This is a genomic window from Pseudomonas fluorescens group sp. PF-1, from assembly GCF_054481335.1.
On sequence record NZ_JBTMNG010000001.1, the window covers coordinates 934,114 to 1,045,731 of the forward strand.

At 59.3% G+C, this 111,618-nt stretch carries 106 protein-coding genes (2 of these 106 cut by a window edge); 53 read left to right on the forward strand and 53 right to left on the reverse strand.

Translation table 11 applies throughout. The features are described from left to right. The 5 genes from ACX3YD_RS04475 to ACX3YD_RS04495 all read left to right on the forward strand — a co-directional run. Nucleotides 1–956, forward strand: partial view of a PhoH family protein gene (locus ACX3YD_RS04475; protein ID WP_047532864.1) — the 3' portion only. It extends 439 nt beyond the left edge of the window; 956 of the gene's 1,395 nt are visible here — the last part of the coding sequence; its start codon lies beyond the left edge, outside the window; the stop codon is at nt 954–956. A gap of 128 nt (nt 957–1,084) precedes the next feature. Next, nucleotides 1,085–1,558 carry a cyclic pyranopterin monophosphate synthase MoaC gene (gene moaC, locus ACX3YD_RS04480; RefSeq protein ID WP_046820460.1) on the forward strand — a complete coding sequence of 158 codons (474 nt, stop codon included), beginning with the start codon at nt 1,085–1,087 and terminating at the stop codon, nt 1,556–1,558. Continuing rightward, nucleotides 1,555–1,797 (forward strand): molybdopterin converting factor subunit 1, encoded by a 243-nt coding sequence (moaD, locus tag ACX3YD_RS04485; protein WP_103403861.1) that lies wholly within the window; start codon nt 1,555–1,557, stop codon nt 1,795–1,797. Before moaC ends, moaD begins: the two co-directional genes overlap by 4 nt. A gap of 3 nt (nt 1,798–1,800) precedes the next feature. Further along, nucleotides 1,801–2,253 carry a molybdopterin synthase catalytic subunit MoaE gene (gene moaE / locus ACX3YD_RS04490; RefSeq protein WP_047532856.1) on the forward strand — a complete coding sequence of 151 codons (453 nt, stop codon included), beginning with the start codon at nt 1,801–1,803 and terminating at the stop codon, nt 2,251–2,253. Between the two features lie 285 nt (nt 2,254–2,538). Continuing rightward, nucleotides 2,539–3,315, forward strand: a complete 777-nt coding sequence (locus ACX3YD_RS04495) for an ABC transporter substrate-binding protein (RefSeq protein WP_103403862.1) — start codon at nt 2,539–2,541, stop codon at nt 3,313–3,315. A 123-nt stretch (nt 3,316–3,438) separates the two neighbouring features. Here the strand turns inward: ACX3YD_RS04495 and ACX3YD_RS04500 are convergent, their stop codons facing one another. From ACX3YD_RS04500 to ACX3YD_RS04520, 5 genes are all read right to left on the reverse strand, one after another. Further along, on the reverse strand, nt 3,439–4,080 hold the full coding sequence (locus tag ACX3YD_RS04500; RefSeq protein WP_458959339.1) for a helix-turn-helix transcriptional regulator: 642 nt from the start codon (nt 4,078–4,080) through the stop codon (nt 3,439–3,441). A gap of 91 nt (nt 4,081–4,171) precedes the next feature. Further along, nucleotides 4,172–5,299 (reverse strand): NAD(P)/FAD-dependent oxidoreductase, encoded by a 1,128-nt coding sequence (locus tag ACX3YD_RS04505; RefSeq protein WP_458959340.1) that lies wholly within the window; start codon nt 5,297–5,299, stop codon nt 4,172–4,174. A 123-nt stretch (nt 5,300–5,422) separates the two neighbouring features. Further along, on the reverse strand, nt 5,423–6,367 hold the full coding sequence (locus ACX3YD_RS04510) for an ornithine cyclodeaminase family protein (protein WP_090464872.1): 945 nt from the start codon (nt 6,365–6,367) through the stop codon (nt 5,423–5,425). A gap of 137 nt (nt 6,368–6,504) precedes the next feature. Then, nucleotides 6,505–7,992: an ATP-dependent RNA helicase RhlB gene (gene rhlB, locus ACX3YD_RS04515; protein ID WP_103403865.1), complete on the reverse strand. Its 1,488-nt coding sequence runs from the start codon at nt 7,990–7,992 to the stop codon at nt 6,505–6,507. Nucleotides 7,993–8,089: 97 nt separating this feature from the next. Further along, nucleotides 8,090–8,746, reverse strand: a complete 657-nt coding sequence (locus tag ACX3YD_RS04520; RefSeq protein ID WP_103403970.1) for an alpha/beta hydrolase — start codon at nt 8,744–8,746, stop codon at nt 8,090–8,092. 467 nt (nt 8,747–9,213) lie between these two features. Between ACX3YD_RS04520 and ACX3YD_RS04525 the strand changes: the two genes are divergently transcribed. From ACX3YD_RS04525 to ACX3YD_RS04540, 4 genes are all read left to right on the forward strand, one after another. Then, nucleotides 9,214–10,245 carry an amino acid ABC transporter substrate-binding protein gene (locus ACX3YD_RS04525; RefSeq protein ID WP_090464863.1) on the forward strand — a complete coding sequence of 344 codons (1,032 nt, stop codon included), beginning with the start codon at nt 9,214–9,216 and terminating at the stop codon, nt 10,243–10,245. A 65-nt stretch (nt 10,246–10,310) separates the two neighbouring features. Next, nucleotides 10,311–11,492 carry an amino acid ABC transporter permease gene (locus tag ACX3YD_RS04530; protein WP_103403866.1) on the forward strand — a complete coding sequence of 394 codons (1,182 nt, stop codon included), beginning with the start codon at nt 10,311–10,313 and terminating at the stop codon, nt 11,490–11,492. A gap of 10 nt (nt 11,493–11,502) precedes the next feature. Then, a complete protein-coding gene (locus tag ACX3YD_RS04535; protein ID WP_458959341.1) occupies nt 11,503–12,600 on the forward strand; it encodes an amino acid ABC transporter permease in 1,098 nt (365 codons plus the stop codon). Between the two features lie 10 nt (nt 12,601–12,610). After that, nucleotides 12,611–13,375 (forward strand): amino acid ABC transporter ATP-binding protein, encoded by a 765-nt coding sequence (locus ACX3YD_RS04540; protein WP_003171943.1) that lies wholly within the window; start codon nt 12,611–12,613, stop codon nt 13,373–13,375. Between the two features lie 64 nt (nt 13,376–13,439). On the opposite strand, the gene ACX3YD_RS04545 is transcribed toward ACX3YD_RS04540, so the two are convergent. Then, nucleotides 13,440–15,065: a S8 family peptidase gene (locus tag ACX3YD_RS04545; RefSeq protein ID WP_458959342.1), complete on the reverse strand. Its 1,626-nt coding sequence runs from the start codon at nt 15,063–15,065 to the stop codon at nt 13,440–13,442. A gap of 262 nt (nt 15,066–15,327) precedes the next feature. Here ACX3YD_RS04545 and ACX3YD_RS04550 point away from each other — a divergent pair, with 262 nt between their 5' ends. Continuing rightward, entirely contained in the window at nt 15,328–15,987 is a 660-nt protein-coding gene (locus ACX3YD_RS04550; protein ID WP_458959343.1) for a FadR/GntR family transcriptional regulator, read from the forward strand. After that, the gene (locus ACX3YD_RS04555; protein WP_458959344.1) at nt 15,977–17,284 is read left to right on the forward strand and encodes a CynX/NimT family MFS transporter; all 1,308 of its coding nucleotides are present in this window, start codon (nt 15,977–15,979) and stop codon (nt 17,282–17,284) included. The genes ACX3YD_RS04550 and ACX3YD_RS04555 overlap by 11 nt, the downstream gene beginning before the upstream one ends. Nucleotides 17,285–17,337: 53 nt before the next feature. Here the strand turns inward: ACX3YD_RS04555 and ACX3YD_RS04560 are convergent, their stop codons facing one another. The 6 genes from ACX3YD_RS04560 to ACX3YD_RS04585 form a co-directional block, all read right to left on the reverse strand. After that, nucleotides 17,338–17,973 carry a DUF1120 domain-containing protein gene (locus ACX3YD_RS04560; RefSeq protein ID WP_458959345.1) on the reverse strand — a complete coding sequence of 212 codons (636 nt, stop codon included), beginning with the start codon at nt 17,971–17,973 and terminating at the stop codon, nt 17,338–17,340. Between the two features lie 118 nt (nt 17,974–18,091). After that, on the reverse strand, nt 18,092–18,709 hold the full coding sequence (locus ACX3YD_RS04565) for a DUF1120 domain-containing protein (protein WP_458959346.1): 618 nt from the start codon (nt 18,707–18,709) through the stop codon (nt 18,092–18,094). 81 nt (nt 18,710–18,790) lie between these two features. After that, nucleotides 18,791–19,933 carry a DUF1120 domain-containing protein gene (locus ACX3YD_RS04570; protein ID WP_458959347.1) on the reverse strand — a complete coding sequence of 381 codons (1,143 nt, stop codon included), beginning with the start codon at nt 19,931–19,933 and terminating at the stop codon, nt 18,791–18,793. A 10-nt stretch (nt 19,934–19,943) separates the two neighbouring features. Next, entirely contained in the window at nt 19,944–22,415 is a 2,472-nt protein-coding gene (locus ACX3YD_RS04575) for a fimbria/pilus outer membrane usher protein (protein WP_458959348.1), read from the reverse strand. A 103-nt stretch (nt 22,416–22,518) separates the two neighbouring features. Then, entirely contained in the window at nt 22,519–23,235 is a 717-nt protein-coding gene (locus tag ACX3YD_RS04580) for a fimbria/pilus chaperone family protein (protein WP_458959349.1), read from the reverse strand. 344 nt (nt 23,236–23,579) lie between these two features. Next, a complete protein-coding gene (locus ACX3YD_RS04585; protein WP_458959350.1) occupies nt 23,580–24,197 on the reverse strand; it encodes a DUF1120 domain-containing protein in 618 nt (205 codons plus the stop codon). A gap of 337 nt (nt 24,198–24,534) precedes the next feature. Here ACX3YD_RS04585 and ACX3YD_RS04590 point away from each other — a divergent pair, with 337 nt between their 5' ends. The 4 genes from ACX3YD_RS04590 to ACX3YD_RS04605 all read left to right on the forward strand — a co-directional run bounded on the left by ACX3YD_RS04590 (nt 24,535) and on the right by ACX3YD_RS04605 (nt 27,127). Next, nucleotides 24,535–25,161: a response regulator gene (locus ACX3YD_RS04590; protein WP_090464829.1), complete on the forward strand. Its 627-nt coding sequence runs from the start codon at nt 24,535–24,537 to the stop codon at nt 25,159–25,161. A gap of 121 nt (nt 25,162–25,282) precedes the next feature. Next, nucleotides 25,283–25,753, forward strand: a complete 471-nt coding sequence (locus ACX3YD_RS04595; RefSeq protein ID WP_047532787.1) for a nuclear transport factor 2 family protein — start codon at nt 25,283–25,285, stop codon at nt 25,751–25,753. A gap of 39 nt (nt 25,754–25,792) precedes the next feature. Next, complete coding sequence (locus tag ACX3YD_RS04600) at nt 25,793–26,104, forward strand: GIY-YIG nuclease family protein (protein WP_103403876.1); 312 nt, start codon at nt 25,793–25,795, stop codon at nt 26,102–26,104. An 87-nt stretch (nt 26,105–26,191) separates the two neighbouring features. Further along, nucleotides 26,192–27,127, forward strand: a complete 936-nt coding sequence (locus ACX3YD_RS04605; protein WP_458959351.1) for a glutathione S-transferase family protein — start codon at nt 26,192–26,194, stop codon at nt 27,125–27,127. Between the two features lie 38 nt (nt 27,128–27,165). On the opposite strand, the gene ACX3YD_RS04610 is transcribed toward ACX3YD_RS04605, so the two are convergent. Further along, complete coding sequence (locus ACX3YD_RS04610; protein WP_090464824.1) at nt 27,166–27,516, reverse strand: glutaredoxin family protein; 351 nt, start codon at nt 27,514–27,516, stop codon at nt 27,166–27,168. Beyond that, a complete protein-coding gene (yejK, locus tag ACX3YD_RS04615; RefSeq protein WP_047532779.1) occupies nt 27,516–28,520 on the reverse strand; it encodes a nucleoid-associated protein YejK in 1,005 nt (334 codons plus the stop codon). Before yejK ends, ACX3YD_RS04610 begins: the two co-directional genes overlap by 1 nt. Before the next feature lie 396 nt (nt 28,521–28,916). On the opposite strand from yejK, the gene ACX3YD_RS04620 reads away from it, so the two are divergent. Together ACX3YD_RS04620 and ACX3YD_RS04625 are read left to right on the forward strand one after the other, a co-directional pair. After that, nucleotides 28,917–29,198, forward strand: coding sequence for an HU family DNA-binding protein (locus tag ACX3YD_RS04620; RefSeq protein WP_007905514.1), 282 nt, complete (start codon nt 28,917–28,919; stop codon nt 29,196–29,198). Between the two features lie 354 nt (nt 29,199–29,552). Next, the gene (locus tag ACX3YD_RS04625; RefSeq protein ID WP_458959352.1) at nt 29,553–29,990 is read left to right on the forward strand and encodes a DUF3757 domain-containing protein; all 438 of its coding nucleotides are present in this window, start codon (nt 29,553–29,555) and stop codon (nt 29,988–29,990) included. Nucleotides 29,991–30,101: 111 nt separating this feature from the next. Here ACX3YD_RS04625 and rlmF read toward each other — a convergent pair whose 3' ends face one another. From rlmF to ACX3YD_RS04650, 5 genes are all read right to left on the reverse strand, one after another. Further along, nucleotides 30,102–31,133, reverse strand: a complete 1,032-nt coding sequence (gene rlmF / locus ACX3YD_RS04630) for a 23S rRNA (adenine(1618)-N(6))-methyltransferase RlmF (protein WP_458959353.1) — start codon at nt 31,131–31,133, stop codon at nt 30,102–30,104. Nucleotides 31,134–31,393: 260 nt separating this feature from the next. Beyond that, a complete protein-coding gene (locus ACX3YD_RS04635) occupies nt 31,394–34,240 on the reverse strand; it encodes a valine--tRNA ligase (RefSeq protein ID WP_458959354.1) in 2,847 nt (948 codons plus the stop codon). Between the two features lie 230 nt (nt 34,241–34,470). After that, nucleotides 34,471–35,787: an MFS transporter gene (locus tag ACX3YD_RS04640; protein WP_458959355.1), complete on the reverse strand. Its 1,317-nt coding sequence runs from the start codon at nt 35,785–35,787 to the stop codon at nt 34,471–34,473. A 197-nt stretch (nt 35,788–35,984) separates the two neighbouring features. Next, entirely contained in the window at nt 35,985–37,220 is a 1,236-nt protein-coding gene (locus ACX3YD_RS04645) for a transporter associated domain-containing protein (protein WP_458959356.1), read from the reverse strand. Between the two features lie 12 nt (nt 37,221–37,232). Continuing rightward, nucleotides 37,233–38,045: a cytochrome C assembly family protein gene (locus tag ACX3YD_RS04650; RefSeq protein ID WP_047532765.1), complete on the reverse strand. Its 813-nt coding sequence runs from the start codon at nt 38,043–38,045 to the stop codon at nt 37,233–37,235. Nucleotides 38,046–38,241: 196 nt separating this feature from the next. Here ACX3YD_RS04650 and ffh point away from each other — a divergent pair, with 196 nt between their 5' ends. The 11 genes from ffh (at nt 38,242) to ACX3YD_RS04705 (ending at nt 48,894) form a co-directional block, all read left to right on the forward strand. Further along, a complete protein-coding gene (gene ffh / locus ACX3YD_RS04655; protein WP_090324937.1) occupies nt 38,242–39,618 on the forward strand; it encodes a signal recognition particle protein in 1,377 nt (458 codons plus the stop codon). 250 nt (nt 39,619–39,868) lie between these two features. Beyond that, nucleotides 39,869–40,120 carry a 30S ribosomal protein S16 gene (gene rpsP / locus ACX3YD_RS04660; protein WP_003198088.1) on the forward strand — a complete coding sequence of 84 codons (252 nt, stop codon included), beginning with the start codon at nt 39,869–39,871 and terminating at the stop codon, nt 40,118–40,120. A gap of 5 nt (nt 40,121–40,125) precedes the next feature. Further along, nucleotides 40,126–40,662, forward strand: coding sequence for a ribosome maturation factor RimM (gene rimM, locus ACX3YD_RS04665; protein WP_007972729.1), 537 nt, complete (start codon nt 40,126–40,128; stop codon nt 40,660–40,662). Nucleotides 40,663–40,664: 2 nt separating this feature from the next. Continuing rightward, entirely contained in the window at nt 40,665–41,417 is a 753-nt protein-coding gene (trmD, locus tag ACX3YD_RS04670; protein ID WP_047532757.1) for a tRNA (guanosine(37)-N1)-methyltransferase TrmD, read from the forward strand. Between the two features lie 45 nt (nt 41,418–41,462). Then, complete coding sequence (gene rplS, locus ACX3YD_RS04675) at nt 41,463–41,813, forward strand: 50S ribosomal protein L19 (RefSeq protein ID WP_003175895.1); 351 nt, start codon at nt 41,463–41,465, stop codon at nt 41,811–41,813. A 345-nt stretch (nt 41,814–42,158) separates the two neighbouring features. Beyond that, nucleotides 42,159–43,055 (forward strand): site-specific tyrosine recombinase XerD, encoded by an 897-nt coding sequence (xerD, locus tag ACX3YD_RS04680; protein WP_103403883.1) that lies wholly within the window; start codon nt 42,159–42,161, stop codon nt 43,053–43,055. A 243-nt stretch (nt 43,056–43,298) separates the two neighbouring features. Continuing rightward, a complete protein-coding gene (gene dsbC / locus ACX3YD_RS04685) occupies nt 43,299–44,030 on the forward strand; it encodes a bifunctional protein-disulfide isomerase/oxidoreductase DsbC (protein WP_047532736.1) in 732 nt (243 codons plus the stop codon). A 134-nt stretch (nt 44,031–44,164) separates the two neighbouring features. Then, nucleotides 44,165–45,469: a homoserine dehydrogenase gene (locus ACX3YD_RS04690; RefSeq protein ID WP_047539052.1), complete on the forward strand. Its 1,305-nt coding sequence runs from the start codon at nt 44,165–44,167 to the stop codon at nt 45,467–45,469. Nucleotides 45,470–45,574: 105 nt separating this feature from the next. Beyond that, nucleotides 45,575–46,984, forward strand: coding sequence for a threonine synthase (thrC, locus tag ACX3YD_RS04695; RefSeq protein ID WP_047532735.1), 1,410 nt, complete (start codon nt 45,575–45,577; stop codon nt 46,982–46,984). 121 nt (nt 46,985–47,105) lie between these two features. Next, the gene (locus tag ACX3YD_RS04700) at nt 47,106–48,446 is read left to right on the forward strand and encodes a transporter substrate-binding domain-containing protein (protein ID WP_458959357.1); all 1,341 of its coding nucleotides are present in this window, start codon (nt 47,106–47,108) and stop codon (nt 48,444–48,446) included. A gap of 160 nt (nt 48,447–48,606) precedes the next feature. Continuing rightward, a complete protein-coding gene (locus tag ACX3YD_RS04705) occupies nt 48,607–48,894 on the forward strand; it encodes a DUF3509 domain-containing protein (RefSeq protein ID WP_047532730.1) in 288 nt (95 codons plus the stop codon). A gap of 171 nt (nt 48,895–49,065) precedes the next feature. Here the strand turns inward: ACX3YD_RS04705 and ACX3YD_RS04710 are convergent, their stop codons facing one another. Together ACX3YD_RS04710 and ACX3YD_RS04715 are read right to left on the reverse strand one after the other, a co-directional pair. Then, a complete protein-coding gene (locus tag ACX3YD_RS04710; protein WP_103403885.1) occupies nt 49,066–50,037 on the reverse strand; it encodes a TIGR02285 family protein in 972 nt (323 codons plus the stop codon). Then, nucleotides 49,991–51,190 (reverse strand): CaiB/BaiF CoA transferase family protein, encoded by a 1,200-nt coding sequence (locus tag ACX3YD_RS04715; RefSeq protein WP_458959358.1) that lies wholly within the window; start codon nt 51,188–51,190, stop codon nt 49,991–49,993. The genes ACX3YD_RS04710 and ACX3YD_RS04715 overlap by 47 nt, the downstream gene beginning before the upstream one ends. 148 nt (nt 51,191–51,338) lie before the next feature. Here ACX3YD_RS04715 and ACX3YD_RS04720 point away from each other — a divergent pair, with 148 nt between their 5' ends. The 3 genes from ACX3YD_RS04720 to ACX3YD_RS04730 all read left to right on the forward strand — a co-directional run bounded on the left by ACX3YD_RS04720 (nt 51,339) and on the right by ACX3YD_RS04730 (nt 55,010). Beyond that, nucleotides 51,339–51,881 carry a YaeQ family protein gene (locus ACX3YD_RS04720; RefSeq protein ID WP_047532723.1) on the forward strand — a complete coding sequence of 181 codons (543 nt, stop codon included), beginning with the start codon at nt 51,339–51,341 and terminating at the stop codon, nt 51,879–51,881. A gap of 66 nt (nt 51,882–51,947) precedes the next feature. Continuing rightward, complete coding sequence (recJ, locus tag ACX3YD_RS04725; RefSeq protein WP_458959359.1) at nt 51,948–53,657, forward strand: single-stranded-DNA-specific exonuclease RecJ; 1,710 nt, start codon at nt 51,948–51,950, stop codon at nt 53,655–53,657. A gap of 243 nt (nt 53,658–53,900) precedes the next feature. Beyond that, entirely contained in the window at nt 53,901–55,010 is a 1,110-nt protein-coding gene (locus ACX3YD_RS04730) for an NADH:flavin oxidoreductase/NADH oxidase (protein ID WP_103403887.1), read from the forward strand. A gap of 128 nt (nt 55,011–55,138) precedes the next feature. On the opposite strand, the gene glpD is transcribed toward ACX3YD_RS04730, so the two are convergent. The 4 genes from glpD to ACX3YD_RS04750 form a co-directional block, all read right to left on the reverse strand. Further along, complete coding sequence (gene glpD / locus ACX3YD_RS04735) at nt 55,139–56,677, reverse strand: glycerol-3-phosphate dehydrogenase (RefSeq protein WP_458959360.1); 1,539 nt, start codon at nt 56,675–56,677, stop codon at nt 55,139–55,141. 303 nt (nt 56,678–56,980) lie between these two features. Further along, nucleotides 56,981–57,736 carry a DeoR/GlpR family transcriptional regulator gene (locus tag ACX3YD_RS04740; protein WP_458959361.1) on the reverse strand — a complete coding sequence of 252 codons (756 nt, stop codon included), beginning with the start codon at nt 57,734–57,736 and terminating at the stop codon, nt 56,981–56,983. A gap of 94 nt (nt 57,737–57,830) precedes the next feature. Continuing rightward, nucleotides 57,831–59,336: a glycerol kinase GlpK gene (gene glpK, locus ACX3YD_RS04745; RefSeq protein WP_130204459.1), complete on the reverse strand. Its 1,506-nt coding sequence runs from the start codon at nt 59,334–59,336 to the stop codon at nt 57,831–57,833. 75 nt (nt 59,337–59,411) lie between these two features. After that, entirely contained in the window at nt 59,412–60,263 is an 852-nt protein-coding gene (locus tag ACX3YD_RS04750) for an MIP/aquaporin family protein (protein WP_090464793.1), read from the reverse strand. On the opposite strand from ACX3YD_RS04750, the gene ACX3YD_RS04755 reads away from it, so the two are divergent. The 3 genes from ACX3YD_RS04755 (at nt 60,220) to ACX3YD_RS04765 (ending at nt 61,931) form a co-directional block, all read left to right on the forward strand. Further along, nucleotides 60,220–60,483 (forward strand): hypothetical protein, encoded by a 264-nt coding sequence (locus tag ACX3YD_RS04755; RefSeq protein ID WP_458960418.1) that lies wholly within the window; start codon nt 60,220–60,222, stop codon nt 60,481–60,483. The two genes, ACX3YD_RS04750 and ACX3YD_RS04755, sit on opposite strands and share 44 nt — an antisense overlap. A 104-nt stretch (nt 60,484–60,587) precedes the next feature. After that, nucleotides 60,588–61,058, forward strand: a complete 471-nt coding sequence (gene ybaK, locus ACX3YD_RS04760; protein ID WP_196585596.1) for a Cys-tRNA(Pro) deacylase — start codon at nt 60,588–60,590, stop codon at nt 61,056–61,058. 90 nt (nt 61,059–61,148) lie between these two features. Next, complete coding sequence (locus tag ACX3YD_RS04765; protein WP_458959362.1) at nt 61,149–61,931, forward strand: PhzF family phenazine biosynthesis protein; 783 nt, start codon at nt 61,149–61,151, stop codon at nt 61,929–61,931. Nucleotides 61,932–61,983: 52 nt separating this feature from the next. Here the strand turns inward: ACX3YD_RS04765 and ACX3YD_RS04770 are convergent, their stop codons facing one another. Further along, entirely contained in the window at nt 61,984–63,093 is a 1,110-nt protein-coding gene (locus ACX3YD_RS04770; RefSeq protein WP_458959363.1) for an ABC transporter ATP-binding protein, read from the reverse strand. After that, nucleotides 63,090–64,010 carry an ornithine carbamoyltransferase gene (argF, locus tag ACX3YD_RS04775; RefSeq protein ID WP_458959364.1) on the reverse strand — a complete coding sequence of 307 codons (921 nt, stop codon included), beginning with the start codon at nt 64,008–64,010 and terminating at the stop codon, nt 63,090–63,092. Before argF ends, ACX3YD_RS04770 begins: the two co-directional genes overlap by 4 nt. 405 nt (nt 64,011–64,415) lie before the next feature. Between argF and ACX3YD_RS04780 the strand changes: the two genes are divergently transcribed. The 3 genes from ACX3YD_RS04780 (at nt 64,416) to grxD (ending at nt 67,385) form a co-directional block, all read left to right on the forward strand. Further along, nucleotides 64,416–64,706, forward strand: coding sequence for a hypothetical protein (locus tag ACX3YD_RS04780; protein ID WP_458959365.1), 291 nt, complete (start codon nt 64,416–64,418; stop codon nt 64,704–64,706). Between the two features lie 134 nt (nt 64,707–64,840). Further along, nucleotides 64,841–66,946, forward strand: a complete 2,106-nt coding sequence (locus ACX3YD_RS04785) for a molybdopterin oxidoreductase family protein (RefSeq protein WP_458959366.1) — start codon at nt 64,841–64,843, stop codon at nt 66,944–66,946. A 97-nt stretch (nt 66,947–67,043) separates the two neighbouring features. Then, entirely contained in the window at nt 67,044–67,385 is a 342-nt protein-coding gene (grxD, locus tag ACX3YD_RS04790; protein ID WP_047532696.1) for a Grx4 family monothiol glutaredoxin, read from the forward strand. Between the two features lie 192 nt (nt 67,386–67,577). Here the strand turns inward: grxD and bfr are convergent, their stop codons facing one another. Next, nucleotides 67,578–68,054, reverse strand: a complete 477-nt coding sequence (bfr, locus tag ACX3YD_RS04795) for a bacterioferritin (protein ID WP_090324906.1) — start codon at nt 68,052–68,054, stop codon at nt 67,578–67,580. A gap of 198 nt (nt 68,055–68,252) precedes the next feature. Continuing rightward, nucleotides 68,253–68,471, reverse strand: a complete 219-nt coding sequence (locus tag ACX3YD_RS04800) for a bacterioferritin-associated ferredoxin (RefSeq protein ID WP_081997943.1) — start codon at nt 68,469–68,471, stop codon at nt 68,253–68,255. Between the two features lie 301 nt (nt 68,472–68,772). Between ACX3YD_RS04800 and ACX3YD_RS04805 the strand changes: the two genes are divergently transcribed. Then, nucleotides 68,773–69,375: a peroxiredoxin gene (locus ACX3YD_RS04805; RefSeq protein ID WP_047532691.1), complete on the forward strand. Its 603-nt coding sequence runs from the start codon at nt 68,773–68,775 to the stop codon at nt 69,373–69,375. Nucleotides 69,376–69,542: 167 nt separating this feature from the next. Here ACX3YD_RS04805 and rnt read toward each other — a convergent pair whose 3' ends face one another. Both rnt and pyrC read right to left on the reverse strand, forming a co-directional pair. Further along, nucleotides 69,543–70,220, reverse strand: coding sequence for a ribonuclease T (rnt, locus tag ACX3YD_RS04810; protein ID WP_047532689.1), 678 nt, complete (start codon nt 70,218–70,220; stop codon nt 69,543–69,545). After that, nucleotides 70,217–71,263, reverse strand: a complete 1,047-nt coding sequence (gene pyrC / locus ACX3YD_RS04815) for a dihydroorotase (protein ID WP_047532687.1) — start codon at nt 71,261–71,263, stop codon at nt 70,217–70,219. Before pyrC ends, rnt begins: the two co-directional genes overlap by 4 nt. A gap of 159 nt (nt 71,264–71,422) precedes the next feature. Between pyrC and ACX3YD_RS04820 the strand changes: the two genes are divergently transcribed. Beyond that, nucleotides 71,423–72,328 (forward strand): flagellar protein MotY, encoded by a 906-nt coding sequence (locus ACX3YD_RS04820; RefSeq protein WP_103403896.1) that lies wholly within the window; start codon nt 71,423–71,425, stop codon nt 72,326–72,328. Between the two features lie 129 nt (nt 72,329–72,457). After that, nucleotides 72,458–73,675 carry an argininosuccinate synthase gene (locus ACX3YD_RS04825; protein ID WP_020799894.1) on the forward strand — a complete coding sequence of 406 codons (1,218 nt, stop codon included), beginning with the start codon at nt 72,458–72,460 and terminating at the stop codon, nt 73,673–73,675. A gap of 106 nt (nt 73,676–73,781) precedes the next feature. Here ACX3YD_RS04825 and ACX3YD_RS04830 read toward each other — a convergent pair whose 3' ends face one another. Further along, nucleotides 73,782–74,519 carry a hypothetical protein gene (locus ACX3YD_RS04830; RefSeq protein ID WP_458959367.1) on the reverse strand — a complete coding sequence of 246 codons (738 nt, stop codon included), beginning with the start codon at nt 74,517–74,519 and terminating at the stop codon, nt 73,782–73,784. A 557-nt stretch (nt 74,520–75,076) separates the two neighbouring features. Here ACX3YD_RS04830 and ACX3YD_RS04835 point away from each other — a divergent pair. Next, the gene (locus ACX3YD_RS04835) at nt 75,077–75,703 is read left to right on the forward strand and encodes a response regulator transcription factor (RefSeq protein WP_047532683.1); all 627 of its coding nucleotides are present in this window, start codon (nt 75,077–75,079) and stop codon (nt 75,701–75,703) included. 89 nt (nt 75,704–75,792) lie between these two features. Here ACX3YD_RS04835 and ACX3YD_RS04840 read toward each other — a convergent pair whose 3' ends face one another. The 8 genes from ACX3YD_RS04840 to metG all read right to left on the reverse strand — a co-directional run bounded on the left by ACX3YD_RS04840 (nt 75,793) and on the right by metG (nt 82,873). Further along, complete coding sequence (locus tag ACX3YD_RS04840) at nt 75,793–75,972, reverse strand: PA3496 family putative envelope integrity protein (protein ID WP_047532681.1); 180 nt, start codon at nt 75,970–75,972, stop codon at nt 75,793–75,795. Between the two features lie 106 nt (nt 75,973–76,078). Beyond that, nucleotides 76,079–76,717, reverse strand: coding sequence for an endonuclease III (nth, locus tag ACX3YD_RS04845; RefSeq protein ID WP_047532679.1), 639 nt, complete (start codon nt 76,715–76,717; stop codon nt 76,079–76,081). Between the two features lie 30 nt (nt 76,718–76,747). Beyond that, nucleotides 76,748–77,329 (reverse strand): Rnf-Nqr domain containing protein, encoded by a 582-nt coding sequence (locus tag ACX3YD_RS04850; RefSeq protein ID WP_458959368.1) that lies wholly within the window; start codon nt 77,327–77,329, stop codon nt 76,748–76,750. After that, nucleotides 77,322–77,933 carry an RnfABCDGE type electron transport complex subunit G gene (locus tag ACX3YD_RS04855; protein ID WP_090464775.1) on the reverse strand — a complete coding sequence of 204 codons (612 nt, stop codon included), beginning with the start codon at nt 77,931–77,933 and terminating at the stop codon, nt 77,322–77,324. The genes ACX3YD_RS04850 and ACX3YD_RS04855 overlap by 8 nt, the downstream gene beginning before the upstream one ends. Beyond that, the gene (locus ACX3YD_RS04860) at nt 77,930–78,916 is read right to left on the reverse strand and encodes an RnfABCDGE type electron transport complex subunit D (protein ID WP_458959369.1); all 987 of its coding nucleotides are present in this window, start codon (nt 78,914–78,916) and stop codon (nt 77,930–77,932) included. The genes ACX3YD_RS04855 and ACX3YD_RS04860 overlap by 4 nt, the downstream gene beginning before the upstream one ends. Further along, complete coding sequence (gene rsxB, locus ACX3YD_RS04865; RefSeq protein ID WP_458959370.1) at nt 78,903–80,111, reverse strand: electron transport complex subunit RsxB; 1,209 nt, start codon at nt 80,109–80,111, stop codon at nt 78,903–78,905. Before rsxB ends, ACX3YD_RS04860 begins: the two co-directional genes overlap by 14 nt. Next, the gene (locus tag ACX3YD_RS04870) at nt 80,108–80,677 is read right to left on the reverse strand and encodes an electron transport complex protein RnfA (RefSeq protein ID WP_458959371.1); all 570 of its coding nucleotides are present in this window, start codon (nt 80,675–80,677) and stop codon (nt 80,108–80,110) included. The genes rsxB and ACX3YD_RS04870 overlap by 4 nt, the downstream gene beginning before the upstream one ends. Before the next feature lie 144 nt (nt 80,678–80,821). Further along, nucleotides 80,822–82,873, reverse strand: coding sequence for a methionine--tRNA ligase (gene metG / locus ACX3YD_RS04875; RefSeq protein WP_103403903.1), 2,052 nt, complete (start codon nt 82,871–82,873; stop codon nt 80,822–80,824). A gap of 186 nt (nt 82,874–83,059) precedes the next feature. On the opposite strand from metG, the gene apbC reads away from it, so the two are divergent. Continuing rightward, nucleotides 83,060–84,154, forward strand: coding sequence for an iron-sulfur cluster carrier protein ApbC (apbC, locus tag ACX3YD_RS04880; protein ID WP_458959372.1), 1,095 nt, complete (start codon nt 83,060–83,062; stop codon nt 84,152–84,154). A 120-nt stretch (nt 84,155–84,274) separates the two neighbouring features. Here the strand turns inward: apbC and ACX3YD_RS04885 are convergent, their stop codons facing one another. Further along, a complete protein-coding gene (locus tag ACX3YD_RS04885; RefSeq protein WP_458959373.1) occupies nt 84,275–85,033 on the reverse strand; it encodes an SDR family oxidoreductase in 759 nt (252 codons plus the stop codon). A gap of 164 nt (nt 85,034–85,197) precedes the next feature. Here ACX3YD_RS04885 and ACX3YD_RS04890 point away from each other — a divergent pair, with 164 nt between their 5' ends. The 4 genes from ACX3YD_RS04890 (at nt 85,198) to groL (ending at nt 88,708) form a co-directional block, all read left to right on the forward strand. Continuing rightward, nucleotides 85,198–85,929: a HugZ family pyridoxamine 5'-phosphate oxidase gene (locus ACX3YD_RS04890; protein WP_103403906.1), complete on the forward strand. Its 732-nt coding sequence runs from the start codon at nt 85,198–85,200 to the stop codon at nt 85,927–85,929. A gap of 66 nt (nt 85,930–85,995) precedes the next feature. Then, entirely contained in the window at nt 85,996–86,472 is a 477-nt protein-coding gene (locus tag ACX3YD_RS04895) for an FxsA family protein (RefSeq protein WP_103403907.1), read from the forward strand. A 249-nt stretch (nt 86,473–86,721) separates the two neighbouring features. Further along, nucleotides 86,722–87,015 carry a co-chaperone GroES gene (locus tag ACX3YD_RS04900; RefSeq protein WP_047532658.1) on the forward strand — a complete coding sequence of 98 codons (294 nt, stop codon included), beginning with the start codon at nt 86,722–86,724 and terminating at the stop codon, nt 87,013–87,015. A 49-nt stretch (nt 87,016–87,064) separates the two neighbouring features. Next, the gene (groL, locus tag ACX3YD_RS04905; RefSeq protein ID WP_047532656.1) at nt 87,065–88,708 is read left to right on the forward strand and encodes a chaperonin GroEL; all 1,644 of its coding nucleotides are present in this window, start codon (nt 87,065–87,067) and stop codon (nt 88,706–88,708) included. 172 nt (nt 88,709–88,880) lie between these two features. On the opposite strand, the gene ACX3YD_RS04910 is transcribed toward groL, so the two are convergent. Both ACX3YD_RS04910 and ACX3YD_RS04915 read right to left on the reverse strand, forming a co-directional pair. Next, nucleotides 88,881–89,624, reverse strand: a complete 744-nt coding sequence (locus ACX3YD_RS04910; protein WP_458959374.1) for a phosphatase PAP2 family protein — start codon at nt 89,622–89,624, stop codon at nt 88,881–88,883. A gap of 54 nt (nt 89,625–89,678) precedes the next feature. After that, nucleotides 89,679–91,628 carry an LTA synthase family protein gene (locus ACX3YD_RS04915; protein ID WP_458959375.1) on the reverse strand — a complete coding sequence of 650 codons (1,950 nt, stop codon included), beginning with the start codon at nt 91,626–91,628 and terminating at the stop codon, nt 89,679–89,681. A gap of 201 nt (nt 91,629–91,829) precedes the next feature. Here ACX3YD_RS04915 and colR point away from each other — a divergent pair, with 201 nt between their 5' ends. The 5 genes from colR (at nt 91,830) to ACX3YD_RS04940 (ending at nt 95,563) form a co-directional block, all read left to right on the forward strand. Continuing rightward, nucleotides 91,830–92,513: a two-component system response regulator ColR gene (gene colR, locus ACX3YD_RS04920; RefSeq protein ID WP_047532651.1), complete on the forward strand. Its 684-nt coding sequence runs from the start codon at nt 91,830–91,832 to the stop codon at nt 92,511–92,513. Beyond that, entirely contained in the window at nt 92,503–93,786 is a 1,284-nt protein-coding gene (locus ACX3YD_RS04925; RefSeq protein ID WP_103403910.1) for a sensor histidine kinase, read from the forward strand. The genes colR and ACX3YD_RS04925 overlap by 11 nt, the downstream gene beginning before the upstream one ends. A 157-nt stretch (nt 93,787–93,943) precedes the next feature. After that, nucleotides 93,944–94,615, forward strand: coding sequence for a class I SAM-dependent methyltransferase (locus ACX3YD_RS04930; RefSeq protein WP_458959376.1), 672 nt, complete (start codon nt 93,944–93,946; stop codon nt 94,613–94,615). Between the two features lie 4 nt (nt 94,616–94,619). Then, entirely contained in the window at nt 94,620–95,333 is a 714-nt protein-coding gene (locus ACX3YD_RS04935) for a lipopolysaccharide kinase InaA family protein (RefSeq protein WP_090464759.1), read from the forward strand. A gap of 2 nt (nt 95,334–95,335) precedes the next feature. Then, nucleotides 95,336–95,563, forward strand: coding sequence for a hypothetical protein (locus tag ACX3YD_RS04940; protein ID WP_047532645.1), 228 nt, complete (start codon nt 95,336–95,338; stop codon nt 95,561–95,563). Nucleotides 95,564–95,658: 95 nt separating this feature from the next. Here ACX3YD_RS04940 and ACX3YD_RS04945 read toward each other — a convergent pair whose 3' ends face one another. From ACX3YD_RS04945 to ACX3YD_RS04990, 10 genes are all read right to left on the reverse strand, one after another. After that, on the reverse strand, nt 95,659–98,685 hold the full coding sequence (locus tag ACX3YD_RS04945; RefSeq protein ID WP_458959377.1) for a multidrug efflux RND transporter permease subunit: 3,027 nt from the start codon (nt 98,683–98,685) through the stop codon (nt 95,659–95,661). A gap of 13 nt (nt 98,686–98,698) precedes the next feature. Continuing rightward, nucleotides 98,699–99,847: an efflux RND transporter periplasmic adaptor subunit gene (locus ACX3YD_RS04950; RefSeq protein WP_458959378.1), complete on the reverse strand. Its 1,149-nt coding sequence runs from the start codon at nt 99,845–99,847 to the stop codon at nt 98,699–98,701. A 207-nt stretch (nt 99,848–100,054) separates the two neighbouring features. Next, nucleotides 100,055–101,152 carry a DUF1513 domain-containing protein gene (locus ACX3YD_RS04955; RefSeq protein WP_458959379.1) on the reverse strand — a complete coding sequence of 366 codons (1,098 nt, stop codon included), beginning with the start codon at nt 101,150–101,152 and terminating at the stop codon, nt 100,055–100,057. 14 nt (nt 101,153–101,166) lie between these two features. Beyond that, entirely contained in the window at nt 101,167–102,231 is a 1,065-nt protein-coding gene (locus ACX3YD_RS04960) for an imelysin family protein (protein ID WP_103403916.1), read from the reverse strand. 27 nt (nt 102,232–102,258) lie between these two features. After that, a complete protein-coding gene (locus tag ACX3YD_RS04965; protein ID WP_458959380.1) occupies nt 102,259–103,686 on the reverse strand; it encodes a di-heme oxidoreductase family protein in 1,428 nt (475 codons plus the stop codon). Between the two features lie 206 nt (nt 103,687–103,892). Beyond that, nucleotides 103,893–105,227 (reverse strand): imelysin family protein, encoded by a 1,335-nt coding sequence (locus ACX3YD_RS04970; RefSeq protein ID WP_458959381.1) that lies wholly within the window; start codon nt 105,225–105,227, stop codon nt 103,893–103,895. Nucleotides 105,228–105,394: 167 nt separating this feature from the next. Beyond that, nucleotides 105,395–107,446, reverse strand: a complete 2,052-nt coding sequence (locus tag ACX3YD_RS04975; protein ID WP_103403919.1) for a putative bifunctional diguanylate cyclase/phosphodiesterase — start codon at nt 107,444–107,446, stop codon at nt 105,395–105,397. Nucleotides 107,447–107,865: 419 nt separating this feature from the next. After that, nucleotides 107,866–108,462: a superoxide dismutase gene (locus ACX3YD_RS04980; RefSeq protein WP_008156084.1), complete on the reverse strand. Its 597-nt coding sequence runs from the start codon at nt 108,460–108,462 to the stop codon at nt 107,866–107,868. 177 nt (nt 108,463–108,639) lie between these two features. Next, a complete protein-coding gene (locus ACX3YD_RS04985) occupies nt 108,640–109,242 on the reverse strand; it encodes a LysE/ArgO family amino acid transporter (protein ID WP_047532624.1) in 603 nt (200 codons plus the stop codon). 5 nt (nt 109,243–109,247) lie between these two features. After that, on the reverse strand, nt 109,248–109,649 hold the full coding sequence (locus ACX3YD_RS04990; RefSeq protein WP_458959382.1) for an ACT domain-containing protein: 402 nt from the start codon (nt 109,647–109,649) through the stop codon (nt 109,248–109,250). A gap of 96 nt (nt 109,650–109,745) precedes the next feature. On the opposite strand from ACX3YD_RS04990, the gene ACX3YD_RS04995 reads away from it, so the two are divergent. Both ACX3YD_RS04995 and ACX3YD_RS05000 read left to right on the forward strand, forming a co-directional pair. Then, a complete protein-coding gene (locus ACX3YD_RS04995; RefSeq protein WP_090464737.1) occupies nt 109,746–110,645 on the forward strand; it encodes a LysR family transcriptional regulator ArgP in 900 nt (299 codons plus the stop codon). 104 nt (nt 110,646–110,749) lie between these two features. Beyond that, nucleotides 110,750–111,618 carry the 5' portion of an NAD-dependent epimerase/dehydratase family protein gene (locus ACX3YD_RS05000; RefSeq protein ID WP_103403922.1) on the forward strand. 124 nt of this gene lie beyond the right edge of the window, so 869 of the gene's 993 nt are visible here — the first part of the coding sequence; it begins with the start codon at nt 110,750–110,752; its stop codon lies beyond the right edge, outside the window.

Sequence of the window (111,618 nt, forward strand, 5' to 3'; positions counted from 1 at the left end):
GCCTCAAGGCCCGCGCTTGCGGGATCGCGGCCGAGGACTACAGCACCGACCAACTGGTTGACGACGTATCGCTGCTGCCCAATGGTTATCACAACATGACCGGTTCCTTCTGGGACCGTGTGAGCAAGGTTGAAACCCGTCAGGACCATGGCCGCACCTGGCATCAGGTACAACTGATCGACAACTTGCCGGCCGTGCACATCAACGAGTTCATCATCGATGAGCAGGGCTTTGTCGGCTGGATCAAGGAGATCGAAGAAGACAAGCTGCTGATTCTGGACCTGCACCAGGAACCCCTGTTGCACCAGGAAGCCTGGGGCCTGAAGCCACGGGACATCTATCAGAGCCTGGCGCTCTACGCCTTGCTGGATCCGGACATCCACCTGGTCAACCTGTCCGGTGCGGCCGGCTCCGGTAAAACCATCCTGGCACTGGCGGCGGCGATCGAGCAGACCATGGTCAGCAAGCGCTACCGGCGGATCATTGCCACTCGTAGCGTGCAGGGCCTGGACCAGGAGATCGGCTTCCTGCCCGGTACCGAAGCGGAAAAAATGGAGCCATGGCTGGGCGCCATCACCGACAACCTCGAAGCCTTGCACATGGATGACGAAAGCACCCATGGCAGCGTCGATTACATCCTCAGCAAAGTGCCGTTGCAGTTCAAATCCCTCAACTACATCCGGGGCCGCAGCTTCCAGCAGAGTCTGATCCTGATCGACGAGTGCCAGAACCTCACGCCGCACCAGATGAAAACCATCATCACCCGTGCCGGCGCCGGTTCCAAAGTGGTGTGCCTGGGTAACCTGGCGCAGATCGACACCCCCTACCTGTCCGCGACCAGCTCCGGGCTGACCTACCTCACTGAACGCTTCAAGGACTTCCCGAACGGGGTGCACATCACCCTGCAAGGGGTGCCACGTTCGATCCTGGCCGAATACGCCGAATCGCATCTGTAACCATTCAACCAAAACCGGGCGGCCTCGACAGCCGCCTGGTTTTTTTATGCCTGTGTGGGGCGATAATCGTGCGTGCGGAAATCTGACCCGCAGGTTTACAATCGACGCTCCTGATCAGGAGTAACCCCGTGCTGACTCATCTCGATTCCCAAGGTCGCGCCAACATGGTCGACGTCACCGAAAAAGCCGTGACGTTCCGTGAGGCGACGGCCCAAGCGCTGGTGCGCATGCTGCCCGAAACCCTGCAGATGATCGTCAGCGGCGGTCACCCCAAGGGTGATGTCTTCGCTGTGGCGCGCATTGCCGGCATTCAAGCAGCGAAGAAAACCAGCGACCTGATTCCTCTGTGCCACCCGCTGATGCTGACCGGCGTGAAAGTCGAGCTCAGTGCCGAGGGCGAGGACAGTGTGCGTATCGTGGCGCGTTGCAAACTGTCCGGGCAGACCGGTGTCGAGATGGAAGCCCTGACCGCCGCCAGTGTGGCAGCGCTGACCATCTACGACATGTGCAAGGCCGTCGATCGCGGCATGACCATCGAAAGCGTGCGTCTGCTGGAAAAGGTCGGCGGCAAGAGCGGGCATTTCCAGGCAGATCAGCCATGAACATCACGGTGAAATTTTTTGCCCGTTATCGCGAGGCGATTGGCGTGGACTCGTTACGGGTTCAGGGTGATTTCGCCACTGTCGACGACGTTCGGGCATTGCTGGCGCAGCGCGACGGTGCCGAGGTGCTGAGCGAGCAGAACCTGATGTGCGCGCGCAACGAAGACCTCTGCCAACTCGACGAGCCGGTGAGCGAGGGCGACGAAGTGGCGTTTTTTCCGACCGTGACCGGGGGCTGAGCCATGGCGATTCGCGTGCAGTCCACAGCGTTCGATCCGGGAGCCGAAGTCAATGCCATGCACGATGCCAATGTCGGCGTCGGCGCGGTGGTGAGTTTTGTCGGCTACGTGCGCGACTTCAATGACGGGCTCGACGTGGCCGGAATGTTCCTCGAGCACTATCCGGGCATGACCGAAAAAGCCCTCGCCAAGATTGCCAGCGAGGCCGAGCAGCGCTGGCCGCTGCTCAAGCTGGACGTGCTGCATCGCATTGGCGCGCTGGAGCCGGGCGAGCCCATCGTTTTTGTCGGCGCCGCCAGTGCGCACCGTCAGGCCGCGTTCGACGCCTGTGCCTTTGTCATGGACTACCTGAAAACCCGCGCACCGTTCTGGAAGAAAGAAAACACCAGCGACGGCCCGCGTTGGGTCGAAGGGCGCGACAGCGATCATGCGGCAGCGGATCGCTGGAAGCAGTAAGTTCTGCGGCGTTTCCAAGTAAGCCATCGCGAGCAGGCTCGCTCCCACATTGCAACTGCAAACACAGACCCACTGTGTGGGAGCCTGCTCGCGATGGCGTCATCCGCACCACCACCACTTTTACTGACTCCCCTCCCGACCACCGGCCGATACGGGCTGCATTTGTCTGATTGACGAATAATACGTAAAAGTCCAGTATGGAATTATAAGTACAAAAAAGGCATTCCCCGTTTCAGCTCTTTCTTCTGTCTTGCCAAACCAACAACAACCCGCGAGAGAACGAACATGAAGAAGTTTCCCCTCATCACCGGTCTGGCCCTGAGCCTGTTGGCGTGCAGTAGCGTGTTTGCCGCCGAGAAAACCTTGCGCATCGGTATCGAGGCCGCTTACCCGCCGTTCGCTTCCAAAACCGATAAAGGCGAAATCGTCGGTTTCGACTACGACATCGGGAATGCTCTGTGCGCCCAGATGAAGGTCAAGTGTGTGTGGGTTGAAGGTGAGTTCGATGGTCTGATTCCTTCCCTGAAAGTGAAGAAGATCGACATGGCGCTGTCGTCCATGACCATCAACGACGACCGCAAGAAGTCGGTGGACTTCACCCACAAGTACTACTTCACTTCGTCGCGCCTGGTGATGAAGGAAGGCGCCGCGGTGGATGACCAGTACGCCAGCCTCAAAGGCAAGACGGTCGGCGTGCAGCGTGCCACCACCACGGACCGTTATGCCACCGAGGTGTTCGAGCCCAAAGGCATCAACGTCAAGCGTTACAGCAACAACGAAGAGATCTACATGGACCTGGCGGCCGGTCGCCTCGACGCCATTTTTGCCGACACCATTCCGCTCAATGACTTCCTGTCGATGCCGCGCGGTAAGGGCTACGCATTTGTCGGGCCTGAGTTGAAGGACCCGAAATACGTTGGCGAGGGCGCCGGGATTGCCGTACGCAAGGGTAATGCCGAGTTGGTCAGCGAACTGAACACCGCCATCGACGGCATTCGCGCCAATGGCGAATATCAGAAGATTTCCGATAAGTACTTCAAGTCCGACATCTACGGCGACTGATAGTCCGCTATCGCTGGCAAGCCAGCTCCCACATTGTCTGCGTCGTGCACAACTATGTGATCACCGCAGAACCTGTGGGAGCTGGCTTGCCAGCGATGAGGCCGGAACTGCCAATGCAGATCTCTAGCCCTTCAATTCCTTCAAATGCTTGTACACCGTCGCCCGTCCCATGTTCAGCACATTGGCCACATAGTTCGAAGCGCTTTTGCCTTTGAACGCCCCTTCGGCGTGCAGTGCCAGCACCAGTTCGCGTTTGTGGTCGCGGGTCAGCAGGTTCAGGCTCAGTTGCCGCTCGCGCAGCCAGTTGTGCAGGAAGGTGTTGATGCGCTCCTGCCAGTCATCGCGGAACAGTGAGTCCGGTTGCGGAATCAGTTTGGTCGGCGACAGAAACAGGTCCAGCGCCGCCTTGGCGTTTTCAAACAGCGAAATATTCAGATTGATGCACAGCACCGCCACAGGATGACTGTCGCGGTCGCGCAGGACGGTGCTCAGGCTGCGAATTTTCTGACCATCCCAGTTGAGCTTTTCATACGGACCGATATTTCGTTCGGTGACATCGTCGCTGAGCATGTCTTCGAGCGCCGAGTCGTCGCCTATCTCCCTTTTCGACAGGTTGTTGGCGATGTAGTCGACCTTCTGCGTGCGCAAGTCGTGCAGCACCACTTCGGCGTGGGGAAAGAACAACGTGGCGATGGCGTCGGCAATCGCCCGGAAGTTATCCAGGGCGGCGTCGTTCAGGGCCGGGTCTTTTTCGGGGGCGTTCATCACATGGGGCTCCGGGCAGCTTCAGCGCCCCGAAAAACGGGGCTCTGAAAGTGTGCCGCAATCGTGTCGGCGCGTCACCTGAGGGTGAGGATCAGCCCAGGCGGGCAGGGGAGAGCATGGCTTCGTTCAGGCCGAAGCGTGTGAGTGGCTCGGGCAATGCTTCACCGCGCACCAGGGCGGCGCTGGCCTGGCCCATGGCGGGCGAGGTCTGGATGCCATAGCCGCCCTGTGCCGCTACCCAGAACAGGCCTGGCACCTGTGGGTCGAAACCGGACAACAGGTCGCCGTCACTGACGAAGCTGCGCAGGCCGGCCCAGGTGCGGGTCGGACGGCGGATGGTCAGGGTCGTGGCTTCTTCGATCTGGTAAATGCCCATGGCGATGTCCAGCTCTTCAGGCTGCACATCGTGCGGTTCTACCGGATCGGCGTTGGCCGGTGAGCCGAGGAACATCCCGGCATCGGGTTTCATGTAGAAGGATTCGTCGAGGCTGACCAGCATGGGCCAGTGATGAATGTCCACGCCCTCGGGGCCGGCGAAAATGAAGGCCGCACGCCGCTTGGGTTGCAGGCCCAGGGGGTTGGCGCCGGCCAGTTCACCGATCTTGTCGGCCCAGGCGCCAGCGGCGTTGATGATCACCGGCGCGCTGAAGGTGCCGGCGTGGGTCTGTACCTGCCACACGCCTTCGGCATCGCGGCTCAGGCCCAGTACTTCGCAGTCTGTATGGACTTCGCCTTTGTGGCGGCGGATGCCGCGCAGATAGCCCTGGTGCAGCGCGTCGGTGTCGATGTCGCTGGCGGTCGGGTCGTAGATCGCACCGTGGACTTTTTCCTGGCGCAGGATCGGCAGCCGGGCGCAGGCCTCTTGCGCGCTGAGCAATTGCATCTCGGGCACCGTGGCCTTGGCGCTCAGGTATTGCTTGTTCAGCTCGGCCGGGTCACCGGTGAAGTCCACGGTCATTTCGCCGCGCGGGGTGAGCAGCGGGTGCTCGCAGAAGCCGGTCGGTGGCGTGTCGAAAAACGCTCGGCTGGCCTGGGTCAACGCGCGAACCTGCGGTGTGCCATAAGCGGCGCTGTACAGCGCCGCCGAGCGTCCGGTGGAGTGATAGGCCGGATGGGATTCGCGTTCGAGCACGACCACGCGCCCGTGCTGCGACAGCCAGAAACCGGTGGAAGCGCCGGCAATCCCGCCGCCGATGATGATGAAATCTGCGTGGCTCATGAACGTCTCCTGTTATCGGTCATCCCTGTAGGCGCCGGCTTGCTGGCGATCGCATCGCCGCAGTGTAAATGATGGACCGTGGCGTCTGCATCGCTGGCAAGCCAGCTCCCACAGGGTGGGGTGTTAGGGTTGTAGGCGGTAGATGGCATTGGCCAGCGCGATGTCTTCCAGGCCCAGGCCGATGGAGCGGAAGAACACATGGCGATGGTAGTCAGGGCGCTGCACCTTCTCGCTCAGCAGATCGGCCAGGTCGCCGACAATCGCATCGTTATTCCAGCCATGTTGTTCGCCGGCAATCAGCATCTCACCGGCCGAGCCGGGGGTGGTCAGACGATAGTCACAGAACACCTGCATGTCATTGAGGCTTTGCGGCGGCACTTCGTGGGCGCGTGGGGCGTTGGTGCTGATGGAGGTGATCAACGCCGGTTTGCGCAGGCTGGACGGGTCGATCACCGGGCCGGCGGATGAGGTGCAGAGCATGATCACCTCCGCGTCGTCGACAGCGGCTTCGCGGCTGTCGACGACGGTCAGGCGTGGCTCGATGCTTTTCAGCAGGGCCACGGTTTCAACGTCGTCGCTCAGGTTTGGCGAGTACAGGCTGATGCTCTGCCAGTCGCGCAGGTTCTTCACGTAGCGCAAATGCGCCTGGGCGACCTTGCCGCTGCCGATGATTGCCAGGCGAGTCGCTTTGAGCGGTGCGAGTGCATCGACCGCCACGGCGGTCGTCGCGGCGGTGCGCGCCGTGGTCAGTTCGCCCGCGTCGCACAACAGCAGCGGCTGACCGGTCTGCATCGACATCAGTAAGGTCCAGGCGGTCACCAGCGGGCCTTGCTCGCGCACGATGTACGGCGACGTCTTGACCCCGTACACGCCTTCTTTGGCCAGCACACCCAGATAGTTGATGAAGTCGCCGGCACCCTGGGGAAACTCCACCAGTTGCTGCGCCGGTTGCACCGCCTGGCCGGCGGCGAGGTCGCGGAACAGGTTGCGCATGATCTGCGGTACGTCGACCTGGGCCAGCCACTCACGGGCCTGCGGTTGGGTGATCACATGGGGGCTGTTGGTCATGGTGGCTCCGGGCATCGAGATAAACTAATTTGTCCATTATGGACATTTTAATATCGCGAGCAAGCACCTATTAAAAAAGCCGGGCGAAAAAAAGGCGCAGTCCGTTTCCGGCTGCGCCTCTTTCTACGCGTCGTCCGTTACGGACGCTTGCGCTCAACCGCACGCAGCAGGTGCGTCGGTGGCGTTTCACAGCTGATCTTGCGGCCCAGCTTCTCTTCGATGGACGGTAGCTGGTAGGAGTCGTCTTCACCGGCAAAACTGATGGAGACACCGTCGGCACCAGCACGACCGGTGCGCCCGATGCGGTGCACGTAGTCGTCCGGGACTTCCGGCAGGGTGAAGTTGATCACGTGGCTGATGCCGTCAATGTGGATGCCGCGCCCGGCCACGTCCGTGGCCACCAACACACGGATCTTGCCTTCGCGGAAACCTTCCAGGGTCTTGATGCGCTTGTGCTGCGGCACGTCGCCGGACAGCTGCGCCGCATTGATGCCATCACGCACCAGGCGTTCTTCGATGCGCCGCACTTCATCCTTGCGGTTGGCGAACACGATCACCCGCTCCCAGCCGTTATCGTTGACCAGGTTGTAGAGCAGTTTGTACTTGTCGGCAGCGGCCACCGCGTAGATGTGCTGCTCGACGTTTTCGTTGGCAACGTTGGTGATTTCGATTTCGACAATGGCCGGGTCGGTGGTCCACTGCTTGGCGAGGTTCATCACGTCTTCGGTGAAGGTCGCGGAGAACAGCAACGTCTGACGCTCGCTCTTGGGCGGTGTCTGGCGAATGATCTGGCGCACTTGCGGGATGAAACCCATGTCGAGCATGCGGTCGGCTTCGTCCAGTACCATGACTTCGACCATGTCCAGGTGCACGTCGCCGCGCTGGTTGAAGTCCAGCAGACGGCCCGGCGTGGCGACGAGGATGTCGCAGTGACGGGCCTCGAGGTGCTTGAGCTGCTTGTCGAAGTCCATGCCGCCGACGAAGGTCATGACGTTGAGGCCGGTGTATTTGGTCAGGTCGGCGGCGTCCTTGGCGATCTGCACCACCAGCTCGCGGGTCGGCGCGATGATCAGTGCCCGTGGCTCACCCATGTAGCGCTCTTTCGGCGGCGGGGTTTGCAGCAGCTGGGTGATGATCGAAATCAGGAACGCAGCGGTCTTGCCGGTGCCAGTCTGGGCGCGGCCGATGGCGTCTTTGCCCGCGAGGGTGAAGCCCAGCACCTGGGCCTGGATCGGCGTGCAATACGGGAAACCCAGGTCCTGGATGGCGTGCATCAGTTCCGGGGCCAGTTTGAAATCGTGGAAGCGGGTTTTGCCTTCCTGCGGCTCGACGACGAAATCTTCGAGTTTCCACGGGATCACCGGGGCCTTTGGCTTCGGTTCGCGGCGCGGTTTGGCGGGTTTCGGTGTTTCGTTGCGGGGTTGTTCGGACGTGATTGGCGCCGCAGGTTCGACGGCCGGAGCGGGCTTGGGCTCGTGTTTCGGTGCCGCTACGGTAGCGGCCCGACCAGACGGATGACCGTCGGCGCGGTGGCTGGGCGTTTGAGACGGAGCGCTGGGGACTGGCGCGAGTTGCTCAGTCTCGCTTTTACCGAACATTTTCTTGAGTGCTTTGAGCACGGTCATCTCATCAATTGGTTAAGGAATGTACGCCGGCCAGTGTAATGCAAGAATCGGGCGCGGCGTAGTGGGATGGATCAAAGGGTGTTTTTAAACATTCGGTTTAACGCAAGCGCTCGGTGAGCCACGCGCCTATGTCGCGAATTTCCTCGGGTAACACTTCGTGACCCATTGGGTATTCCTGCCATGTCACGGTGACACCACGCTGTTTCAAATGCTCGTAGGCGGTTCGGCCCATCGAGTTTTGCACGACATCGTCGTACTGACCGTGCAGCGACAGCACCGGAATGCGCTGCTGGCTGGCGGACAGTTCCAGGGCGTCGCTGAACGTCGGTGCATAGGTCGAGAGGGCAAGTACGCCGCCCAATGCTCCCTGCCATTTCAGGAACGCGGTGTGCAGTACCACGGCACCGCCCTGGGAAAAACCGGCCAGAAAAATCCGCGAGGCGTCTATTCCGGCTGCTCGTTGCACATCGATCAGCTGGATGACCCGTTGTGCCGACTCCTCCAGTTGTTCACGGTTGATCGCGCGCGCTGGACTCATGGCCAATATGTCGTACCAGCTCGGCATCTTGTAACCACCATTGATAGTGACAGCACAGGTGGGCGCCTGGGGGAGTACGAAGCGGGTGGTCAGCAAGGTTTCTTGCAGTGCTTCGGCCACCGGCAGGAAGTCGTAGCGATCGGCGCCAAGGCCGTGCAGCCAGATGACGCAGGCGTCTGCGGGCTTGACGGGTTCTAGAATCAAGGGCTCGGTCATGGCTGCTCCAATGTTGTGCATGCGCGCTCATTAAGTGCGAGGTCTGAGTGCGCGTCCGGTTGATCAGTTAAGTAGATGTCGCAAGGCTGAAAGTTTTGCTCTTGACCTGCGCCTGAAACGATTTTGCAAGCGGTGTGGTACGGGGTTTGCTATGCACATGCTCGTACGAAAGATCCTACGCCTGTCGGTAACACTATCAGTGTACCGCTGACCGTGGGAGAGCAAAAAAATCCGGTGATGGATGTTCGCCAGTGGCCGCTACGGGCTTCGCGAACGTGAAGGGCTACAGCCCGTTCGGCCGATTGGTGAGAAGTGAGTTGTCCCTGATGTGGATTTTCTCCTACTAGACTCATAGCTACGGTCCTACGTCGCTTGACCCTAAAAAAAGCCAACAAGGGTCAACAATGCCTCAAAAGGGTGCGATTGGACCACGCTCCGACACAACAAGAGCAAAACTGGAGGTTTGAATGAAGATGTTGAAATCCACCCTGGCAGTCGTGACTGCAGCCGCAGTACTCGGCGTCAGTGGGTTCGCTCAGGCGGGCGCGACCCTGGATGCAGTGCAGAAGAAAGGTTTCGTACAGTGCGGCGTCAGCGATGGCCTGCCTGGTTTCTCGGTCCCAGACTCCACCGGCAAGATCGTGGGTATCGATGCGGATTATTGCCGCGCGGTGGCTGCAGCTGTTTTCGGTGACGCGACCAAGGTCAAGTTCAGTCAGTTGAACGCCAAGGAGCGCTTCACCGCGCTGCAGTCCGGCGAAATCGACATCCTGTCGCGCAACACCACCATGACCAGTTCCCGTGACGCAGGCATGGGTCTGAAATTCCCCGGCTTCATCACTTACTACGACGGCATCGGTTTCCTGGTTAACAACAAGCTGGGCGTCAAGAGCGCCAAAGAGCTGGACGGCGCGACCATCTGCATCCAGGCCGGTACCACCACCGAGCTGAACGTTTCCGACTACTTCCGTGGCAACAACCTGAAGTACACCCCGATCACGTTCGACACCTCCGACGAAAGCGCCAAGTCGCTGGAATCCGGTCGTTGCGACGTACTGACGTCCGACAAGTCCCAGTTGTTCGCCCAGCGCAGCAAGCTGGCTTCGCCGAAAGACTACGTGGTTCTGCCGGAAACCATTTCCAAGGAGCCATTGGGCCCGGTCGTGCGTAACGGCGACGACGAGTGGCTGGCCATCGTGCGCTGGACTGGCTACGCCATGCTCAACGCTGAAGAAGCCGGCATCACTTCGAAGAACGTCGAAGCTGAAGCCAAGTCCACCAAGAACCCGGACGTTGCCCGTCTGCTGGGCACCGACGGTGAATACGGCAAAGACCTGAAAGTGAAAAAGGACTGGGTCGTCCAGATCGTCAAGCAAGTCGGCAACTACGGCGAAGTGTTCGAGAAAAACCTCGGCAAGAGCACTCCGCTGGAAATCGACCGCGGGCTGAACGCCTTGTGGAACGCTGGCGGCATTCAATACGCACCACCAGTGCGCTGATGGTTCTATCACCCGGTGGGCCAACCACCGGGTGATGTTCTGTTCCATTATTTGCGGGGCACTTCATGCAAAATTCAATCGGCGCACCAAAGCAGAGGCTCAGCCTCAGCGATCCGAAAGTGCGTGCGTGGCTATTCCAGATCATCACCATTGTCGCGGTGGTCTCGATGGGCTGGTATCTGTTCGATAACACACAGACCAACCTTCAGCACCGGGGCATTACCTCGGGCTTCAGCTTTCTGGAGCGCAGTGCCGGGTTCGGCATCGCTCAACACCTGATCGACTACACCGAATCGGACACATACGCCCGGGTGTTTGTCATCGGCCTGCTCAACACCCTGTTGGTGACCTTCATTGGCGTGATCCTGGCGACGATCCTCGGTTTCATCGTCGGTGTGGCGCGGTTGTCGAAGAACTGGATCATCGCCAAGCTGGCGACGGTGTATGTGGAAGTCTTCCGTAACATTCCGCCGCTGCTGCAGATCCTGTTCTGGTACTTCGCGGTGTTTCTGACCATGCCGGGGCCGCGTAACAGCCATAACTTCGGCGACACCTTCTTCGTCAGCAGCCGTGGCCTGAACATGCCGGCCGCGCTGATGGCCGATGGTTTCTGGGCGTTTGTCGCCAGCGTCGTGGTGGCCATCGTCGCCATCGTGCTGATGTGCCGCTGGGCCAACAAACGCTTCGAAGCCACTGGTGTGCCATTCCACAAGTTCTGGACCGGCCTGGCGCTGTTCCTGGTGATTCCGGCGCTGTGTGCACTGATCTTCGGCGCGCCGCTGCATTGGGAAATGCCGAAGCTGCAAGGCTTCAACTTCGTCGGTGGCTGGGTGCTGATCCCGGAACTGCTGGCCTTGACCCTGGCCCTGACGGTGTACACCGCGGCGTTCATCGCCGAGATCGTGCGCTCGGGCATCAAGTCGGTCAGCCACGGCCAGACCGAAGCGGCGCATTCGCTCGGCCTGCGCAACGGTCCGACCCTGCGCAAGGTGATCATCCCGCAAGCCCTGCGCGTGATCATTCCGCCGTTGACCAGCCAATACCTGAACCTGGCGAAGAACTCCTCGCTGGCGGCCGGTATCGGTTACCCGGAAATGGTCTCGCTGTTTGCCGGTACGGTGCTGAACCAGACCGGGCAGGCGATCGAAGTGATTGCGATCACCATGAGCGTGTACCTGGCGATCAGTATCAGCATTTCCCTGCTGATGAACTGGTACAACAAGCGCATTGCGCTGATCGAGCGGTAAGGAAAAGCGCATGAGTACTCATACTTTCAAACCCGACATGCCACCTCCGAGCAGCAGCATCGGTGTGGTGGCGTGGATGCGCGCGAACATGTTCTCCAGCTGGCTCAACACCCTGCTGACCCTGTTTGCGTTCTACCTGATCTACCTGGTGGTGCCGCCGATCCTGCATTGGGCGATCCTCGACGCCAACTGGGTCGGCACCACTCGCGCCGACTGCACCAAGGAGGGCGCCTGCTGGGTGTTCATCCAGCAGCGCTTCGGCCAGTTCATGTACGGCTACTACCCGCCGGAACTGCGCTGGCGCGTGGACCTGACCGTGTGGCTGGCCGTCATCGGTGTGGCACCGCTGTTCATCTCGCGCTTTCACCGTAAAGCAGTGTATGGCCTGAGCTTCCTGGTGCTGTACCCGATCATTGCCTACTTCCTGTTACATGGCGGCCTCTTCGGCCTGACCAACGTGGCGACCAGCCAATGGGGCGGCTTGATGCTGACCCTGGTGATCGCCACCGTCGGTATTGCCGGTGCGTTGCCGCTGGGGATTGTCCTGGCCCTGGGCCGTCGCTCGAACATGCCGGCGATTCGTGTGGTCTGTGTGACCTTCATCGAATTCTGGCGCGGCGTGCCGCTGATCACGGTGCTGTTCATGTCCTCGGTGATGCTGCCGTTGTTCCTGCCTGAAGGCATGAACTTCGACAAGCTGCTGCGAGCGTTGATCGGCGTGATCCTGTTCCAGTCGGCCTATGTGGCCGAAGTGGTGCGTGGCGGTCTGCAAGCCATTCCCAAAGGTCAGTACGAAGCCGCCGCGGCGATGGGGCTGGGTTACTGGCGCAGCATGGGCCTGGTGATTCTGCCGCAAGCCCTGAAGCTGGTGATTCCCGGCATCGTCAACACGTTCATTGCCCTGTTCAAGGACACCAGCCTGGTGATCATCATCGGCCTGTTCGACTTGCTCAACAGCGTCAAACAAGCCGCCGCCGACCCGAAATGGCTGGGCATGGCCACCGAAGGCTACGTGTTCGCAGCCCTGGTGTTCTGGATTTTCTGTTTTGGTATGTCCCGCTACTCCATGCATTTGGAACGTAAGCTCGACACTGGCCACAAGCGTTAGGAGTTCTTTTATGAGCGAAGCAATCAAACAGCCTGTGAGCCCTGAAGGCATTATTCAGATGCAGGGCGTAAACAAGTGGTACGGCCAGTTTCACGTACTCAAGGACATCAACCTCAACGTCAAGCAGGGCGAGCGTATCGTCCTGTGCGGTCCGTCGGGTTCCGGCAAGTCCACCACCATCCGCTGCCTCAACCGTCTGGAAGAACACCAGCAGGGCCGCATCGTGGTCGATGGCGTGGAGTTGACCAACGACCTCAAGCAGATCGAAGCGATCCGCCGCGAAGTCGGCATGGTGTTCCAGCACTTCAACCTGTTTCCGCACCTGACCATTTTGCAGAACTGCACCCTGGCGCCGATGTGGGTGCGCAAGATGCCCAAACGCAAGGCCGAGGAAATTGCCATGCACTACCTGGAGCGCGTACGCATTCCGGAGCAGGCGCATAAATTCCCGGGGCAACTGTCCGGCGGCCAGCAGCAGCGTGTGGCGATTGCCCGTGCGCTGTGCATGAAACCGAAAATCATGCTGTTCGACGAACCGACTTCGGCACTCGACCCCGAGATGGTGAAAGAGGTGCTGGACACCATGATCGGCCTGGCCGAAGACGGCATGACCATGCTCTGCGTCACCCACGAAATGGGCTTCGCCCGCACCGTGGCCAACCGCGTGATCTTCATGGACAAGGGCGAAATCGTCGAACAGGCTGCGCCGAACGACTTCTTCGACAACCCACAGAACGACCGCACCAAGCTGTTCCTGAGCCAGATCCTGCATTGATTGGTCAGTGACTGTCGCAAAGAGCCCCGCCGATTGATCGGTGGGGCTTTTTTATGGGTGCGGGTCAGTCTGCGGTTTTGCCGCGTTCCAGTGCCAATTGCACTGCTCGGAGGGCATTGAGGCGACCATGACCGTAGTAATGACTGTGGCCGTTTTGATCGTATTGACCTAGGGGGCCGTCGTCGGCGTGGCTGATTTTGTCGCAGCAATCGGCGAGGAGGTGTCTAACCTGCTCGCGGTCCAGTGCCGGGTTGACCCCCAGTACCAGAGCTGCGACGCCCGCGGCTCCAGGACAGGCGCTGGAAGTGCCGCTGAACAATTCGGTATAGGCAGCATTGATCGGGTCGGCAAACCTGCCGCTCAGATCCGTGGTTCGAATGCCTCGGGTCTGGGGGATTGAGGTGGCGGGTTTGAACTTTGGATCCGGGTGTGGCTGGTCCCCGCTGGGAAAACAGCACCACAGTGCTTTACCGTAGTCACTGTAGGCACTGCGACGATTTTGATCATTGCAGGCACCTACAGCAATCACCATGGGATGGCTGGCATAGCCATCGTTGTCCACGCTCTCGTTGCCGTTGCCGGCACCAAAAAAGATGACGCAGCCTTTACCTTGGCGGCCTTTGGTCGCGGCGTACTCTATGGCCAGGCGGGTGCTCGCGGCCAGCGGAAACGCCTGAGAGTGCCGCGCGTCGGTAGGGTCAGCCCAATGTCCTTCCGGCGGCCCCCAACTGCAGGAAATGATATCGGCCCCTTGGTCCGCGGCCCAGAAAAACGCGTCTGCTTCGGCCCTGGCGCCTAGTGGCTTGGTCAGTTTCAACGGCATGAGACTGGCTCGAGGGGCCACGCCGCTGGCGCCGGCTTCACCATTGGCGCATGCAACACCGGCGGCTGCAGTACCGTGGCGCTCAAGAGGGTTTTTCGGCCGAGGGCCTTGACGGGCGTTAAGGCGGTCAAAGTTTTTTGCTCCGATGATTTTTCCGGTACCGGCGAACTCAGGGTGATCGATATCAAAGGCATCGTCGATGATCGCTATCACTATGCCTTCACCCTGGGCCAAGATATGGGCTGCCTCGACATTGGCGCTGGCATCGACCTGCGCTTGATAGGTGACGGTGGTTTTCTTCAGGTGCCATTGGTTGTCATGGATCGCTCGGCGTTGCCCCGGGCGCAGTATTTCCGGGTGGCAGTAGTCGACATCCTGACGTTCGAGCAATTGAAGTGTGAATGAGCAGACTTCAGTGCCGCGACAATGCGCGTGATGGACGAAGAAGGCATTGGTGGCGTAGGGAACCTGCTGTTTGATGGTCAGACCCAACTCATCGAGGATAACCAGGCACTCTGTCGGAGCGAGCCGATCGACGAATTTCAGGAAGATGTTTTCGGTGTAGAAAACAGGTTCTTGGGTATGAGGATCGACCAGGGCGCTGCCAGCGAAGCGCACGTCTGGTAACTCGCGTAGTAACGCCTTGCATTGGGGGATATCTGAATTGTCCGGCAGTTTGAATAGCTGAACGTCGGCGTCCTCGATGTGAAGTACCAACTCACTGTTGGCCAATGCCTGTCGAGCTTTTTCGCAGCGTAACGTCTCATCAAGCTTCCTCCCGGCCTGACTGCGTACAACGAGCAGTTGCCGATTCTTTTCCAGTAAAAAACGGCGGCTGTGCTTTTTGCCAAAAATGACTTCTTCCATAGGCTGCTCCCATTCCCTTTAGACATTCGAGCGAAAGTGCCCGCGTTCAAAGTCCGAAAGTCTGATGGTCTGTCTCATTTTTGGATGTCAGCTCTTTCGTGTGGCATTGGTGGGAAATCACTATCAGTCACTAGGAATAGACTGCCTTAAAGTGGCTTCAGGCCTCAGGGTGGGACGCGATAGGTAGTGGCTTGCCCGATTGGGCGAGGCTGACTAACATGTCGGTAAATTCATCCTATGATTGGATGACAGGGCGAATCCAATGTCTGAAATCTCTCCATTAGTTAAACGATCCCTGGTCGATCAGGCCCTGGATCAGTTGCGCCTGCGTATCAACCAGGGTACCTGGGTGGTGGGCCAGCGCTTGCCCACCGAGCCCGAGCTGTCCGCCGAGCTGGGTATCAGCCGCAACACCGTACGTGAAGCCATGCGTGTGCTGGCGTTTTCCGGGCTGATCGAGATCCGCCAGGGCGACGGCAGTTATTTGCGGGCGGTGGCCGATCCACTGGACACGCTCAAGGCGTTGTCCCGTTGCTCCCTTGAGCAGGCCCGGGAAACCCGGCACATCCTCGAAGTCGAGGCCATCGGCCTGGCGGCCTTGCGTCGCACCGATGAAGACCTGTTGGCGTTACGCGAGGCGCTGGGGGTGAGCGGCCGTCACTATCACGGCGATCTCGATACCTACATCGCCTGCGATCTGGTGTTCCACCGCCGTCTGGTCGACGCCGCGCACAACCCGACCCTCAGCGAGTTGTATCGCTACTTCTCCAGCGTGGTCGGCGCTCAGCTACGGCATTGCCTGAACATCACACCGCGCCGACAGGAAGTGTTCGACCTGCACATCGCGTTGCTCGATGCGGTCGAGCAACGTAACCCGGAGCGGGCCAAAGCCTTGTCGAGGCAGTTGATCAATGAACCTTGAAACCGAGAACACCATGACCAGCGATCCAGGCAACACCGCTCAACCCAAACGCATGGCGGAGCTGGAAGAGCTGCTGATCGATGCCGAAGCCGATGATGAGCAAGTCCAGCAGACTCACCCGGTATTGCGCCGGCCATGGCTGTTGCTGCTGGGCCTGATTCTGGTCGCACTGAACCTGCGCCCGGCGCTGTCGAGCATGGCGCCGATGCTCAGCGACGTGTCGAAAAGTCTCGGGTTGTCGGCGGCCCAGGCCGGTTTGCTGACCACCTTGCCGGTCCTGTGCCTGGGTCTGTTCGCGCCGCTGGCTCCGCTGCTGGCGCGACGTTTTGGCGCCGAGCGGGTGGTGCTGGGCATCCTCCTGACCCTGGCCGGGGGGATCATTCTGCGCAGCTCCTTTGGCGAGATCGGCCTCTTTGCCGGCAGCGTGCTGGCCGGTGCCAGCATCGGTGTGATCGGCGTGCTGCTGCCGGGCATCGTCAAGCGTGACTTCGCCAAACAGGCCGGGACCATGACCGGTGTCTACACCATGGCCCTGTGTCTGGGCGCAGCCATGGCCGCAGGTTCCACGGTGCCGCTGAGCGAGCATTTCGACAAGAGCTGGGCCCTGGGCCTGGGTTTCTGGGTGATCCCGGCACTGGTTGCCGCCGTGTTCTGGTTGCCGCAAGTCGGCCAGAAACACGGTGCGCACAACGTCGCCTATCGCGTTCGCGGACTGCTGCGTGACCCGTTGGCCTGGCAAGTGACCTTGTACATGGGCCTGCAATCGTCCCTGGCCTACATCGTGTTCGGCTGGTTGCCGTCGATCCTGATCGGCCGTGGCCTGACACCGACCCAGGCCGGTCTGGTGCTGTCGGGTTCGGTGATCGTGCAACTGGTCAGCTCGCTGGCCGCACCGTGGCTGGCCACGCGCGGCAAGGATCAGCGCATGGCCATCGTGATCGTCATGGCCTTGACCCTCGGCGGCTTGTTCGGTTGCCTGTACGCGCCGATCGACGGTTTGTGGGGCTGGGCGATCGTGTTGGGGCTGGGGCAGGGCGCCACGTTCAGCCTGGCATTGACCTTGATTGTGCTGCGCTCGCGGGACTCCCATGTGGCGGCGAACCTGTCGAGCATGGCCCAGGGATTCGGCTATACCCTGGCCTCCATGGGGCCGTTCGCAGTGGGCATCGTGCATGACTGGACCGGCGGCTGGTCTGCCGTGGGCTGGATCTTCGGGGTCATCGGCCTGGGCGCGATCGTTGCCGGCCTGGGGGCCGGTCGTGCGCTGTATGTGCAGGTGGAAAGCGAAAAAGTCTGAATCGGGCACTGAATCACGCCCTTTGACGCCGGGAGTGATTCAGTGTGAGGGGCTTACAGGTAGGTCAATTCAAATGTCGCGGAACCGTCTATTTTGACTTCGTCGGTCAAGGTCAGGCTGTTGGCTGGAGCGATGTAAGTATCGACGTCCAGATCCATCGTGAGGTTTTGCACGGGGCTCGGGATGTGTCTGCCGCCCGGTACACCGGTACCTACCGATGTGTACTCACCTTTGCCCATAAGGTGCGCGGGTTCCCACCATGGACGGGGCGCGGAGATATCAGTTGAGCGTATGGGCGTTATGGTTGAGCCGTCTGCCGTGGCGCTTATGATTCTGGCCCCGAAGATTCCAATCTTTTCACCCGTGTCGGTAAATCCCAGGCCGAAGTAGTTGTCGGCCAAAGATGAGCTGGCCTTGTTGTCGATGCCATACAGGGCTACCGCGATGGGAGCGCTGCAGGTCACGCTTAATTGCAACGGATGGGTTCCCACCAGGGTGTTGGTGTCCGGGTTGAGATCTTTCGCGGAGATCTTGCCGTTATCGATGACGCCGCCATTGGACAGGCTCGGTGTGCAAGCCTGTGGTGTGATGAGGCCAGTGACCGTCAGGTCGGCACTCGAAGCCGCGAGGGCGGCGGGCGCTATGCTGATCAGTGCGCTGGCGGAAAGTGCTGCGAGATACTTCTTCATAATGGCTGATGCTGCTCTTCAGTGGTTATTTGCCATTCCCTTTGCCAAAGGCGCCGAGGATGGCGGTGTGAGCTGAACCACTTGCCCGGACGCTGCGAGTGGTTCAGCGTCGGGGGGGTTAGAGGTAAGTCATTTCAAAGGTCACGGCACCGTCCATGACCACTTCGTCAGTCAGGGTCAGGCTGTCGGCGCGGGCGATGTTGGTGTTGACCTCGAAATCCATGGTCAGGTCTTTCACGAACAGCGGGATGCTTACGTCAGTGGTGGAACCGACTGACAGGAGGTATCCGGGGCTTGTTACCCAGGTTGCCTTCCAGGTTTTACCCACGTCGTCGGAATCGATGGCCTGTGCCGCCACGCCGTCTGCCACGGCGTTTTTGACGTTGACTCGAACCCAGCCCAGTTTCTCGCCCGCGCTGGTCAAGCCCAGGCCGAACCAGCTTGTCAAAGCGGCCGTACCGGCCTGGTGATCGACGGGTTTCAATGCAAACTGAGTCGGTCCATCACATGACACCGACAATTGCAGTGGATGGGTGCCGACCAACGTCTCGCGCACTTGATCGAGATCCTTCGCCGAGATCTTGCCGTTATCCACGACACCGCCGTTGGACAGGGTCGGTGTGCAGGCAGCCGGGGTGATGACACCGGTGACCGTCAGGTCGGTTGACGACGCGAGGGCATAAGGTGCAACGCTGACCAGAGCGGCAGTCGACAGGGCGATGAAATACTGTTTCATTTTTTTCCTTTTCGCGGGTTGATTCCTTGATTCGCCCAAGGCGCTCCATTGCGCCCCGGGGTCAACAAGGTGGGTTGGGTGTTACAGGTAAATAATTTCGAGCGTTCCCGAGCCGTCGAGCTGGACGGCGGTGCTCAGGTCCAGGCTTGAGGCGGGCGCAATGACGGCCTCGACGGTGACGCCGGTTGTCAGGTTCTGAATTGCAACCGGGCCTGCGGTGCTGCCAGCGATGTCGGTAAAGCCCAGGTAGCTTTTCTGGCCGATGGGTATCGGGCGTGAACTGGCCGTGCTCCAGGCTGCGCCTGTGGTGGTCGAGTCGGTTCGGTACAGGCGAGCAAAGCTGTCGGCGCTGGCGTCGGCCGGATCGACGTTCAACGAATACAGGCCGATCTTGTTGCCACGGTTATCGAAGGCCAGGCCGTAGTAGATTTCGCTGTTGACCGTCGCCGAGCCTGCGCGGTTGTCGTGCATGATCAGGGCAAAGTGGGTCGGAGCATCACAGCCGACCCGCAGCGTCAGGGTCTTGGGGGGCAGTCGAGTGTCCTGGTCGCTATTCAGATCGCTCTTGGACAACCTGCCAAAGTCGACCAGGCCGGCGTTGGACAGCACCGGTTCGCAAGCCCCCGGCGCGAAGCGGGCGCGCAGAATGGCTTCCCGGGAGCGGCCTGCCGCGACTGCGTCGAATACGCCCGTGGTTTCCCAGTTGACGGCCTCACGCACCCGCATCGCTTGTTCCTGAGCCCAGGCAGTCACCTCGATCTGCGCGGAGAAACTCCGACCCTGGACCGCTGTACCGGCGCGTACTGGCGCGATGCCGTGTTCCGGGCGCCAGGTCAGGGTCGATGCAGTGTCCACCGGTGACTGGCCGACAGTGGAAATCAGTCCCAAATCGACCGATTGCCCATCGAGTACACCATCGCGTACACGCATTTCATAACTACCGTGCTCCGCGAAGTGATAGCGCTCGGCGGACGCCGCCATGGCGCGGTAGAACAGGCTCATGTCGGTGGGCTGCGCACAACTCAGGTTCAGGCTCAGGCGTCGTTCACCCAAGGTGAGTACCGGTGTTGTATCGATGCGTATCGCACGGTTCATCAAACCGTAGTCGAGCACGGGCTGGCTGAGGCTGAGCTGACAGTCATCCGGCAGCGCCCAGGCGTGGGATGAGAAGGCACTCAGCGTCAGGGGGGCGAGGACTGGCAGCAAGTAGCGGGACAGGCTCATCAAATGATCCTCAGAGGGCTCGGCACTGGGCCGCGGCGGTTTCGTAGTACGCCTCGGCGTCGGCTTTGACCGGCAGTTCGAAATCGAGTCGGCAGCGCTCAAGCCCCGGTGCGGTTATCCACAGCGGGCGTAAGTCGAGCACATTGGGTAAAAACACTTGGCCGCCGTCCTGGACCAGCGTCACGAACTCGCCGTCCTCGGTACTCACCGTCGCGCCTCGGGGCACTGGTGCGCCATGGCTCGTGGTGACCTTGAGCAAGGCGCGGCGGGTCATCGTGACCCCGAACTCGACGCGGTCGACCGCACCACGACCGGCCGAAATCACGGCCATGCCGTTGTTGATATCGATGTTGCGCGGTAGCGAACGGGTATCGATTTCCACCGCACTGCGGCCATAGGCAGCGACCTGCGGGACCACCGCCTGACCTTGACTGTCGGTCCAGACCGGACCGCTGGGGGTGCTGACCCTGATGGCGTCCATCTCACCGACCGACAGCAGGGCGAAGGTGTCGCGCACCGGATAAGGCGACAGCGTCAAGCCACCGCCATGCAATACGGCACCGCCACGGGCGCCGGCCTGATAGCTCGAGCGCTCGGCATCGGAACGGGTGTAACTCAGGTCCAGTTGGCTGTATCGCGGCAGCAGCGAGGCGCCGACAATGGACTGCACCTGTTTGTCGCGGGTGTCGTGTTCGATGCCGATCCGATAGCCAAATCGGTCGTTAATCCGATCGTTCAGGCCGACACCACTGCGGTACTCGCCAGCGGCACTGCGCACCCAGGTTCGCGCCCGGCGACTTTCGCCCAGGGGAATGCTGAGAGTCAGGTAGACGCTGTCACCGCTGCCGCCCGCGCCGCTGAGTTGCCATTCAGCATTTGCCGAAACGGATACCCCGCCGATGCTGGTGCCCCATGACGCCAGGGCACGACGGCTGCTTTGACCATCGAATGAAGACGAGCGACTCATGCCGCCGCCGAAGGCGCCAAGGGTCGGGTGTGACCAGGCCAGCGCGACGCTTTGCCGATCGCGGTAACGGGATTTTCCGTTGTCTGACGAGAGGCTGAAGACAGCATCCTCCAGTTCGCGGTAACCGAAGGTGCGGTAGGTGCTGCCGGCATTGATCGACCATTGGTCATCGAATCGATGGGATGCGCTCAGGTCGCCCTGCAATCCGCGGGAGGGCGCGCGTCCACCGACGTCTGTCCGCAAAAGGCTGGCTTGAATCTGTGTCGCGGTCGAGGGCAACAGGCCGAGACTGAAACCTGTCGCCCGATATTCAGCCGTGGTTGTCATGCCCGCGCTGAACTGCAATTGAGGATCCAGCGCACCGCTCCAGCCACCGCTGATCACCCATGGAGTGTCATCCTGCGTATCACTTGTACTGCGTACCTGGCCGGCTGCCAGCGAGAAGCCGGGCGCGGGCAGGCCGATGCCGAGCATGGCGGCCGGCACGGTAAAGCTGCGCTCACTGCCGTCCGCTTCTTTGACCGTGACTTCCACGTCGGAGCGATGGTTGAGCCGACGCACGTCATTCAATGAAAACGGACCGGCGGGCACCACCGTCGAATGAATCAGCGAACCGTTCTGCCTGACTTCGATCTGCGCCTGGCTGTGCGCAATGCCTTCGATCGCCGCGTTCTGGCCTTCGACCCGCAGTGCCTGCTCGGTCATGACTTGCACACCGGTGATCTGCGTACCGGCGAGCACCGGGTTATAGAGACTGATCTGTCCGGCCTGCAGCACTGCTTGCTGACTGGCGAAGGTGCGCTGGGCATAGGCTGCCAAATGGCTGGTGCGCGACACGTCATCCTGCCGGGTCTGTACCTGGCGACTGCGCACGATCCAGTCGCCGGCGTTGAAGCCCAGTTCGGTATTGGCCGACATGTAACGGCTCGACTGATCACCGAAGTGGCTGTGCAGGCTGCTGACGTCGTAATTGAGCAGACCGGCGAAGCCACCGGTCTGGTAGCCGGTAAAGTCCCGGGTTGTCGGGCGGATCGAGTCAGTGGGCACGATCAACGACAGGCCCAGGCTGGCCGGGTCCGGGTCGATCACGGTTTGTGGCCAAGCGCCGAGGAAGTCATGACAAGGCTGATCGTCCTGCGTACGGGCAGGAACCCTGAGGTTTGCCGTGTCGAGCAGGGCCTGGTCAAAGCACACGTCACCCTGGCGGCTGAACGCGACATCCACACGCCCGCGGCGCTGACCGTTGACCGTGAGCGTGACCGGATGTCGGCCCGCGGTGAAGCGAGGCGCTTGTAGCAGCAGCGTCGCGAGTGCCGGGTCGATGCCGCGTTGTTGTAGCGTTCTCTTGTCGAACGAAGTCAGCAGCGACGAGTCGGCCATGACGTCGGTCAGCACCAGTGCATTGGCCAACCCCAGCACGACCTTGGCCCAGGGGCGGGGTCGCTGAACGTGAGCCTTGGCCACCCGAATGGCGGGCATGGCTTCGCCATCACAGTAGGTTGATACAGTGTTCATGGGGGTCACTTGTCTTATGCCAGCGTGCTGGTCGATACGCTGTGGTTCAGGCTCTGTCTCTCGTCAGCGCCCACGTTTCTTCGGGGCGCTGGGGGGATGCGTTTCAGGATTCGACGGGTGCGTCGTAGTGCGGCACCGCAAAACCGTAGACGGTGGCGGGCAGGAAGCGCACCTGCGTCGCGGTCGTGGCCATTGCTGGAACACTGATGCTCTCGCCGGGCAGCACATAGGTTCGCGGTAACAAAGCACCGCTCCTGGATGGCAACAATTGCAGCTCTTGCGCCAGGCGCACCACATAAGGCGTTTCGTTGCGCACGGTCAGTTGGCCGTCCCGTAGCGTCCATTGCAGGTCGGTCCACGGCATGCGATTGGGCGCCAGGCCCTTGGGGTGCAGAATCAATGGCAGGTTCTGGCGCACGGTCACCCCGACGCGGGCATGCCCGGCGTCGGCGGCAGGCCTGCCCTGGGGGATGCCTTCAAAGATCACGCGCTTCAAGCGTTGAGTGACCAAGGGCTTTTCCGATTGCAGGATGAAGCGCACCAATTGGGTTTTCGACGCCTCGACGCGGGACAGCGGTGGGGTCACGAACACCAGGGATTCCTTGTCCTGCTCGATGTCTTCAATGGTGACGTGCAGCAACGCCAGGCTGGCGTCGGTATTGGTCACGGAAACCGAAGCCTCGCCATCGGCCTCGTTGACGATCACCACCGAGGTGTTCGGGACCATGCCATCGGCTTGCGCCTGGGTGGCCAGCAACAGAACGAGCGCGCCGATACCGCAGTGAATCAAGGGGCGCGCGAAGGTCAAAAACATCGTCATGACGTGTCTCGTCGATAGGTTCGAGAAAAGGCCGATGGCACCGCTCGGATGGCAGCTTGCAGATGACGACGGGGCCATGGGTGCAAGGGGCATCAGGGCATTTCGGAAATGGGGGGGCTCACCGATTGAGGTGCCATTTAAGCGGCTGGTATCAGTTTCTTGAATGCAACAAGTACGAAAGCTACTGTCCTGTGTGTAGATAAGTGTTGCGAGCAGCGCCGTACCTTTGGCCGCAACGGGCGTTGGCGTGCAGGCACATAGTCAAAAGAGCAGGGACGTATCAATGGGGTCTTCAGGAGGAACGGGCAACGGTGTAAATCAACCGTTGCCCGGACGATTCGACGTTACAGGTATTTGAGTTGCAAGGTCGCTGAGCCGTCGATCAGCACTTCGTCAGTCAGGGTCAGATCACTGCCCCTCGCAATTACAGTGGTTACCTGAAGATCCAGGGTCAGGTCTTTCACCGGGAGCGGCGTACTGGTGTCACCCATGGCACCGACAGCCCAAAGGTTGGAGACTTCCCAGTAATCCTTGATCCAGGTTTTTCCGCCGTCCTCCGACACAATAGCCTGTGCGTCGACTCCGTCCGCGTTCACATTCAACGCATCAACGTAGAACGAGCCCAGCTTCTCGCCTGCATTGGTCAGGCCCAGTCCGAAGCTACTGCTCGTGTTCCAGGCAGTACCGGCCCGATGATCGATTGGAGAAAAGTAGTACTGAACCGGTGCATCGCAGTTCACGGTCATTTGCAAAGTTTGCTTGGGCAACATAGTGGGGTTGTCCGGCCGGAGGTCCTTCGCGGAAATTTTGCCATGATCAACAATGCCACCCCCGGACAGGTTTGGTGTGCACGCGCTTGGGGTGATGACGCCAGTGACGGTCAAGTCGGTGCTGGCGGCAAAAGCCGGCGAAGCTGCCGTCAGGAGTAATGCAGTACAGAGTGCGCTTAATGTCTTGTTCATGTGATAGCTCTTGGTTTTACCGGCAAATGGGGGGCAGCGATTGAGGTGCAATTTAGGCGGGTGTGGTCAGCGATTTGAATGCAACAAATACGAAAAGCGATGGCTCTGTGTATGAGAAATTTTATTGGGCGATGACGAAGCACCGATCGCTGGTAGCTCACCGCTGTAGGTTTTTGCGTTGTGCGATGTGTGAATAATCTGAATGTTCGTAGGGCAAAAAACACTGGCCCTTGAAACGTTGACTAAGCCAGTTTTCGGCTTTTGGCGAGGCATTGTGGGAGGGAGAAAACGGCGTTAATTTCCGCGCCCTTTAATCACAAGCAGGAGACCTCCCACAATGCGAGTCGTAATTGCTGACGACCACTGCGTCGTCCGCATCGGGTTGCGGATGTTGATCAATGCCACCAGGCGATGCGTAGTCGTTGCAGAGGCTGAGGGTACCGATAGCCTGATGCGCATTCTTTCGAGCACACCGTGCGATCTGTTGATCACCGACTTCTCCATGCCGGGAGGGCGGCAGGCCGATGGTTTGAAAATGTTGAGTACGATTCGGCGCGACCATCCGGCATTGCCGGTCATTGTGCTGACGATGTTTACCAGCGTCGCCACGGCGAGGGCGGCGCTGGCTCAGGGGGTACGGGCCATCGTTGCCAAATCCGCCGCGGAGACCGAACTGCCCCTGGGGATCAACGCAGTGGGTGGGGGGCGACGCTACATCAGCGAGTCGTTGCGAATACTGCTGGCTGACACGGGCAGTCAGATGAGCGAGTTGCCGTTGTCGGCCAAAGAGCACGAGGTGGTGCGGATGCTGGCCAGTGGCATGACCGTCAGCGAAATCGCCAATCACTTCCAGCGCAGTGTGTCGACCATCAGTAAACAAAAAAACATGGCCATGCACCGCTTGGGTATTTCCACGGATGTCGAGCTTTTTTCCTACGCCCGCGACAGCGGAATGTCGACCTAGGCGCTCAGCGTACGAGCTGTCCCGGTATTCTCGTGGCGAATGCCCATAGTGTTCGGCACATTTGCAGATTATTGTGCAGGCCATCTTTCGATCATATTTCGCAACAACAGGGAGCCTGCCCATGAGTGATATCCACAGCGCATTGATCACCCGGTTCTACCAGGCCTTCCAGCGCCTGGATGCCGAGGCCATGGCGGCCTGCTATACCGATGACGTGGTGTTCAGCGATCCGGCGTTTGGTGAGCTTCACGGCCGCGATGCCAGCGATATGTGGCGCATGCTGACGACCCGGGCCAAGGATTTCTCCCTGAGTTTCGATAACGTCCGCGCCGATGAGCGCACGGGCGCTGCCCATTGGGTGGCGACCTATCTGTTCAGTCAGACCGGCAACATCGTGGTCAATGACATCCAGGCGCGTTTCGTTTTCCGTGACGGCAAGATTTGCGAGCATCACGACAGCTTCGATCTGTGGAAGTGGTCGCGTCAGGCGCTGGGTTTCAAAGGCCTGCTGCTCGGTTGGACGCCGTTGGTGAGCAACGCTGTTCGTGCTCAGGCCTTGAAGGGTTTGAAGGCATTCCAGGCCAGCCGCTGATAAGATCGCGGCTTGTCCCCTTCAAGCACTGATCGTTAAGTGAACGCCCCCAGCGAAAGCCCTGTCGACGCCGCCACTGCGGTGAGCAAACCCTGGTTCGTCTATCTCGTGCGCGCGGCCAATGGTTCGCTCTACTGCGGGATCAGCGACGATCCCGTGCGCCGATTTGCCAAGCATCAAAGCGGCAAAGGGGCACGCTTCTTTCTTTCGAGCCCTGCCATGGCACTGGTCTACACCGAAGTCTGTCGTGATAAAAGCGAAGCGCTGCGGCAGGAGCGCCTGATCAAGAAGCTCAAGAAAAGCGCCAAGGAATGCCTGGTGGCCAGCGCGAACGCCGGCTTATCACTCTGACTGATCAGTTCCCATCAGGCAGATCTGTAGGCCGCTAACCGATTGCGCGCTAAGCTGCGAATTCCTATTCGTGCGGCGGAGCCGAGCATGTCCGAGTTGATCCTGCATCATTACCCGACGTCCCCATTTGCCGAAAAGGCGCGTTTGCTGCTGGGCTTCAAGGGATTGTCCTGGCGCTCGGTGAAGATCTCACCGGTGATGCCCAAACCCGACCTGACCGCGTTGACCGGTGGCTATCGCAAGACCCCGGTGCTGCAAATCGGCGCGGATATTTATTGCGACACTTCGTTGATCGCCCGTCGTCTGGAGCAGGAAAAAGCCCTGCCGGCGTTCTTCCCGGAAGGCCAGGAAATGATCACCGCCAGCTTCGCCAGCTGGGCCGATTCGGTGGTGTTCCAGCATGCGGTCAGCCTGGTGTTCCAGCCGGAATCGATCGCGGTGCGCTTCGGCAATTTGTCGCCAGAAGCGATCAAGGCCTTTATCGCCGACCGCGCCGGGCTGTTCAGCGGCGGCAGCGCCACGCGCCTGTCGGCGGAGCAGGCCAGGCATCAATGGCCGACGATCATGTCGCGGCTGGAACAACAGCTGCAGCGCGAGGAGGGGGATTACCTGTTCGGCGAACCGTCGATTGCCGACTTCGCCCTGGCGCATTCGTTATGGTTTCTCAAGGCGACGCCCGTGACGTCTCCGCTTGTGGATAACTATCCGGCGGTGACCGCATGGCATGCCCGTGTGTTGGGGTTCGGCCATGGCGCCTCGAACGAGATGACCGCCGAAGAGGCGTTGCAAGTGGCGCGGGCTTCCACGCCGGCGGCATTGCCGGACGAGCAGTTCGATGAACCGAATGGTTTCAAGGCGGGCCAGCCGGTGGTGATCGCAGCAACCGACTATGGCGTCGATCCGGTGGCGGGTGAATTGTTGTTTGCCGGCCGAGAGGAATTGATTCTTCGTCGCGAAGACGAGCGTGGCGGTCTGGTGCATGTGCACTTTCCGCGGTTCGGTTTCCGGATCGAAGCGGCCTGACAGTCCCTGCAGGAGCGCGCTTGCTTGCTCCTGCAGGGTTACTTCAATGCGGCCAGAATGGCATCCGGGTCATATTTGCGAATCAGCGTTCCGTTCACATTGATGATCGGAATCCCGCCGCCGCCCAGCGCTTCATAGTCCTTGCGCGCCACAGCATCCTTTTCGATATCGAATTCCTTGTACGGAATGTTCCTTTGATCGAGAAAGCGCCGGGTCTGTTTGCAGTAGCCGCACCAGTCAGTGCTGTAGATCACGACATTGGCTTTGAGCTGCATCTGCTCGGACACCAACCGGGTCGGATCCATCAGGCGCTCGATCTTGCCCCAGTTCTGGTAGACCACGACCACCAGCAGGATCAGCAGGCATTTCTTCAACACCCTGCCCAGCATCAGTTGCGTCGCTTGAGCTGGTCGGTGAGCGAGGTGGGCAGACCCTTGATGATCAGCGTACCGGCCTCTTCGTCATACTCGATCTTCGAGCCCAGCAAGTGCGCCTCGAAACTGATCGACAGGCCTTCGGCGCGACCGGTGAAGCGGCGGAACTGGTTCAGGGTGCGTTTATCGGCCGGGATTTCCGGCGACAGGCCGTAATCCTTGTTGCGAATGTGGTCGTAGAAAGCTTTAGGGCGTTCTTCGTCGATCAGCTCCGACAACTCTTCCAGGCCCATGGGCTCGCCCAGTTTGGCCTGGCTGCTGGCGTAATCCACCAGGGTCTTGGTTTTTTCGCGTGCGGAGTCTTCTGGCAGGTCTTCGCTTTCGACGAAGTCACTGAACGCCTTGAGCAGCGTGCGGGTTTCGCCCGGCCCGTCGACGCCTTCCTGGCAGCCGATGAAGTCGCGGAAATACTCCGAAACCTTTTTGCCGTTCTTGCCTTTGATGAACGAAATGTACTGCTTGGACTGCTTGTTGTTCTGCCACTCGGACACGTTGATCCGCGCCGCCAGATGCAATTGGCCCAGGTCCAGGTGACGGGACGGGGTCACGTCCAGTTGATCGGTCACTGCGACGCCTTCGCTGTGGTGCAGCAGGGCAATGGCCAGATAGTCGGTCATGCCTTGCTGGTAGTGCGCGAACAAGACGTGGCCGCCGACCGAGAGGTTGGATTCCTCCATCAGTTTTTGCAGGTGTTCCACCGCCACGCGGCTGAACGCCGTGAAGTCCCTGCCGCCATCGAGGTATTCCTTCAGCCAGCCGCTGAAAGGAAAGGCCCCGGACTCCGGATGAAACAGCCCCCAGGCTTTGCCCTGTTTGGCGTTATAGCTTTCATTGAGGTCGGCGAGCATGTTCTCGATGGCTGCGGACTCGGCCAGTTCCGATTCGCGAGCGTGGAGAACTGCAGGTGTGCCGTCGGGTTTTTTGTCGATCAGGTGGACGATGCAATGACGGATCGGCATGGGTTTCTCGGCTGATTGAAGAGAGGAGGGCGTGCTCCCCCGAAAAAGCGCTCAGTGTACCGCAACCACTGGTTTTGGCGTGGTGCGAAGGTCAATTCCAGGGTGGCTGGCGGCACATATGCGATTTTTTCCCGTTTTAGAGCAATAAAGCTGACCAAATGGGTAGCTGGAGGCGGATATTTCCCCGTCTCTGTGCTAGTTTTGCCCCGTCTTACGCGACGTCACTGCGTTAAGCGTGCATTCAGCATTTGTCAGGTCGAACCAAACCCTGATTTCGGTATCTATAACCCCGATCCCGTGGTTATTTGGCCGAGGGTGCCAGATCCAGAAGATCGGGCTCGATGGCTGACACTGCACTCTGCAATCCATATGAATTTGATAGGGAAGGAACACTAAATGGCTCTTACTAAAGACCAACTGATCGCCGACATCGCCGAAGCTATCGACGCGCCAAAAACCACCGCGCGTAACGCTCTGGACCAACTGGGCCAAATCGTTGCCGATCAGCTGGAAAACGGCGGCGAAATCACTCTGCCAGGTATCGGCAAGCTGAAAGTGACTGAGCGTCCTGCCCGTACTGGCCGTAACCCTTCGACTGGCGCTGCCATCGAAATCGCTGCCAAGAAAGTGATCAAGCTGGTTGTGGCCAAAGGCCTGACCGACGCTGTCAACAAGTAAGACTTGTTAAAAGAACCGTGCGCCGGAGCAATCCGGGCACGGTTTTTTTGTGCCCGCCAGAATGATCTGCGCAAGGTAGATCTATGTAACACTTTGTTTATTTCACTGAAGTACGTTTTATTCCCGGACATTTAATGTTTCTGGTAATGAATTTATGGACTTGTTGGTTAAGCGTCGCTTCAGTTTTTTCAGTGTGAGTTAAATAAGTCAGTTTTCTTGGTCTATGAAGTGAACTTTCCTACGGAACTGATAGTTGAGTGTGTGCCGTAGATCGGTAGTATCGATCGGGTTTCGCGCTTGGCTTTGCGTAAAAGCTAAAAACTAAATTCTGGTTGTTAGTTACAGGGACGTTCTATGAAACTTAAACAGTTGGTGATGTGCATTTCGATTCTGTTGTCTGGTCATGCCTGGGCAGAGGTCACGGAATACTGCCCAAGCCCTTCAGACATCAGGGAATTGGCCCCGGGTATTTACAAAGCGCCCACGGCCAGCGGCGATGGCGAATGGTACGGTGTGTCTCAAGGCGGCCAGGGGCCGGTGGGTGAATTCGAATTGGCGATATTCATGCCTCACAAGGATGTCGAGGAGGGGACCGTCATCGGTGAGGTCCAGCGCTGTGGTTACAGGCTGCAGAATGGCGGCGCGGTGGACATGAAGTTCAAAAGGGAAGGGACCGTCGCGAGTATTGATACCGGCGGATCGTGGGAAGAGTGGAATTCACGGTATTACTGCGATAACAAAGAAGTGCGCGGCTGTACATTCAAAGAGATCGTCAGGCCAGCGAAGCGCTGATGCTGTAAGCAAGTAAGGCTTGATAAAAAGACCGTGCGCCGGAGTCGTTCGGGCACGGTTTTTTTGTCCTCGACAACGACTTGCACCAAGACAAGTCGCAACGATGTCCGGTTACTCCGTTGAAGCCTTGACCCAGCGCGCCTGACGCCAGGCCTGTTGCTGCGCCTTGGTCTGGAACGTCCAGGCGACGAAACGGCTCTGTTTTTGCCCCTGGGACATTTCCACCACCTGGCTTTCCAGTACGCCAGCTTTTTTCAGGGCTGTCTGGATCGCAGGCAGGTTCGAGGCTTTCGACACCAATGTGCTGAACCACAACACCTGTTGCCCCACCTGCGCGCTTTCGCTGATCAATTGCGTGACAAACCTTGCCTCGCCACCCTCACACCACAACTCTGCCGCCTGACCGCCAAAATTCAGCACCGGCAGTTTGCGCTTCGGATCGGCCTTGCCCAGCGCGCGCCATTTACGCGTGCTGCCTCGGGTCGCTTCCTCCAGAGACGCATGGAACGGCGGGTTGCACATAGTCAGGTCAAAACGCTCGGCGCTTTCGAGCAGGCCCAGCAGAATCTGTTTCGGGTTGCTCTGCTGACGGATCTGAATGGCTTTGTTCAAGCCGTTGGACTGAATGATGGCTTTGGCGGCGGCGATGGCGGTGGCGTCGATCTCCGAGCCGAGGAACTGCCAGCGGTAATCGCTGTGACCAATCAGCGGATACACGCAGTTGGCGCCCATGCCGATATCCAGCACCTTCACTGCCGCGCCACGCGGGATCACGCCATCATTGCCACTGGCCAGCAGATCGGCCAGAAAATGCACGTAATCCGCACGTCCCGGCACCGGCGGGCACAGGTAGTCGGCTGGAATGTCCCAATGGGCGATGCCGTAGAACGACTTGAGCAGTGCCCGATTGAACACGCGCACCGCATCCGGGCTGGCGAAGTCGATGCTTTCCTTGCCGTATGGGTTGGTGATCACGAACTGCTTCAATTCCGGCGTGGTTTTGATCAGCGCCGGGAAGTCATAGCGACCCTGGTGGCGATTGCGCGGATGCAGGCTGGCCTTCTCGCGTGGCTCGACGGCTTTGGCTGCCTTGGTTGGTTCAGGCTTTTGGCGCGCAGGTTTGGGAGTGCGGGGGGCGGTCATGGGGGTGGTCGATTCGGGCGTGGCTAAAAGTGGCGGGTATTGTCCCACATCCGGCCGTTGTGAGCTCAACTGTGCGGGTCACCGAAAGCCCGCGGTGTGCGAGCCTGCTCGCGATAGCGGTCTGTCAGCGATACCAAAGTTGAATGTGATGCACTCATCGCGAGCCAGCTTGCCGACAGCGATTTTTGGGTGTTTGGGAGAAAGGGGCGGCATAAAAAAGGGAGGCCACCCGGGCCTCCCTGTTTCATTGCGATGTGCCGTTACAGACTGGCAATCCGCGCGTGTTGCTCCGCCAGCTTGCCCAGAGCCTGTTCGGCTTCGGCCAGTTTGGCGCGTTCTTTCTCGATGACTTCAGCCGGTGCCTTGTCGACGAAGCCGGCGTTGGACAGCTTGCCGCCAACCCGTTGCACTTCGCCTTGCAGGCGCTGGATTTCCTTGTCCAGACGCGCCAGTTCCGCACCTTTGTCGATCAGGCCGGCCATCGGCACCAGCACTTCCATCTCGCCGACCAGCGCGGTCGCCGACAATGGCGCTTCTTCGCCGGCAGCCAGAACGGTGATCGATTCGAGACGTGCCAGTTTCTTCAGCAACGCTTCGTTTTCAGTGAGACGACGCTGATCCTCGGCGCTGACGTTCTTCAGGAACAGCGGCAGCGGTTTGCCTGGGCCGATGTTCATTTCGCCACGGATGTTACGCGTGCCGAGCATCAGGCCCTTGAGCCATTCGATGTCATCTTCGGCGGCCTGATCGATGCGTGTTTCATTGGCCACCGGCCAAGGTTGCAGCATGATCGTCTTGCCTTCGATGCCGGCCAGCGGCGCAATGCGCTGCCAGATTTCTTCGGTGATGAACGGCATGAACGGATGGGCCAGGCGCAGGGCCACTTCCAGTACGCGAACCAGGGTGCGACGGGTGCCGCGCTGACGTTCAACCGGGGCGTTCTCGTCCCACAGCACAGGCTTGGACAGTTCCAGGTACCAGTCGCAGTACTGGTTCCAGATGAACTCATACAGCGCTTGCGCCGCGAGGTCGAAACGGAACTGATCCAGTTGACGGGTCACTTCGGCTTCGGTGCGTTGCAGCTGCGAAATGATCCAGCGATCGGCCAGGGACAGTTCGTAGGCTTCGCCGTTCTGGCCGCAGTCTTCGCCCTTGTCCAGCACGTAGCGCGCGGCGTTCCAGATCTTGTTGCAGAAGTTGCGGTAGCCTTCGACGCGGCCCATGTCGAACTTGATGTCGCGACCGGTGGATGCCAGCGAGCAGAAGGTGAAACGCAGGGCGTCGGTGCCATAGCTGGCGATGCCCTCGGCGAACTCTTCGCGGGTTTGCTTCTCGATCTTCTTCGCCAGTTTTGGCTGCATCATGCCGGAGGTGCGTTTGCTGACCAGCTCTTCCAGCTCGATACCGTCGATGATGTCCAGCGGGTCAAGGACGTTGCCCTTGGACTTGGACATCTTCTGGCCCTGGCCATCACGCACCAGGCCGTGCACGTAGACGGTCTTGAACGGAACCTGCGGCGTGCCGTCCTCGTTCTTGATCAGATGCATCGTCAGCATGATCATCCGGGCAACCCAGAAGAAAATGATGTCGAAGCCGGTCACCAGCACGTCGGTGGAGTGGAATTTCTTCAGGAATTCGGTTTGCTCAGGCCAGCCGAGTGTCGAGAACGTCCACAGGCCCGAACTGAACCAGGTGTCGAGAACGTCGTTGTCCTGTTGCAGCGCAACATCCGGACCGAGGTGGTGCTTGGCGCGCACTTCGGCTTCGTCGCGGCCAACGTAAACCTTGCCCGACTCGTCGTACCAGGCCGGAATCCGGTGGCCCCACCACAGCTGACGGCTGATGCACCAATCCTGAATGTCACGCATCCAGGAGAAGTACATGTTTTCGTACTGCTTGGGCACGAACTGGATGCGGCCGTCTTCGACGGCGGCAATGGCAGGCTCGGCCAAAGGCTTGGTGGATACGTACCACTGGTCGGTCAGCCACGGCTCGATGATGGTGCCGGAGCGGTCGCCTTTCGGGACTTTCAGGGCGTGATCGTCAACGCTGACCAGCAGGCCCGCGGCTTCGAACGCGGCCACGATCTGCTTGCGGGCTTCGAAACGGTCGAGACCGGCGTATTCGGCCGGGATCTTGCCGTCGATGCTTTCGTTCAGCGTGCCGTCGAGGTTGAACACCTGGGCGGCTGGCAGGACGCTGGCATTTTTGTCGAAGATGTTCAGCAGCGGCAGGTTGTGACGCTTGCCGACTTCGTAGTCGTTGAAATCGTGGGCCGGGGTGATTTTCACGCAGCCGGTGCCGAATTCAGGGTCGCAGTAATCGTCGGCGATGATCGGGATGCGGCGGCCAACCAGCGGCAGCTCGACGTATTTGCCGATCAAGGCTTTGTAGCGTTCGTCGTTCGGGTTAACCGCGACGGCGGAGTCGCCGAGCATGGTTTCCGGGCGAGTGGTCGCGACGATCAGGAAGTCGTTGCCTTCAGCGGTCTTGGCGCCGTCGGCCAGCGGGTATTTCAGGTTCCACAGGAAACCTTTTTCGTCGTGGTTTTCCACTTCGAGGTCGGAAATCGCCGTGTGCAGCTTGGTGTCCCAGTTGACCAGGCGCTTGCCGCGATAAATCAGGCCGTCTTCGTGCAGGCGTACGAAGGCTTCTTTCACCGCTTCCGACAGGCCGTCGTCCATGGTGAAGCGTTCGCGGCTCCAGTCGACGGATGAGCCGAGGCGGCGGATCTGGCGGCTGATGTTGCCGCCGGACTGATCCTTCCATTCCCAGACTTTCTCGAGGAATTTGTCACGGCCCAGATCGTGACGATTCTGGCCCTGGGCTTCGAGTTGACGCTCCACCAGCATCTGTGTGGCGATACCGGCGTGGTCGGTGCCCGGCTGCCACAGGGTGTTGCGACCCTGCATGCGGCGGAAACGGATCAGGGCGTCCATGATCGCGTTGTTGAAGCCGTGACCCATGTGCAGGCTGCCGGTGACGTTCGGCGGCGGGATCATGATGGTGTAGGACTCGCCCGCGCCTTGCGGGGCGAAGTAATTCTCTGACTCCCAGGTGTTGTACCAGGAGGTTTCAATGGCGTGCGGCTGGTAGGTCTTATCCATGCGCGGCGGGACCCTATTGGCATTTATTCAGGAAAAGCCGATGAGTATAGCGGGGATATACTGTTACGCGTAGAGCGAGGTGCCAGCGGGAGGGGGAAAATTGGGGGATGCGTGTTGCCAGTGTGCACGCCATCGCTGGCAAGCCAGCTCCCACAAGGGCCGGTGTCGATCACAATAGAGTGGTACGACACTGAACCTGTGGGCGCTGGCTTGCCAGCGAAAGCGGTCTGTCAGTCGATACGATTCAAATCGTTATTGCGCGTTTCTTTCAGGCACAGCACCGCAATCAAGCTCAACACCGCAGCCCCGGACACGTATCCACCCACATAGCTCAAACCGCCCATCGCCACCAGTTTCTGCGCGAAGAACGGCGCGGCCGAAGCCCCGACAATGCCGCCCAGGTTGTAGGCCGCGGAGGCGCCGGTATAGCGCACGTGGGTTGGAAACAGTTCCGGCAGCAGCGCGCCCATCGGCGCAAAGGTCACGCCCATCAGAAACAGTTCGATGCACAGGAACAGCGCTACGCCCCAGGTCGAACCCTGGGTCAGCAGAGGCTCCATCAAGAACCCGGACAGAATGGCCAGCACGCCACCGATGATCAGCACCGGTTTGCGCCCGAAGCGGTCACTGGCCCAGGCCGAGAGCGGTGTGGCGGCGGCCATGAACAGCACGGCGAAGCACAGCAGGCCGAGGAAGGTCTCGCGGCTGTAGCCGAGTGTCGCCACACCATAACTGAGCGAAAACACGGTCGAGATATAAAACAGCGCGTAGCACACTACCATCGAGCCGGCGCCCAACAAAACCGGCAGCCAGTATTGGCTGAACAGCTCGACCAGCGGGATTTTCACCCGTTCCTGGCGCGCCACGGCGTTGGCGAACACTGGGGTCTCGTGGAGCTTGAGGCGCACATACAGTCCGACCATCACCAGTACGGCGCTGAGCAGAAATGGAATCCGCCAGCCCCAGGAGCGGAACTGTTCGTCGTCCAGGCCCATGGCCAGCGTCAGAAACAGGCCGTTCGCCGCCAGAAACCCGATGGAAGGGCCGAGTTGCGGAAACATGCCGAACCACGCGCGTTTGCCTTTGGGCGCGTTTTCCGTGGCCAGCAAGGCCGCGCCGCCCCATTCGCCGCCCAGCCCCAAGCCTTGGCCGAAGCGCAACACGCAGAGCAGGATCGGCGCCCAGGCCCCAATGCTGTCGTAGCCTGGCAGCACGCCGATCAGCGTGGTGCACACCCCCATCAAGAGCAGGGAGGCCACGAGGGTGGACTTTCGGCCGATACGGTCGCCGAAGTGACCGAACAGCGCCGAACCCAGGGGGCGGGCAAGGAATGCGATGCCGAATGTGAGGAAGGCCGAAAGCATCTGCGCCGTGCCGGATGTCTGCGGAAAGAATACCGGGCCGATCACCAGCGCGGCTGCGGTGGCATAGACGTAGAAATCGTAGAACTCGATGGCGGTGCCGATGAAACTCGCCGTGGCCACGCGGGTGGCAGAGTTTGTCGGTTGCGCGGGTGTGGAATCGCTGTAAGTCGTGCTGGTCGTCATGCGGTTATCCCTGACAGTCATGTGCCCCAGTGGAGCGAATTATTATGGTTGATACCCAGGGATGTGGGTTTGGAGCGGGGTGCGGGTAGCACGGGTGTAGCGAGGCTTGGGTAAGCGGCTCGATTATAGGAAGGTGGCTAACGATCTAACAAGTGGCCGGGTTTTCGCGGTTTTTTGTGGGGAAGTTGCGCTGAATCCTAGATAACCACCGGCAGTGGGGTGGTCTGCCAGATCAGTACCCGAGTCACCCGATTGTCCTCGGTCTCGAGAATTTCCAGTCGGTACCGACCGATCTTCAGGCAAACCGCGCTCTCGGGAATCGTTTCCAGCGCTTCGGTCACCAGGCCGTTCAAGGTCTTCGGGCCATCGCTTGGCAGGTGCCAGCCAAGGCTCTTGTTCAGTTCGCGTATCGACGCTGCACCGTCGATCACCAAGCGGCCATCGGCCTGGGGGTGGATGTGCGGGTTGTTCAGGCTTTGCTGGCTTTCGAACTCGCCGACGATTTCTTCGAGAATGTCTTCCAGGGTCACGATGCCGAGCACTTCGCCGTACTCGTCGACCACCATGCCCAGGCGGCGTTGCTGTTTGTGGAAATTCAGCAGTTGCAGTTGCAAGGGAGTGCTTTCAGGCACGAAGTACGGTTCGCGACTGGCAGCCAGCAGCGCTTCCAGGGTCAGGCTCGCGTCGGGTAGCAGGTGGCCGATTTGCCGGGTGTTGAGTACGGCTTCGACCTGATTGATATCACTGTGGAACACCGGCAGGCGGGTGCGCTTGTTGTGGCGCAGTTGCTCGATGATTTCCTCGATCGGATCGTCGAGGTTGATCCCGTCGACTTCACTGCGCGGCACCAGAATGTCGTTGACCGTGATGTTGTCCAGCGCATGGATGCCAGGCAGCGAGTGCGGGCGGCAGATGGCGGGTTCGCGATCGTCGTACTGGGCTTTCGGTGGTTCGTCTTCGCTTTGTTGCACCACTTTGGCTTTGCGCTCGAGCGGTCTCAGCAGCAATTGGCTGGTGGCGTTGAGCAGCCATGCCGCCGGGTAGATGAGCTTCAGCGGGATGCGCAGCAGGTTGTTGCCCAGGGCCAGAATCGCATCCGGATGGCGGGCGGCGAGGGCGCGTGGCAGGTAGTCGGCGAACACCAGCAAGATGGCGCTCGCGCCGAGGCACGCGACCCACGGCCCCTTTTCGGCCCAGGTGAAAAGGGCCAGCAATGTACAGATGACCACCACCAGCGTGCGACACAGGGTGTTGCACAAGATCAGGCTGTTGAGCGGAAAGCTCAGCCTGGTCAGCGGTTTGTCGCTTGAACGTGAGGCGACGCGCTTGGCCAGTACGTGCTGGTGAGCGGCTTCAATGGCGGTGAACAGCCCCGACCATAAAATCAACAGGGCCACTACTGCGAGCATCGGCCCTATGGGCAAGTCGTCCATTTATGCCGCCCGTCAGATGTGCAGGATGTATTCACGAACCAGCTTGCTGCCGAAATACGCCAGCATCAGCAGGCAGAAACCGGCAAGGGTCCAGCGAATGGCCTTGTGTCCGCGCCAGCCGAGGCGGTTACGGCCCCAGAGCAGTACGCTGAAGACGATCCAGGCCAGGCAGGCCAGCAAGGTTTTGTGCACCAGATGCTGGGCGAAAAGGTTTTCGACGAACAGCCAGCCCGAGATCAGCGACAGGGACAGCAGGGTCCAGCCGGCCCAGAGAAAGCCGAACAGCAGGCTTTCCATGGTTTGCAGCGGCGGGAAGTTCTTGATCAGCCCCGACGGGTGTTTGTGCTTGAGTTGATGGTCCTGAATCAGCAACAGCAAGGCCTGGAACACCGCAATGGTAAACATGCCGTAGGCGAGGATCGACAGCAGGATGTGAGCGAGGATGCCCGGTGCTTCGTCAATGATCTGCACGGTACCGGCGGGCGCAAACTGTGCCAGAAGCGCCGTCGCGGCCCCCAGTGGGAACAACAGCACCAGCAGGTTTTCCACCGGTATGCGTGAGCAGGCGAGCAGGGTCAGGGCTATGACGGCCGCGGCAATCAGGCTGGCGGCGCTGAAAAAGTCCAGCCCCAGGCCGATTGGCGTCAGCAGATGAGTGACCAGGCTGGCGCCATGAGCCAGTACCGCCAGCACGCCGAGCGTGACGAGCAGCCGTTTGTTCGCCTTGGCGCCGTTGGCCAGGCGAGTGCCCTGATAGAAAGTCGCAGCGGCATACAAGCAGGCGGCGGCGAGAGTGGTTAGCAAGCTGGGTGACAAAGGGAGCATAAGTCCTGTTAGGCAAGCCCGAAAGCCGATGAGTTTGGCATAGAACCCACACGGCACGAAAGTGCGAGGTGTCCGCCAGACGCAGTCTTCGCTATAATCCGCGACCTGCCCACGCCGCAGGCTCGCCGAGTACACGTTTTAGTCCGGTACGGGCCGCCACTATCCCGGTCTACACAGGGCCTGAAAGGATCGCGCAATGTTTGAAAACTTAACCGACCGTCTCTCGCAGACGCTGCGCCATGTCACCGGCAAGGCCAAGCTGACCGAGGACAACATCAAAGACACCCTGCGTGAAGTGCGCATGGCGTTGCTCGAAGCCGACGTCGCCTTGCCGGTGGTCAAAGACTTCGTCAACTCGGTCAAGGAACGCGCTGTCGGTACCGAGGTGTCGCGCAGTCTGACGCCAGGCCAGGCCTTCGTGAAAATCGTCCAGGCCGAACTCGAAAGCCTGATGGGCGCAGCCAACGAAGACCTGAACCTGAGCGCCGTTCCGCCTGCCGTGATTCTGATGGCCGGTTTGCAGGGCGCTGGTAAAACCACCACCGCCGGCAAGCTCGCGCGCTTCCTTAAAGAGCGCAAGAAGAAGTCGGTCATGGTCGTGTCCGCTGACGTATACCGTCCAGCGGCGATCAAACAGCTGGAAATGCTCGCAGGCGAAGTCGGCGTCACTTTCTTCCCTTCCGACCTGACCCAGAAGCCGGTCGAGATCGCGCAAGCAGCTATTAAAGAAGCGAAACTCAAATTCATCGATGTGGTGATCGTCGATACCGCCGGTCGCCTGCACATCGATGAAGAGATGATGGGCGAGATCAAGGCGCTGCATGCTGCGATCAACCCGGTCGAGACCCTGTTCGTGGTCGACGCCATGACCGGCCAGGATGCCGCCAACACGGCCAAGGCCTTCGGCGATGCGCTGCCATTGACCGGTGTGATCCTGACCAAGGTCGACGGTGACGCCCGTGGCGGTGCGGCCCTTTCGGTGCGCGCCATCACCGGCAAGCCGATCAAGTTCATCGGTATGGGCGAGAAGAGCGAAGCGCTCGATCCGTTCCACCCTGAGCGTATCGCCTCGCGGATCCTCGGCATGGGTGACGTGCTCAGCCTGATCGAACAGGCAGAAGCGACCCTCGACAAGGACAAGGCCGACAAGCTGGCCAAGAAGCTGAAGAAGGGCAAGGGTTTCGACCTCGAAGACTTCCGTGATCAGCTGCAACAGATGAAAAACATGGGCGGCCTCGGCGGCCTCATGGACAAGCTGCCGAACATGGGCGGTGTGAACCTGGCGCAGATGGGCAACGCCCAGAGCGCGGCAGAGAAGCAATTCAAGCAGATGGAAGCCATCATCAACTCCATGACCCCGGCCGAGCGCCGTGACCCTGAGCTGATCAGCGGTTCGCGCAAGCGTCGTATCGCCATGGGTTCCGGCACACAAGTGCAGGACATCGGTCGCTTGATCAAGCAGCACAAGCAGATGCAGAAGATGATGAAGAAATTCTCGGCGAAAGGCGGGATGGCCAAAATGATGCGCGGCATGGGCGGTATGTTGCCCGGCGGCGGCATGCCGAAAATGTAAAGAATTCGCGCCGGCAGTCATGTCGGCGCAGCCCCACAGGGAAGTGGGATCTCCAGCAAACCCGCATTAGGCGGGAGCTGACCGGCCGTTTTTAACGACGGCTCTATGGCAGATCTGAATGGCACTTTGATAGGTGCCGGAAAAAGGCATTTGCAAAAGTCCGGATATTCCTTAGAATATGCGGCCTTTCGGGCACCCATGCCCGCTGTGCATTTAGATTTGCAGCACCGACTACAGGAACGATGTTCACATGCTAACAATCCGTCTTGCCCTTGGCGGCTCCAAAAAGCGCCCGTTTTACCACTTGACCGTAACCGACAGCCGCAACCCGCGCGACGGTTCGCACAAGGAACAGGTTGGTTTCTTCAACCCTGTTGCTCGTGGTCAAGAAGTCCGTCTGTCCGTGAACCAAGAGCGCGTAGCCTACTGGCTGAGCGTTGGTGCACAACCTTCTGAGCGCGTTGCTCAGTTGTTGAAGGAATCTGCTAAGGCTGCGGCCTGAGCAATATGAACGCGACGCCAGCTGTTGCTGATGATTTGATCGTTATCGGCAAGATTTACTCGGTTCACGGCGTTCGCGGCGAAGTGAAGGTGTACTCCTTTACTGATCCGATTAAGAACCTGCTGGATTACAAAACCTGGACGCTCAAGCGTGACGGCAATGTAAAGCAGGTAGAGCTGGTCAGCGGACGCGGGAACGACAAGTTCCTGGTCGCAAAGCTCAAGGGTCTCGATGATCGTGAAGAAGCTCGTCTTCTGGCCGGTTATGAGATCTGCGTGCCGCGCAACCTGTTCCCTGAACTGACCGACGGCGAGTACTACTGGTACCAGCTGGAAGGTCTCAAGGTTATCGACACCCTCGGACAGCTGTTCGGGAAGATCGATCACCTGCTCGAGACCGGCTCGAATGATGTAATGGTGGTCAAGCCTTGCGCTGGCAGCCTGGATGATCGCGAACGCCTGTTGCCCTATACCGAGCAATGCGTGTTGGCCGTCGACCTGGCCGCGGGCGAGATGAAGGTGGATTGGGACGCGGATTTCTAAGCGTGGCTAACTTGCGCGTAGAAGTGATCAGTTTGTTTCCCGAGATGTTCTCCGCCATCAGCGAGTACGGCATCACCAGTCGTGCGGTGAAACAGGGGCTCTTGCAGCTCACCTGTTGGAATCCGCGAGACTACACGACGGATCGACATCACACTGTGGATGATCGCCCATTTGGCGGTGGTCCGGGCATGGTGATGAAGATCAAGCCCCTGGAAGACGCTCTGGTTCAAGCCAAAGCCGCCGCCGGGGAGGGTGCGAAGGTGATTTACCTGTCGCCCCAAGGCCGTCAACTGACTCAGTCGGCGGTACGCGAGTTGGCGAATCTGGATGCATTGATCCTCATTGCCGGCCGCTATGAAGGCATTGACGAGCGGTTTATTGAAGCTCATGTCGATGAAGAGTGGTCGATTGGCGACTATGTACTGTCTGGCGGTGAGCTGCCGGCGATGGTCCTGATCGATGCGGTTACACGACTGCTGCCTGGAGCTTTAGGGCATGCGGACTCCGCCGAGGAAGATTCCTTTACGGATGGTTTGCTGGATTGCCCGCACTACACCCGACCGGAGGTGTATGCGGATCAGCGTGTTCCCGACGTATTGCTAAGTGGCAATCACGCGCACATCCGGCGTTGGCGTTTACAGCAGTCCCTTGGTCGGACCTATGAACGACGCGCCGATCTTCTGGAAAGCCGCTCGCTTTCTGGAGAAGAGAAGAAGCTGCTCGAGGAATATATCCGCGAGCGGGACGATAGTTAACAACGTATCGATGGTAGATCCGACGATTTACCTTAGGAGCACAGCATGACTAACAAAATCATCCTTGCACTCGAAGCAGAGCAGATGACCAAAGAGATCCCTACCTTTGCCCCGGGCGACACCATTGTCGTTCAGGTGAAAGTGAAGGAAGGCGACCGTTCGCGTCTGCAAGCGTTCGAAGGCGTTGTTATCGCCAAGCGTAACCGCGGCGTAAACAGTGCATTCACCGTTCGTAAAATCTCCAACGGTGTTGGCGTAGAGCGTACTTTCCAGACCTACAGCCCGCAAATCGACAGCATGGCCGTTAAGCGTCGCGGTGACGTACGTAAAGCCAAGCTGTACTACCTGCGTGACCTGTCCGGTAAAGCAGCTCGCATCAAGGAAAAACTGGCTTAAGTCCAGCTTCCGATGCAGAAAAAAAGCAGCCTACGGGCTGCTTTTTTGTTGCCTGTGATTTAGCGACGCTTGAGCAGATCCCCGTGCTGTCGAGCCTGCCCTGCCTCGGGCTGAATCAACGTCAGCAGAGTCCACTCGACTGCCCGGTTGCAACAGAACCTTGCGCGATGCGCGCGCAGGCGCATTGGTGCAAAGCGGGACCGGCCAGAATGCCAACACAATTTGCTGTCCACTCATTCAAGCTCCCTGTTTCGTGCAGTGGCTGGCTATGAAAGACTAGCGACCGTTTCTACCGTCCTCCTGAATTTTTACGCGCCGTTTCAAGGCCGTGTGTTTTGAGTGCCCATGCCTGCCATCGAACATCCATTAATAGACCAGTTCCTCGACGCACTATGGTTGGAGAAGGGGCTTTCCGATAACACCCGCGATGCCTATCGCAGTGATCTGGCCCTGTTCAACGGCTGGTTGCAGGAAAAGGGGCTGGAGTTGGCCAACGCCGGACGCGAGTTGATCCTCGACCACCTGGCCTGGCGTGTGGAGCAAAACTACAAACCCCGTTCAACCGCACGATTTCTCTCCGGAGTGCGTGGCTTCTATCGCTATTTGCTGCGGGAAAAGCTGATCGCTGTTGACCCGACACTCCGCATCGATATGCCGCAGCTCGGCAGGCCGCTGCCCAAATCCTTGTCGGAGGCCGATGTAGAAGCACTGTTGAAGGCGCCTGATTTGAGCGAAGCCATCGGACAGCGCGACCGCGCCATGCTGGAAGTGCTTTATGCCTGCGGCCTTCGGGTAACGGAACTGATCAGCCTGACGCTGGAGCAGGTCAATCTGCGCCAAGGCGTCTTGCGAGTGATGGGCAAAGGCAGCAAGGAGCGACTGGTACCGATGGGAGAGGAGGCGATTGTCTGGGTCGAGCGCTACATGCGCGATGGGCGTGGCGAGCTGCTTGGCGGGCGTCCCAGCGATGTCTTGTTCCCCAGTCAGCGCGGCGAGCAGATGACCCGCCAGACGTTCTGGCATCGGATCAAGCATCAGGCGAAAGTCGCGGGAATCGGCAAGTCGCTGTCGCCGCACACATTGCGACATGCTTTCGCCACGCACTTGCTCAACCACGGTGCCGACCTTCGGGTGGTGCAGATGCTGCTGGGGCACAGCGATTTGTCGACCACCCAGATCTATACCCATGTTGCCCGGGCGCGGTTGCAGGACTTGCACGCCAAGCACCACCCTAGAGGCTAATGAAAGTCCTGTGGATCTGGCTCGCGATGAGGCCTGAACTCCAACATTAATGGCGCCTGACTGACCGCTATCGCGAGCCAGCTCGCTCCCACATAAAGCAGTCGTCAAAGCCTTGCATCACCGGGAGTCGGACACCGTTGCCTTATGTGGTAGGCTTTGTCGGTTTGCACGATGGGCGGTTATGACCCGGTGTTTCGGCACGGGCGTTCTGATCGTCCCATTTGTCCGCCTTCAGGAGTTCTCATGCGTCTGACCCAGATTTTCGCTGCCGCCGCCATTGCGTTGGTCAGCACCTTTGCCGTCGCCGATGACGCGGCCGACAAAGCCATCCGTAAAAGCCTGGAAAACCTCCAGCTTGAAGTGCCGGTAGAAAGCATCACCGCCAGCCCGCTGCCGGGCCTGTACGAAGTCAAATTGAAGGGCAGCCGCGTGCTGTATGCCAGTGCCGATGGCCAGTACGTGGTTCAGGGCTACCTGTTCCAGCTCAAGGATGGCAAGCCGGTCAACCTGACCGAGAAGACCGAGCGCCTTGGCATCTCCAAGTTGATCAATGAGATTCCGGTCGCTGAAACCGTGGTTTACCCGGCCATTGGCGAAACCAAGTCGCACATCACCGTGTTCACCGACACGACCTGCCCGTACTGCCACAAACTGCACGCCGAAGTGCCTGAGCTGAACAAGCGCGGCATCGAGGTGCGTTATGTTGCGTTCCCGCGCCAGGGCCTGGGCTCGCCGGGTGACGAACAGTTGCAAGCGGTTTGGTGCTCGAAAGACAAGAAAGCGGCCATGGACAAGATGGTCGACGGCAAGGAAATCAAGGCCGCCAAGTGCGATAACCCGGTTTCCAAACAGTTCGCCCTCGGCCAGTCGATTGGCGTGAACGGTACGCCGGCCATCGTTTTGGCCGACGGTCAGGTCATTCCGGGCTACCAGCCTGCGCCACAAGTCGCCAAACTGGCGTTGGGCGCGAAGTAAATTCGCATCGTCACGGTCAGCCATTGACGATCATGGTCCGGCAGCAGCATTGGCCGGGCCATCAATAGAGAGCCGCGAGCATGCGGTTGTTTTCACGGCCGGCCTTGAGTCGGCCGTTTTATGGGGAGTTCACAGTGAAACCGGTCAAAGTAGGCATCTGTGGGTTAGGAACCGTCGGTGGCGGTACCTTCAACGTACTTCAGCGCAACGCCGAGGAAATTGCTCGTCGTGCCGGGCGTGGAATCGAAGTGGCACAAATTGCCATGCGCACGCCAAAGCCTCAGTTCCAAACGACCGGTATTGCGATTACCAACGATGTCTTCGAAGTGGCCACGAACCCTGAGATCGACATCGTTATAGAGCTGATGGGCGGCTACACCGTTGCCCGTGAGCTGGTACTCAAGGCCATCGAGAATGGCAAGCATGTGGTCACCGCGAACAAGGCGCTTATCGCCGTTCACGGTAACGAAATTTTCGCCAAGGCTCGCGAAAAGGGCGTGATCGTTGCGTTCGAAGCGGCCGTGGCGGGTGGCATCCCGGTGATCAAGGCGATTCGCGAAGGCCTGTCGGCCAACCGTATCAACTGGGTGGCCGGGATCATCAACGGCACCGGTAACTTTATCCTGACCGAGATGCGCGAAAAGGGTCGCACCTTCGAAGACGTGCTGGCCGAGGCGCAAGCTCTGGGTTATGCCGAAGCGGATCCGACCTTCGACGTTGAAGGCATCGACGCGGCGCACAAGCTGACGATCCTGGCGTCCATCGCCTTCGGTATCCCGCTGCAATTCGACAAGGCCTACACCGAAGGCATCACCAAGCTGACCACCGCTGACGTGAACTATGCCGAAGCGCTGGGCTATCGCATCAAGCACCTGGGCGTGGCGCGCAGCACCGCGGCCGGTATTGAGCTGCGCGTACACCCGACGCTGATCCCGGCCGATCGGTTGATCGCCAACGTCAACGGCGTGATGAACGCGGTCATGGTCAACGGTGATGCGGCCGGCTCGACCCTGTTCTACGGTGCCGGTGCCGGCATGGAACCGACGGCTTCGTCGGTCATTGCTGACCTGGTGGATGTCGTTCGCGCCATGACTTCCGATCCGGAAAACCGCGTGCCGCACCTGGCCTTCCAGCCGGATTCGCTGTCGGCGCACCCGATCCTGCCGATCGAAGCCTGCGAAAGCGCCTACTACCTGCGCATTCAGGCCAAGGACCATCCGGGCGTGCTGGCGCAAGTCGCGAGCATCCTGTCGGAACGCGGTATCAACATCGAATCGATCATGCAGAAGGAAGTCGAAGAACACGACGGCCTGGTGCCGATGATCCTGCTGACCCACCGTGTGCTGGAGCAGCACATCAACGACGCGATCACCGCCCTGGAAGCCTTGGCTGGCGTTGTGGGTCCTGTCGTACGGATCCGCGTCGAACATCTGAACTAACAGCAGCTGCAAGCCACAAGCCACAAGCTGCAAGCAAGAGCCAATCCGCTTTTGACTTGCAGCTCGAAGCTTGAAGCTGAAGCTCCAAACCAAAGGTTTGCCCTTATGCGCTACATCAGTACCCGCGGCCAGGCACCGGCCCTGAATTTCGAAGACGTCCTGCTGGCCGGTCTGGCCACCGATGGCGGTCTGTACGTCCCGGAAAACCTGCCACGTTTCACCCAGGAAGAGATCGCTTCCTGGGCCGGCCTGCCCTATCACGAGCTGGCGTTCCGGGTCATGCGCCCGTTCGTCACCGGCAGCATTCCGGACGCCGATTTCAAAAAGATTCTTGAAGAGACCTACGGCGTATTTGCCCACAGCGCCGTTGCACCGCTGCGTCAGTTGAATGGCAATGAGTGGGTGCTGGAGCTGTTCCACGGCCCTACCCTGGCGTTCAAGGACTTCGCCCTGCAACTGCTCGGTCGCCTGCTCGACTACGTGCTGGAAAAGCGCGGCGAGCGCGTGGTGATCGTCGGTGCGACTTCCGGTGATACCGGTTCGGCCGCCATCGAAGGCTGCAAGCACTGCGAAAACGTCGATATCTTCATCCTGCACCCGCACAATCGCGTATCGGAAGTGCAGCGTCGGCAGATGACCACCATCTTCGGCGAGAACATCCACAACATCGCGATCGAAGGCAACTTCGATGACTGCCAGGAAATGGTCAAGGCGAGCTTCGCCGACCAGGGCTTCCTCAAGGGCACTCGCCTGGTGGCCGTGAACTCGATCAACTGGGCGCGGATCATGGCCCAGATCGTTTACTACTTCTACGCGGCGCTTCAATTGGGTGGCCCGGCGCGTTCGGTGTCGTTCTCGGTCCCGACCGGCAACTTCGGCGACATTTTTGCCGGTTACCTGGCGCGCAACATGGGCCTGCCGATCAACCAGTTGATCGTCGCCACCAACCGCAACGACATCCTGCACCGCTTCATGAGCGGCAATCAGTACGTCAAGGAAACCTTGCACGCCACCCTGTCGCCCTCCATGGACATCATGGTGTCCTCGAACTTCGAGCGTCTGCTGTTCGACCTTCACGGTCGCAACGGCGCGGCGATCGCCGGGTTGATGGACAGCTTCAAGCAAGGTGGCGGTTTCAGCGTCGAGCAGGAGCGCTGGACCGAAGCACGCAAACTGTTCGATTCGCTGGCAGTGGATGATGCACAAACCTGCGAAACCATCGCCGAAGTCTATGAACAGACCGGTGAAGTGCTGGATCCGCACACCGCCATCGGCGTGAAGGCCGCGCGGGAATGCCGTCGTAGCCTGGATATTCCGATGGTGATCCTGGGCACCGCCCACCCGGTCAAATTCCCGGACGCCGTGGAAAAAGCCGGTGTAGGAAAAGCACTCGAACTCCCTGCACATCTTTCTGATTTGTTTGAGCGAGATGAGCGGTGCACCGTGTTGCCGAATGACTTGAAAGCCGTACAGGCCTTTGTCAGTCAGCATGGCAACCGTGGCAAGCCTTTGTAACGGCAAAAGCTGTCACAAATTGAAGCCCGTCTCCTGACGGGCTTTCTTGTTTCTGCATGCCACACTTGCCGGGAAGAGTCGCCCATGAAGGACGGGCGAGCTGATCATCAAGGAAGTGGCAATGCTGTTTTTCAGAAGGTCAAGGTCAGTCCCATGCTGGCTGTTGTTGCTTGGCGCCCTGGTGTTCTCCCAATGGGGGCTGGCCTCACATTCGGTGGCTCCTGAGCCCGTGAAGACGATCAGGCTGGACGCTCAAGAGCTGAAATGGATTACCGAGCATCCGCGCGTCATCGTCGCATCACTGGAGTACCCGCTGTACCTGTTCAAGGATGAGCATGGCCATTGGAGTGGCTTGAACAGGGATTTGCTTGATCGCATCAGTGCCATGACCGGTTTGCAGTTTGTTCATGCCGAGTCCTTTTCGATCGATCAGATGCTGGGAAGTCTGGAGAGGGGGGCTGCGGACATGAGCACCACGCTCTCGATGAATGATGAGCGCAAAGCGTTTCTGGACTTCAGCTATGCGTTTGGTGGTGCTGGCTGGGTGTTCGTCGGTCGGGCCGGGGAGCCACCAGTGCAATCGCTGCACCAGTTGGCAAAAAGAGTGTTGGTGTTGCCGACCCGCCACGCCCTGGAGGCATTGATTCGGCGCGAATATCCAGCCATTGAGCTGCGCTCTGTCAAGACCAGCGCCGAGGCCCGCGCCTGGGTCGAAAGCGGGCTGGCCCATGCAACTATCGAAAACGAGATCGGCGCTCAACTTTTTCCCTCGGGATTGCTTCAGGCGGGCCATATCGTCGAGGGCAAGTGGGACCCGGACTACCTGGCAGTGCGTCAAGGTCAGCCGCAGTTGCTGAGCATCCTCAACAAGGCGCTTGAGGCGTTTCCTCCCGCCGAATTACGTGCCATTCGCCAGAAATGGTTCAATGGGATAACACCAACGCCAGTACGCACCGTCGGTCAACGGATTGCCGAGTGGGGCTGCTGGGGAGTCGTTATCGCCGGCCTCTTCGGGTTGCTGTCCTTACTCTGGAATCGCCGGTTGGCAGCGTTGGTCCAGCAACGGGCACAGGCTGAGAAAAGCCTCAGTGATCAGCTCGCGTTCCAGCGCGCGTTGATTGACGCCATGCCTGATCCGATTTTCGTCCGGGATCTGCAAGGGCGTTTGATCATGTGCAATAAAAGCTATGAAGAGAGGTTGTCGACCCGTTTCGATCAAATGCAGGGTCGCCAACTGATTGAACTCGATGTGTTGCCCAAAGCGACCGCTGAACTGTTGCATACCGAGTTCATGGCTCAACTGGCGACTCGCAAGTCGCACTTCAGTGAGCGGCAATTGCTGTTCATGAATGGCCTCAGGGACATCTATCAATGGACGGTGCCGTTTTACAGTTCGGACGGCCAGCTGCGAGGTTTGCTCGGGGGCTGGGCTGATATCGACCAGCGCATCCGACGGGCGTGATGCGCTTGTTTTTTCTCTGTCATCTTTGGCATGCATGCTCTATCGACGGGAGGCGCAGCGTCCCGCCAACCGGTTTTCAGAACTTTCTTCTCGGGCCAGCGGTCATTTACTGTAGAGATGCCCCAGGCACTTTGTTTCGGACTATTGAGTGGTGATCGAGATGGAAAGTATCAGTCTCTTGCTCGGTGAGGCTCTGAGCCCGTACCAGGTAACACTGACCCCGTCGGGTATTCATGGTGAATGCCGGGTGTCATTGACGAATACGATGGGGGCGGTTGTGGTCGAACGCGAGTTCAACCAGGCCCAATTGAGTGATAGGCGTCTGCTCACGGATGTGGTCGACGGTTTGCATCGCGATGTGCTGATTGCGGAAGGACGGCTGGAGCCCTGTGTCATTGCGGCATTGCGCCATGCAGCTCAAGACAAGTTGCTGGCCCGCCGGAATTGAAAGTGTTTTTTGTGGGAACCTTCCTGCGCCCGGATCAGTCAGATCTTTTAACAGCAGGATCAAGCATTGTGCTCCGGTGCTTGTAGCTTGCTGCCACTGGTCTATAGATAGGCCACGTTTAACCCCGAGTCGTCTCCCCACTTCTCGGGGTTTCTTTTTGTCGGGTGGTTATCAGTGCCCGGCCTGCTGCTCAAAAAATTCCTTGGACGCCTGCAGATACTCGCTGCGACTTTCCGGGTCGAGCCAGGCGGCGTAGGCCTCGCTCAGGTCATCGCGAGGCAGGTTATGCAGTAGTTGATTGATCTCGATGATTGCCTGTCGGCCTTGGGGCGTGTCGGTACAGCCGATGTAGCCAGACAGGTACTTGCCGGTGCCGCGAATCGGATAGAACTGCAATTCATCCTCGTCGATCCCTTGTCGCTGAGCCTGGTAGCGGATCTCCGGTCGGTAGCCCAGCAACAGGTGCAGGCGCCCCAGGCGTTGCATCTGAAGCAGGCTACCCAGCGCGTCGTTACCGTAGTGCAGTGTCAGTGCTTGAGGGGGGGCTTGTTTGAGCAGTGCATCGATAAACTCGCCGTAGTTGCGTTCGGCAATAATCCCCAGCGTTACGCTGCCATTGGCCAGCAGGGTCGCCAGATCCACCTCTCCATCCTTGATGAAAGGCGTCAACACCTCCCGATCGCCACGGCGCACGGCCAAGCCATTGCTCATGGCGCGGAAGACCGGAACGGAAAACGCGATCCAGTTATCGCGCTCCTTGCTCCAATTCAGCGCTGCATCGCACGTGAGCGCCGATTCACGGAGCATTTGCAGTCCGCGGGCACGATTGACTTTCTTTACGCTGTGCTGGTACTGGGGCATGCCGGCGATTAGCTGTCGCAACAGCTGATCAATGACTCCCTGATTCTTGTCCGGTCCTTCGAAAATAAACAGTGGCGGCAGGTCCCGCTTCAGCCAGACCAGGGATTCCCCGGCTTGTGCCAGCATCGGCAACAAGGTCAGTCCGCTGATCAGCCACATGCTCACCAACGCAAACAACACCCGCCTGTTGAGTGGCAGGCAGTGCTTGATTGACCGCGCCAGCAGACGCTTCAGCTCAGATGGCTCCGTCTTTGCGCAGTTGTGCGATCTGCGACGCGTCATAGCCAAGTTCCTGGAGTACCTGTGCGTTATGCTCACCCAGTTGCGGCCCGACCCATTCACATTCACCGGGTGTCTCTGAGAGTTTCGGCACAATCCCCGGCATCTTGAAGCCTTTGCCGTCAGGAAGTTTGGCCTGCAGGAACATTTCCCGCGCAAGGTATTGCGGGTCGCTGAACATGTCTTCCGCGCTGAAGATGCGGCTGGCCGGTACATCGGCCTGTTTCAAGCGCTCAATGACGGTGTCCAGCGGCAACGAGTTGACCCAGCGATCAATCACCCCGTAGATCTCGTCGCGGCGGCTGTCGCGTCCGTCGTTGCTGGCCAGGGCCGGGTCATTGGCCAAGTCTTCGCGACCGATGATCATCATGAAGCGTTTGAAAATCGCATCGCCATTGGCGCCGATCTGCACATGTTTGCCGTCGGCGCTGGTGTGGATCGAGGAGGGGGTAATACCGGGCATGATGTTGCCGGTGCGTTCGCGAATAAAGCCGAAAACATCAAATTCCGGGACCATGCTTTCCATCATGGCGAAGATCGCTTCATACAACGCCACATCGACGACTTGGCCCTGGCCACCGTTGACCTCGCGATGACGCAGGGCCATCAGTGCGCCGATCACGCCCCAGAGCGCGGCGATCGAATCACCAATGGAAATCCCGGTGCGCACCGGCGGCCGATCTTCGAACCCGGTGATGTAACGCAGGCCACCCATGGATTCGCCCACCGCTCCAAACCCCGGCTGATCCTTCATCGGTCCGGTCTGGCCAAAGCCCGAGAGTCGCACCATGACCAGTTTCGGGTTCAGCGCGTGCAAGACCTCCCAGCCCAGCCCCAGTTTTTCCAGCACGCCGGGGCGGAAGTTTTCGATCAGGATGTCCGCTTCACTGAGCAGTTTTTTCAGAATGGCCAGGCCATCCGGATGCTTGAGGTTTAGCGTCAGGGATTTTTTGTTGCGCGCCTGAACGAACCACCACAGCGAAGTCCCTTCGTACAACTTGCGCCACTTGCGCAGCGGATCGCCACCGTCCGGGGACTCGATCTTGACCACGTCGGCACCGAATTCAGCGCAGATGCGCGAGGCAAACGGACCGGCAATCAGAGTGCCCAATTCGATGACTTTCAGACCTGAGAGCGGTTTGGCGGTGAGCGGCATACTAAATCCTATAGGACAAAAGACTGAGCGAATACAGACTTTTAACATAGCCGACGGTCAGGCGCTCAAGGTAGATCGCCTTCTATTCGTTGATTGCCTGCCGCATCGGTTAGACTTGCCGACTTTCCTCGTATCAAGAAGCCCGTTCATGGCCCAGCCGTCCACGACTTACAAGTTTGAACTGAACCTCACCGACCTTGACCGCAGCGTTTACGAGAGCGTCAAGCAGACCATCGCCCGTCACCCTTCGGAAACCGAAGAGCGTATGACCGTGCGCCTGCTGGCCTATGCCCTCTGGTACAACGAGCAGCTGTCCTTTGGCCGTGGTCTTTCAGAAGTGGATGAACCGGCCTTGTGGGAAAAAAGCCTGGATGACCGTGTCCTGCACTGGATCGAAGTCGGCCAGCCGGATGCCGAGCGCCTGACCTGGTGTTCGCGTCGCACCGAACGCACCAGCCTGCTGGCCTACGGCAGCCTGCGCGTCTGGGAAGGCAAGGTGATCCCGGCGATCAAAAACCTGAAAAACGTCAACATCGCCGCCGTGCCCCAGGAAGTGCTGGAAACCCTGGCCAAGGACATGCCTCGCGTTATCAAGTGGGACGTGATGATCAGTGAAGGGACGATTTTCGTCACTGACGACCGTGGTCAGCATGAAGTCCAGTTGCAGTGGCTGGCCGGCGAACGCGGCTGATCGTTCGCCGCTGGACCGCGTCATGCGCCTTTATCCCACGTACTGAAGAGAAGCTCCTGTCACCCCATGCGCATTGAATCTCGCCTGTTGCCCGACCCCTTGCCATTGCTGGGTGATATTCCACCTCTGCTGACCCGACTCTACGCCGCGCGGGGCGTGCAATCCGCAGTCGAACTGGACAAGAGTCTGGCGCGGCTGATTCCGTTCCAGCAGCTCAAGGGCATTGATGCTGCCGTGGACCTGCTGGTGACCGCGCTCGAACAGCGGCAACGGATTCTGATCGTCGGCGATTTCGACGCCGATGGCGCGACGGCCAGTACCGTGGGCACGCTGGGCCTGCGTTTGCTGGGCGCGGCCCATGTCGATTACCTGGTGCCCAACCGTTTTGACTACGGTTACGGCCTGACGCCGGAGATCGTTGCCGTGGCGCTGGAGCGTCAGCCACAGCTGTTGATCACCGTGGACAACGGCATCTCCAGCGTCGATGGCGTGGCGGCGGCGAAAAAGGCCGGCCTCAAGGTGCTGGTCACCGACCACCACTTGCCCGGTGATGAATTGCCCCAGGCCGATGCCATCGTCAATCCGAACCAGCCAGGTTGTGAGTTCCCGAGCAAGGCGCTGGCCGGCGTTGGTGTGATTTTCTATGTGCTGATGGCCTTGCGCGCGCGCTTGCGCAGCCTGGGCTGGTACGAGAGCAAGCCACAGCCGAACATCGGCGAATTGCTCGACCTCGTGGCGCTGGGCAGCGTGGCCGACGTGGTGCCGCTGGATGCCAACAACCGGATTCTGGTGCACCAGGGCCTCGAGCGGATTCGCGCCGGACGTGCGCGGCCGGGCATCAAGGCGATTCTCGAAGTGGCCAAGCGTGAGCCGGCGCGCATCACCTCCACCGACCTGGGATTCATTGTCGGCCCGCGCCTGAACGCAGCGGGGCGCCTGGATGACATGAGCCTGGGCATCGAATGCCTGCTGACCGAGGATGTGGCGCTGGCCCGCGAGATGGCCGCTCAGCTCGACGGCATGAACCAGGACCGCAAATCCATCGAGCAGGGCATGCAGCGTGAAGCGCTGGCTCAGCTCAAGGATTTGCCGGTGGATTCCATGCCGTTTGGTCTGTGTCTGTTCGATCCCGAGTGGCATCAGGGGGTCATCGGCATCCTCGCCTCGCGTATGAAAGATCGCTATTTCCGTCCGACCATTGCCTTTGCCGATGCGGGAGACGGGCTGCTCAAGGGGTCGGGGCGTTCGGTCCAGGGCTTCCATATTCGCGATGCCCTGAGCGTGGTAGCGGCGCAGCATCCGAACCTGATCAGCAAATACGGTGGCCATGCCATGGCCGCCGGTCTGACGCTGCCGGAAGCGAATTTTCCGCTGTTCGCCGAAGCCTTTGACGCCGAGGTACGCAGGCAATTGCGCGAAGAAGACCTGACCGGGCGTCTGCTGTCGGACGGCACCCTGGCGGTCGAGGAGTTTCACTTGGAACTGGCCCGCGCGCTGCGTCACGCCGGTCCCTGGGGGCAACACTTTCCGGAGCCGCTGTTTCACGGGGTGTTCCAGTTAGTCGAGCAGCGCGTCGTCGGCGAACGGCACCTCAAGGTGGTACTCAGAAGCGAATGTGGTTCGGTCAAGCTCGATGGCATTGCCTTTGGTATCGACCGCGATATCTGGCCGAATCCGACCATCAAGTGGGTGGAGTTGGCCTACAAGCTCGACGTCAACGAGTTCCGCGGCAACGAGACCGTTCAACTGATGATTGCCCACATCGAACCGCGATAGGTTTTGTGGCGAGGGAGCAAGCTCCCTCGCCACAAGGACTGTGCTGTGTGCGGATTGTCTGTTTCATTCCTGAACCCTTCCCCATCCCCCATTGTCGACTAGGCTCTAAGCACTGCTTGATAATCCTTGTGACGTCTTGTCGAATTTTTTGCCCGCGGGGGCGGGTGCTGCACCTATTTCCTGTCACTCGTCGACTTTTCAAACAGAACCCTGGAGCCTGACCACTGATTCGAGAGGTGCCCCATGAGTCTGCTGCTTGAACCCTATACCCTTCGTCAACTGACCCTGCTCAACCGCATTGCGGTATCACCGATGTGCCAGTATTCCAGTGTGGATGGCCTGGCCAATGACTGGCACCTGGTCCACCTCGGCAGCCGCGCCATCGGCGGGGCCGGACTGGTGTTCACCGAAGCCACGGCGGTCACGGCCGACGGGCGCATCACCGCGCAAGACCTTGGTTTGTGGAACGATGAGCAAATCGAGCCGCTGCAACGCATCACCCGTTTCATTGCTGCCCAAGGCGCCGTTGCGGGTATCCAGTTGGCGCACGCAGGGCGAAAGGCCAGCACCTATCGGCCGTGGCTGGGCAAGCATGGCAGCGTCAAGATTGAAGAGGGCGGCTGGCTTCCGGTCGGTCCGTCACCGATCGCGTTCGACCCCCAGCACACTCAGCCCAGGCAGCTTGATGACGGCGAAATCGCCAACGTCATTCAGGCCTTCGTCGATTCGGCCAAGCGCGCGCTGATCGCCGGTTTCAAAGTGGTCGAGGTGCATGCGGCCCATGGTTATCTGTTGCACCAGTTTCTTTCGCCCTTGAGTAATCAACGGCGCGATCAGTACGGCGGCTCATTCGAAAATCGCATCCGCCTGGTGCTGCAAGTCACCGAAGCGGTGCGCGCGGTGTGGCCCGAAGAGTTGCCGCTGTTTGTCCGGGTTTCGGCCACTGACTGGGTGGAGGACGGCTGGAATCCCGATGAAACCGTCGAGCTGGCGCGGCGGCTCAAGGCGCTGGGTGTGGACCTGATCGATGTTTCGTCCGGCGGCACGGCGGCGAATGCGGAAATTCCCACTGGGCCTGGTTATCAGACCCGCTTCGCCGAGCGGGTTCGCAAGGAATCGGAAATCGCGACTGGCACCGTAGGAATGATCACCGAGCCGGCTCAGGCCGAGCACATTCTGCGCACCTGTCAGGCGGATATCATTTTCCTGGCCCGCGAGTTGTTGCGTGATCCTTACTGGCCGCTGCACGCGGATGACGATCTCGGCGGACGCAAAGCCATCTGGCCGGCGCAATACCAGCGGGCGACGCACCGTGATCAGCCCATCCATGAATCAGATTTGCGGGATATATGAGACAGCGCCTCTTGTAGGAGCGAGCCTGCTCGCGATGGACGTCAACGATAACGCGCTCTGCCGGATACCCCGCGTTGCCCTGGCGTTTTTCGCGAGCATGCTCGCTCCTACAGTATCAAGCGGTGCAATCAGGCTGCTTCGATCTTGCTGCGGTGCTGCTCGACCTTGTTCAGGTAATCCTTGAGCTTGTCCTGTTCCGCGGCCGTGGTGAACAACCCGAGCTTGCTGCGACGCCATAGGATGTCGTGTGCGGTGGTGGCCCACTCTTCACTGCACAGGTAATCGACTTCGCGGGTGTAGAGGCCGCCACCGATGTGTTCGCCCATGTCGCTGAGGTTCTGTACGCCTTCGAGCAGACGCCAGGTACGGCTGCCGTAGGTGGTCGCCCAGCGGCGCGAAATTTCTGTCGGGACCCAGTCGAACTTGTCGCGAATCAACGCGCTCAGCGCTTGCGGGGTGGTCATGTCTTCTCCGCCCGGCAAGGTCGCGTTGGCGGTCCAGCTCGGCTTCATCTGCGCAAAGTACGGCGCCAGTTGCGCCAGCGCCGATTCGGCCAGTTTGCGGTAGGTGGTCAGCTTGCCACCGAATACCGACAACAATGGTGCTTCTTCGCCACTGCCCGACAACGCCAGGGTGTAATCGCGGGTGACGGCCGACGGGTTGTCGGATTCGTCGTTGCACAGCGGACGCACGCCGGAATAGCTGTGCAGGATGTCGTCGCGGCTGATTTGCTTTTTGAAGTGGGCATTGACCACTTTGAGCAGGTAGTCGGTTTCGCCTTCAGTGATTGCCACCTTTGCCGGATCGCCCGTGTATTCGCGGTCGGTGGTGCCGATCAGGGTGAAATGGTTCAGGTAAGGAATGGTGAACACGATGCGCTGATCTTCGTTTTGCAGAATGTGCGCGTGCTCGCCTTCGTACAGCTTCGGCACGATCAAGTGACTGCCCTGGATCAGGCGGATGCCGTAGGGCGATTCCATCTTCAGGTCGTCGCGGATGAACTTGGCGACCCATGGGCCAGCGGCATTCACCAGCGCCTTGGCGCGGATCGAAAACAGACTGCCATCGGCGCGCTCCAGATGCAGGTGCCACAGGCCTTTGGCGCGACGAGCGCTGACGCAACGGGTCTGGGTATGGACATGGGCACCTTGCTCCCGGGCGGCCATGGCATTGAGCACCACCAGCCGGGCATCGTCGACCCAGCAGTCGGAGTATTCGAAGCCCTTGGTGATTTCACTTTTCAGTGCGCTATCGGGACCGAACTTCAGGCTTTTCGAACCGGCGAGTTTTTCCCGTTTGCCCAGATGGTCGTACAGGAACAGGCCGGCACGAATCATCCAGGCGGGTCGCAGGTGCGGGCGATGCGGCAGCACGAAGCGCATTGGCTTGACGATGTGCGGAGCCTTGGCCAGCAGCACCTCGCGCTCGGCCAGGGCTTCGCGCACCAGACGGAATTCGTAGTGTTCGAGATAACGCAGGCCGCCATGGATCAGCTTGCTGCTGGCCGACGAGGTATGGCTGGCCAAGTCATCCTTTTCGCAAAGGAACACCGACAGACCGCGACCGGCGGCATCCGCTGCGATCCCCACGCCATTGATCCCGCCACCAATGACGGCGACATCGTAGACCTCGGCAAGAGGGGGCGTGGGCAAGATAGAAGTGGGCATCGGCTCGGGCCTCGGGATTCTTTGATGTTCTGTATTTGAAATCGAACATAAATGTTCATTTGCGAAAATACTAGCCCATAAAGACGCACGCAGCCAGTCAGATTCGATTGAAAAAACTCATCGAATGGCGATGAAAGGAAAATTTACGAACATTGAGAGTGTAAGCGGACGGCTTTGGTGGCGAGGGAGCTTGCTCCTGTCGCTTTTGCGGCGAGTTCAGTGGGTCTAAATGAACTCAATTGAAGGGGTGAGGGCCGCTTCGCAGCCCAGCGGGAGCAAGCTCCCTCGTCACGGGGGATGTGCTTAAACGACTTCCAGTCTGACTTTGTGCTGGCTCAAAAGCTGCGCCAGAGCAGGGGAAGGCTGCTGATCCGTGACCAGGCAATCAACCAGGCTGATCGGCCCCAGGCGAATCATGGCGTTGCGCCCGAACTTGCTGGAGTCAGCGGCCAGAATCACTTGTCGGGCGTTGGCGATGATCGCCTGGGAAACCCGCACTTCCTGATAATCGAAATCCAGCAGGCTGCCGTCTTCATCGATGCCGCTGATGCCCACCAGGGCGAAATCGACCTTGAACTGGTTGATGAAATCGACACTGGCCTGACCGACCACGCCTCCGTCACGTCGCACAGTGCCCCCGGTCAGCAGGACATCGAAGTCGTCCTTGGCGCTGAGCATCGAAGCCACATGCAGGTTGTTGGTGATGATTTTCAGATGGCTGTGGTTGAGCAGCGCCCGGGCAATCGATTCGGTGGTCGTGCCGATATTGATGAACAGCGAGGCGTGATCGGGGATCTGTGCGGCGATGGCTTCGCCAATACGCTGTTTCTCGTCGCGCATCTGATCGGCGCGCATGGCGTAGGCAGTGTTTTCGACGCTGGAGTCGTAGGCTGCGCCGCCGTGGTAACGACGCAACAAATTGGCTTCCGCCAGCTGATTGATATCGCGGCGAATGGTCTGCGGTGTAACAACGAACAGCGTGGCCATTTCCTCGATACTGACGTACCCGCGTTCGCGGACCAGTTCGAGAATTTGCTGCTGACGGGGAGGCAGATTCATGGGGCGTCCTTTGGGCTGCCGAGCAAAATTTGCCCATGATGCCGCAGGAATCTCCTCCCGACCAGTTACTCGCGGATACAGTCCGCAGCCTGGCTTATTCAGCCCCTTCGTGCGGCTCCCAATCGCGGGTGCGGCTGACGGCTTTTTTCCAGCCGGCGTAGAGTTTTTCCTTCGCCGCTTCGTCCAGCGCCGGTTCGAACTTGCGTTCAATAACCGCCTTGCCGCGCAGTTCTTCCAGGCTGCCCCAGAAGCCGCAGGCCAAGCCTGCCAGGTACGCGGCACCCAGTGCGGTGGTCTCGCGCATTTGCGGGCGCTCGACCTGCGTGCCGAGGATGTCGGCCTGGAACTGCATGAGGAAGTTGTTCGCCACGGCGCCGCCGTCCACGCGCAGGGCCTTGAGGCGTTCGCCGGCGTCTTGCTGCATGGCGTCGAGCACGTCGCGGGTCTGGTAGGCAATCGACTCCAGTGCGGCACGAATGATGTGATCCACACGGACGCCGCGGGTCAGGCCGAACAATGCGCCACGGGCATAGGGGTCCCAGTACGGCGCGCCCAGTCCGGTGAACGCCGGTACCAGGTACACGCCGTTACTGTCCTTGACCTTGTTGGCGAAGTATTCGGTGTCGTGGGCGTCGTTGATGATTTTCAGCTCATCGCGCAACCACTGGACGGTGGAGCCGCCATTGAACACGGCGCCTTCCAGGGCGTAGGCCACTTCACCGCGCGGACCGCACGCGATGGTGGTGAGCATGCCGTGTCTGGACTTCACGGCTTTGTCGCCGGTGTTCATCAGCAGGAAACAGCCGGTGCCATAGGTGTTCTTGGCCTGACCTGCTTCAACGCACATCTGGCCGAACAGCGCCGCTTGCTGGTCGCCGGCGATCCCGCCGATGGCGATGCCGCTTTTGGTATGGCCGTAGATTTCCGACGATGATTTCACCTGGGGCAGCATTTCCCGCGGGATGTCCAGCACCTCCAGCATCTTCGCGTCCCACTCCAGGGTGTGGATGTTGAAGAGCATGGTGCGCGAGGCGTTGGTGTAGTCGGTGACGTGGACCTTGCCGCCGGTAAATTTCCAGATCAGCCAGCTGTCGACGGTGCCGAACAACAACTCGCCGTTGCGCGCGCGTTCACGGCTGCCTTCGACGTGATCAAGGATCCACTTGAGCTTGGTGCCGGAGAAATAGGGGTCGGTCACCAGACCCGTGGTCTCGCTGATGTATTGCTCGTGGCCATCACGCTTGAGCTGCTGGCAGATCTCGGTGCTGCGGCGGCACTGCCAGACGATTGCGTTATAAATCGGTCGACCGGTGTTCTTGTCCCAGACCACGGTGGTTTCACGTTGGTTGGTGATGCCGATGGCGGCGACCTGGTCGTGATGCAGGCCGGCCTGAGCGAGGGCCTCGACCATCACGGCGCTTTGGGTGGCGAAGATTTCCATCGGGTCGTGTTCGACCCAGCCCGCTTGCGGGTAATGCTGGGCGAATTCGCGCTGTGCGGTGCAGACCACGTTGGCGTCACGGTCGAATATGATCGCGCGGGAGCTGGTCGTACCCTGATCGAGGGCAATGATGTAGTTCTTATTCTGTGTGTCGGTCATGTCGATTGCCTTGGACGAAATAAGGGAGTGAGGTCTGGCGCGCGATTGAATGGGCAGAATCACGTGCCAACGGTATCAAGAAATTCTTGGTTTGCCGTCAATGGCCGGTGCTGTGTCCTTTGTAGCAGGTGCGACGCTTGGCAGATGGCGGGCAATAACGCCGCGATAGGCTGCGGCGCCGAGGCAGGCCCCGATAATCGGTGCGAAAACCGGAACCAGGAAGTACGGGATATCGCGCCCGCCGGTGAAAGAAATGTCACCCCAGCCAGCGAAGAACGTCATCAATTTAGGGCCGAAATCACGGGCGGGGTTCATGGCGAAACCGGTCAGCGGTCCCATCGAACTGCCGATCACCGCGATCAGCAAACCAATCAGGATTGGCGCCAGCGGGCCGTTCGGCAGGCCATTGTTGTCGTCCGTCAGGGACATGATCACGCCCATCAAAATGGCGGTGATGATCACCTCGACCAGAAAGGCCTGTGAGGTGGACAGGCTCGGATTGGGAAAGGTGGAGAACACCGACGCCAATTCCAGGCTGGCTTCAGTGCCGCGAACCATATGATGAGTTTGTTCGAAATCGAAGAATAGATTGCTGTATAGCGTGTAAACCAACAAGGCGCCACAAAAGGCACCCGCCACTTGGGCCAGAATGTAAAACGGCAGTTTGCGCTTTTCGAAGTCGGCGAAAATGCTCAGTGCGATGCTGACGGCAGGGTTGAGATGAGCGCCGGAAACTCCGGCGGTCAAGTAAATCGCCATGCTTACACCGATACCCCAGATGATGCTGATTTCCCACAGACCAAAGCTGGCGCCCGCGACTTTGAGGGCGGCGACGCAACCCGTACCAAAAAAGATCAGCAGCGCAGTGCCCAGGAATTCGGCCATGCACTGGCTCGAGAGTGATGGTTGTTGTAAAGCGGTTGTCATCGAAACCTCATTTTTTATTGTCTGGCGCTTTTTTTTCATCATGATCAAAGCGCGTTTTTCACCGGGTCAGGATCCCCATCCAGTGCCCGGTTTGTTGCTGGGTGCTGCGGTAGGACATTTCGTGCAGTTTCAAAAACGAAAAAATATAGACAAGAAACACTGCTGTCAAAGGTCGAAAGTGAACCATCAGTCAGAATGCAACTATTCGTCGCATGAATGACCTATTGATTGAATGGACCGAAGGGCGCGCCATAGAGCCTTTTGTTAACCAATGTCCTAGAATCCCGCCCAATATTTTCTACTGCCGCCAAGTCTGGAGCTGTCATGACCCCCGCATTGGATTTGTTGAAAAAAGTTCGGGCCGAACACCGAGTGCACAGCTATGAGCATGACCCGAAGGCCGCTTCCTATGGGCTGGAGGCGGCGGAGAAACTCGGGCTCGACCCTGCGCAGGTGTTCAAGACCTTGCTGGCAGCCAGTGAGAAAGGAGAGTTGCTGGTCGCGGTAGTGCCGGTTGCGGGCACTTTGGACTTGAAGGCCTTGGCTCACGCGGCCGGGGTGAAAAAGGTCGAAATGGCCGACCCGGCGGCGGCGCAGCGTTCAACCGGTTATCTGTTGGGGGGGATCAGCCCGTTGGGGCAGAAGAAGCGCTTGCGCACGTTTATCGATAATTCGGCTCAGCCTTTTGCGAGCATTTTTGTCAGCGCAGGTCGACGGGGTCTGGAAGTTGAATTGGCCCCTGCCGTGCTGGCCGAACACACCCAGGCGAAGTTCGCTGACATCGGGCGTGCCTGAGCCGCTGTATGGCGAAAATTAGCCTGCACTGTCACTGGTGCAGCGTTTTCGGCCGCTGCATGCTCAAGGGCAAAACACAAGGAGACGGTTATGCAGCTTGAGTTTCACCAGGTCGATGCGTTCAGTGATCGGCCATTTGGCGGCAACCCGGCAATGGTTTACCGGCTCGATGCCTGGCTCGCCGATGAGTTGATGCAGAAAATCGCCGCGGAGCACAATCTCGCTGAAACGGCTTTCGTGGTACGTGAAGGGCAGGGTTGGCACATCCGCTGGTTCACTCCGACCACCGAGGTTCCATTGTGCGGTCATGCAACGCTGGCCAGCGCTTATGTATTGTTTGAAATCTATAAAGAGCCGGTCGAGCGTCTGGACTTCACCTGTCAGTCCGGTCCGCTGAGTGTGAGCCGCGACGGTGGGCGTCTATGGCTGGACTTTCCGGCGATCGTTCCTTCGGAAATAGGTGTGAGCCTGGATGTCGAGCGCGCCCTGGGCGTGGAAGCCATCGATGTGCTGGGTTCGAATGAGTTGTTCGTGGTGCTGGAGTCCGAGCAGGCGGTGCTCGACTGCAAGCCTGACATGGTTGCCCTGGCGAAGCTGCCCTGGCTGGGGGCGATCGTGACCGCCCGGGGCACTCAGCACGATTTCGTGTCGCGCTATTTCGCTCCGGCCATTGGCATCAATGAAGATCCCGTGACCGGGTCGACCCATTGCTGCCTGATTCCGTACTGGTCGGCGCGGTTGGGCAAGTCAAGCCTGACGGCTTATCAATGTTCGGCGCGGGGCGGAGAGTTGTTCTGCCGATTGGAGGGGGAGCGGGTGAAGATCGGTGGGAATGCGACGCTGGTGGCGAGCGGAACGTTGATGCTGGATTAAACCGATTCCTTTGTAGGAGCGAGCTTGCTCGCTCCTACAGGGATTGTGCTTCTCAGTGAGTAGCGCTGTACCGCCGGACACCGGATTCGACGACCGGAATCTGTGCCGCCGTGCTGCCGGAAGCGTGGAACAGCACCAGGTGTTCCGCCGCCACCCGAATGCCCACCACCACACCCGCCTGATGATCGACATGGCTGGGGAAGATCGACTCCAGTTGCGCGCCGGTCGCCAGTTGCAGGCGATACAAGGTCGATGCGCCAAGGAACGTCTTGCCAACGATCCGCGCCTTCAGCGCGCTGTCCGGGGCATAGACGATATCGTCCGGACGCAACAACACATCCACTGCACCACCGACTGGCAAAGTGTAGGCACGGTTGCCGCGCAACTCGCCCAATTCGGTCTGCACCGACTCAGGACTGCTCAGTTGGCCACGAATGAAGTAACCCTGGCCGATGAAGCTGGCCACAAAGGGGGTCAGCGGTTCGTGATAGAGGTTGTAGGGCGTATCCCACTGCTCCAGCCGACCTTCCTTGAACACGCCAACGTGATCACTGACGGCGAATGCTTCTTCCTGATCGTGGGTCACCAGAATCGCACTGGTGCCGCGTGCCTTGAGGATGTCACGAACCTCATGGCTGAGCTTGCGGCGCAATTCACCATCGAGATTGGAAAACGGTTCGTCGAGCAGTAGCAGCTGCGGCTCCGGCGCCAGGGCGCGGGCCAGGGCGACACGTTGCTGTTGGCCGCCGGAAAGCTCATGGGGGAAGCGCTTGCCGAGGTTTTTCAGGTTGACCAGTTCCAGCAGCTCTTCGGTGACGCGATCCTTTTGTGGGTGCTTGCGGATCCCGAAGGCAATGTTGTCGGCCACGCTCAAATGGGGAAACAGCGCGTAGTCCTGAAACACCATGCCGATGCGGCGCTTCTCCGGTGCAAGGGTGAAGCCTGCACTGGAAATCGTTTCGCCCGCCAGCTGGATGTCACCTTCGTGCACCGGTTCGAAACCGGCAATCGCACGCAGGGTGGTGGTCTTGCCGCAGCCCGAAGAGCCGAGCAGGCAACCGATGTCGCCCGCATTCAAATGCAGGTTGAGGTTCTGCACGACCCGCTGGTCTTGATAGCCGCAGGCGAGGTTGCGCAGGTTAAGCAGGAGTGGCTGACTCATGCGTGGTGGTACGAAGGCGGAACGAGAAATTCGAGCAGGGCCTTTTGCGCGTGAAGACGGTTTTCAGCCTGGTCCCACGCGACCGAGCGCGGGTCGTCGAGCAGATCCACACTGATTTCTTCGCCCCGGTGCGCGGGCAGGCAGTGCATGAACAGAACGTCGGGGGCAGCCAGGTCAAGCAGGGCACGATTGACCTGGTATGGCGCGAACAGCTCCAGACGCTTGGCGGTTTCCTCTTCCTGGCCCATGGAGGTCCAGACATCGGTGCTGACCAGATGCGCGCCGTGTACGGCATCTTTCGGATCACGCACGATGGTTACCCGATCGCCGGCCTGGGCCAGAAACTCCGGGTTCGGCTCATAGCCTTCCGGGCAGGCGACGCGCAACTGGAAGTCGAACTGGATCGCCGCTTCTATATAGCTGTTGCACATGTTGTTGCCGTCACCGATCCAGGCCACGGTCTTGCCCTGGATGGCGCCGCGGTGTTCGAGGAAGGTCTGCATGTCGGCCAGCAACTGGCACGGGTGCAAATCGTCGGACAGACCGTTGATCAGTGGCACGCGCGAATTGGCGGCGAATTGGGTCAGGGTGCTGTGGGAAAACGTGCGGATCATCACCGCATCGAGCATGCTCGACATGACGATGGCAGCATCACTGATCGGCTCGCCACGGCCCAGTTGGGTGTCGCGTGGCGACAGGAAGATCGCCTGGCCACCGAGCTGGATCATGCCGGCTTCGAAGGAAATGCGGGTGCGGGTCGAGGATTTTTCGAAAATCATCCCGAGCACGCGATTTTTCAGGGGCTCGAACAGTACGCCGCGGTTACGCAGGTCCTTGAGCTCAACGCCTCGACGGATCACGCTGACCAGCTCTTCGGGCGTGCAATCCATCAGGGAGAGAAAGTGCCTTGCGCTCATCATTGACTACCTTTTTGCTACAAACCGCAGATGCTCAAAGCCTTGTTTAACGGAACAACGGGCGAGACCTGCGGCGTAAGCCGCACGGGGCGACGAAATAAGGGAAGGCGCGATCTTATAATTAAATGTCGCGTCTTACCAATAGGGCTACGGTTTTTAGGGGATTTCAGAGGGGCTACGGGGTCACCGCAGTAGCGCTTTTGAAGCCTGTTTCCTGACAGTAGCCGGGTCTTTGTACACCGGCCCCGCTCAGCTTGGCAATCGAGCGAGGCGTTGGCGGTGTTTTGTGGTCGGTTTATGACCTGTTGTTTGCAGACTTCGTGCACAGCGCTGCCAATCTGAAACATTTGCTAACGCAAGGTGCTGGGGTATAAATAAATCACGAGTGATGCAGGAAGCCTTGGCATGGAATCGAAAGAACAGCAGTTGATGGAATTGCTCGGCCTTACGGCCCGCTCCCTGACTCACCTGACCGCCTCGATGACCTCAATGTCCTTCGAACTCTTGCGAAGTGACGACAAAGTGACCCGGGAAGCCGCGCGACGCATGATCGACCGCATGGTTACCATCAGCGCCGGGCTGGACGAGCATTGGCGCCTGATCGGCGAACTGACCGGAGTGCAGGCCGCCCACGAACCGATCGAAACCCTCCAGCAGCTTCAGTCGCAGGTGCCGCCCAGGCTGCCATCGAGCTGATCGGCAGCGGCCATCGGCTGGCCTGATGGCCAGCAATTCACAAGACGAACATCGCTGGCGCGCTGGCGGGGCAGGCGCCATAGTTTTGTTCCCGCGGCCGACATTGCCCGCCCAGAACAAGACAGAGACTGGCCATGACCAAGACTCTCCATCACCGTGCGTGCCACCTGTGTGAAGCCATCTGCGGCCTGACCATCGAAACCACCGAACTCGAAGGACGCGTGCAGATCACCTCGATCAAGGGCGATCCGCTGGATACGTTCAGCCGTGGGCATATCTGCCCCAAGGCCGTCGCCCTGCAGGACATTCAGAACGACCCGGACCGCCTGCATCAACCCATGTTACGCGTGGGCAGCGAATGGCAGCCCATCGAGTGGCAGGACGCTTTCAACCTTGTGGCCGAACGCCTGGCGGCGATTCAGGAGCGTCATGGGCAAAACGCGGTGGCGGTCTATCAAGGCAACCCCAGCGTGCACAACTATGGGCTGATGACCCACAGCAATTACTTCCTCGGTCTGTTGAAAACCCGCAACCGGTTTTCCGCGACGTCGGTCGATCAATTGCCCCATCACCTGACCAGTCATTTGATGTATGGCCACGGTCTGCTGCTGCCGATCCCGGACATCGATCACACCGACTTCATGCTGATCCTCGGCGGTAATCCGCTGGCCTCCAACGGCAGCATCATGACTGTGCCGGATGTGGAAAAGCGCTTGAAGGCGATCCAGGCCCGGGGCGGCAAAGTGGTGGTGGTCGACCCGCGCCGCAGCGAAACGGCGGCGATCGCCGACCAGCATCTGTTCGTGCGCCCAGGTGGCGATGCAGCCTTGCTGTTCGGCTTGCTCAATACCTTGTTTGGCGAGGGCTTGACCCGCGACAGTCATTTGCCGGTGGATGGCCTGGATGAGGTGCGCGAGGCTGTTGCAGGTTTCACCGCCGAGGCCATGAGCCCGTTGTGCGCGGTGCCGGCCGAGCAGATCCGCCAGTTGGCGCGGGACTTCGCCGCCGCGCCAAGCGCGGTTTGCTATGGCCGCATGGGCGTCTCGACCCAAGCGTTCGGCACGCTGTGCCACTGGGTCGTGCAATTGATCAACCTGGTCACCGGTAACCTCGATCGCGTCGGGGGCGCGATGTGCACCGAGCCGGCGGTGGACCTGGTGGCCTCCACATCGGGTGGGCACTTCAATCTGTGGCAGAGCCGTGTGTCGGGGCGCCCCGAATATGCTGGCGAGTTGCCCGTGTCGGCGTTGGCCGAGGAGATGCTGACCGAGGGAGAAGGGCAGGTCCGTGCGCTGATCACCGTGGCGGGCAATCCGGTATTGTCGACGCCCAATGGCCGACAACTGGAACAGGCGCTGGACGGGCTGGAGTTCATGGTCAGCGTCGATTTGTACATCAATGAAACCACGCGCTATGCCGACCTGATCCTGCCATCCACCTCGGCGCTGGAAAACGACCACTACGACACCACGTTCAATATGTTTGCGGTGCGTAACGTCAGTCGGTTCAATCGCGCAATCCTGGCCAAGCCCGAAGGCGCGTTGCATGACTGGGAGATTTTCGTCGGGCTGGCCAAGGCCTTCGCCGCGAAAACCGGCAAGGAGTTGAAGCCGACCATGGCGCCGGCGCAGATGATCGATCGCGGTTTGCGCATGGGGTCGTATGGCGATGCCTCGGAACAAAAACTGTCTTTGGCAACGCTGTTCGATCATCCCCATGGGGTCGATCTTGGGGCGCTGAAACCCAATCTGGCGCCACGTCTGAAAACTGCCAATCAGCGAATCCAGGCCGCTCCAGCCGCGATCCTTGCCGATCTGGCGCGCTTTGGCGCATTGCGGGCACCGGCTGCTGACGAGTTATTGATGATCGGCCGCCGTCATGTACGCAGCAATAACTCGTGGATGCACAACTATCACCGGTTGGTAAAAGGCAAGCCGCGTCATCAGTTGTTGATGCACCCGGATGATCTGGCCAGTCGCGGTTTGAGTGACGGGCAGCGTGTGCGGGTCAGCTCCCGGGTCGGCACGATCGAAGTTGAAGTGCTCGGCAGCCTGGATATGATGAAAGGTGTGGTCAGCCTTCCGCACGGTTGGGGCCATGCGCGACCCGGTGTGCAAATGACCATTGCCAGCGGCCAGCCAGGCTCCAGCGCCAACGACCTGACGGATGAGTGTCAACTCGATGAGTTGTCGGGCAATGCGGCGTTGAACGGTGTTCCGGTGACCGTGGCGGCGGCCTGATCGTATCTGACGGAGAGACCGAGCAGGGTGCTCGGCTTTCCGTTACAATGCGCCACCGTGCCGACCCATGAGTCGGAAAGTTCAGCCGAGGTGCTCCATGGATATCATCGAAACGATTAAAGAGCAGATTGCCAACAACACCATTCTGCTTTACATGAAAGGCTCGCCGAATGCCCCGCAGTGTGGCTTCTCCGCGAAAGCCGCGCAGGCCGTGATGGCGTGTGGTGAAAAGTTTGCGTACGTGGACATCCTGCAAAACCCGGAAATCCGCGCCAACCTGCCAAAATACGCCAACTGGCCAACCTTCCCGCAACTGTGGGTGGCGGGTGAGCTGGTTGGCGGTAGCGACATCATGACCGAGATGTCCGCTGATGGTTCGCTGCAGGCGCTGATCAAGGACGCTGCTGCCAAGGCTGCAGCCCAGAAGACCGAAGCCTGATTCGCTTCCTGTAGGAGCGAGCCCGCTCGCGATGGACTAAAGAGCGCTGTGGGGAACCAGGTTCCCCACGTGCGTTATCGTTAACGACCATCGCAAGCAAGCTCAGCTCCTGCAAGAGCAAGTACAAAAAAAGCCCCGCCTCCTTGTAAGAGAGCGGGGCTTTTTATTGCATCGAGATCAATGGCGTAGAACTTACTCGTCTTCGCCCATCTGCGATTGCAGGTAGTTCTCGATACCAATCTTGTCGATCAGGCCAAGTTGAGTTTCCAGCCAGTCGATATGTTCTTCTTCGGACTCAAGGATATCTTCAAGCAGTTCACGGCTGCCGAAGTCACCCACTGTTTCGCAATGAGCAATGGCCACCTTGAGGTCGGCATGACCGGTGCGTTCGATGCGCAGATCGCACTCAAGCATTTCCTTGGTGTGTTCGCCGATGTGCAGCTTGCCCAGGTCCTGAACGTTCGGCAGCCCCTCCAGGAACAGGATGCGCTTGATCAGCTTGTCCGCGTGCTTCATCTCGTCAATGGACTCGTGGTACTCGTGCTTGCCGAGTTTGTTCAGGCCCCAATCCTCATACATGCGTGCATGCAGAAAGTACTGATTGATTGCGACCAGCTCATTGCCAAGGATTTTGTTGAGATGCTGGATGACTGTTACGTCGCCTTTCATGATGGGGTCCTGCCCTTTATTAGCTATCAATAAGTCGGAGTTTGAGCTGCACACTTAATAGTGTCAAACCTAAGTTATTGAAACTTATATGAAAATTAATAGGAATAAGAATGTTTGTGTTCCGCGTCTGGAACATAAGCGATTGATTTGCGGGCATAAAAAAACCGGACAGGCGTCCGGTTTTTTGAAATACGGTATTTATGCTGCTGTAAATTCTGCTGGAAAAGGAATCGCTGCCTGGGCCGTTTGCAGTTTCGTCAGGGTCTCGCGTACCACTTCCTTGGCGAGGCAGGCACATTTGCCGCATTGACCGGCAACGCCGGTAGCCTGGCGGACTTCCTTGTAGCTGCAGCATCCTTCATAGATCGCATCGCGGATTTGGCCGTCGGTGACGCCAGTGCAGAGGCAAACATACATAAGTGAAGACCGTCGCTTGTTTATGCTCGAATGCGGTGGATCTTAATGTTAACGAGAATGATTGTCAAAGTGCTTTATGAACGCTTTTCCCGGTACTGACGAACGGTTGCTTCCAGGACAGGTGAAACGAAATCCGGCCTGGCGTTTTCAGGCGTCGAGGGAAAAACCGTTGAGGACAGGTCAAACACGCAGTGTATGATGGCCGGTCTTTCCGAAACGGGTTTGTGTCACAGGGCTGTCGCCTGAGGGTGGCAGGCTGGCACCAACCTTGTTTTTACGTTTCTACACCAGGAGATATCCAATGAGCGTACTCGTAGGCAAACAAGCCCCTGACTTCACCGTACCGGCCGTACTCGGCAATGGCGAAATCGTTGACAGCTTCACCCTGTCTTCGGCCATCAAAGGCAAATACGGCCTGGTGTTCTTCTACCCGCTGGACTTCACCTTCGTTTGCCCGTCCGAGCTGATCGCTCTGGACCACCGCCTGGCTGACTTCAAGGCGCGCAACGTGGAAGTGGTTGCTGTGTCGATCGACTCGCACTTCACCCACAACGCATGGCGCAACACCCCGGTGAACAACGGCGGTATTGGCCAGGTGGGTTACACCATGGCTGCCGACATCAAGCAGGAAATCATGAAGGCCTACGACGTTCAGTCCGCTGACGGCGTTGCTTTCCGTGGCGCGTTCCTGATCGACGACAAAGGCGTTGTTCGCTCGCAGATCGTCAACGACCTGCCACTGGGCCGTAACATGGAAGAGCTGATTCGTCTGGTCGACGCTCTGCAATTCCACGAAGAGCACGGTGAAGTTTGCCCTGCCAACTGGAAAAAAGGCGACAAAGGCATGAACGCTTCGCCAGAAGGCGTTGCGGCTTACCTGACTGAGCACGCTGCTGCGCTGTAAGGCACGTTCCAGGTACAAAAAAACCGGCCTTCGAGGCCGGTTTTTTATGGGTGTTTTTTATGCTTTCTGTTGGAGCGAGCCTGCTAGCGATGAACGCTGATACCGCAGAGAGCCAGATCCCCCGCGTTATCGTTGACCACTATCGCGAGCAGCCTCGCTCCTACAGGTCAATCGTCGAAATCTTCCCAGCCGCCCATCTGTTTCCAGCGGTTGACGATGCCGCAGAACAGCTCGGCCGTCTTCTCGGTGTCGTAGCGAGCCGAGTGAGCCTCGCGACCATCGAAGTCGATATCGGCTGCCTGACAGGCCTTGGCCAGCACGGTTTGGCCGTAAGCCAGACCGGCCAGGGTCGCGGTATCGAAACTGGAGAACGGGTGAAACGGATTGCGCTTCATGTCCAGGCGCGCGACCGCAGCGTTGAGGAAGCCCAAGTCGAAGCTGCTGTTATGCCCGACCAGGATCGCCCGTTTGCATCCATTGGCCTTGAGGGCCTTGCGTACGCCACGGAAGATGTCGTTCAGGGCTGTTTCTTCACTCACGGCCATGCGCAACGGGTGATCGAGCTTGATCCCGGTGAATTCCAGGGCGGCGGCTTCGATGTTCGCGCCTTCGAACGGCTCGACACGGAAGAAGTAGGTGTGATCCGGGTACACAAACCCCTTTTCATCCATGGCGATGGTGGTCGCGGCAATTTCCAGCAGGGCGTCGGTGGCCGAGTTGAAACCACCGGTTTCTACGTCGACGACAACGGGCAGGTAACCACGAAACCTGGCAGCCATTGGATGACGGGGACCGCCTCCGCCGCCATGACCTTCCTGTTCGTCGTCGAAATGCTCTTCACTCACGCGTGTTCCTCCAGCAGGCGCCAGCGCAGTTTTTCACCGGCGCGCAGCGGGATAACGGTCAGCTCGCCAAACGGCAGGCTGGTGGGGGCGGTCCATTCTTCGCGGACCAGGGTGATGCGATCGGTGTTCGCCGGCAGGCCATAGAAACGCGGGCCGTTGAGGCTGGCGAAGGCTTCCAGCTTGTCCAGCGCATTGCGCTGTTCGAAGGCTTCGGCATACAACTCGATCGCGGCATAGGCGGTGTAGCAGCCAGCGCAGCCACAAGCGGCTTCTTTGGCATGCTGGGCGTGGGGCGCCGAGTCTGTGCCGAGGAAGAACTTCTCGCTGCCGCTGGTGGCGGCGTCGAGCAGGGCTTCCTGGTGCGTATTGCGCTTGAGGATCGGCAGGCAATAGAAGTGCGGACGAATCCCGCCCACCAGCATGTGGTTGCGATTGTATAGCAGGTGATGCGCTGTGATGGTCGCGCCCACGTTGGCCGAAGCCGAGTTGACGAACTGCACGGCGTCTGTGGTCGTGATGTGTTCGAACACCACTTTCAGGGTCGGGAAACGCTCGACCACACGGCGCATGTGCTCATCGATGAAGATCTTTTCGCGGTCGAATACATCGACATCGCCACGGGTGACTTCGCCGTGGATCAACAAGGGCATTCCGACTTCGGCCATGGCCTCCAGTGCGGGAAAGATCTTGTCGATGCTGGTGACGCCAGAGTCCGAGTTGGTGGTCGCGCCGGCCGGGTACAGCTTGGCGGCGTGGACGAAACCGCAGGCCTTGGCCTCGCGAATTTCTTCAGGCTGGGTGCGGTCGGTCAGGTACAGGACCATCAGCGGTTCGAAATGGCTGCCGGCCGGGCGAGCAGCGAGAATCCGCTGGCGATAGCCGTCGGCCTCAGCCGCATTACGGACCGGCGGAACCAGGTTGGGCATGATGATGGCGCGACCAAAGGTGCGCGCAACATCCGCAACGGTATTGGTCAACACGGCACCATCGCGAAGATGAATGTGCCAGTCGTCGGGACGCAGCAGGGTCAGGCGGTCGGACATGAGGGGATTCCAGGCGGGTCAAACTGAGGGGAATGCTACCGGAAAAGACTCTTGCAGGCACTCGCTATCAAGTTTTACGGGAAGCTTCCGATATCCAACAGGTATGCCGTAAACATATGTGTGTCGGTCTTTTTGTTGTAGAAGCCAGTGGAGCCTCCCGTGCGCCAGCGTTATTTAGCCTTGCTCAGTGTGTTTGCCAGCCTTCCTGCGATGGCGCTCACTTTCCAGACCCGACTGGAGAGCATCGAGTGGACGGTCGAAGGTGACAAGTTCGAATGCAGACTGACCCAGCCGATCACTGATTTTGGCTCGGGACAATTCGTGCGCCGTGCTGGCGAGCAGGCGACGTTTCGTCTGAATGCCTACAACGCCATGATGGGTGGCGGGTCGGCCACCTTGCTGGCGGCGGCTGCGCCGTGGCAACCGGGGCGGGGCGATATCAACCTGGGTTCGGTGAGAATCGGCAGCGGCAATGTGCTGTTCAACAGTTCGCAGGTGCAGGCGGGGCGATTGATCAGTGGCCTGATGGACGGACGCAGCCCTGTGATCCGGCATTCTTCGGGGGATGGGCGTGTGTCGGAAGTGCGGTTGCTGCCGGTCAAGTTCAGCAAGGCGTTTGCCGACTATCAGGGTTGCGTGGCGAAGTTGTTGCCGCAGAACTTCGAGCAGGTGAAACAATCCGAAGTTGGTTTCCCTGGTGGCGGTATCGACCTGGATGCGGCGGCGAAAGCCAAGCTGCAGGTGATGCTGGAGTACATGAAGGCCGATCCGACGGTCAATCACATCGAACTCGACGGTCATTCCGACAACAGCGGCAACCGCCTGACCAACCGTGACCTGTCACGGCGCCGGGCCCTGGCGGTCATGGAGTTCTTCAAGGCCAATGGCATTCAGGAATCGCAGGTCACCATGCGCTTCCACGGTGAGCGTTACCCACTGGCACCCAACACAAACAATGCCAATCGGGCCAAGAACCGTCGGGTCGCCGTTCGCCTGGAACGCGGAGCTCCGCCAGAGCAGGTGGCCCCGCAGGCCACGAAGCCAGCCACATCGGCGACCTCCTGACTCGCCGGTCATCGTCGCGCTCTCGACATAATCTGTCGCTTCGTCGTCATAAGCTGTCGCGCCTCTGTAAATTATCCTGCATGAGCGGTAGACTTCCCGGCTTTCCGTAGAACCCCGTGGAGTGATGGCATGGCGGACGTAAACAAGGTCGTTCTGGCGTATTCCGGCGGCCTGGACACTTCGGTGATCCTCAAGTGGCTGCAGGATACTTATAACTGTGAAGTGGTGACCTTCACCGCTGACCTGGGTCAGGGCGAAGAGGTCGAACCGGCACGCGCCAAGGCTCAGGCCATGGGCGTGAAAGAGATCTACATCGACGACTTGCGCGAAGAGTTCGTGCGCGATTTCGTTTTCCCGATGTTCCGCGCCAACACCGTTTACGAAGGCGAGTACCTGCTGGGTACTTCCATCGCTCGTCCGTTGATCGCCAAACGCCTGATCGAAATCGCCAACGAAACCGGCGCAGACGCCATTTCCCACGGCGCTACCGGCAAGGGCAACGACCAGGTTCGTTTCGAACTGGGCGCCTATGCCTTGAAACCAGGCGTGAAAGTGATTGCCCCTTGGCGCGAGTGGGACCTGCTGTCCCGCGAGAAGCTGATGGACTACGCCGAGAAGCACGCAATCCCGATCGAGCGTCACGGCAAGAAGAAATCCCCGTACTCGATGGATGCCAACCTGTTGCACATCTCCTATGAAGGCGGCGTGCTGGAAGACACCTGGACCGAGCACGAAGAAGACATGTGGCGTTGGACCGTCTCCCCGGAGAAGGCGCCTGACAAGCCGCAGTATCTGGAATTGACCTACCGCAACGGCGACATCGTCGCACTGGACGGCGTCGAAATGACCCCGGCTACCGTGCTGGCGACGTTGAACCGTATCGGTGGTGAACACGGCATCGGCCGTCTGGACATCGTCGAGAACCGTTACGTGGGCATGAAGTCCCGTGGCTGCTACGAGACACCTGGCGGCACCATCATGCTGCGCGCCCACCGTGCGATCGAATCGATCACCCTGGACCGCGAAGTGGCTCACCTCAAGGACGAGTTGATGCCGAAGTACGCCAGCCTGATCTACACCGGCTACTGGTGGAGCCCGGAGCGTCTGATGCTGCAGCAGATGATCGACGCGTCCCAGGCTCACGTGAATGGCGTTGTGCGCCTGAAGCTGTACAAGGGCAATGTGATCGTGACCGGTCGCAAGTCCGACGAGTCGTTGTTCGACGCCAACATCGCGACCTTCGAGGAAGATGGCGGCGCCTACAATCAGGCCGACGCGGCGGGTTTCATCAAGCTCAACGCATTGCGCATGCGCATTGCTGCGAACAAGGGCCGGAAGCTTTTCTGAGGCCTTTGAGCGGGTAAGGGATTTGTGGCCTCGTCATCGACGAGGCCACAAGCCCGAAATAGTGTTTATCTGGTCCTTCGACATCGCGATTTTCTTGTCACCCTCTTTATCTGCTATCTGTCTCCCTCTGATATTTTCCGCGCGTCTCTGATATCGATTGGCCGCTATGGTCAATGACCGTCACCTCATGTGTGTTCAAATTGTAAGCCGCGCAACATGTGGCGCTATGGCGCTTGCGCGTCAGCTTGGAATGTTTGATTGCACAGTTTTTCAGTATGGCCTCCGATTCTGCGCAGGTGAGAAACAAAATCACGTGTGCCTGCCTGTCCCGTGGCCTCTCGATGTTCTCCAATAAAGCGCTGAATTCGATTTTTTTGCTCAGGCAGCGTGCATCAATGATGCATAACTCCTTGAGCAGCGCGGTCATTCGGATGTGATGTTCAACCGAGGGCAGACCCTGCAAGCCTGGGTCTACGAGCGAGGCCTGAGCGGCGCAGGGGGGCGAAGCGGATCGCCCGGCATCCACTGGCTTATGCCGTTCAGTATGTTCACTTGACGTCGTTGAGTGGCTGTTTTCCGGATGCTTGGGCTTGTCCAGCACCTTTATGAAGTGCTTTCCCTTGTCAAAATCTGAAGGCGCATACAGCGAACGATAATTAAAGTTGAGTGTGACGAAGAATAGAAGCAGTAAATAAAAGGGGAAGCTGATCAGGAACCATATGTAGATTTCTCTCTCCTTATTGTCCAGAAAGGGTAGAGAAATCGCTGCGGATGTTTCAGAAAGTGTTGCGAATATCGCGATAACGGTCATGGGGTTGGTGATTCTTTTTTTGAGTTTTGTCATGTTGTTCACTCATATTTAATTTGTCTTTTCTCGGTGGGTTAATAACGATATTTTGGTTGGGTGTTGTTAATGATTTGGATTTGTATAGGAAGTATATCCATTTTAATGTGTGTGAGCGTTGTGTTGATTTAATTTGGCTTGGCTGGAAGTGGGTTTTAAATTGTGTCTTTGTAATGATTGTTTGTCAGATTTTCTTCGCTGTAAGAGTAAGTGGATACGTGGTGTGTGATATTTCTGGTATGAATATAAGTACGGAAAATATCGGTTACTTTTTGGCCGTGGTTGAGTGGGCTGTATCAGCCAGACTGCGGTTGCTCCGATTTTTTGCTCAACTTTTTTGTCGTAAATTGATACGAAAAACCGTTGAGAATTGAATTGTCTTCCCGTGGGTTTCGTTTTCGATGCCTTGCTGAGACGGTTTTTTTGTAAGACTAATCCGCGATATTTGTAGGGAATGTCTCTCGGTGTAGGTGGCCGGGGGGGGCGGCATGCCATGGGTGAAACGACTAGGCTATTGTGCGGGCTCTAAAAATTCGAACAGCGAAATTGGACTGCCCATGAATAAAGTGCTGATCGTGGATGATCACCCCGTCATTCGTCTTGCGGTACGTATGCTGATGGAACGTCATGGCTACGAAGTCATTGCAGAAACAGATAATGGCGTGGATGCATTGCAACTTGCGCGTGAACATATGCCGGACATTGTCATTCTGGATATTGGAATACCGAAACTGGATGGGTTGGAAGTCATTGCCCGACTATCATCCACTGCGATGCCAATGAAAGTGTTGATATTGACGTCCCAGGCGCCTGGACATTTTTCCATGCGTTGCATGCAGTCGGGGGCTGCCGGGTATGTCTGCAAGCAGCAGGACCTCACTGAGTTGCTCAGTGCAATAAAGGCCGTTTTGTCCGGTTACAGCTACTTTCCCAATCAGGCCTTGCATACCGTACGCGCTAGTTTGGGTAACGCCAGTGAAGCCGATATGGTGGATCGTCTGTCAGGGCGGGAAATGATGGTCTTGCAACAGTTGGCCAAGGGCAAGACTAACAAGGAGATTGCCGATGGGATGTTCCTTAGCAACAAAACCGTTAGTACTTACAAGACTCGCCTGCTGTTGAAACTCAATGCGCGCTCTCTGGTGGACCTGATTGAATTGGCCCAGCGCAACGGGCTGGTGTGATTGCATCAGTATTTGGCGCTCAGCGATGAGCGGCATTTACCATACAGCAGCCAAAGTAAAAAGCCTCCGTTTCGGGAGGCTTTTAGGTGTCATAAGTCAAAGTCGTAATCGGCCAATTGCTTTTGCAGTCGGCGCTCCTCCAGCAGATTGTCGATGGTACGGCGTTTGCTCAGGTTGGTTTTCGCCACTTCAACCACAGGTTCAGCGTCATCGGCCTCAATGGGGGTAAAGTCGTCTTCTACGTCCAATTGCTCTTTGCCAGTGCTCATTTAGTTACTCCAGGCTAAGACTGCCTTTGGGGCTCCTTATATCGACAATCTCCCGGCGGGTAAAAAAGATTTTTTCAATCGATAAATCAATAAATCCAATAGTGCCTCAATCGTCGGAGGTCTTGTGCTTGTATTCGCACAGGTCTTCGATGCGACAACTGCCGCAGCGGGGCTTGCGAGCCAGGCAAACATAGCGCCCGTGAAGGATCAGCCAGTGATGGGAATCGAGCAGGTATTGCTTGGGCACGAATTTCATCAGTTTTTTCTCCACCTCGACCACATTCTTGCCCGGCGCAATGCCGGTGCGGTTGCTGACTCGGAAGATATGGGTGTCCACAGCCATGGTCAGTTGGCGGAATGCTGTGTTGAGCACCACGTTGGCGGTCTTGCGGCCAACACCGGGCAGCGCTTCCAGTTCCTCTCGGGTCTGCGGCACTTCGCCAGCATGGCGCTCCACCAGCAGGCGACAGGTTTCGATCACGTTCTTTGCTTTGCTGTTGTACAGGCCGATGGTCTTGATGTATTCCGACAGTCCGTCGACGCCCAGGGCATATATCGCCGCCGGCGTATTGGCGACCGGGAACAGTTTCGCCGTGGCCTTGTTGACGCCGACATCGGTCGATTGCGCCGAGAGAATCACAGCGATCAGTAATTCAAACGGTGAGGAATAGGCCAGTTCGGTCTTCGGTTCCGGGTTGTCTTCATGCAGCCTGCGGAAAATTTCCAGACGTTTTGCGGCATTCATGGGCAGTGAGTTTCCTCGAAGACGTTCAATTTAAGGTGTGGGGCGGTGCCAGATTTGCCAGAGGGCAATCAGCAATCCCAGCAGAATGAATCCGCCAGGGGCCAGCGTGGTCAGGCGCAAGCCACCGTCGGTGGTTAAGATCCAGCCTTCCCAATGCGCTGGCGAGGCATTCGTCAGCCATGACAGGTGGCTGCCGAAGGTCCCGCGGCCAATGAGTTCCCGGAGCAGCCCCAAGCCCACCATCAATACGCCGAACAAGCCATACAACCGCAGGCGAGCCGGCCAGGTTCTCTGGAAAAATCCAGTGCAGTCCAACACCACGCATTGCAAGGCAACCAGCCCGGCATAAATGCCCAGGTCCTGATGCCATTGCAGCGACCAGAGTTGGGCGCCGAGTTCCGCGCAACTGGTCAATGTGGCGGCGAGCAGCACGTTTGCCAGCAAGTGCGTCGCCGGGAGCAGTCGAGGCCGCAATGCATTCATGCACAGGGCGAAAACGCTGGTCACCATGATGAACGTCAGCGTGAAGCCCGCAGCGGTCATCAGCGAGCCGGTAGCGCCGATCAACGGTGCAAGCATCAGCGAGTTTTGCACAAGGAATGATTTATTCATGGGAAGGACTCCCGAACAGTGCTTGCCGGTGTTCATCGCAATAGCGCAGAGCGTCATGGGTGGCGTTGATCACCGCTCTTGATGTGATGGTCGCGCCCGCGATCTGATCGAATTGCCCCTGATCCTTTTTCAGCGCCCAGCCATTGTCGCCAGGATCTGTCCGAGACTTGCCGGAAAACATCTGAAGCCAGGCATTCGGCCAATCGGCGATCCGTGCGCCAAGCCCCGGGGTTTCGGATTGCTTCAGGGTTTTGACCCCCACCAACCGGCCATTGGCATCGACGGCGATCAGCAAGTCTATGGCACCCGCATAACCCAGGGTCTGACTGCGCAGCAGCACGGCATAGGGCTGGCCGGACTTGCTTGCCAGGTAGCCACCCAGCAGCGTGCTGTTGGTCAAGGCTGTGACGTCGAGAGCGAGCGGCTGTTCCAGTGGCTGATTGTCGTAGCTGTCCGGCGGCAACAGGTCAAGCAAGTTACGACTGTCGATCAGGTGCTGTTGGGCGGCAATGCGGGAGGCGCTGGTGTGTTGCACGAAGTACGTCGAGCCAATGCCAAGACCTGCCATGACCACAAGGATCGCAACGCTCGATGCTCGGCTCATGGCGAAATCCGTTCCTGCCTGGACGCGACAAACCGCTCCAGCGCCGGTACACACAGGTTCATTAACAGGACGGCGAATGCCACGCCGTCGGGATAGCCACCCCAGGTGCGAATCAGATAGGTCAGCAGTCCGACACCCGCGCCGAACAGCAGTCGTGCGCGGGGGCTTTTCGCACCGGACACCGGTTCCGTCACGATGAAAAATGCCCCCAGCATGCTGGCGCCGCTGAGCAGATGAAACAGCGGCGAACCATGGGAGTCGGAGCCCGAACCGTTCCAGCACAACAAGCTGATAAGGAACAGGCTGGCGAGCATGCCGACTGGCGCGTGCCAACTGAACAGGCGCTGTTGCAGCAGAAAAGCGCCGCCCGCCAGAAACGCCAGATTCACCCATTCCACACCTCGACCACCGAATTGGCCAAATGCAGGGTTAGTGGCGAACAATTCATCCATGGTCAGGCTTTTGTTGATCCTCAAGCCATCCAGCGCCGTGGCCTGGACCCAGGCATCCGGCAACTGACCAAAACCGAAAACTTGCTGGAGTCCGCCCATCAGGTCCATACCGTGGGAGGATGGCCAGTGCGTCATTTGTTGCGGAAACGTCACCAGCACCAGGGCAAAGCCAAGCATCGCCGGATTGAACGGATTTTTGCCCACGCCCCCATACAAGTGCTTGCCGAACAGCATGGCAGACGCGGCGGCACTGACCGTCAACCACCAAGGGCAGTAAGGCGGCAGGGCCAGGGCCAGCAATGTCGCGCTGACCAGTGCACTGCCGTCGCTCAGGGTCGGCTGGAGTAACCGCTTGCGCAACTTCAACACCGCCGCTTCAGCGGCCAAAGCGCTCACCGCCGCCAGAACCAGGTTGATCAAGACCCCCCAGCCGTACAGCCAGAATAAAGCGAACATACCCGGCAACGTAGCCAGGAGTACCCGCTGCATGGCCTGCTGAAGGCGCTCGTCGACCGTGTCAAGGGGTGACATGGGCATCCACCTGACGCTCGGCTTCCTGCAGGCGAGCGCGAGCCTTTTCCATCTGTTCGGCGGGGGTGTCGGCGCGACGTTCGAGTTTGCTGACGTCAGCGCGGGCATAGGCCAGTTCGGTCTTCAGTTGCCGAAGCTGGCTGTCGATCGGACGCTTTTCCACGCGCGTCAGGTCTGGCAAGGGTTGTCCGCTGAGCGCTTCGGCGGCATGCAAGGCTTGCTCGGCCTCGCTGAGCGCACGTTCCAGGGTTTCGATCTGTTCAGCGGGCGCTTGAAGGGTCTGAGCCTTTTTGAGTTCGGCGCGGCGCATGGCCAACTGGATCTTGGCCCGTTTCAGATCGGCATCTTTTACTGGCGCAACGGCGGGCGCGGGCGCAGCCGTGCTTTCCAGCAGCGCCAAGGCCTGCTCGGCCGCTTCGAACTGCTGCTGCAGGACCACCAACTGCGATTGCTGCTCGAAGGTCGGCGGATGGCCGAAGGCCTTGAGCGATTTGTTCAATTGCGCCCGACTCATCGCCAGATCAATCTTGGCTTTCTTCAGTGCGGCATCGGCAGTGGCGGCTTTTTGCGCGCGGACGCGTTCAAGGGCGGCCTGCACCGGGTCAAGCGTCGCTGCGCTGGGTTGGGCGGCACGTTGCGCCCGGGCCTGTCGTTCGACCGCCTTCAGTTCTTCTTCGCGTTGCAAGCGGGCGTTGCGTTGCTCGAAACGGCGCCGCGCCCGATTGCGTTTGGCCGTGCGGGCGCGTTGCTCTTCAAGGCTGAATGCCAGGCCGCCGACAATCGGCAGCACTGTGGAGATCGGCAACGGATGCATTTCAATGCAGTCGACCGGGCAGGGGGCCACGCAGAGGTCGCAGCCGGTGCACTCGTCGATGATGACCGTGTGCATCAGTTTGGCCGCGCCGACGATGGCGTCTACCGGGCAGGCCTGGATGCATTTGGTGCAACCAATACATTCGGCCTCGCGGATATAGGCGATCTGCGCCGGAGCCGAGCCACGGCTGGTGTCCAGTTCCAGCACCGGTACGAGCAGCAGTTCGGCCAGGGCATTGATGGTTTCGCTGCCGCCCGGCGGGCACTTGTTGATGGGCTCGCCGCTGGCGATACCTTCGGCGTAGGGCTTGCATCCGGGATGGCCGCACTTGCCGCATTGAGTCTGTGGCAAGAGGGCGTCGATGCGTTGAATCAGACTCATGTTTTGATCAGTCCGCTGAATCCGAGAAAAGCCACTGCGATCAGTCCGGCGCTGATCAGGTCGATCGGCAGGCCGCGGAAGGGCAGCGGAATATCGTTATCGAGTGTGCGTTGGCGCAGGTCTTGAAACAGGCTCAGCACCAGCCAGAAACCCAGCCCGGCACCCAGGCTCAGGGCGATGGCGTGAAAGAGCCCTTGGTCATCCTCGGCGTTGAGCAGCGCTACGCCAAGTACGCCCGCGTTGCCCAGCAGCAACAACCAGAGCCCCTTGAAGGAGAGTGTCGGGAATATCCGCTCCAGCAACGTCAGCAACGGAGCGATCAACAACACGCTCAACGGCAGAAACACAAACAGCCGCAGTGATGCCATGTCCAACGGCACCAGCAACCCGTGGTAAAGCGCATGACCAAGGGTGCCGACAATCAACATCAGGCACGTGGTCGCGAGGCCCAGTGCATGGACCTGCTGGCGCTTGCTGCCCAGCAGCGGATCGACACCCAGCGGCCAGTGCAACACCAGGTTGTTGATCAGGGCTGCACTGATAAGCGTAAGAAGCGTTTCGGTCATGATCGTGCCGGCTAGAACGGGGCTTTTTAACGGGAGCGGTCTAAAAAGCTTAGGCATTATCCGGCAAGGGCGGAGGGTGGGCCAGACATGAAAATCCCACAGTCGCGCCAGGCACGACTGTGGGATCGGTTTGCCGCAGTAACCTTACTTGATCCGCTGACCAGGCTTGGCGCCGCTGTCAGGGCTGAGCAGGTAGATTTCTTCGCCACCAGGGCCGGCCGCCATCACCATGCCTTCGGAGATGCCGAACTTCATTTTGCGGGGCTTGAGGTTGGCGATCATCATGGTCAGCCGTCCATCGAGCTTGGACGGGTCCGGGTAAGCGCTCTTGATGCCGGAGAACACGTTGCGTTGCTCGTCACCGATGTCGAGGGTCAGGCGCAACAGCTTGTCGGCCCCTTCCACGTGTTCGGCCTTGACGATCAGGGCGACGCGCAGATCGACCGCCGCAAAGGTGTCGAACTCGATTTCCGGTGACAGCGGATCCTTGGCCAGCTCGCCGTTGCCGGTCGTGGCGGCGGCGCCGGTGTCGGTCTGACTGGCCGTCAGGTCTTCTTTCGATGCATCGGTCATGGCTTGCACTTTGACCGGGTCGATCCGGGTCATCAGCGGCTTGAACTCGTTCAGCTGATGGTTGGCGAGCCAGGTCGCATGGTCGTTCCAGGTCAACGGGGCGACGTTGAGGAACGCCTCTGCATCGGCGGCCAGCAGTGGCAACACCGGTTTGAGGAAGATCACCAGTTGGCGGAACAGGTTGACGCCGGTGGCGCAGATAGCCTGCACCTCGTCTTGCTTGCCTTCCTGTTTGTTCAGCGACCACGGTGCCTTGTCAGCGATCCAGGCGTTGGCGCGGTCCGCCAGGCCCATGATTTCGCGCATGGCGCGCGCGAAGTCACGGGCTTCATAGGCGTCGGCGATGCCTGGCGCGGCGGCCAGGAACGCTTCGGTCAGTTCCGGCGCGGCGTTGGTGTCGACCATCACGCCGGCGTTGCCTTTGTGGATGAAACCGGCGCAACGGCTGGCGATGTTGACGACTTTGCCCACCAGGTCGGAGTTGACCTTCTGCACGAAGTCTTCGAGGTTCAGGTCGAGGTCATCGACGCCACGGCTCAGTTTGGCCGCGTAGTAGTAACGCAGGTATTCCGGCGACAGGTGATCCAGGTAGGTCCGGGCCTTGATGAAGGTGCCGCGGGACTTGGACATTTTCTGGCCGTTGACGGTCAGGTAACCGTGCACATTGATGCCGGTCGGCTTGCGGTAGCCCGCACCTTCAAGCATTGCGGGCCAGAACAGGGCGTGGAAGTTGACGATGTCCTTGCCGATGAAGTGATACAGCTCGGCGCTGGAGTCCTTGCCCCAGAACGCGTCGAAGTCCAGCTCCGGCGTACGGCTGCACAGGTTCTTGAAGCTCGCCATGTAGCCGATCGGCGCGTCCAGCCAGACGTAGAAGTATTTACCCGGCTCGTCGGGGATCTCGAAACCGAAGTACGGCGCATCGCGGGAGATGTCCCACTGTTGCAGGCCCGCGTCCAGCCATTCGGCGATCTTGTTGGCGACGGCGTCTTGCAGAGTGCCGCTGCGGGTCCAGGTTTGCAGCATTTCCTGGAAGTCCGGCAGCTTGAAGAAGAAGTGCTGGGAATCCTTGAGCACCGGAGTGGCGCCGGAAATTGCCGACTTCGGATCTTTCAGATCGGTCGGTGCGTAGGTCGCGCCGCATTTTTCGCAGTTATCGCCGTACTGGTCTTCGGTGCCGCATTTCGGGCAGGTGCCCTTGATGAAGCGGTCGGCCAGGAACATTTTCTTTTCCGGGTCGAAATACTGGGTGATCGAGCGCGTGGCGATGTGGCCGGCGTCGCGCAGCTTCAGGTAGATCTGGCTCGACAGCTCACGGTTTTCTTCAGCGTGAGTGGAGTGGAAGTTGTCGAAGTCCACCAGGAAGTCGGCAAAGTCGGCGCTGTGTTCAGCCTGGACGTTGGCGATCAGTTGTTCCGGGGTGATGCCTTCCTTTTCCGCGCGCAGCATGATCGCCGAACCGTGGGCGTCGTCGGCGCAGACATAAATGCATTGGTTGCCGCGGTGCTTCTGGAAGCGCACCCACATATCGGTCTGGATGTATTCCAGCATATGGCCGAGGTGGATCGAACCATTGGCATAGGGCAGGGCGCTGGTGACGAGAATCTTGCGTGGCTCGGACATGGGGCTCGGCTACTTGATGAAACGGAGGTCGGCCACTATAAAGCGCCGGCGCATATTTTTCACCCCATGGCTCAGGGGAGTTGTTTTGCAAGCCCCTCGCCGCAGGAAATTTTCCAGCCTCGCCACAAATCTGTGTCCGGCGTAGGATACCCGCCTGATTTTCCAGTCTCGTTATCGGAGTTGCCCATGAGCGCCGTCAATCGCGCAGCGGTGGAAGCCGTCCTTCGCCAGTACACCAACCCTTATCTGAACCAGGACCCGGTCAGCGCCGGATGCGTGCGCAGCGTCGATATTGCGGGCGATCGCGTCAACGTCCAGCTTGAGCTGGGCTACGCCGCCGGTCTGTTCAAAAGTGGCTGGGCGCAACTGTTGCAGATGGCTATCGAAGGCCTGGACGGCGTGACGACGGCGCGTGTCGAGATCACCAGCGTCATTGCCGCGCACAAGGCTCAGGCTCAGATTCCGGGCCTGGCCAACGTCAAGAATGTGGTGGCCGTGGCCTCCGGCAAGGGCGGTGTGGGCAAATCCACCACCGCCGCCAACCTGGCATTGGCCCTGGCTCGCGAAGGGGCCAAGGTAGGCATTCTGGATGCGGACATTTATGGCCCAAGCCAGGGCATCATGTTCGGCATCGCTGAAGGCACCCGGCCGCAGATCAAGGATCAGAAGTGGTTCGTGCCGATCCAGTCCCATGGCGTCGAAGTGATGTCCATGGCGTTCCTGACCGATGACAACACGCCGATGGTCTGGCGCGGGCCGATGGTTTCCGGTGCCTTGTTGCAACTGGTGACACAGACCGCGTGGGGCGATCTGGATTACCTGGTCATCGACATGCCGCCAGGCACCGGTGACATCCAGCTGACCCTGGCGCAGAAAGTCCCTGTGGCCGGCGCGGTGATCGTCACCACGCCACAAGACCTGGCCTTGCTCGACGCGCGCAAGGGCGTGGAAATGTTCCGCAAAGTGAACATTCCGGTGCTCGGCGTGGTGGAAAACATGGCCGTGCACATCTGCTCCAACTGCGGACATGCCGAGCATCTGTTCGGTGAGGGCGGTGGTGTGAAGCTGGCCAACCAGTATGGGGTGGAGCTACTGGCCTCGCTGCCGCTGGCAATGGCCATCCGCGAACAGGCTGACGGTGGAAAGCCAACGGTGATCGCCGAGCCGGACAGCCCGATTGCGCTGGTCTATCAGGAGCTGGCCCGTCATGTCGGCGCGCGTATCGTATTGCAGGAAGCCGCGACCCCGGCGATGCCGAACATCACTGTCAGCGACGATTGATGATTTGAAGCACGATCCTTTGTAGGAGCGAGCCTGCTCGCGATGGTGTGTCATTCGACACAGTGGTGTCTGACCCACCATCGCGAGCAGGCTCGCTCCTACCGTTGTTTTGCGGTGGCCTTAAATGCGCAACCCACCATCCATTTCCAGAATCCGGCCGGTGTAATAGTCATTTTCGAAGATGTACGCCGCCGAATGGGCGATCTCTTCCGGTTTGCCCATGCGCTTGAGCGGAATCCCGGAGGTCATTTTCTCCAGTGCTTCAGGTTTCATGCCCAGGGTCATTTCGGTCTCGATGAAACCCGGTGCAATGCCGGCCACACGAATGCCGTAGCGCGCCAGTTCCTTGGCCCAGGTCACGGTCGCCGCCGCAACGCCGGCCTTGGCGGCGGAGTAGTTGGTCTGACCGACGTTGCCGGCGCGGGAAATCGACGAGATATTGATGATCGCGCCGCCGTTCTTCAGCTCGACCATTTTCGCCGCGACTTCACGGGTGCACAGGAACACGCCGGTCAGGTTGACGTCGATGACCGACTGCCATTGGGCCAGACTCATCTTGGTCATTTCACCGTCCTTGACCTTGAGCAGCAGGCCGTCACGCAGGATTCCGGCGTTATTGATCAGGCCATGGATCGCGCCGAAGTCTTCGGCGACCTGGGCCACCATGTGGGTCACTTGCTCTTCGTTGGCGACGTTGCACAGGTAGGCGCGGGCCTCGACACCCTTGGCCTTGCAGGCCGCAACGGCGTCGTCGAGCTTTTCCTGGTTCAGATCGACCAGCGCCAGTCTCGCACCCTTGCCAGCGAAATACTCGGCCATGGAACGGCCTAAACCCTGGCAACCGCCAGTGATAATGATTACTTTGTCAGTGAGTTGCATTCGCATGCCCCGGTAGCAGGTCTAGAGTGGTTTCGTTGGCGAGAGCCTCTCGATCGGCGCCTGGCGTGGCCCGGCTGCACATGAGAATTGCCCTGTTGGCGATCTGGTACTTTCGCCAGGCGCCCGTCCGTTTTTATGACGGATTCTATATAAGGAGTCATAAATTGAGCGTTGAAGCTGCCAAGCATGCCCGAGAATTGCTGCTCAAGGAATACCGCGGGGTACTCTCCACGCATTCCAAGGCAATGCCCGGTTTTCCGTTCGGCTCCGTGGTTCCGTACTGTCTGGATGCCCAGGGCTGGCCGCTGATCCTGATCAGCCGTATCGCCCAACACACCCATAACCTGCAAAAAGATCCGAAATGTTCGCTCTTTGTCGGAGAACGCGGGGCCGAAGACGTGCAAGCAGTGGGGCGCCTGACTTACCTGGCCGAGGCGCAACAGCTCGAGGACGAGGCAGATATCGAAGCAGCTGCTGAGCGTTACTATCGCTATTTCCCGGAATCGCAGAACTATCACCAGGCCCATGATTTCGATTTCTGGGTGCTCAAGCCTGTGCGCCATCGTTATATCGGCGGTTTTGGCGCCATTCACTGGGTCAACGAACTGACCCTGGCCAATCCTTTTGCCGGCAGGGCCGAAGTGAGCATGGTCGAACACATGAATGCCGATCACGCCAAGGCCATCGCCCATTACGTCGATCTGGCGGGATTACCGAAAACCTCACCGGCGCAGATGGTCGGTATCGATAGCGAGGGCATGCACCTGCGCATTGGCCAGGGGCTTCACTGGTTGCCGTTCCAAGCGCCATGTAATACTCCGACACAAGTTCGCGAAGCCTTGGTTTTCCTGGCTCATGCAGAACAATGGCCGAAAAATGAAGTGGCTGACGCTTGAATTCACGAAACGGCGACGTCATCTAGGGATTACTGGCAAGGCATTCTTGCGTTGAGGAACCATTTGATGCGCCCTTTTTTGTTGCTCTTTGTACTGCTCCCAGTGTTGGAGTTGTTCGTATTCGTCAAGGTGGCCGGGGCAATCGGTTTTTTCCCGGCCCTGCTACTGATCATTCTCGGCTCGATGCTCGGCGTGTTCGTGCTGCGGATCGCCGGTCTGGCAACCGCATTGCGTGCCCGTGAAAGCCTGAATCGTGGGGAGCTGCCCGCCCAGACCATGCTCGAAGGCCTGATGTTGGCCCTGGCGGGCGGTCTGTTGATCCTGCCGGGCTTCGTCACCGACGTACTGGGCCTGATCATGCTGCTGCCCGTCTCCCGTCGTCTGCTCGCCAATCAAATGCGCCAGCGCGCCGAGGAGCAAGCGATCCGCCAACGTGCGTTCGCCGATGACCTTCAGTCCCGCGGCGGTCCTGCACCTCGCGAACCGCTGGGCCGGGAGCCCAATGTGATTGAGGGCGAGTTCGAGCATCGCGATAACAAGTAACGCCCCATTTCGACACGGCACCTTCGGGTGCCGTGTTCGTTTGCGGCGCATCGAGTTGAATTTTTTTCGATCCCCGCTCTTGTAATAATCTTATGCGCCCTTATGTAACGGTCACCGCAAGGTTTCTGGCGAACATGCCAGACAGACTTCCGCGGTTCGCTCGACGAACCGCACCCGGCACCGCCGGACTTTGTTAAACCCGCCGGGACTACACCGGCCGATGAAAACCACAATTAGGAGAGATCGACAATGAAGCTTCGTCCTCTGCATGACCGCGTCGTCATCCGTCGCAGCGAAGAAGAAAAGAAAACCGCTGGCGGTATCGTCCTGCCAGGCTCGGCTGCTGAAAAAGCCAACAGCGGCGAAATCCTCGCTGTAGGCACCGGCCGCGTACTGGACAACGGTGAAGTGCGTGCACTGGCCGTGAAAGTGGGCGACAAGGTTGTGTTCGGTCCGTACTCCGGCAGCAACACTGTGAAAGTCGACGGCGAAGACCTGCTGGTAATGAGCGAGAACGAGATCCTCGCTGTTATCGAAGGCTGATTCCCCGCTCATTTTCCCGCTACTACAAAGTATTTAAGGAATATCGATCATGGCTGCTAAAGAAGTTAAATTCGGCGATTCCGCCCGCAAGAAAATGCTGACCGGTGTCAACGTCCTGGCTGACGCGGTAAAAGCGACCCTGGGCCCGAAAGGCCGTAACGTGATCATCGAGAAGAGCTTCGGCGCTCCGACCATCACCAAGGATGGCGTTTCCGTAGCCAAAGAAATCGAACTGAAAGACCGTTTCGAAAACATGGGCGCGCAGCTGGTCAAAGACGTTGCCTCCCGTGCCAACGATGACGCGGGCGACGGCACCACCACCGCTACCGTTCTGGCTCAATCGATCGTCAACGAAGGCCTGAAAGCCGTCGCTGCCGGCATGAACCCGATGGACCTGAAACGCGGTATCGACAAAGCGACCATCGCGATCGTCAAAGAACTGAAAGGCCTGTCCAAGCCATGCGCTGACACCAAGGCAATCGCTCAGGTCGGCACCATCTCCGCCAACTCCGACAGCTCCATCGGCGACATCATTGCCGAAGCCATGGAAAAAGTCGGTAAAGAAGGCGTGATCACCGTTGAAGAAGGCTCGGGCCTGGAAAACGAACTGTCGGTTGTAGAAGGCATGCAGTTCGACCGTGGCTACCTGTCCCCGTACTTCGTCAACAAGCCGGAAACCATGACTGCCGAACTCGACGGTCCGCTGATCCTGCTGGTCGACAAGAAAATCTCGAACATCCGCGAAATGCTGCCAGTGCTGGAAGCCGTTGCCAAAGCCGGCCGCCCACTGCTGATCGTGGCCGAAGACGTTGAAGGCGAAGCCCTGGCGACTCTGGTTGTGAACAACATGCGTGGCATCGTTAAAGTCGCAGCCGTCAAGGCTCCAGGCTTCGGCGACCGCCGCAAGGCCATGCTGCAGGACATCGCTGTTCTGACCGGCGGTACCGTGATCTCCGAAGAGATCGGTCTGAGCCTGGAAAGCACTACCCTGGAGCACCTGGGCAACGCCAAGCGCGTCACCCTGTCCAAGGAAAACACCATCATTGTTGACGGTGCTGGCGTACAAGGCGACATCGAAGCCCGCATCACCCAGATCCGTGCCCAGGTTGCTGAAACTTCCTCGGACTACGACCGTGAAAAACTGCAAGAGCGTCTGGCCAAACTGTCCGGCGGCGTAGCAGTGATCAAGGTTGGCGCTGGCTCCGAAGTCGAAATGAAAGAGAAGAAAGCCCGCGTTGAAGACGCCCTGCACGCTACCCGTGCAGCCGTTGAAGAAGGCGTGGTACCTGGCGGCGGCGTGGCATTGGTTCGTGCCCTGCAAGCCATCAGCGAGCTGAAAGGCGACAACGATGACCAGAACGTTGGCATCCAGTTGCTGCGTCGCGCTGTAGAAGCGCCACTGCGTCAGATCGTTGCCAACTCCGGTGACGAGCCAAGCGTTGTGGTCGACAAGGTCAAGCAAGGCTCAGGTAACTTCGGTTACAACGCTGCGACCGGCGAGTACGGCGACATGATCGAAATGGGCATCCTGGACCCGGCCAAAGTGACCCGTTCGGCTCTGCAAGCGGCTTCGTCGATTGCCAGCCTGATGATCACTACCGAAGCCATGATCGCCGAGATCAAGGACGACGCACCAGCTGGCGGCGGCATGCCAGACATGGGCGGCATGGGCGGCATGGGCGGCATGATGTAAGCCAGCCTTACCCCGTACGAAAAAACCCCGCCTGCGAAAGCAGGCGGGGTTTTTTATTGGCTTCACGTTGGCGACTCGGTAGACCGCGTCGCTACCACTGCGGGCTGGCCGCGCTTGTACAGGTGCAGAGTAATCCGGTGTGGGCGCGCGGCGTGCCTGCGATGGCGTCGTTTCAGGCGCCGACAGGCTCTGTGTTTGCCTCGCGTTGCGCCTTCATCGCCGGCCGATAAAGAATGCAGTAATACGACCCCAAACAGATCAGCCAGCAGAAAATCGCCGTCCATACGTTGTGCGAGAAAAAGTGCGCCCCCTGCATCATCCGGCCAAGGGAGAATACCGTGCCCAGGGTGAAGGCGAAGACAAACGCGGCGCGCGCCATGCGCGGGCGACGGTCGCGCAGTACGAAGAACAGGGCAAACAGTGTGAACCCGGTCGCGGCATGACCGCCGGGCCAGCATCGACCCGGTTTATTGGTGTGCGGGCGAGGGCTCAACAATTCGCTGTAGGTTTCGTGGCCGCCGAACTGCTCAAGACTCCACGGGCATTGCACCGCCGTCACCGCTTTCATCGGGGTGACAAACGAGGTCGCCAAACCAAGGGACAGCACCAGGCAACCCAGCTCCCGTTTGAACGGCTTGAGTCTGGCCATGAAGAACGAGCCAATGAAACCGAGGATGGCGAAAACCGAAAACGCGATGACCACTTGCTTGGCGCGGTCATGCAGGATGTTTTCCAGGAAGTAACTGTGCTTGCCGATGAATTCACCGGCTGTCGGGTCATAGAACAGCCTGGCGAGATCCATGTCCAGGGACGTCAGTTCCAGCAATACAAGAGTGATCGCCGCAATGGCGGGAACGCCCAGGCACACCCAGAAATTAAGCGGGCGAGAGGCAGGGCGGACAACAGTTGATGACATGATGGATCCTGAGCAATTGAAAAAGCCCCGGGGCATCAGCCCGGGGCTTTTCGGTTAACGTTCGCCGACTTGACCGGTGCCCTCCATGGGCGCTTTCCAGTCAAGCAGCTGGTGCTTGTAGCCATAACTGGCGGTTTGGTAATAGGTGATTGCCCGGGTGATCATCGGGTCGGTGGCAGTAGCCCTGGACTCGCGACTCTCGGTCAATGCTTCATCGTGACGCCGCAGGCCCTGACGGGGACTCAGAATGGCCAGGTCCTTGCCGTCGAACAGGCCCAAATGCTGATAATTGCCAACCACTACGCGCGGCGGCAGAGGATTGTCCTGCAGCAGGTTGCGACCAAAGAACGTCGACACATAATCCAGATTCAGCAGCCCCATCAGCGTGGGGGCCAGGTCGATCTGGCTGGCCAGCTGTGCTGTCTCACGGGCTTCAATCAGCTTGGGCGCATAGATGAACAAGGGAATCTGATAGTTGCTGATCGGCAAGTCCTCCTTGCCTGCGCTGCCGGCGGTATGGTCGGCGACGAAGATAAAGATTGTATTGTCGAACCAGGGCTTTTTGCGAGCCTGATCGAGGAACTCGCCAATGGCGTAGTCGGTGTATTTAACCGCGCCATCGCGCCCGTTACCGGATTTGATGTCGATCCGGTCGTCTGGATAGGTATAAGGGCGATGGTTGGACGTCGTCATCAATTGCAGCAGGAACGGCTGTTGCTTTGCGTGATCCGCGTCCGCCAGCTTGAGCGTTTGTCTGTAGAGATCTTCGTCGGCCATGCCCCAGGCGTTCTTGAAGTGGATCTCAGATTCATCGACGCTGCTCTGGTCCACGATCCGGTAGCCATTGCCACCGAAAAAGGCGTTCATGTTGTCGAAGTAACCGCGTCCGCCGTAGACAAATACGCTGTCATAGCCCACGGCTTTGAGTTGCTGACCGAGGCTGGCAAAACCGCTTTCGCGACCCACACGCTTGACGATCGAACGTCCCGGCGTTGGCGGGATCGCCAGGGTAATGGCCTCCAGGCCGCGATCGGTGCGGGTGCCGGTGGCGTAGAAATTGTTGAAGTACAGGCTCTGTTTACGCAAGGCATCGAGGTTCGGGGTCAGATTTCGCTCGTCGCCGTTGCTGCCCATGTACTTGGCACTGAAGCTTTCGATGGTGACCAATATGATGTTGGGCTTGCGCGGCGTGCCAGGATTGTCGATGACCCGACGAATGTCTTGTGGATCCTCACCGATGAAGCGGGCGCCCGGTTCGCTCAACTCGGCGCGAATCTGTTGCGCGACAACGGCAGGAGGGCGGGTGGCGTAGAACTGTTGGTAATCCAGTTCGTTATTGCGAAAGGCTGCGAAGAACTGATAAGGGCCATTGCTCGCCAGTTCGTTTTGATAGGCGTTGCCACCCTGGGCACGCGGGGCATCCTGGTTAAGCAGTTGTGCGCTCAGACCGGCGACGATCAACAGGCCCAGCGCATTGGCCAGCCGGGTGCGCAGCGGCGGCAACGGTGCGTTCAGCGCAGCATTGAAGGGCTTGCGCAATGCGAAGCTCAAGGCAATGGCCAGTACGGCGAGGATGCTCAGCAATGTGCCAATCGGATAGGACTCGAGCAGGTTGTTAAGCACCTCGTCGGAGTACACCAGGTAGTCGACGGCAATGAAGTTGAAGCGCACGCCGAACTCATCCCAGAACAGCCATTCGGCCACCGAGGTAAACAACATTGCAAACAGACTGACGGTCAACAGTCCCTGAAGAAACCAGCGATGGCCACGGCGGCGCCACAATGCTGGCGGGCAGAGCAGCAAATACAACCCCATCGGCAGCACGGCATAGGCAATGAAGCCAAGGTCGTAAAGCAGTCCGATACCGAAAACCGAAAGGAAACCACTACCGGCCTCATCCAGGTGAGTCAGCAGCAAAACCATTCGAGTCAGGAAAAAAATGGCCAGCCAAGTGCCGGCAATCAGCTGTAGAAAACGCATGGGCGCCGTCTTTAAAACATCCATTGGCATCATTCCTTATAAGCAATCAGCACCATTCTACTTCAAGAGCGGTCGCGGGCTTGTGAACGGGGGGTGAAAAGCTCGTTAATTGGCTGCTTTGGTCGCCTAAGCCGACTCTGTGCCCTGCGGCCCTAGCCCTGAGCAGCACTTGGCCTTAAGCTGCGCGGGCCAAGACGGCCGTTACTGTATACGGAGGAGATGCCGATGCGAATTTTATTGGTTGAAGACAACCGCGATATCCTCGCCAATCTGGCTGATTACCTGGGACTCAAGGGTTACACCGTGGATTGCGCGCAGGACGGTTTGTCGGGCCTGCACCTGGCGGCCACCGAACATTACGACTTGATCGTGCTCGACATCATGCTGCCCGGTATTGACGGCTATACCTTGTGCAAACGCCTTCGCGAAGACGCCCGACGCGATACGCCGGTGATCATGCTCACCGCCCGCGATCAATTGGATGACCGGCTGCAAGGCTTCAAGTCCGGTGCCGATGATTACCTGATCAAGCCCTTTGCCCTGTCAGAACTGGCCGCGCGCATCGAGGCGGTCATGCGCCGAACCCAGGGTGGCGGTCGCCGCACCTTGCAGGTCGGCGACTTGAGCTACGACCTCGATACCCTGGAAGTCACCCGCGCAGGTCGCTTGCTCAAACTCAACCCGGTGGGCCTGAAGTTGCTGGCCGTGCTGATGCAGAAAAGCCCTCATGTGCTGCGTCGGGAAATTCTCGAAGAAGCGCTGTGGGGCGATGACTGCCCAGACAGTGACAGCCTGCGCAGCCACGTTCATCAACTGCGTCAAGTGATCGACAAGCCTTTCGCCAAACCGTTACTGCAGACTGTGCACGGCGTGGGTTATCGCTTGGCCGAGGGCCGTGATGGAGTTTAAACAGAGCCTTTCCCAGCGCATCATCATTGCCTTCGCGTTGATGAGCGCATTGGTGGCGGGCGCCTTTGCCATGGGCATTATCGCCACCGTGCACCTGGTGGAAGAAAAGCTTATTTCGGCAGGTCTGGGTGGCGACCTGCAACGCCTGTTACTGATGGACAACGTCGAGGAGTGGAGCCATCGCCCTGAACCGGACCAGTTGTTCTATTTCAGTGGCGGGCATGGAGACTTCGAGCTGCCCAAGGATTTGCGGCACCTGGACGCGGGATTTCATGAAGTGTTCCGCGAGAATCTGTCATACCACGCGATGGTCGAAATAGTCGACGGACGGCGTTATGTGCTGTTGCAGGACCAGAGCGACTTCGAAGAGCGCGAGCGGGTCCTGTTTGCCGTGGTGCTGGTGGGCTTCGTGCTCAGCCTGGCGCTGGCGGTTTTTCTCGGCTGGGTGCTGGCGCGCAAGGTGATGGCCCCGGTGGTTCGGTTGGCCCGCCAGGTGCGTCATCGTGACCAGTTGCTAGGGCTGGCGCCACCTCTGGCGCCGGATTATGCAGCCGATGAAGTGGGCGAGCTGGCCGTGGCTTTCGACGCCACCCTCGGACGCTTGCGTCAGGCATTGACCCGGGAGCGGCTGTTCACCAGTGACGTCAGCCACGAACTGCGCACGCCTTTGATGGTGCTGGCCAGTTCCTGCGAATTGCTGTTGGAAAACCCGGGGATCGATCAGCGTGGCCGTGCTCAGGTCGAGCGAATCGCTCGTGCCTGTGAGGAGATGCGCGAGCTGGTTCAGACCTTCTTGATGCTGGCCCGCGCTCAACGCGAAGACGCCAGTATGGCGCCGCAGCAATCCGTTCGTCAGGTGGCCGATGGGCTACTGAATCTTTGGCGAGAGCCGATCGAGGCGAAAGGACTGAGGTTGATCTTCGAACCCGGTAGTCCGCAATCCACTGCTTATAACGCGACCCTGCTGCACGCGGTGATGGGCAATCTGCTGCGTAACGCGCTTCATTACACTGAGCATGGATTCATCCGCTTGACCCTCACAAGCAATGGGTTCCTGGTCGAAGACAGTGGAGTGGGCATCCCCGAAGAAAAGCGTGAAGCGATGTTCGAACCGTTCGTCCGTGGTACCGAAAAACGCGGGGAGGGGCTGGGCCTCGGGCTGTCGTTGGTACAACGAATTTGTGAAAACCAGGGCTGGAGCGTCAGCCTGACAACCATGGAACCCAATGGTTGTCGTTTTGAGGTGCAGCTGTATACATCCAATGTGAACTGATTAGCCTGAAGTCGGCCAATTCTTGCCCTATCGCAGCCTTGTAAAATCTAGAAAAAGTTCTGGCTTTTGCATAACTTTTTTTTCACAAAGGCGTAACCTGACACTGACTATTCGCTACCTAAGGTGGTCGGTATCAGAAGCTCAGGAGACTTTGATAATGGCAGATGGCCCGATCAAACTGGATTTTTCCGAAAAGTACGACGACCAACACGCCCAACGGTACCTGCGCAAGCACAAGGAAGGACTTGGCCGTCGGCTGTCCCACTGGCGGGATGAACAATTGGCGCGTAAAGCACTGGCGCTGGTTGGTGAGCCGGGGCTGGTCCTTGATTTACCCTGCGGCGCGGGGCGTTTCTGGCCGTTGCTGGCAGAAAAGCCCAATCGCGTGATCATCGGCGCCGATAACTCCGAGTCCATGTTGAAGATTGCGACGCAGGCGCAACCGGCCGACGTGGTGAAGCGGGTGCAAACCCTGCATACATCTGCATTCGACATCGCTTTGCCTGATAACGCCGTCGACAGCATTTTCTGCATGCGTTTGCTCCATCACATCGGTGAAGCCGAGCATCGACTGACCATCTTGCGTGAATTCGAACGCGTCACCCGTGACAGTGTGATTCTTTCATTGTGGGTGGACGGCAATTTCAAAGCCTGGAAACGCAAGCGCGCGGAGAAAAACCGCAGGCAGGAAGGTTACCAAAACCGATTTGTATTACCGGCAGCTACGGTAGAAAAAGAATTTGAGCAGGCGGGTTTCCGCATTCAGGAACAACTGGACTTTTTACCACTCTATGCGATGTGGCGGGTATATGTGTTACGCAAGAGGTAATTGAATGGCAGTGCAATGTGCAGCAGAAACGGAAGTCGCTCCCCAGGACCGCTTCGACTATTTCTGGAACCAGCGTGGTGAATGGGTAGAAGAACCCAACGTCCGTCGCGGTGGTGAAAGCGGTGTGCAACGGGTCGTGGGCAGCGATGGTCAGTTGCTGTACGTCAAACGGCAGACCGGGCATATCCATCGCACCTGGTTGCACCCCTTCGGTCGGCCGACGGTGTTGCGCGAGCGTGATGCGCTCATCGGTGTTCGTGAACTCGGCGTTCGTGTTCCTGAAATCATTTTCTGCGGCGCACAGCGCGATCCTGTGCACAAATGGCGCGCGCTGCTGGTTACCAAATCACTGGATGGCTTTGAAGAAATCGAACAATGGTACGCAGGCGGTGGCCGTGAGCGTTACGGCGAGGCGGTGCATGATCGCGTGCTCAAGGATCTGGCAGAGAACCTGGCCCGTATGCACAAAGGCCGCTGGCAGCACAGCTGTATCTATATCAAGCATGTGTTCGTACGCGTGACAGGCGAGGGCGATGCAGCCAAGGTCGAGGTCGCCCTCATTGACCTGGAGAAATGCCGCCAACGCCTCAGCGCCCAGCGCGCGGCGATCCATGACATGAAGCAGTTGCGCCGCCATTCGTCGTTCAACGCGACGGACTGGAACAAACTCGTCTACTTTTACAAGACGGCGTTTGGCAGCGCTATCAAAGGTTTATAGCAATGAAACTCGAAGTCGCGCGAGGTTTGTTTCTGGCAGGGGCCTTGGCGGTTGCTTCACTGGCGGTGGCGGCCTGGGAGGAGCCCCGCACGCAAGTTCTCAGTTCAGCGCACGGTGACGCGCACTGCCCATTGCCACGGGTCGCCAAGGCGTCCGTAGCAACCCAGCCCGATCATGATTTGTTGTTGTTTATGTTCGGGCTCACTCAAGGATTGAAACCGCAAAGTTGAACAGAATGAAGCCCAAATAAAAGGCCTCGCTAATGCGAGGCCTTTTTTTGTGCCTGATTGCTCAACGCTCACTGACACTGAGCGATCGGTATCATTCAAGGTTGGTCGGGTTTAGCCAGCAGTGTGTATACGCAGGGCAATACAAACAATGTGAACAGCGTCCCGATCGACATCCCCGTCGCGATGACAGTACCGATATCAAAGCGGCTAACGGCACCGGCCCCCGTGGCGATGATCAAGGGCACCATGCCGAAGACCATGGCAGCGGTCGTCATCAACACCGGGCGCAGACGAATGGCTGCGGCTTCCTCTACGGCCTCGCGTGGCGTCAGGCCTTTTTCCTTGCGCAACTGGTTGGCGAACTCGACGATCAGGATCCCGTGCTTGCTGATCAGACCGATCAATGTCACCAGGCCGACCTGGGTGTAGATGTTCATGCTCGACCAGCCAAGGAACAGCGGAAGCAACGCGCCACAGATCGACAGCGGCACGGTGACCAGAATCACCAGCGGGTCGCGGAAGCTTTCGAACTGAGCGGCCAGCACCAGGAAAATGATGGCCAGTGCCAAGGCAAAGGTGACCCACAGCGCACTGCCTTCCTGCACGTATTGCCGCGATGCGCCGGCATAGTCGACGGCAAATCCCGCCGGGGCTTCTTCCCGGGCTATCTGGCGCACGGCATCGATGGCTTCACCCATGCTGACCAGCGGCACCCCGGAAAGAATGGCCGAATTGAGTTGCTGGAACTGGTTCAATTGCCGAGGCCGCGCCCGGTCAGACACAGAGATCAGGGTCGACAGGGCCAGCAGCTCGCCCTGACTGTTCTTGACGTAGTAATGGTTCAGCCAGTCAGGGTTATCACGGAAGGGGCGTTCGACCTGGGCAATGACTTTGTAACTGCGACCCTCGATGGTGAACCGGTTGATTTCCGCCTCACCCAGCAAGGTGGCCAGTGTGCCGCCGAGGTCCTGCATCGATACGCCCATCTGGGCCGCCTTGGCACGGTCGATATCCACGACGACCTCCGGCTTGTCGAAGGCCAGGTCGACATCGACGAACGCGAACTTGCCGGACTCCATCGCGCGCTTTTTCACCCGGTCCATCACTTGTAGCAGCAACTCGTAATCGCTGGCGGTGTTGATGACGAACTGGAAGGGCAGGCCCTCGCCAGTGCCTGGGAGGGACGGCAGGTTGAATCCGAAAACCTGCAGTCCGGCAATGCCCGCCAGTTTCGCCTGAACCTCGGGCAAAATTTGCATCTGGGTCCGGCTACGCTCGTTCCAAGGTTTGAGCAGGAAGCCACCGACCCCCGATTGCACACCGTTGAAACCGTTGATCTGGAACGAAGAGTAGTACTCGGGAAACGCCTTGAAGATCGTGATGAACTCGTCGGTATAGGCGCTCAGGTAATCAAGGTTGGTCGGTTGCGGGGCGTTGGCCAGCATGAAAATGATGCCCTGGTCTTCATCCGGAGCCAGTTCCGACTTGGTGAACTTGAGCAGCACCGGAATCAGGCACAGCACGATCACAGCGAACACCAGCACTACGGGGCGGGTGTTGAGCGTGCCATGCAGCATTTTCTGATAGCGGCGCTTCAGCCTTTCGAAAATCAGATCCAGACGATGGGCCAGGCCGCTGGGGTTTTCGTCGTGGCGCAGCAGGAGGGCGCACATCATCGGTGACAGCGTCAGGGCGACGATGCCGGAAATGACCACCGCGCCGGCCAGGGTCAGGGCGAATTCCTTGAACAATGCTCCGGTGAGACCGGTCAGGAAGCCGATCGGCGCATACACCGCCGCCAGGGTAATGGTCATCGAGACTACTGGCATGGCGATCTCCCGGGCGCCCTCGATGGCCGCGTCGAGCGGCGTCTTGCCTTCCTCGATATGACGGTGAATGTTTTCCACCACAACGATGGCGTCGTCCACCACCAGGCCGATGGCCAATACCATGGCCAGCAAGGTCAGCAGGTTGATCGAGTACCCCATCATCTGCATGAAGAACATGACGCCGATCATCGACAGCGGGATGGTGACGACCGGGATCACCACGGTGCGCAGCGCGCCGAGGAACAGGAACACGACCACGATCACGATGAGCACGGCTTCGAACAGGGTTTTGATCACCTCATTGATTGAGGCCTGAATGAACAGTGTGGCGTCGTAGGCAATTTCACCCTTGAGGTTGGGGGGCAGTTGGGCTTCCAGGTCCGGCATGATCTTGCGCACTTCCTTGATCACGTCGAGCGGGTTGGCGCCGGGTGTCGCCTTGATGCCGATGTACACCGAGGGCGTACCACCGAAAGAGCTGATGCTGTCGTAGTTTTCCGCGCCCATCTCGACCCGCGCCACATCCCGCAACAGCACACGGCTGTCGCCTTCGACCTTGAGCGGGATCGCGGCGAATGCCTCGGCGGATTTGAGTTCGGTGTTGGCGTTGATGCTGGTGACCACGTACTCGCCTTTCACTTCACCGGCGGCGGAGAGAAAGTTGTACTTGCGCACCGCATCGGTCACGTCGCTGGCGCTCAGACCGTAACCGGCGAGCTTTACCGGGTCCAGCCACAGGCGCATGGCGAATACCTGGTTGCCGAGTATCTCTGCTTCGGCCATGCCCGGCAGGGTCGCCAGTTTCGGCTGGATGACCCGCGACAGATAGTCGGTAATCTGCGGGTTGCTCAGCTCCTTGCTATAGAAACTGATGTACATCAAGGCCGAGGCGTCAGCCGCCTCCTTGCTCAGGACCGGGTCTTCAGCATCCTGGGGCAAGCGGTTCTTGACCTCATTGGCCTTGGCCAGCAGTTCGGTGAACAGGCGATCGCTGTTCGAGCCGATGCGCGCGTAGATCGAGACCACCGAGAAGTTCTGGCGACTGACCGACGTCATGTAGTCGATGCCCTCGGCGCTGGCCAGGCTCTGTTGCATCGGTTGGGTGATGTAGCCCTGGATGGTCTCGGCGTTAGCCCCTGGATAGGCCGTGGTGACGGTAATCAGGGCATTTTCCATTTGCGGGTACTGGCGCAGCGGCAGCTTGCTCCAGGCCTGAAAGCCCAGCAGGACGATCAGCAGGCTGACCACGGTGGCGAGCACCGGGCGACGGATGAACGGGTCGGTAAAAGCCATGGGGGTTCCTTGATCAGTCAGCGCGCGGCTGACTGTTCTTCTCGGCTAGGGTCTTGTCGTCGCTGATAGCGATGTGCGCACCGTTGTCCAGTTTGATCTGGCCGGCCGTTACCACTTTTTCGCCGTTCTGCACGCCTTTGGTAATCATCACCAGCCCGTCACGGCGCTCGCCGGTTTCGATGAAACGCCGTTCGGCGATCAGGATCGGCTGGCCCTTGTCGTCTTTTTCCAGGTTGCCGTCTTCGGACTTTTTCTCTGCCACGACATAAAGCGAATTGCCATAGAGCGTGTAGGTAATCGCACTTTCCGGTACGACGATGCGCGACTGCGGGTCAGGCAGCATCACCTGCAGACTGGCGAACATCCCGGGCAGCAACTTGCCGTCCGGGTTGGCCAGGGTCGCGCGGACTTGCATGTTGCGCGTGCTGTTCTCCAGTTTCGGGTTGATCGCACTGATCGTGCCGGGGAAGGTCTGGGCCGGGTAGGCCGCGACAATGACTTCAACCGGCTGGCCGATGGCGATTTTCGGCACGGACTGCTCGGGCACGAAAAAATCGACATACAGGCTGCTGAGGTCCTGCAAGGTGGCGATCATGGTGCCGCTGGCCACGTAGTCGCCGACGTCGACCTGACGAATGCCGATGGTTCCGCTGAACGGTGCCACGATGCTTTTCTTGCCGAGCGCAGCCTTGAGCTGATTGACCGACGCCTTGCTCTTTTTCAGGACTGCCGAGAGTCGATCGAACTCGCCTTTGGAAATGGCCTGACTGCCCACCAGTTGGCTGCCGCGACCATAATCGAGTTGGGCCAGCCCGAGGTCGGCCTGGGCGGTTTCGAGCAGGGCGCTTTCCACCGCGCTGTCGAGTCGCAGCAGGGGTTGGCCGGCCTTGACCTTCTGCCCTGACTCGAACTGCAGATCGACGACGGTGCCGTCGGTCTCCAGGCTCAGGTCCACGCCCTGTAAAGCCTTGAGTGTACCGACGGTCGGCAGCCGGGCCTGCCATGGCTGTTCGGTGGCCGTGGCCACGGCGACACTGATCGGCGGTTTTGGCGCAGCAAAGCCTTGGATCATCGTGTAGATGGAGAAGGCTTTGTAACCGGCCAGGGCCAGCACGACCAACAGAACAATACCCAACATGATCAGCATGCGGCGACGCAGCATATTTCCAGTTCCTTGGAGAAAATCAGGTGAGACAGTGGGGCACATTACCGCGAGTGGGAGCGTGAATCCAACTGCCACTTTTTCCTGGCGGGCGCAAAACCTGAGGGAGTCGAGCTTGCTCGCGATAGTGGTGTATCAGTCACTGCCATGTGGAATGCGCAGCCACCATCGCGAGCACGCTCGGCTCCTAAAAAGGCAACGGCGTGTTCAAATCAGATGCAGATGGTTGTCCCAGAGCCCGGCAGGCAGATCCAGCGGTTTTGCAATCAGATCTGTCTGGCGGCAATCGTAGTACCGGCATCGACCCTGGCCCGAGGTCACCACAAAACCGTCGGACACCGCACCGACCCCTGCGCAATCGGGCAGAGGTGCGTCCAGGCGCACTTCGCCGCTGTCCAGGTCCCAGATGAAAAAGCGGTTGCCCCTTGGCGCGGTCAAGGCGACGAGTCGCAAATCGCTGTGCACCGCGACGCTGGCGGTGTAATGCCCCATGGCCTGCAGTTGATGCTCGGGCACCGGGAACGCCACGAACGGCTGGCCCGGACGCTTGATTGCCAGCAGCTCCGAGGACTCGTGGGCAGGCCCCATGAATTGCTGGCCGGCAACGATGGTGCCGTCGCTGGCAATCCCCAGGTGACGCACACTGTTCATTGGCTGGGCCAGGGTTTCCTTGCTCAGCAGGGTGCCGTCGCGTTGCATCAGGACCAGGCTGGGTTCCATGGCATCGAGGTTCATGTCGACGCGGCTTTCGGCCTCGGTACGAATCCCGCCATTGGCCACCACCAGGGTTTCACCGTCGGGCATCCACGACACCTGATGCGGGCCCAGGCCATGGGTGGAGATCTCGCCGGCATGTACCAGCCGCTCGCCTTCGAACCGATACACACCGAGCAAACCGCGACCGGGATCGGTCGTGTCGTTTTCGGTGGCGTATAGCCAGTCGCCACTCTTGTGAATCACGGCGTGACCGTAGAAGTGCCGGTTCGGCTGCGATGCCACCGTTTGCAGCAGCGTGCCATCACGCAAGTCGATCAGGTAGCTCTCGGTGCCCGGACGCCGGGCGACGAACAGCGCCATCGGCAGCGTCGGGTGATTGATGATGTCGTGGCAGCGCTGGCCAACCTGGGTGGTAAACACCCGGGTGCCATCGAGCCGATAACCGACGGCGTAGTGCTTGCCATCGGTATCGTCCCGTGCGGACAGCAGCAGCGGGCTTTTGTCCTTTTGCCTGAACAGCGTCCAGCCGCCCAGTGTCACTGCTACCAGCAGCAAACTACCCAAAGTCAGAGCCTGACGTCGCAGCATGGCACTCGCCCTCATCAGTCACCGTCGTTGGCGTTGAAGCCGAGTTGGATGCCCAGCGCCTTGGCCAACTCGCCTTCGTGCAGGCGGTGGACGGTGTTGAGGCTGTCGTAGAGATCGTTGAGTTGCTGGCGACCGGCATCGTCAGCGAGCATTTCGGTCAGCGAACGCTGGGTGCTGGCGAACAGTTTCAGCGACGCGGCGTAGGCAGCGTCGATCTTGTCGGCCAACGGCTTTTGCTCGCTCGGCAGCAGGCTACGCAGACCTTTGTTATCGACACCTTCCCAAACGGTTTTGGCGGCGGCAAGGCTGGCTTCGAGGCCGGTCAGGGAAGACTGGCTACGCCAGGCATCAGCCTGGAACGGTTGCGGAACGCCTTTGCTCTGGCGGCCCATCGGCGTGCCGAGCTTTTTCTTCAAAGTGTCGATGGCGGTGACTTGCACACGCAACAGGTCGGCGATGGCTTCGTGGGAGTCGGCATAACGCTGGTTCGGGAACTTGCTCATCTGCGCGAGCATGCCGTCGGTGTTGTTCCAGCTCTTCAGAATTTCTTCGGCCAGTTGCTTCTGACGCTCGCCAATCGCGATCAGCAGCGGGCAGTACTTGGCTTTCTGTGCCGGGTCGGCCACGTCCGGTTTGCTGTCGAACAGAATGTATTCGTAGGCCGACAAACCTTGCACCACGACGCTGGACTTGGCCAGGGCGGCGGCGTCGATCTGTGGCTGTGCAGTGACCAGTTGCTCGACCTGACGGCCGACCAGGTTTTTCTTGTCCGGCCAGAATTGCACCTGCCACGAACGGTTACCCTCGGCCAGCGGGCCGATCAGCAGCGGTTGCAGTTCCGCCCAGGCTTTTTGTGCGTGCAGGAAGTCGGCGCGGGCGGTGTCCAGCGACTCCTTGCCTTCGCAGTAGGCGAGGGCGCTGACGGCCAGTTGGCGGTCCGCTTCGACCCAGCGGGTATAGGTCGGCAGGATCACCGATTTGGCGATGGCCGCGGAGGTGACGGCTTGCGGGTCCTGTGGCGAACAAGCGCCGAGGGCTAGCGCGGCAAGGCTGGTGAACAACAATTTGGGACGGAACATGTCGGGCTCCCGCTGGAAGAATGCGTATTAAAGAGAATTCAGAAACGCCAGCAACGCCGCGCGCTGCTCGGCATTGAACGTCAAAACCTGTTGCTGCGCCGCCTTGGCTTCGCCGCCATGCCAGAGCACGGCTTCAAGCAGATTGCGGGCACGGCCGTCGTGCAGGAACTGGGTGTGGCCACTGACCGCTTGCGTCAGGCCGATGCCCCATAACGGCGGCGTGCGCCAGTCGCGGCCACCGGCCTGGAATTCACTGCGGTTGTCGGCCAGGCCGTCGCCCATGTCATGCAGCAAAAGATCGCTGTAGGGGCGAATCACCTGATTGGCCAGCTCAGGTTCTGCGGCGTTTGCGGCGGTGGTGTATTTCGGTGTGTGGCACGACTGGCAACCGGCCTGGAAAAACAGGTTCTTGCCCGCCAGCACTTCTGGCGCGCTGACATCGCGGCGGGCCGGTACGGCAAGGTTGCGGGTGTAGAACAGCACCAGGCGCAGGATGTTGTCGCTGACTTCCGGCTCGCCATCGGGGCCATTGCCACTGGGCGCCTGTTTGCAGGCCGTTTGCGTGTCGGTGCAGTCATCAAAGGGCCTAAGGCTGGTCGTGAGGCCCATGTCCCCGGAAAACGCGTGAACGTTCTGCTGGTTGAGATTCGGCTGCCCGGCCTTCCAGCCGAACCGCCCGAGGACGGTTTTCTGTTGCGCGTCATCCCATACCCGGTTCGGGCGTCCGGCGATGCCCTTGTTGTCCCTGGCCTGAGCGGCGGCGTTGGCCAGGATGGCGTCTTCGGGAATCGCTTCCAGCAAGCCCAGGCCAATCATCGGCGGCGCGACGCGGGCCGAGAATCGGGTGTCAGGGTGCATTGGGCCGTAACCCAGTTGAGTGATGCTCAGGCTCGGTTTTCGCAACTCGATTTCGGCACCGTCCTTGAAGCGAACCGGCACTGGCGTGTAATCGACACGCACCTTGCCTTCCGGGGTAACGCCGGGAACGGCCATGTCCTGGAACTGCCCGCCATAGACCGGTTCCGGCACGACACCCTGCTGTTCGATGATTTTGGCGTAGGCCGGGGCATCGGGAATCGACAGGCGTACCAGCATCGACACTGCGTTCGGCGCATCGGGCCCCGGCGGGTGGCCGCGGCCGTCCTTGATGTGGCAACCCTGGCAGGCATTGGTGTTGAACAACGGGCCAAGGCCATCGCGGGCGGTGGTGGTGGACGGGGCGATCACCCAGGGGCTGCGGAAGAAACTGTTGCCGACACTGAAGTCCACGCGCCGCGAGGGTGGCAGGTTGGCGGAGGGCAGGGAGAAGGCGTTCTGATCGGTCTTGCGTACGGTTGCGCTGCCACCCGAGCGGGCTTCACCGGGTTCGGCCTTGGTAAAACGCGGGGCGTCATCGCAGGCAGTCAGGCCCAGGGCCAGAAACAGTGCGAACAAGCGAAGAGGCAGCGGGGGCATCAGACATCCTGCGAGACGAGCAAAACAAGGGCGCAAAGTCTAACAGGGGATGGGAATTTGAATAAGAGGAATTATCGTTTACTTGATGTGGGGCAGGATTCGAGTTGAGACCGCGTCACGGCCATCACGGGCAAGTCATCAGCATCACTGAAAAATCAGGCAAAAAAAGGCGACCCGAAGGTCGCCTTCTTATCAGGCAGCGTTGATCAGAACTCGTGATCAGCGTTGTCCGGGTTCAGGTCGTTGATACCCAGTTTGCCGGCGGCGGTCTCGATCGAACCGGTCTGTTTGACCAGGGATGCAATGGCGTCACGGACGATCTGGTTGCCTGCAGTGTTGCCGGCAGCGATCAACTGGTCGTAGTGCTCGCCCTTGTTGGCGTGATCAACCATGATCTGGATCTTGGCTTCGGTCGCGGCCAGGTCGGCTTTCAGCGCGGCGTCGGCGGCCGGGTCGGCCTTGGCCACCAGGGACGACAGGCTGGCACCGGTCATTTTGCTGCCGTCGGCGCGGGTGTACTCGCCCAGGTACACGTTACGAATACCTTTGGCATCGTAGAAGTGCGAGTTGTGGGTGTTGTCACTGAAGCAGTCCTGCTCGTCTTCAGGGGAGTTGGCTTCCAGGGAAACCTTCATGCGCTCGCCCGCCAGTTCGCCCAGGGACAGGCTGCCCATGCCGAACAGCATTTTGCGCAGGCCGGTTTCAGCCGGTTCCGCTTCCAGGGTGGCGCGGTAGTTGTCGGCCACGTTCGGCTTCCAGTTACCGACCATTTCTTCCAGGTCGCTGACCAGCAGTTGGGTCACGGCTTTCAGGTAAGCGCGACGACGATCGTTGTGGCCGCCAGTGGCGCCGGCACCTTCCAGGTAGTCCGAGGCAGGACGATTGCCGGCGCCAGGGCCGGTGCCGTTCAGATCCTGGCCCCAGAGCAGGAATTCGATAGCGTGGTAGCCCGTGGCGACGTTTGCCTCGGAACCGCCCAGCTCGTTCAGGCTGGCGAGTTTTTCCGGGGTGATGTCTTTCACGTCGACCTTGTCTTCACCGATCTGAACTTCAGTGTTGGCGATGATGTTGGCGGTGGCGCCAGGGTTACCCAGTGCGTGCTCGTAGGATTTGTCGACGTAGTCGATCAGGCCTTCGTCCAGTGGCCAGGCGTTCACCTGACCTTCCCAGTCGTCGATGATGGTATTGCCGAAGCGGAACACTTCGCTCTGCAGATAAGGAACGCGGGCAGCGACCCAGGCGGCCTTGGCCGCTTTCAGGGTGTCGGCGTTCGGCTTGGCGAGGAAGGCGTCGATGGCGGTTTGCAGGGTTTTCGCGGTGGATTCGGCATCGCTGTAAACAGCGAAAACCATGTCGGCGTAGTGCGCGACAACGGCTTTGGCGGCGGCTTCATCGACTTTGCCGGCAGCAGTCGGGGCAGCGGCAGTGCTGGCGGCCGGCGCAGGGGCGGCCGTCTTTTCCTTGTCTTTGCCCTCACCGCAACCGGCGAGGGAAATTGCGATGGCCAACAGACTGGCGGTAGCCAGAGGCATACGAATCATGGCGAACATCCTGCTTCGAAAGGGAGGTGGTATGGCGCGGCGGGCGCGCAAAACTGCGACATAATGCAAATCTTTCGCATTATGTGTAAAGACTGTTCTTGAAAATATTTCTTATTCGCACAAGGGCGCAATCCACCCTGCAGGAGCGAGGCAAGACGGATACCCGATTACAAAATAGCGGCGTTGCTGCGCTGGGCTTGCTTCAAGTAAGCCCCCAACTCGCGCGCCGGCAGTGGCTTGCTGTAGAAGTAGCCCTGACCTTCGTGGCAGCCTTCGGAGATGATGTACGTTTCCTGTTCGGCAGTTTCCACGCCTTCGGCGATCACCTGCATGCCCAGGCTCTTGCCCAATTGGATGATGGCGCGAACGATGGTTGCATCGTCGTCGTCATCGAGCAGGTCCTGAACGAAGCTCTTGTCGATCTTGATCTTGTCCAGAGGCAGGCTTTTCAGGTAGCTCAGCGATGAATAACCGGTTCCGAAGTCATCGATGGCAATCAGCGCGCCGGAACGACGCAGGCTGAGCAGGTGCTGGGCGGCGGTGCTGATGTCTTCCATCAGGCCGGTTTCGGTGACTTCCAGTTCCAGACTGCGCGGTGGCAGGCGGTACATCTGCAGCAGGTTGTTGACCACCCGCGGCAGCTCGGCGTGGTGCAATTGCACCGTGGACAGGTTCACCGCCATGCGCAAGTCGCTGAAGCCCTGGTCATGCCAGTCGCGCAGTTGCTTGCAGGCCTGATCCAGCACCCACTCGCCGATGGCGATGATGGTGCCGTTCTGCTCGGCCAGTGGGATGAACAAGTCTGGCGGAACCAGTCCGTGCTCGGGATGTTGCCAGCGGATCAACGCCTCGACGCCCACCACGCGATGATCGCGGTAGCTGATTTGCGGTTGATAGACGAGGTAGAACTGGTTGCGGACCAAGGCGTCGCGCAAGTCTTTCTCCAGTTCGCGACGGCGACGCATTTCGGTGTCGACGCTGGCGATATAGAACTGATAGCGGTTACGCGATCGAGTCTTGGCCAGGGTCATGGTCTGCTCGGCTTTTTGCAGCAGCTTCTCGGTACTGTCTCCGTCCTCCGGGAACAGGGTGATGCCGATAGTGGCCCGCAGGCGAATTTCCTGATGATCGAGGGCAAACGTCGCTTCCAGGTCATCGAGGATGCTTTGCGCCAGTTCAGCGGCTTCGTAGGGTTGTTCGATATCGGCCTGAACCAGGGCGAACTGGTCGCCACCCAGACGAGCCAGGGCGCCGAGGCGACCGCTGTGCCCGCGCAGTCGATCAGCCAGGGCCAGCAGCAACTGGTCGCCGGTCTGGTAGCTGAACTGTTCGTTGATACCCTTGAAGTCATCAAGGCCGACGCAAAGCACGGCGACCCGGCGCTGCAATTTGCCGGCGTCGACGAGGATCTTGTCCAGCTGCGTTTGCAATTGCTGGCGATTCGGCAGGCCAGTGAGGAAATCATATTGAGCCATGCGCAGCAGGCTGTTTTCCGCTTCGTGGCGCAGATGGGTGTTGCGCTCAATGGACTCCAGCAACTGGTTGGCGGTGTTGATCCAGATACCCAGCTCGTTTTTCTCGTGGCCCTTGAGCTGAGGAATCTTGTGTTCGCTGGGACGGTCGGGATTGATTTCGGTCAGGTGCTCGATAATCCGCGACAGGGGTTTGGTCAGCAGCCAGTGATAAACCAGGTAGAGCACCAATCCCATCGCCAGGGCCCGCAACACACCCGAAATGAAAATGATCACCGAACTGACGATAAAGCCTTGCCCATAGGTGGCGGTGTCGAGGGTGATGCTCAGGTCGCCGTAATACTCGCTGTAAGGGCCGCGACCCACCAGTTGGGTGGTGAAGGTGCGTTCCTTGCCCAGGATCAGATCAGTCAGCCAACGACTTTTGGAATGCTGCAACTCACGGGATTTTTGCGCGAGCATGGCTTCATTGGGATGGCCAATGGAGGCTTGTCGCACAGCGTCGTCCTGAAACAGGCCTTCGATCACCTGCATGCCCATTTCCCGGTCCAGGCTGTAGACGGCCTGGGTCGAAGGGTCGCGGAACATATCGAGGATGCGTTCGGCATCATTGGCGACGGCCTGGCGTGTTTTATAGGCATCGAAAACGATCTGTGCGCAGCTCAAGACTACGCCGACGACCAATGCCGACAGGAGCACGACCCGGAGCAACTTCACCGACAAGCTGTTCTTGAGTTCCAGCTTCAAAGGGCTATTCCTTGTTCCGTGCGGGTAGCATCAAGTTGCCATGAGTATTGGCAATCCCGTGATCGCAGTCAAAGGGACAATCATCTGTAGGGGCTTTTTCCTGCAGTTTGGCCAATAGGTTGTTGACTGGATTAATTGTCCGATTAGTACTGTGTCGGTTGTCGAGTCCTTCAACTTGAGGGGATGTGGAGATATTTTCCTACTGGTTGATGTTAGACGGCTGTAGCGTTGGGGCAAGGGCTTGAAAAATGGTTTTGTCGTGGGAACAGGGGCTGGTTCTTTTTGGATTGCGCGATTCGTCTGCAGGCGTCAGGTTTGCCCGCGAAAGCGGCCTGCCAGCTGACGATTACTGACCGACTCAACCACTCACGCAAAAAAAACCCGGCTGGAAAGCCGGGTCTTTTTGACGGGTATCGAGCTTACGCGGTGAAGGTTTTGCCTTCGAACTGCTCGGCTACGAACTTCCAGTTGACCAGGTTCCAGAACGCCTCGACGTACTTCGGACGCAGGTTACGGTAGTCGATGTAGTAAGCGTGCTCCCAGACGTCGCAGGTCAGCAGCGGGGTGTCGCCGTTGGTCAGCGGGTTGCCGGCGCCGATGGTGCTGGCCAGGGCCAGGGAACCGTCAGCCTTTTTCACCAGCCAGCCCCAACCGGAACCGAAGGTGCCGATGGACGTCTTGCTGAATTCTTCCTTGAACTTGTCGAACGAACCGAAAGCAGCGTTGATGGCTTCAGCCAGCGCGCCGGTAGGTTGACCGCCAGCGTTTGGCGCCAGGCAGTTCCAGTAGAAAGTGTGGTTCCAGACCTGAGCGGCGTTGTTGAAGATACCGCCCGAGGAAGACTTGACGATTTCTTCCAGGGTCTTGCCTTCGAACTCGGTGCCTGGCACCAGGTTGTTCAGGTTCACGACGTAGGTGTTGTGGTGCTTGTCGTGGTGATATTCCAGCGTTTCCTTGGAAATGTGCGGCTGCAGTGCATCGTGTGCGTAAGGCAGTGGCGGCAATTCGAAAGCCATGGTGGATCTCCTAATCAGGTCAGTTGCGGTGAGCGCAAGGCCGATCACGGGCGGCCAGACTAGCGCCGGGGGAGTTTGTACTCTTTGCGGCGCAGGCGTCGGATCATAGCACCGGGGGGACGGCATAACCACGCAACAACTGTGTGGAATAGAGGTTCCAGAGCCTTTTGGAATAAATCAGCCGGCGGTGATCAATTGCAACGCTACCGCAAACATCATCACGGCCACCAACAGGTCGAGGATGCGCCAGGTACTGGGGCGAGCCAGCCAGGGCGCCAGCCATGCCGCGCCAAGCGCCAGGGTGAAAAACCACAGCAACGAAGCACTGGCCGCCCCCACCACATAGGCGCCGGGCTCTGTCTGCTGGGCGCCGAGGGAGCCGATCAGCAACACGGTATCCAGATAGACATGCGGGTTGAGCAGGGTCACTGCCAGCGCGCTGAGCATGACCGCCCGCAGTGAGCGCACAGTCTGGTTTTCGCCCTGTTGCAGGCTTTGTTTGGAGCAGGCCCGGCGCAACGCCTGGGTGCCGTACCACAACAGAAACGCGGCACCGCCCCAACGGGCGATGGCCAGCAAGGTCGGGTTTTGCGCCAGGACCGTCGCCAGGCCGAAAACCCCGGCGGCCACCAATAGTGCATCGCAGGCCACGCAAAACGCCGCCACCGGGAGGTGGTGTTCACGACGCAGGCTCTGGGCCAGTACAAACGCATTCTGGGTACCGATCGCCATGATCAGTCCGAAGGCCACCAGCAGGCCGTTCACATAGCTTTGCCACATAATGATTACTCCGCGTTGGCTGCCAGATCGCGCAGCACGTGCATGGCGCGTTCGGCATCGGCCTGGCCGACAAACAAATGGTCGTGGTAATAGCCGGCGATCACGTTGCAACTGATGCCGGCCTGGCTCAGTGCCGTGGCGAACGCGGCGGTCAGACCGACAGCTTCGAGGGCCGAGTGCACGTTCAGGGTGATCCAGGCCGCGACGTAGTCGAAACTGAAGCCCGCCTGTTCGGCGCGGGAACGCTCGAGAATCACGGTCAAACCTTCCTGCTCGCGGAAGCTGCCGATGATCTCCAGGCCCGCCGGCCATTGGCCGTCATGCAAGGTGCAGAACACGTACTCGCCGGCATTGAGTTGTGGGCTCATGCTGCGCAGCAGTGTTGCCAATGAAGTTTCGCCAGCCATGTGGGGGTTCCTTGTTCAAGCATTCTTGCTGGCCATTCTCCCGTGTCAGGCTGTATAAGAAAAACCAATATTGCTGATCGCTCATTAGGAAAACTGATGTTCGACTATAAATTGCTGTCTGCCCTCGCCGCTGTGGTCGAACAGGCCGGGTTCGAGCGTGCCGCCCAGGTCTTGGGTTTGTCGCAGTCGGCGATTTCTCAACGCATCAAATTGCTTGAAGCGCGAGTCGGCCAACCGGTGTTGGTCCGTGGCACACCGCCGACTCCCACGGAAATTGGCCGGCGTTTGCTCAACCATGTGCAGCAGGTGCGTTTGCTTGAGCGGGATTTGCAGACGCTGGTGCCGGCGCTGGACGAAGAAGGCCTGCCCGAACGCCTGCGTATCGCCTTGAATGCCGACAGCCTGGCCACCTGGTGGGCGCAGGCCGTGGGGGATTTTTGCGCGGAACAACATCTGTTGATGGATCTGGTGGTCGAAGACCAGACCGTGGGCCTTAAACGCATGCGTGCAGGTGAAGTGGCTGCATGCCTCTGTGCCAGCGAGCGGCCGGTGGCGGGCGCCCGCAGTGTGTTGCTGGGGGCGATGCGCTACCGCGCGTTGGCCAGTCCGGCCTTCATTGCCCGGCATTTCCCCCAGGGCGTGCGCGCCGATCAGTTGGCCCGGACGCCGGCGCTGGTGTTTGGCCCGGATGATTTCCTGCAGCATCGATACCTGGCGTCTCTCGGCGTCGATGGTGGGTTCGAACACCATTTATGCCCGTCCTCTGAAGGGTTTATTCGCCTCACCGAAGCGGGCCTCGGCTGGGGACTGGTGCCCGAATTGCAGGTTCGCGAACAGCTGGAGCGCGGTGCGTTGCTGGAGCTTTTGCCAGATAAACCGATCGACGTGCCGCTGTACTGGCATCATTGGCGCAATGGCGGTCAATTGCTGGGGCTTCTTACCGATCAATTGGTGCGCGCGTCGAAGCAATGGTTGGTGCCGTTGGAGCAGCAATAAGCGTCAAGCTGCAAGCTGCAAGCTGCAAGTGAAGTGCTTGCGCATCGTTTTTAACTTGCGGCTTGAGGCTTGAAGCTCGCAACTGCATTTTGTTGGAGCAATACATGAAGATTCTGGTCACCGGCGCAAGCGGTTTCATCGGCGGACGCTTTGCGCGTTTTGCCCTGGAGCAGGGCCTGGATGTGCGGGTCAACGGTCGCCGGGCCGAAGGGGTGGAGCATCTGGTGCGGCGCGGCGCCGAGTTCATCCAGGGCGATTTGAGTGATCCTGAACTGACGCGTGACCTGTGTTCCGACGTCGAGGCCGTGGTGCATTGCGCCGGCGCCGTCGGTTTGTGGGGACGTTATCAGGACTTTCACCAAGGTAACGTCCAGGTCACCGAAAACATCGTCGAAGCCTGCCTGAAACAGCGGGTCCGGCGGCTGGTGCATTTGTCATCGCCATCGATTTATTTCGATGGTCGCGATCACCTGGGGTTGACCGAAGAACAGGTGCCCAAACGCTTCAAGCATCCTTACGCCGCGACCAAATACCTGGCCGAGCAAAAAGTCTTCGGTGCCCAGGAATTCGGCCTCGAGACCCTGGCCCTGCGTCCGCGCTTCGTTACCGGTGCTGGTGACATGAGCATTTTCCCGCGCCTGCTGAACATGCAGCGCAAGGGGCGCCTGGCAATTATCGGCAACGGCCTGAACAAGGTCGATTTCACCAGCATGCAGAACCTCAACGAAGCGTTGCTCAGCAGTTTGCTGACCAGCGGGTCCGCCCTGGGCAAGGCCTACAACATCAGCAACGGGACGCCGATTCCATTGTGGGACGTGGTTAATTACGTCATGCGTAAAATGGAAGTCCCACAAGTAACGCGCTACCGTTCCTACGGCCTGGCCTACACCGTCGCAGCGCTCAATGAGGGTGTGTGCAAGTTGTGGCCGGGGCGTCCCGAACCGACCCTGTCGCGGTTGGGCATGCAGGTCAT

What these genes read in the sequence shown, in the direction of transcription:
- rlmF (WP_458959353.1), bottom strand. Translation starts at nt 31,133, where the DNA reads ATGACCGCCCCCCGCACTCCCAAACCTGCGCGCCAAAAGCCTGAACCA.
- metG (WP_103403903.1), bottom strand. Translation starts at nt 82,873, where the DNA reads ATGTCCGAGCCACGCAAGATTCTCGTCACCAGCGCCCTGCCCTATGCC.
- ACX3YD_RS04580 (WP_458959349.1), bottom strand. Translation starts at nt 23,235, where the DNA reads ATGACGATGTTTTTGACCTTCGCGCGCCCCTTGATTCACTGCGGTATC.
- recJ (WP_458959359.1), top strand. Translation starts at nt 51,948, where the DNA reads ATGCGCATTGAATCTCGCCTGTTGCCCGACCCCTTGCCATTGCTGGGT.
- ACX3YD_RS04895 (WP_103403907.1), top strand. Translation starts at nt 85,996, where the DNA reads ATGCGCCCTTTTTTGTTGCTCTTTGTACTGCTCCCAGTGTTGGAGTTG.
- nth (WP_047532679.1), bottom strand. Translation starts at nt 76,717, where the DNA reads ATGAATGCCGCAAAACGTCTGGAAATTTTCCGCAGGCTGCATGAAGAC.
- ACX3YD_RS04535 (WP_458959341.1), top strand. Translation starts at nt 11,503, where the DNA reads ATGAGTACTCATACTTTCAAACCCGACATGCCACCTCCGAGCAGCAGC.
- ACX3YD_RS04625 (WP_458959352.1), top strand. Translation starts at nt 29,553, where the DNA reads ATGAAACTTAAACAGTTGGTGATGTGCATTTCGATTCTGTTGTCTGGT.
- ACX3YD_RS04860 (WP_458959369.1), bottom strand. Translation starts at nt 78,916, where the DNA reads ATGTCACCCCTTGACACGGTCGACGAGCGCCTTCAGCAGGCCATGCAG.
- ACX3YD_RS04635 (WP_458959354.1), bottom strand. Translation starts at nt 34,240, where the DNA reads ATGGATAAGACCTACCAGCCGCACGCCATTGAAACCTCCTGGTACAAC.
- rhlB (WP_103403865.1), bottom strand. Translation starts at nt 7,992, where the DNA reads ATGACCGTGCTCAAAGCACTCAAGAAAATGTTCGGTAAAAGCGAGACT.
- ACX3YD_RS04980 (WP_008156084.1), bottom strand. Translation starts at nt 108,462, where the DNA reads ATGGCTTTCGAATTGCCGCCACTGCCTTACGCACACGATGCACTGCAG.
- ACX3YD_RS04570 (WP_458959347.1), bottom strand. Translation starts at nt 19,933, where the DNA reads ATGAGCCTGTCCCGCTACTTGCTGCCAGTCCTCGCCCCCCTGACGCTG.
- ACX3YD_RS04885 (WP_458959373.1), bottom strand. Translation starts at nt 85,033, where the DNA reads ATGCAACTCACTGACAAAGTAATCATTATCACTGGCGGTTGCCAGGGT.
- ACX3YD_RS04530 (WP_103403866.1), top strand. Translation starts at nt 10,311, where the DNA reads ATGCAAAATTCAATCGGCGCACCAAAGCAGAGGCTCAGCCTCAGCGAT.
- ACX3YD_RS04645 (WP_458959356.1), bottom strand. Translation starts at nt 37,220, where the DNA reads ATGGACGACTTGCCCATAGGGCCGATGCTCGCAGTAGTGGCCCTGTTG.
- ACX3YD_RS04925 (WP_103403910.1), top strand. Translation starts at nt 92,503, where the DNA reads ATGGAGTTTAAACAGAGCCTTTCCCAGCGCATCATCATTGCCTTCGCG.
- ACX3YD_RS04500 (WP_458959339.1), bottom strand. Translation starts at nt 4,080, where the DNA reads ATGAACGCCCCCGAAAAAGACCCGGCCCTGAACGACGCCGCCCTGGAT.
- ACX3YD_RS04755 (WP_458960418.1), top strand. Translation starts at nt 60,220, where the DNA reads ATGCACTGGCTCGAGAGTGATGGTTGTTGTAAAGCGGTTGTCATCGAA.
- ACX3YD_RS04850 (WP_458959368.1), bottom strand. Translation starts at nt 77,329, where the DNA reads ATGAATAAATCATTCCTTGTGCAAAACTCGCTGATGCTTGCACCGTTG.
- argF (WP_458959364.1), bottom strand. Translation starts at nt 64,010, where the DNA reads ATGAGCGCAAGGCACTTTCTCTCCCTGATGGATTGCACGCCCGAAGAG.
- ACX3YD_RS04950 (WP_458959378.1), bottom strand. Translation starts at nt 99,847, where the DNA reads ATGCTGCGTCGCCGCATGCTGATCATGTTGGGTATTGTTCTGTTGGTC.
- ACX3YD_RS04605 (WP_458959351.1), top strand. Translation starts at nt 26,192, where the DNA reads ATGTCCGAGTTGATCCTGCATCATTACCCGACGTCCCCATTTGCCGAA.
- rsxB (WP_458959370.1), bottom strand. Translation starts at nt 80,111, where the DNA reads ATGAGTCTGATTCAACGCATCGACGCCCTCTTGCCACAGACTCAATGC.
- yejK (WP_047532779.1), bottom strand. Translation starts at nt 28,520, where the DNA reads ATGCCGATCCGTCATTGCATCGTCCACCTGATCGACAAAAAACCCGAC.
- ACX3YD_RS04740 (WP_458959361.1), bottom strand. Translation starts at nt 57,736, where the DNA reads ATGAATCTGCCTCCCCGTCAGCAGCAAATTCTCGAACTGGTCCGCGAA.
- ACX3YD_RS04565 (WP_458959346.1), bottom strand. Translation starts at nt 18,709, where the DNA reads ATGAAACAGTATTTCATCGCCCTGTCGACTGCCGCTCTGGTCAGCGTT.
- ACX3YD_RS04705 (WP_047532730.1), top strand. Translation starts at nt 48,607, where the DNA reads ATGGAAAGTATCAGTCTCTTGCTCGGTGAGGCTCTGAGCCCGTACCAG.
- ACX3YD_RS04935 (WP_090464759.1), top strand. Translation starts at nt 94,620, where the DNA reads ATGGCAGTGCAATGTGCAGCAGAAACGGAAGTCGCTCCCCAGGACCGC.
- pyrC (WP_047532687.1), bottom strand. Translation starts at nt 71,263, where the DNA reads ATGTCCGACCGCCTGACCCTGCTGCGTCCCGACGACTGGCACATTCAT.
- ACX3YD_RS04835 (WP_047532683.1), top strand. Translation starts at nt 75,077, where the DNA reads ATGAATAAAGTGCTGATCGTGGATGATCACCCCGTCATTCGTCTTGCG.
- ACX3YD_RS04960 (WP_103403916.1), bottom strand. Translation starts at nt 102,231, where the DNA reads ATGTTCCGTCCCAAATTGTTGTTCACCAGCCTTGCCGCGCTAGCCCTC.
- ACX3YD_RS04870 (WP_458959371.1), bottom strand. Translation starts at nt 80,677, where the DNA reads ATGACCGAAACGCTTCTTACGCTTATCAGTGCAGCCCTGATCAACAAC.
- rimM (WP_007972729.1), top strand. Translation starts at nt 40,126, where the DNA reads ATGAACGCGACGCCAGCTGTTGCTGATGATTTGATCGTTATCGGCAAG.
- ACX3YD_RS04560 (WP_458959345.1), bottom strand. Translation starts at nt 17,973, where the DNA reads ATGAAGAAGTATCTCGCAGCACTTTCCGCCAGCGCACTGATCAGCATA.
- ybaK (WP_196585596.1), top strand. Translation starts at nt 60,588, where the DNA reads ATGACCCCCGCATTGGATTTGTTGAAAAAAGTTCGGGCCGAACACCGA.
- ACX3YD_RS04965 (WP_458959380.1), bottom strand. Translation starts at nt 103,686, where the DNA reads ATGCCCCCGCTGCCTCTTCGCTTGTTCGCACTGTTTCTGGCCCTGGGC.
- ACX3YD_RS04590 (WP_090464829.1), top strand. Translation starts at nt 24,535, where the DNA reads ATGCGAGTCGTAATTGCTGACGACCACTGCGTCGTCCGCATCGGGTTG.
- ACX3YD_RS04510 (WP_090464872.1), bottom strand. Translation starts at nt 6,367, where the DNA reads ATGACCAACAGCCCCCATGTGATCACCCAACCGCAGGCCCGTGAGTGG.
- rplS (WP_003175895.1), top strand. Translation starts at nt 41,463, where the DNA reads ATGACTAACAAAATCATCCTTGCACTCGAAGCAGAGCAGATGACCAAA.
- ACX3YD_RS04520 (WP_103403970.1), bottom strand. Translation starts at nt 8,746, where the DNA reads ATGACCGAGCCCTTGATTCTAGAACCCGTCAAGCCCGCAGACGCCTGC.
- ffh (WP_090324937.1), top strand. Translation starts at nt 38,242, where the DNA reads ATGTTTGAAAACTTAACCGACCGTCTCTCGCAGACGCTGCGCCATGTC.
- ACX3YD_RS04825 (WP_020799894.1), top strand. Translation starts at nt 72,458, where the DNA reads ATGGCGGACGTAAACAAGGTCGTTCTGGCGTATTCCGGCGGCCTGGAC.
- ACX3YD_RS04910 (WP_458959374.1), bottom strand. Translation starts at nt 89,624, where the DNA reads ATGTCATCAACTGTTGTCCGCCCTGCCTCTCGCCCGCTTAATTTCTGG.
- ACX3YD_RS04640 (WP_458959355.1), bottom strand. Translation starts at nt 35,787, where the DNA reads ATGACGACCAGCACGACTTACAGCGATTCCACACCCGCGCAACCGACA.
- rpsP (WP_003198088.1), top strand. Translation starts at nt 39,869, where the DNA reads ATGCTAACAATCCGTCTTGCCCTTGGCGGCTCCAAAAAGCGCCCGTTT.
- ACX3YD_RS04970 (WP_458959381.1), bottom strand. Translation starts at nt 105,227, where the DNA reads ATGATTCGTATGCCTCTGGCTACCGCCAGTCTGTTGGCCATCGCAATT.
- ACX3YD_RS04940 (WP_047532645.1), top strand. Translation starts at nt 95,336, where the DNA reads ATGAAACTCGAAGTCGCGCGAGGTTTGTTTCTGGCAGGGGCCTTGGCG.
- grxD (WP_047532696.1), top strand. Translation starts at nt 67,044, where the DNA reads ATGGATATCATCGAAACGATTAAAGAGCAGATTGCCAACAACACCATT.
- thrC (WP_047532735.1), top strand. Translation starts at nt 45,575, where the DNA reads ATGCGCTACATCAGTACCCGCGGCCAGGCACCGGCCCTGAATTTCGAA.
- ACX3YD_RS04930 (WP_458959376.1), top strand. Translation starts at nt 93,944, where the DNA reads ATGGCAGATGGCCCGATCAAACTGGATTTTTCCGAAAAGTACGACGAC.
- ACX3YD_RS04525 (WP_090464863.1), top strand. Translation starts at nt 9,214, where the DNA reads ATGAAGATGTTGAAATCCACCCTGGCAGTCGTGACTGCAGCCGCAGTA.
- ACX3YD_RS04620 (WP_007905514.1), top strand. Translation starts at nt 28,917, where the DNA reads ATGGCTCTTACTAAAGACCAACTGATCGCCGACATCGCCGAAGCTATC.
- groL (WP_047532656.1), top strand. Translation starts at nt 87,065, where the DNA reads ATGGCTGCTAAAGAAGTTAAATTCGGCGATTCCGCCCGCAAGAAAATG.
- moaE (WP_047532856.1), top strand. Translation starts at nt 1,801, where the DNA reads ATGGCGATTCGCGTGCAGTCCACAGCGTTCGATCCGGGAGCCGAAGTC.
- ACX3YD_RS04855 (WP_090464775.1), bottom strand. Translation starts at nt 77,933, where the DNA reads ATGAGCCGAGCATCGAGCGTTGCGATCCTTGTGGTCATGGCAGGTCTT.
- ACX3YD_RS04785 (WP_458959366.1), top strand. Translation starts at nt 64,841, where the DNA reads ATGACCAAGACTCTCCATCACCGTGCGTGCCACCTGTGTGAAGCCATC.
- ACX3YD_RS04540 (WP_003171943.1), top strand. Translation starts at nt 12,611, where the DNA reads ATGAGCGAAGCAATCAAACAGCCTGTGAGCCCTGAAGGCATTATTCAG.
- ACX3YD_RS04985 (WP_047532624.1), bottom strand. Translation starts at nt 109,242, where the DNA reads ATGTGGCAAAGCTATGTGAACGGCCTGCTGGTGGCCTTCGGACTGATC.
- ACX3YD_RS04495 (WP_103403862.1), top strand. Translation starts at nt 2,539, where the DNA reads ATGAAGAAGTTTCCCCTCATCACCGGTCTGGCCCTGAGCCTGTTGGCG.
- ACX3YD_RS04610 (WP_090464824.1), bottom strand. Translation starts at nt 27,516, where the DNA reads ATGCTGGGCAGGGTGTTGAAGAAATGCCTGCTGATCCTGCTGGTGGTC.
- ACX3YD_RS04800 (WP_081997943.1), bottom strand. Translation starts at nt 68,471, where the DNA reads ATGTATGTTTGCCTCTGCACTGGCGTCACCGACGGCCAAATCCGCGAT.
- bfr (WP_090324906.1), bottom strand. Translation starts at nt 68,054, where the DNA reads ATGAAAGGCGACGTAACAGTCATCCAGCATCTCAACAAAATCCTTGGC.
- ACX3YD_RS04765 (WP_458959362.1), top strand. Translation starts at nt 61,149, where the DNA reads ATGCAGCTTGAGTTTCACCAGGTCGATGCGTTCAGTGATCGGCCATTT.
- ACX3YD_RS04550 (WP_458959343.1), top strand. Translation starts at nt 15,328, where the DNA reads ATGTCTGAAATCTCTCCATTAGTTAAACGATCCCTGGTCGATCAGGCC.
- ACX3YD_RS04990 (WP_458959382.1), bottom strand. Translation starts at nt 109,649, where the DNA reads ATGGCTGGCGAAACTTCATTGGCAACACTGCTGCGCAGCATGAGCCCA.
- ACX3YD_RS04770 (WP_458959363.1), bottom strand. Translation starts at nt 63,093, where the DNA reads ATGAGTCAGCCACTCCTGCTTAACCTGCGCAACCTCGCCTGCGGCTAT.
- ACX3YD_RS04730 (WP_103403887.1), top strand. Translation starts at nt 53,901, where the DNA reads ATGAGTCTGCTGCTTGAACCCTATACCCTTCGTCAACTGACCCTGCTC.
- ACX3YD_RS04700 (WP_458959357.1), top strand. Translation starts at nt 47,106, where the DNA reads ATGCTGTTTTTCAGAAGGTCAAGGTCAGTCCCATGCTGGCTGTTGTTG.
- glpK (WP_130204459.1), bottom strand. Translation starts at nt 59,336, where the DNA reads ATGACCGACACACAGAATAAGAACTACATCATTGCCCTCGATCAGGGT.
- ACX3YD_RS04585 (WP_458959350.1), bottom strand. Translation starts at nt 24,197, where the DNA reads ATGAACAAGACATTAAGCGCACTCTGTACTGCATTACTCCTGACGGCA.
- ACX3YD_RS04900 (WP_047532658.1), top strand. Translation starts at nt 86,722, where the DNA reads ATGAAGCTTCGTCCTCTGCATGACCGCGTCGTCATCCGTCGCAGCGAA.
- ACX3YD_RS04545 (WP_458959342.1), bottom strand. Translation starts at nt 15,065, where the DNA reads ATGGAAGAAGTCATTTTTGGCAAAAAGCACAGCCGCCGTTTTTTACTG.
- xerD (WP_103403883.1), top strand. Translation starts at nt 42,159, where the DNA reads ATGCCTGCCATCGAACATCCATTAATAGACCAGTTCCTCGACGCACTA.
- moaD (WP_103403861.1), top strand. Translation starts at nt 1,555, where the DNA reads ATGAACATCACGGTGAAATTTTTTGCCCGTTATCGCGAGGCGATTGGC.
- dsbC (WP_047532736.1), top strand. Translation starts at nt 43,299, where the DNA reads ATGCGTCTGACCCAGATTTTCGCTGCCGCCGCCATTGCGTTGGTCAGC.
- ACX3YD_RS04505 (WP_458959340.1), bottom strand. Translation starts at nt 5,299, where the DNA reads ATGAGCCACGCAGATTTCATCATCATCGGCGGCGGGATTGCCGGCGCT.
- ACX3YD_RS04805 (WP_047532691.1), top strand. Translation starts at nt 68,773, where the DNA reads ATGAGCGTACTCGTAGGCAAACAAGCCCCTGACTTCACCGTACCGGCC.
- ACX3YD_RS04575 (WP_458959348.1), bottom strand. Translation starts at nt 22,415, where the DNA reads ATGAACACTGTATCAACCTACTGTGATGGCGAAGCCATGCCCGCCATT.
- ACX3YD_RS04915 (WP_458959375.1), bottom strand. Translation starts at nt 91,628, where the DNA reads ATGGATGTTTTAAAGACGGCGCCCATGCGTTTTCTACAGCTGATTGCC.
- apbC (WP_458959372.1), top strand. Translation starts at nt 83,060, where the DNA reads ATGAGCGCCGTCAATCGCGCAGCGGTGGAAGCCGTCCTTCGCCAGTAC.
- ACX3YD_RS04840 (WP_047532681.1), bottom strand. Translation starts at nt 75,972, where the DNA reads ATGAGCACTGGCAAAGAGCAATTGGACGTAGAAGACGACTTTACCCCC.
- glpD (WP_458959360.1), bottom strand. Translation starts at nt 56,677, where the DNA reads ATGCCCACTTCTATCTTGCCCACGCCCCCTCTTGCCGAGGTCTACGAT.
- ACX3YD_RS04720 (WP_047532723.1), top strand. Translation starts at nt 51,339, where the DNA reads ATGGCCCAGCCGTCCACGACTTACAAGTTTGAACTGAACCTCACCGAC.
- ACX3YD_RS04780 (WP_458959365.1), top strand. Translation starts at nt 64,416, where the DNA reads ATGGAATCGAAAGAACAGCAGTTGATGGAATTGCTCGGCCTTACGGCC.
- ACX3YD_RS04595 (WP_047532787.1), top strand. Translation starts at nt 25,283, where the DNA reads ATGAGTGATATCCACAGCGCATTGATCACCCGGTTCTACCAGGCCTTC.
- ACX3YD_RS04995 (WP_090464737.1), top strand. Translation starts at nt 109,746, where the DNA reads ATGTTCGACTATAAATTGCTGTCTGCCCTCGCCGCTGTGGTCGAACAG.
- ACX3YD_RS04750 (WP_090464793.1), bottom strand. Translation starts at nt 60,263, where the DNA reads ATGACAACCGCTTTACAACAACCATCACTCTCGAGCCAGTGCATGGCC.
- ACX3YD_RS04955 (WP_458959379.1), bottom strand. Translation starts at nt 101,152, where the DNA reads ATGCTGCGACGTCAGGCTCTGACTTTGGGTAGTTTGCTGCTGGTAGCA.
- ACX3YD_RS04715 (WP_458959358.1), bottom strand. Translation starts at nt 51,190, where the DNA reads ATGCCGCTCACCGCCAAACCGCTCTCAGGTCTGAAAGTCATCGAATTG.
- ACX3YD_RS04830 (WP_458959367.1), bottom strand. Translation starts at nt 74,519, where the DNA reads ATGACAAAACTCAAAAAAAGAATCACCAACCCCATGACCGTTATCGCG.
- ACX3YD_RS04650 (WP_047532765.1), bottom strand. Translation starts at nt 38,045, where the DNA reads ATGCTCCCTTTGTCACCCAGCTTGCTAACCACTCTCGCCGCCGCCTGC.
- ACX3YD_RS04710 (WP_103403885.1), bottom strand. Translation starts at nt 50,037, where the DNA reads ATGACGCGTCGCAGATCGCACAACTGCGCAAAGACGGAGCCATCTGAG.
- ACX3YD_RS04555 (WP_458959344.1), top strand. Translation starts at nt 15,977, where the DNA reads ATGAACCTTGAAACCGAGAACACCATGACCAGCGATCCAGGCAACACC.
- colR (WP_047532651.1), top strand. Translation starts at nt 91,830, where the DNA reads ATGCGAATTTTATTGGTTGAAGACAACCGCGATATCCTCGCCAATCTG.
- ACX3YD_RS04945 (WP_458959377.1), bottom strand. Translation starts at nt 98,685, where the DNA reads ATGGCTTTTACCGACCCGTTCATCCGTCGCCCGGTGCTCGCCACCGTG.